This is a genomic window from Nocardia sp. NPDC049149, from assembly GCF_043197455.1.
Lineage (GTDB): Bacteria > Actinomycetota > Actinomycetes > Mycobacteriales > Mycobacteriaceae > Nocardia.
In genome coordinates, this window is record NZ_JBICTD010000013.1 from 1 (window position 1) to 114,796 (window position 114,796).

Annotated in this window: 101 protein-coding genes, 2 tRNA genes and 1 riboswitch (1 of these 104 cut by a window edge); of the genes, 48 read left to right on the top strand and 55 right to left on the bottom strand. The window is 67.5% G+C overall.

Features of this window, described 5'->3' with window-relative positions; genetic code table 11:
• Positions 1-90: 90 nt before the first annotated feature.
• Complete coding sequence (locus ACGFNJ_RS37960) at positions 91-1,449, bottom strand: aminotransferase class V-fold PLP-dependent enzyme (protein WP_393460031.1); 1,359 nt, start codon at positions 1,447-1,449, stop codon at positions 91-93.
• Between the two features lie 46 nt (positions 1,450-1,495).
• Positions 1,496-1,609: riboswitch (SAM riboswitch) on the bottom strand.
• A 101-nt stretch (positions 1,610-1,710) separates the two neighbouring features.
• Here ACGFNJ_RS37960 and ACGFNJ_RS37965 point away from each other — a divergent pair.
• The 3 genes from ACGFNJ_RS37965 (at position 1,711) to ACGFNJ_RS37975 (ending at position 7,958) form a co-directional block, all read left to right on the top strand.
• The gene (locus ACGFNJ_RS37965) at positions 1,711-2,355 is read left to right on the top strand and encodes a LysE family translocator (RefSeq protein ID WP_393460034.1); all 645 of its coding nucleotides are present in this window, start codon (positions 1,711-1,713) and stop codon (positions 2,353-2,355) included.
• 348 nt (positions 2,356-2,703) lie between these two features.
• The gene (locus ACGFNJ_RS37970; RefSeq protein WP_393460037.1) at positions 2,704-6,621 is read left to right on the top strand and encodes a Pls/PosA family non-ribosomal peptide synthetase; all 3,918 of its coding nucleotides are present in this window, start codon (positions 2,704-2,706) and stop codon (positions 6,619-6,621) included.
• Complete coding sequence (locus ACGFNJ_RS37975) at positions 6,621-7,958, top strand: M1 family metallopeptidase (protein WP_393460040.1); 1,338 nt, start codon at positions 6,621-6,623, stop codon at positions 7,956-7,958. Before ACGFNJ_RS37970 ends, ACGFNJ_RS37975 begins: the two co-directional genes overlap by 1 nt.
• An 84-nt stretch (positions 7,959-8,042) precedes the next feature.
• Here ACGFNJ_RS37975 and ACGFNJ_RS37980 read toward each other — a convergent pair whose 3' ends face one another.
• Positions 8,043-8,507 (bottom strand): DUF2752 domain-containing protein, encoded by a 465-nt coding sequence (locus tag ACGFNJ_RS37980; protein ID WP_393460043.1) that lies wholly within the window; start codon positions 8,505-8,507, stop codon positions 8,043-8,045.
• 49 nt (positions 8,508-8,556) lie between these two features.
• Positions 8,557-8,937 (bottom strand): glyoxalase superfamily protein, encoded by a 381-nt coding sequence (locus ACGFNJ_RS37985; RefSeq protein ID WP_393460046.1) that lies wholly within the window; start codon positions 8,935-8,937, stop codon positions 8,557-8,559.
• Positions 8,938-9,013: 76 nt separating this feature from the next.
• On the opposite strand from ACGFNJ_RS37985, the gene ACGFNJ_RS37990 reads away from it, so the two are divergent.
• Together ACGFNJ_RS37990 and ACGFNJ_RS37995 are read left to right on the top strand one after the other, a co-directional pair.
• Complete coding sequence (locus ACGFNJ_RS37990) at positions 9,014-9,331, top strand: hypothetical protein (RefSeq protein WP_393460049.1); 318 nt, start codon at positions 9,014-9,016, stop codon at positions 9,329-9,331.
• A gap of 193 nt (positions 9,332-9,524) precedes the next feature.
• A complete protein-coding gene (locus tag ACGFNJ_RS37995; protein ID WP_393460052.1) occupies positions 9,525-10,577 on the top strand; it encodes an alpha/beta fold hydrolase in 1,053 nt (350 codons plus the stop codon).
• 83 nt (positions 10,578-10,660) lie between these two features.
• Here ACGFNJ_RS37995 and ACGFNJ_RS38000 read toward each other — a convergent pair whose 3' ends face one another.
• Both ACGFNJ_RS38000 and ACGFNJ_RS38005 read right to left on the bottom strand, forming a co-directional pair.
• Positions 10,661-11,950 (bottom strand): RNA polymerase sigma factor, encoded by a 1,290-nt coding sequence (locus tag ACGFNJ_RS38000; protein WP_393460055.1) that lies wholly within the window; start codon positions 11,948-11,950, stop codon positions 10,661-10,663.
• 15 nt (positions 11,951-11,965) lie between these two features.
• Positions 11,966-12,385, bottom strand: coding sequence for a YciI family protein (locus ACGFNJ_RS38005; RefSeq protein ID WP_393460058.1), 420 nt, complete (start codon positions 12,383-12,385; stop codon positions 11,966-11,968).
• Positions 12,386-12,756: 371 nt separating this feature from the next.
• Here ACGFNJ_RS38005 and ACGFNJ_RS38010 point away from each other — a divergent pair, with 371 nt between their 5' ends.
• On the top strand, positions 12,757-13,719 hold the full coding sequence (locus tag ACGFNJ_RS38010; RefSeq protein WP_393460061.1) for an ATP-binding protein: 963 nt from the start codon (positions 12,757-12,759) through the stop codon (positions 13,717-13,719).
• Positions 13,720-13,724: 5 nt separating this feature from the next.
• Here the strand turns inward: ACGFNJ_RS38010 and ACGFNJ_RS38015 are convergent, their stop codons facing one another.
• Positions 13,725-14,594 (bottom strand): alpha/beta hydrolase, encoded by an 870-nt coding sequence (locus ACGFNJ_RS38015; protein ID WP_393460064.1) that lies wholly within the window; start codon positions 14,592-14,594, stop codon positions 13,725-13,727.
• A 36-nt stretch (positions 14,595-14,630) separates the two neighbouring features.
• Positions 14,631-15,299 (bottom strand): MBL fold metallo-hydrolase, encoded by a 669-nt coding sequence (locus ACGFNJ_RS38020; protein WP_393460066.1) that lies wholly within the window; start codon positions 15,297-15,299, stop codon positions 14,631-14,633.
• Positions 15,300-15,415: 116 nt separating this feature from the next.
• Here ACGFNJ_RS38020 and ACGFNJ_RS38025 point away from each other — a divergent pair, with 116 nt between their 5' ends.
• Complete coding sequence (locus tag ACGFNJ_RS38025; protein ID WP_393460069.1) at positions 15,416-15,991, top strand: TetR/AcrR family transcriptional regulator; 576 nt, start codon at positions 15,416-15,418, stop codon at positions 15,989-15,991.
• A gap of 178 nt (positions 15,992-16,169) precedes the next feature.
• On the opposite strand, the gene ACGFNJ_RS38030 is transcribed toward ACGFNJ_RS38025, so the two are convergent.
• The 3 genes from ACGFNJ_RS38030 to ACGFNJ_RS38040 form a co-directional block, all read right to left on the bottom strand.
• The gene (locus ACGFNJ_RS38030) at positions 16,170-16,538 is read right to left on the bottom strand and encodes a hypothetical protein (protein WP_393460071.1); all 369 of its coding nucleotides are present in this window, start codon (positions 16,536-16,538) and stop codon (positions 16,170-16,172) included.
• Positions 16,539-16,978: 440 nt separating this feature from the next.
• Positions 16,979-17,054: transfer RNA gene (locus ACGFNJ_RS38035), tRNA-Thr, on the bottom strand.
• A 189-nt stretch (positions 17,055-17,243) separates the two neighbouring features.
• Positions 17,244-18,449, bottom strand: coding sequence for a DNA polymerase III subunit delta' (locus ACGFNJ_RS38040; RefSeq protein WP_393460073.1), 1,206 nt, complete (start codon positions 18,447-18,449; stop codon positions 17,244-17,246).
• Positions 18,450-18,562: 113 nt separating this feature from the next.
• Between ACGFNJ_RS38040 and ACGFNJ_RS38045 the strand changes: the two genes are divergently transcribed.
• Positions 18,563-19,108, top strand: a complete 546-nt coding sequence (locus tag ACGFNJ_RS38045; protein WP_393460076.1) for a DJ-1/PfpI family protein — start codon at positions 18,563-18,565, stop codon at positions 19,106-19,108.
• Between the two features lie 199 nt (positions 19,109-19,307).
• Here the strand turns inward: ACGFNJ_RS38045 and ACGFNJ_RS38050 are convergent, their stop codons facing one another.
• The 3 genes from ACGFNJ_RS38050 to ACGFNJ_RS38060 form a co-directional block, all read right to left on the bottom strand.
• Positions 19,308-19,811 carry a DUF664 domain-containing protein gene (locus ACGFNJ_RS38050; protein ID WP_393460079.1) on the bottom strand — a complete coding sequence of 168 codons (504 nt, stop codon included), beginning with the start codon at positions 19,809-19,811 and terminating at the stop codon, positions 19,308-19,310.
• Between the two features lie 67 nt (positions 19,812-19,878).
• On the bottom strand, positions 19,879-22,773 hold the full coding sequence (gene topA, locus ACGFNJ_RS38055) for a type I DNA topoisomerase (RefSeq protein ID WP_393460082.1): 2,895 nt from the start codon (positions 22,771-22,773) through the stop codon (positions 19,879-19,881).
• Positions 22,774-23,096: 323 nt separating this feature from the next.
• Positions 23,097-23,303, bottom strand: a complete 207-nt coding sequence (locus tag ACGFNJ_RS38060) for a cold-shock protein (protein ID WP_011206895.1) — start codon at positions 23,301-23,303, stop codon at positions 23,097-23,099.
• Positions 23,304-23,739: 436 nt separating this feature from the next.
• On the opposite strand from ACGFNJ_RS38060, the gene ACGFNJ_RS38065 reads away from it, so the two are divergent.
• Positions 23,740-26,106: a DEAD/DEAH box helicase gene (locus ACGFNJ_RS38065; RefSeq protein ID WP_393460085.1), complete on the top strand. Its 2,367-nt coding sequence runs from the start codon at positions 23,740-23,742 to the stop codon at positions 26,104-26,106.
• 314 nt (positions 26,107-26,420) lie between these two features.
• On the opposite strand, the gene ACGFNJ_RS38070 is transcribed toward ACGFNJ_RS38065, so the two are convergent.
• From ACGFNJ_RS38070 to ssd, 7 genes are all read right to left on the bottom strand, one after another.
• Positions 26,421-26,843 (bottom strand): Rv3654c family TadE-like protein, encoded by a 423-nt coding sequence (locus ACGFNJ_RS38070; RefSeq protein ID WP_393460088.1) that lies wholly within the window; start codon positions 26,841-26,843, stop codon positions 26,421-26,423.
• Entirely contained in the window at positions 26,840-27,154 is a 315-nt protein-coding gene (locus tag ACGFNJ_RS38075) for a TadE family type IV pilus minor pilin (RefSeq protein WP_393460091.1), read from the bottom strand. Before ACGFNJ_RS38075 ends, ACGFNJ_RS38070 begins: the two co-directional genes overlap by 4 nt.
• A gap of 62 nt (positions 27,155-27,216) precedes the next feature.
• Positions 27,217-27,384 carry a DUF4244 domain-containing protein gene (locus tag ACGFNJ_RS38080; RefSeq protein WP_393460536.1) on the bottom strand — a complete coding sequence of 56 codons (168 nt, stop codon included), beginning with the start codon at positions 27,382-27,384 and terminating at the stop codon, positions 27,217-27,219.
• Between the two features lie 153 nt (positions 27,385-27,537).
• Complete coding sequence (locus ACGFNJ_RS38085) at positions 27,538-28,161, bottom strand: type II secretion system F family protein (protein ID WP_393460094.1); 624 nt, start codon at positions 28,159-28,161, stop codon at positions 27,538-27,540.
• 435 nt (positions 28,162-28,596) lie between these two features.
• A complete protein-coding gene (locus tag ACGFNJ_RS38090) occupies positions 28,597-29,388 on the bottom strand; it encodes a type II secretion system F family protein (RefSeq protein ID WP_393460097.1) in 792 nt (263 codons plus the stop codon).
• 235 nt (positions 29,389-29,623) lie between these two features.
• Complete coding sequence (locus tag ACGFNJ_RS38095; RefSeq protein WP_393460100.1) at positions 29,624-30,808, bottom strand: TadA family conjugal transfer-associated ATPase; 1,185 nt, start codon at positions 30,806-30,808, stop codon at positions 29,624-29,626.
• Positions 30,805-31,914, bottom strand: a complete 1,110-nt coding sequence (ssd, locus tag ACGFNJ_RS38100; protein WP_393460103.1) for a septum site-determining protein Ssd — start codon at positions 31,912-31,914, stop codon at positions 30,805-30,807. Before ssd ends, ACGFNJ_RS38095 begins: the two co-directional genes overlap by 4 nt.
• Positions 31,915-32,580: 666 nt before the next feature.
• Between ssd and ACGFNJ_RS38105 the strand changes: the two genes are divergently transcribed.
• The gene (locus ACGFNJ_RS38105; RefSeq protein WP_393460106.1) at positions 32,581-33,387 is read left to right on the top strand and encodes an HAD family hydrolase; all 807 of its coding nucleotides are present in this window, start codon (positions 32,581-32,583) and stop codon (positions 33,385-33,387) included.
• Between the two features lie 508 nt (positions 33,388-33,895).
• On the opposite strand, the gene ACGFNJ_RS38110 is transcribed toward ACGFNJ_RS38105, so the two are convergent.
• Both ACGFNJ_RS38110 and ACGFNJ_RS38115 read right to left on the bottom strand, forming a co-directional pair.
• The gene (locus ACGFNJ_RS38110) at positions 33,896-34,642 is read right to left on the bottom strand and encodes an oxidoreductase (RefSeq protein WP_393460109.1); all 747 of its coding nucleotides are present in this window, start codon (positions 34,640-34,642) and stop codon (positions 33,896-33,898) included.
• 60 nt (positions 34,643-34,702) lie between these two features.
• Positions 34,703-35,167: a MarR family winged helix-turn-helix transcriptional regulator gene (locus ACGFNJ_RS38115; protein WP_393460112.1), complete on the bottom strand. Its 465-nt coding sequence runs from the start codon at positions 35,165-35,167 to the stop codon at positions 34,703-34,705.
• A gap of 88 nt (positions 35,168-35,255) precedes the next feature.
• Between ACGFNJ_RS38115 and ACGFNJ_RS38120 the strand changes: the two genes are divergently transcribed.
• The gene (locus tag ACGFNJ_RS38120; protein ID WP_393460115.1) at positions 35,256-36,128 is read left to right on the top strand and encodes an alpha/beta fold hydrolase; all 873 of its coding nucleotides are present in this window, start codon (positions 35,256-35,258) and stop codon (positions 36,126-36,128) included.
• Positions 36,129-36,252: 124 nt separating this feature from the next.
• Here the strand turns inward: ACGFNJ_RS38120 and ACGFNJ_RS38125 are convergent, their stop codons facing one another.
• The 4 genes from ACGFNJ_RS38125 to ACGFNJ_RS38140 are packed head-to-tail and all read right to left on the bottom strand — an operon-like array spanning position 36,253 to position 41,483.
• Positions 36,253-37,941: a dipeptide ABC transporter ATP-binding protein gene (locus ACGFNJ_RS38125; protein ID WP_393460118.1), complete on the bottom strand. Its 1,689-nt coding sequence runs from the start codon at positions 37,939-37,941 to the stop codon at positions 36,253-36,255.
• Positions 37,938-38,915 carry an ABC transporter permease gene (locus ACGFNJ_RS38130; RefSeq protein WP_069165589.1) on the bottom strand — a complete coding sequence of 326 codons (978 nt, stop codon included), beginning with the start codon at positions 38,913-38,915 and terminating at the stop codon, positions 37,938-37,940. The genes ACGFNJ_RS38125 and ACGFNJ_RS38130 overlap by 4 nt, the downstream gene beginning before the upstream one ends.
• The gene (locus tag ACGFNJ_RS38135; RefSeq protein WP_393460122.1) at positions 38,908-39,834 is read right to left on the bottom strand and encodes an ABC transporter permease; all 927 of its coding nucleotides are present in this window, start codon (positions 39,832-39,834) and stop codon (positions 38,908-38,910) included. The genes ACGFNJ_RS38130 and ACGFNJ_RS38135 overlap by 8 nt, the downstream gene beginning before the upstream one ends.
• A gap of 59 nt (positions 39,835-39,893) precedes the next feature.
• Entirely contained in the window at positions 39,894-41,483 is a 1,590-nt protein-coding gene (locus tag ACGFNJ_RS38140; protein WP_393460539.1) for an ABC transporter substrate-binding protein, read from the bottom strand.
• 414 nt (positions 41,484-41,897) lie between these two features.
• Between ACGFNJ_RS38140 and acs the strand changes: the two genes are divergently transcribed.
• From acs to ACGFNJ_RS38160, 4 genes are all read left to right on the top strand, one after another.
• The gene (gene acs, locus ACGFNJ_RS38145; RefSeq protein WP_393460125.1) at positions 41,898-43,850 is read left to right on the top strand and encodes an acetate--CoA ligase; all 1,953 of its coding nucleotides are present in this window, start codon (positions 41,898-41,900) and stop codon (positions 43,848-43,850) included.
• A 162-nt stretch (positions 43,851-44,012) separates the two neighbouring features.
• Positions 44,013-45,365 carry a Na+/H+ antiporter NhaA gene (gene nhaA / locus ACGFNJ_RS38150; protein WP_393460542.1) on the top strand — a complete coding sequence of 451 codons (1,353 nt, stop codon included), beginning with the start codon at positions 44,013-44,015 and terminating at the stop codon, positions 45,363-45,365.
• The gene (locus tag ACGFNJ_RS38155) at positions 45,362-45,868 is read left to right on the top strand and encodes a phage holin family protein (protein WP_393460128.1); all 507 of its coding nucleotides are present in this window, start codon (positions 45,362-45,364) and stop codon (positions 45,866-45,868) included. Before nhaA ends, ACGFNJ_RS38155 begins: the two co-directional genes overlap by 4 nt.
• Positions 45,869-45,913: 45 nt before the next feature.
• Complete coding sequence (locus ACGFNJ_RS38160) at positions 45,914-46,849, top strand: alpha/beta fold hydrolase (protein WP_393460131.1); 936 nt, start codon at positions 45,914-45,916, stop codon at positions 46,847-46,849.
• A gap of 158 nt (positions 46,850-47,007) precedes the next feature.
• Here the strand turns inward: ACGFNJ_RS38160 and ACGFNJ_RS38165 are convergent, their stop codons facing one another.
• From ACGFNJ_RS38165 to nth, 4 genes are read right to left on the bottom strand one after another with little or no spacing between them, the layout of a single operon-like run.
• Positions 47,008-48,201: a MarP family serine protease gene (locus ACGFNJ_RS38165; RefSeq protein ID WP_393460134.1), complete on the bottom strand. Its 1,194-nt coding sequence runs from the start codon at positions 48,199-48,201 to the stop codon at positions 47,008-47,010.
• Between the two features lie 25 nt (positions 48,202-48,226).
• Positions 48,227-48,943, bottom strand: coding sequence for an NUDIX hydrolase (locus ACGFNJ_RS38170; RefSeq protein ID WP_393460137.1), 717 nt, complete (start codon positions 48,941-48,943; stop codon positions 48,227-48,229).
• The gene (locus ACGFNJ_RS38175; protein ID WP_393460140.1) at positions 48,940-49,569 is read right to left on the bottom strand and encodes a TlpA family protein disulfide reductase; all 630 of its coding nucleotides are present in this window, start codon (positions 49,567-49,569) and stop codon (positions 48,940-48,942) included. The genes ACGFNJ_RS38170 and ACGFNJ_RS38175 overlap by 4 nt, the downstream gene beginning before the upstream one ends.
• Complete coding sequence (gene nth, locus ACGFNJ_RS38180; protein WP_393460545.1) at positions 49,566-50,324, bottom strand: endonuclease III; 759 nt, start codon at positions 50,322-50,324, stop codon at positions 49,566-49,568. Before nth ends, ACGFNJ_RS38175 begins: the two co-directional genes overlap by 4 nt.
• 181 nt (positions 50,325-50,505) lie before the next feature.
• Here nth and ACGFNJ_RS38185 point away from each other — a divergent pair, with 181 nt between their 5' ends.
• Positions 50,506-50,733 (top strand): hypothetical protein, encoded by a 228-nt coding sequence (locus ACGFNJ_RS38185; protein ID WP_014981184.1) that lies wholly within the window; start codon positions 50,506-50,508, stop codon positions 50,731-50,733.
• 206 nt (positions 50,734-50,939) lie between these two features.
• Positions 50,940-51,614, top strand: a complete 675-nt coding sequence (locus ACGFNJ_RS38190; protein WP_011206875.1) for a Crp/Fnr family transcriptional regulator — start codon at positions 50,940-50,942, stop codon at positions 51,612-51,614.
• Positions 51,615-51,745: 131 nt separating this feature from the next.
• Here the strand turns inward: ACGFNJ_RS38190 and ACGFNJ_RS38195 are convergent, their stop codons facing one another.
• The 3 genes from ACGFNJ_RS38195 to ACGFNJ_RS38205 all read right to left on the bottom strand — a co-directional run bounded on the left by ACGFNJ_RS38195 (position 51,746) and on the right by ACGFNJ_RS38205 (position 53,251).
• Positions 51,746-52,537 carry an MBL fold metallo-hydrolase gene (locus ACGFNJ_RS38195; protein ID WP_393460145.1) on the bottom strand — a complete coding sequence of 264 codons (792 nt, stop codon included), beginning with the start codon at positions 52,535-52,537 and terminating at the stop codon, positions 51,746-51,748.
• Between the two features lie 74 nt (positions 52,538-52,611).
• Entirely contained in the window at positions 52,612-53,079 is a 468-nt protein-coding gene (locus tag ACGFNJ_RS38200) for a RidA family protein (protein WP_393460148.1), read from the bottom strand.
• 10 nt (positions 53,080-53,089) lie between these two features.
• On the bottom strand, positions 53,090-53,251 hold the full coding sequence (locus tag ACGFNJ_RS38205) for a DUF4177 domain-containing protein (RefSeq protein ID WP_141717935.1): 162 nt from the start codon (positions 53,249-53,251) through the stop codon (positions 53,090-53,092).
• Positions 53,252-53,428: 177 nt separating this feature from the next.
• On the opposite strand from ACGFNJ_RS38205, the gene ACGFNJ_RS38210 reads away from it, so the two are divergent.
• Both ACGFNJ_RS38210 and ACGFNJ_RS38215 read left to right on the top strand, forming a co-directional pair.
• Complete coding sequence (locus ACGFNJ_RS38210) at positions 53,429-54,448, top strand: ArsA-related P-loop ATPase (RefSeq protein ID WP_393460548.1); 1,020 nt, start codon at positions 53,429-53,431, stop codon at positions 54,446-54,448.
• The gene (locus tag ACGFNJ_RS38215; RefSeq protein WP_393460151.1) at positions 54,445-55,575 is read left to right on the top strand and encodes an ArsA family ATPase; all 1,131 of its coding nucleotides are present in this window, start codon (positions 54,445-54,447) and stop codon (positions 55,573-55,575) included. The genes ACGFNJ_RS38210 and ACGFNJ_RS38215 overlap by 4 nt, the downstream gene beginning before the upstream one ends.
• Positions 55,576-55,672: 97 nt before the next feature.
• Here the strand turns inward: ACGFNJ_RS38215 and ACGFNJ_RS38220 are convergent, their stop codons facing one another.
• Complete coding sequence (locus ACGFNJ_RS38220; protein ID WP_014981178.1) at positions 55,673-55,996, bottom strand: WhiB family transcriptional regulator; 324 nt, start codon at positions 55,994-55,996, stop codon at positions 55,673-55,675.
• Between the two features lie 359 nt (positions 55,997-56,355).
• On the opposite strand from ACGFNJ_RS38220, the gene ACGFNJ_RS38225 reads away from it, so the two are divergent.
• Entirely contained in the window at positions 56,356-58,722 is a 2,367-nt protein-coding gene (locus ACGFNJ_RS38225; protein WP_393460154.1) for a penicillin-binding protein, read from the top strand.
• A 59-nt stretch (positions 58,723-58,781) separates the two neighbouring features.
• Here ACGFNJ_RS38225 and ACGFNJ_RS38230 read toward each other — a convergent pair whose 3' ends face one another.
• Entirely contained in the window at positions 58,782-59,246 is a 465-nt protein-coding gene (locus ACGFNJ_RS38230) for a GatB/YqeY domain-containing protein (protein WP_393460157.1), read from the bottom strand.
• A gap of 189 nt (positions 59,247-59,435) precedes the next feature.
• On the opposite strand from ACGFNJ_RS38230, the gene ACGFNJ_RS38235 reads away from it, so the two are divergent.
• The 6 genes from ACGFNJ_RS38235 (at position 59,436) to ACGFNJ_RS38260 (ending at position 64,944) form a co-directional block, all read left to right on the top strand.
• Positions 59,436-60,398: a metallophosphoesterase gene (locus ACGFNJ_RS38235; RefSeq protein WP_069165603.1), complete on the top strand. Its 963-nt coding sequence runs from the start codon at positions 59,436-59,438 to the stop codon at positions 60,396-60,398.
• 38 nt (positions 60,399-60,436) lie between these two features.
• Positions 60,437-62,245 carry a hypothetical protein gene (locus ACGFNJ_RS38240; protein ID WP_393460161.1) on the top strand — a complete coding sequence of 603 codons (1,809 nt, stop codon included), beginning with the start codon at positions 60,437-60,439 and terminating at the stop codon, positions 62,243-62,245.
• Between the two features lie 91 nt (positions 62,246-62,336).
• Positions 62,337-62,410 (top strand) — tRNA-Pro (locus ACGFNJ_RS38245).
• A gap of 155 nt (positions 62,411-62,565) precedes the next feature.
• On the top strand, positions 62,566-63,267 hold the full coding sequence (locus ACGFNJ_RS38250) for an SDR family NAD(P)-dependent oxidoreductase (protein ID WP_393460164.1): 702 nt from the start codon (positions 62,566-62,568) through the stop codon (positions 63,265-63,267).
• Positions 63,268-63,457: 190 nt separating this feature from the next.
• Positions 63,458-63,958, top strand: a complete 501-nt coding sequence (locus tag ACGFNJ_RS38255; protein ID WP_393460167.1) for a GNAT family N-acetyltransferase — start codon at positions 63,458-63,460, stop codon at positions 63,956-63,958.
• Between the two features lie 119 nt (positions 63,959-64,077).
• Positions 64,078-64,944, top strand: a complete 867-nt coding sequence (locus ACGFNJ_RS38260) for a hypothetical protein (RefSeq protein WP_393460170.1) — start codon at positions 64,078-64,080, stop codon at positions 64,942-64,944.
• A 23-nt stretch (positions 64,945-64,967) separates the two neighbouring features.
• Here the strand turns inward: ACGFNJ_RS38260 and ACGFNJ_RS38265 are convergent, their stop codons facing one another.
• Genes ACGFNJ_RS38265 through ACGFNJ_RS38280 form a run of 4 tightly spaced genes read right to left on the bottom strand, consistent with a single transcriptional unit; the run spans position 64,968 to position 69,794 of the window.
• Positions 64,968-65,951, bottom strand: a complete 984-nt coding sequence (locus ACGFNJ_RS38265) for an SCO2521 family protein (RefSeq protein WP_393460173.1) — start codon at positions 65,949-65,951, stop codon at positions 64,968-64,970.
• A gap of 3 nt (positions 65,952-65,954) precedes the next feature.
• The gene (locus tag ACGFNJ_RS38270; protein WP_393460176.1) at positions 65,955-66,977 is read right to left on the bottom strand and encodes an SCO2522 family protein; all 1,023 of its coding nucleotides are present in this window, start codon (positions 66,975-66,977) and stop codon (positions 65,955-65,957) included.
• A gap of 5 nt (positions 66,978-66,982) precedes the next feature.
• Positions 66,983-67,906, bottom strand: coding sequence for an SCO2523 family variant P-loop protein (locus ACGFNJ_RS38275; protein ID WP_393460179.1), 924 nt, complete (start codon positions 67,904-67,906; stop codon positions 66,983-66,985).
• A 4-nt stretch (positions 67,907-67,910) separates the two neighbouring features.
• Positions 67,911-69,794 (bottom strand): SCO2524 family protein, encoded by a 1,884-nt coding sequence (locus tag ACGFNJ_RS38280; protein WP_393460182.1) that lies wholly within the window; start codon positions 69,792-69,794, stop codon positions 67,911-67,913.
• A 251-nt stretch (positions 69,795-70,045) separates the two neighbouring features.
• Here ACGFNJ_RS38280 and ACGFNJ_RS38285 point away from each other — a divergent pair, with 251 nt between their 5' ends.
• Genes ACGFNJ_RS38285 through atzF form a run of 3 tightly spaced genes read left to right on the top strand, consistent with a single transcriptional unit; the run spans position 70,046 to position 76,187 of the window.
• On the top strand, positions 70,046-70,747 hold the full coding sequence (locus ACGFNJ_RS38285) for a GntR family transcriptional regulator (RefSeq protein WP_393460185.1): 702 nt from the start codon (positions 70,046-70,048) through the stop codon (positions 70,745-70,747).
• Between the two features lie 19 nt (positions 70,748-70,766).
• Positions 70,767-74,432: an urea carboxylase gene (uca, locus tag ACGFNJ_RS38290; protein WP_393460188.1), complete on the top strand. Its 3,666-nt coding sequence runs from the start codon at positions 70,767-70,769 to the stop codon at positions 74,430-74,432.
• Positions 74,433-76,187, top strand: a complete 1,755-nt coding sequence (atzF, locus tag ACGFNJ_RS38295; protein ID WP_393460191.1) for an allophanate hydrolase — start codon at positions 74,433-74,435, stop codon at positions 76,185-76,187. It begins immediately after the preceding gene.
• Here the strand turns inward: atzF and ACGFNJ_RS38300 are convergent.
• Positions 76,181-76,756 carry a TetR/AcrR family transcriptional regulator gene (locus tag ACGFNJ_RS38300; RefSeq protein WP_393460194.1) on the bottom strand — a complete coding sequence of 192 codons (576 nt, stop codon included), beginning with the start codon at positions 76,754-76,756 and terminating at the stop codon, positions 76,181-76,183. The two genes, atzF and ACGFNJ_RS38300, sit on opposite strands and share 7 nt — an antisense overlap.
• Before the next feature lie 102 nt (positions 76,757-76,858).
• On the opposite strand from ACGFNJ_RS38300, the gene ACGFNJ_RS38305 reads away from it, so the two are divergent.
• On the top strand, positions 76,859-78,097 hold the full coding sequence (locus ACGFNJ_RS38305) for an FAD-dependent monooxygenase (RefSeq protein WP_393460197.1): 1,239 nt from the start codon (positions 76,859-76,861) through the stop codon (positions 78,095-78,097).
• Between the two features lie 82 nt (positions 78,098-78,179).
• On the opposite strand, the gene ACGFNJ_RS38310 is transcribed toward ACGFNJ_RS38305, so the two are convergent.
• From ACGFNJ_RS38310 to ACGFNJ_RS38325, 4 genes are all read right to left on the bottom strand, one after another.
• Positions 78,180-78,770: a TetR/AcrR family transcriptional regulator gene (locus ACGFNJ_RS38310; RefSeq protein ID WP_393460200.1), complete on the bottom strand. Its 591-nt coding sequence runs from the start codon at positions 78,768-78,770 to the stop codon at positions 78,180-78,182.
• Positions 78,767-79,993, bottom strand: coding sequence for a cytochrome P450 (locus tag ACGFNJ_RS38315; RefSeq protein WP_393460203.1), 1,227 nt, complete (start codon positions 79,991-79,993; stop codon positions 78,767-78,769). The genes ACGFNJ_RS38310 and ACGFNJ_RS38315 overlap by 4 nt, the downstream gene beginning before the upstream one ends.
• 750 nt (positions 79,994-80,743) lie before the next feature.
• On the bottom strand, positions 80,744-82,231 hold the full coding sequence (locus ACGFNJ_RS38320) for a catalase (protein ID WP_393460206.1): 1,488 nt from the start codon (positions 82,229-82,231) through the stop codon (positions 80,744-80,746).
• 71 nt (positions 82,232-82,302) lie between these two features.
• Positions 82,303-82,725, bottom strand: coding sequence for a Fur family transcriptional regulator (locus ACGFNJ_RS38325; protein WP_393460209.1), 423 nt, complete (start codon positions 82,723-82,725; stop codon positions 82,303-82,305).
• A gap of 397 nt (positions 82,726-83,122) precedes the next feature.
• Between ACGFNJ_RS38325 and ACGFNJ_RS38330 the strand changes: the two genes are divergently transcribed.
• The 3 genes from ACGFNJ_RS38330 to ACGFNJ_RS38340 all read left to right on the top strand — a co-directional run bounded on the left by ACGFNJ_RS38330 (position 83,123) and on the right by ACGFNJ_RS38340 (position 87,756).
• On the top strand, positions 83,123-84,475 hold the full coding sequence (locus tag ACGFNJ_RS38330) for a serine hydrolase domain-containing protein (RefSeq protein ID WP_393460212.1): 1,353 nt from the start codon (positions 83,123-83,125) through the stop codon (positions 84,473-84,475).
• Positions 84,476-84,556: 81 nt separating this feature from the next.
• Positions 84,557-85,177 (top strand): TetR/AcrR family transcriptional regulator, encoded by a 621-nt coding sequence (locus tag ACGFNJ_RS38335; RefSeq protein WP_393460215.1) that lies wholly within the window; start codon positions 84,557-84,559, stop codon positions 85,175-85,177.
• A 137-nt stretch (positions 85,178-85,314) separates the two neighbouring features.
• Complete coding sequence (locus ACGFNJ_RS38340; protein ID WP_393460218.1) at positions 85,315-87,756, top strand: glycoside hydrolase family 3 protein; 2,442 nt, start codon at positions 85,315-85,317, stop codon at positions 87,754-87,756.
• A 55-nt stretch (positions 87,757-87,811) separates the two neighbouring features.
• On the opposite strand, the gene ACGFNJ_RS38345 is transcribed toward ACGFNJ_RS38340, so the two are convergent.
• From ACGFNJ_RS38345 to ACGFNJ_RS38355, 3 genes are all read right to left on the bottom strand, one after another.
• Entirely contained in the window at positions 87,812-88,846 is a 1,035-nt protein-coding gene (locus ACGFNJ_RS38345; protein WP_393460221.1) for an aspartate-semialdehyde dehydrogenase, read from the bottom strand.
• A 3-nt stretch (positions 88,847-88,849) separates the two neighbouring features.
• On the bottom strand, positions 88,850-90,115 hold the full coding sequence (locus ACGFNJ_RS38350) for an aspartate kinase (protein WP_069165621.1): 1,266 nt from the start codon (positions 90,113-90,115) through the stop codon (positions 88,850-88,852).
• 83 nt (positions 90,116-90,198) lie between these two features.
• Positions 90,199-90,324: a hypothetical protein gene (locus ACGFNJ_RS38355; protein ID WP_393460224.1), complete on the bottom strand. Its 126-nt coding sequence runs from the start codon at positions 90,322-90,324 to the stop codon at positions 90,199-90,201.
• On the opposite strand from ACGFNJ_RS38355, the gene ACGFNJ_RS38360 reads away from it, so the two are divergent.
• Positions 90,323-90,739 carry a secondary thiamine-phosphate synthase enzyme YjbQ gene (locus ACGFNJ_RS38360; RefSeq protein WP_393460227.1) on the top strand — a complete coding sequence of 139 codons (417 nt, stop codon included), beginning with the start codon at positions 90,323-90,325 and terminating at the stop codon, positions 90,737-90,739. The two genes, ACGFNJ_RS38355 and ACGFNJ_RS38360, sit on opposite strands and share 2 nt — an antisense overlap.
• Positions 90,740-90,788: 49 nt before the next feature.
• Here ACGFNJ_RS38360 and ACGFNJ_RS38365 read toward each other — a convergent pair whose 3' ends face one another.
• Positions 90,789-91,361 carry a dihydrofolate reductase family protein gene (locus ACGFNJ_RS38365; protein ID WP_393460230.1) on the bottom strand — a complete coding sequence of 191 codons (573 nt, stop codon included), beginning with the start codon at positions 91,359-91,361 and terminating at the stop codon, positions 90,789-90,791.
• A 26-nt stretch (positions 91,362-91,387) separates the two neighbouring features.
• Complete coding sequence (locus tag ACGFNJ_RS38370) at positions 91,388-91,963, bottom strand: dihydrofolate reductase family protein (RefSeq protein ID WP_393460233.1); 576 nt, start codon at positions 91,961-91,963, stop codon at positions 91,388-91,390.
• A 58-nt stretch (positions 91,964-92,021) separates the two neighbouring features.
• Between ACGFNJ_RS38370 and ACGFNJ_RS38375 the strand changes: the two genes are divergently transcribed.
• The 4 genes from ACGFNJ_RS38375 (at position 92,022) to ACGFNJ_RS38390 (ending at position 94,826) form a co-directional block, all read left to right on the top strand.
• Positions 92,022-92,609: a TetR/AcrR family transcriptional regulator gene (locus ACGFNJ_RS38375; protein ID WP_393460236.1), complete on the top strand. Its 588-nt coding sequence runs from the start codon at positions 92,022-92,024 to the stop codon at positions 92,607-92,609.
• A gap of 65 nt (positions 92,610-92,674) precedes the next feature.
• Positions 92,675-92,863, top strand: coding sequence for a DUF1918 domain-containing protein (locus ACGFNJ_RS38380; RefSeq protein ID WP_069165627.1), 189 nt, complete (start codon positions 92,675-92,677; stop codon positions 92,861-92,863).
• Between the two features lie 218 nt (positions 92,864-93,081).
• Entirely contained in the window at positions 93,082-93,510 is a 429-nt protein-coding gene (locus ACGFNJ_RS38385) for an SRPBCC family protein (protein WP_393460240.1), read from the top strand.
• A 104-nt stretch (positions 93,511-93,614) separates the two neighbouring features.
• Positions 93,615-94,826, top strand: a complete 1,212-nt coding sequence (locus ACGFNJ_RS38390) for a low temperature requirement protein A (RefSeq protein ID WP_393460243.1) — start codon at positions 93,615-93,617, stop codon at positions 94,824-94,826.
• Here the strand turns inward: ACGFNJ_RS38390 and ACGFNJ_RS38395 are convergent.
• From ACGFNJ_RS38395 to ACGFNJ_RS38410, 4 genes are all read right to left on the bottom strand, one after another.
• Positions 94,804-95,646 (bottom strand): ion transporter, encoded by an 843-nt coding sequence (locus ACGFNJ_RS38395; RefSeq protein ID WP_393460246.1) that lies wholly within the window; start codon positions 95,644-95,646, stop codon positions 94,804-94,806. The genes ACGFNJ_RS38390 and ACGFNJ_RS38395 overlap by 23 nt on opposite strands.
• A gap of 120 nt (positions 95,647-95,766) precedes the next feature.
• Positions 95,767-97,413, bottom strand: coding sequence for a GMC oxidoreductase (locus ACGFNJ_RS38400; RefSeq protein ID WP_393460249.1), 1,647 nt, complete (start codon positions 97,411-97,413; stop codon positions 95,767-95,769).
• Positions 97,414-97,594: 181 nt separating this feature from the next.
• Positions 97,595-99,208 carry an alpha/beta hydrolase gene (locus ACGFNJ_RS38405; protein ID WP_393460252.1) on the bottom strand — a complete coding sequence of 538 codons (1,614 nt, stop codon included), beginning with the start codon at positions 99,206-99,208 and terminating at the stop codon, positions 97,595-97,597.
• Between the two features lie 107 nt (positions 99,209-99,315).
• A complete protein-coding gene (locus ACGFNJ_RS38410) occupies positions 99,316-100,083 on the bottom strand; it encodes a sulfite exporter TauE/SafE family protein (RefSeq protein WP_393460255.1) in 768 nt (255 codons plus the stop codon).
• A gap of 274 nt (positions 100,084-100,357) precedes the next feature.
• Here ACGFNJ_RS38410 and leuA point away from each other — a divergent pair, with 274 nt between their 5' ends.
• Together leuA and ACGFNJ_RS38420 are read left to right on the top strand one after the other, a co-directional pair.
• Positions 100,358-102,151, top strand: a complete 1,794-nt coding sequence (gene leuA, locus ACGFNJ_RS38415; RefSeq protein WP_393460258.1) for a 2-isopropylmalate synthase — start codon at positions 100,358-100,360, stop codon at positions 102,149-102,151.
• 275 nt (positions 102,152-102,426) lie between these two features.
• Positions 102,427-104,019, top strand: a complete 1,593-nt coding sequence (locus ACGFNJ_RS38420) for a MinD/ParA family protein (RefSeq protein WP_393460551.1) — start codon at positions 102,427-102,429, stop codon at positions 104,017-104,019.
• Between the two features lie 66 nt (positions 104,020-104,085).
• Here the strand turns inward: ACGFNJ_RS38420 and ACGFNJ_RS38425 are convergent, their stop codons facing one another.
• Positions 104,086-105,345: a KasA/KasB family beta-ketoacyl-ACP synthase gene (locus ACGFNJ_RS38425; protein ID WP_393460261.1), complete on the bottom strand. Its 1,260-nt coding sequence runs from the start codon at positions 105,343-105,345 to the stop codon at positions 104,086-104,088.
• Positions 105,346-105,674: 329 nt separating this feature from the next.
• Positions 105,675-106,604: a LysR family transcriptional regulator gene (locus tag ACGFNJ_RS38430; RefSeq protein WP_393460554.1), complete on the bottom strand. Its 930-nt coding sequence runs from the start codon at positions 106,602-106,604 to the stop codon at positions 105,675-105,677.
• Positions 106,605-106,734: 130 nt separating this feature from the next.
• On the opposite strand from ACGFNJ_RS38430, the gene ACGFNJ_RS38435 reads away from it, so the two are divergent.
• The 8 genes from ACGFNJ_RS38435 to ACGFNJ_RS38470 all read left to right on the top strand — a co-directional run.
• A complete protein-coding gene (locus ACGFNJ_RS38435) occupies positions 106,735-107,694 on the top strand; it encodes an EamA family transporter (RefSeq protein WP_393460264.1) in 960 nt (319 codons plus the stop codon).
• 285 nt (positions 107,695-107,979) lie between these two features.
• Complete coding sequence (locus tag ACGFNJ_RS38440; protein ID WP_393460267.1) at positions 107,980-109,755, top strand: FAD-dependent oxidoreductase; 1,776 nt, start codon at positions 107,980-107,982, stop codon at positions 109,753-109,755.
• 122 nt (positions 109,756-109,877) lie between these two features.
• A complete protein-coding gene (locus ACGFNJ_RS38445) occupies positions 109,878-110,504 on the top strand; it encodes a pyridoxamine 5'-phosphate oxidase family protein (RefSeq protein ID WP_393460270.1) in 627 nt (208 codons plus the stop codon).
• Between the two features lie 145 nt (positions 110,505-110,649).
• Positions 110,650-111,888, top strand: coding sequence for a MurT ligase domain-containing protein (locus ACGFNJ_RS38450; protein WP_393460272.1), 1,239 nt, complete (start codon positions 110,650-110,652; stop codon positions 111,886-111,888).
• Positions 111,885-112,595 (top strand): type 1 glutamine amidotransferase, encoded by a 711-nt coding sequence (locus tag ACGFNJ_RS38455; protein WP_393460275.1) that lies wholly within the window; start codon positions 111,885-111,887, stop codon positions 112,593-112,595. The genes ACGFNJ_RS38450 and ACGFNJ_RS38455 overlap by 4 nt, the downstream gene beginning before the upstream one ends.
• A 181-nt stretch (positions 112,596-112,776) precedes the next feature.
• Entirely contained in the window at positions 112,777-113,463 is a 687-nt protein-coding gene (locus tag ACGFNJ_RS38460) for a DUF2637 domain-containing protein (RefSeq protein ID WP_393460278.1), read from the top strand.
• A gap of 57 nt (positions 113,464-113,520) precedes the next feature.
• A complete protein-coding gene (locus ACGFNJ_RS38465; RefSeq protein WP_393460281.1) occupies positions 113,521-113,952 on the top strand; it encodes a hypothetical protein in 432 nt (143 codons plus the stop codon).
• Between the two features lie 138 nt (positions 113,953-114,090).
• Positions 114,091-114,796 carry the 5' portion of an ABC transporter permease gene (locus tag ACGFNJ_RS38470; RefSeq protein ID WP_393460284.1) on the top strand. Its footprint extends 182 nt past the window's final position, so only the first 706 of its 888 coding nucleotides appear in the window; the start codon lies at positions 114,091-114,093; the stop codon falls past the right edge of the window.

A 114,796-nucleotide genomic window follows, 5' to 3' on the forward strand; every position in this document is an offset into this window, starting at 1 on the left:
CATATGCCAACGCGGGCAACAGCTTCCACCGAAAACGCTGGTGGTGGCGCCGCTACGCGCAGCCACCACCAGCGGACTTCGAAACACGCCCTAGTCGACGAGGCAGGGGGCGGCGCCGACGGGGGCGGTGGAGGTGAAGGGGCGGGTTTCGGGGGTGGGGTTCCATATGTTGTTGGTGGCGGCGTAGTTCCAGCTCGGGCCGGTGTTGACCAGGGTGGCGACGGCGTCGATGAGGCGGTCGACGTCGGCGGGGGTGGTGCCGAGGCCGATGCTGGCGCGCAGGGCGCCGTCCAGGCCGAGACGGGCCAGCAGGGGGTGGGCGCAGAAGCGGCCGTCGCGGACGCCGATCCCGTGCTCGGCGGAGAGATAGGCGGCGACGTGGCCGGGGACGAAACCGTCGAGAGTGAAGGCGACGATGCCGACGGTGTCGGGGCTGTCGGTCCAGATGCTCAGCAGGTGCACGCCGGGGATCGCGGCAAGACCGGCGCGCAGTCGATCGGCAAGCCGATGTTCGTGTGCGGCGAGAGTTTCCGCGTCGATCTCACAGAGCGCATCACAGGCAGCGGCGAGCGCGGCGGCGCCGAGCACGTTCGGCGAACCACCCTCGTGCCGCTGCGGCGCGGCCGCCCATTCGGCGCCGTCGGTGGTGACCTCACGGACCGCACCACCGCCCGCGAGGTACGGCTCGGCCACATCCAGCCAGTCCCTGCGGCCCACGAGCACACCGGCGCCGAACGGCGCGTACAGCTTGTGACCGGAAAACACCACGTAATCGATGCCCGTCTCGCGCAGGCTGATTCGCCGATGCGGCGCCAGCTGAGCGGCATCGACGAGGATGCGGGCGCCGCACTGGTGCGCGACGGTGGCCAGGCGCTCCAGCGGCAGCACCTCGCCGGTGACGTTCGAGGCGCCGGTCACCGCGAGCAGCGCGGCAGGCTTGCTGCACAGCTCAGCGACCAGCCTGCCGACCGTCTCCTCGACGGTCGCCGCGGCGTGCACGACGCGGCGTCCGTGCCTGGTCCACGGCAGAAAGTTGGCGTGATGTTCGATGTCGAGCACCACGGTGTCGCCCGGCACGCAGGACGCGAGCAGGTTCAGCGAGTCGGTGGTGTTGCGGGTGAAGACGACCACCTGATCGTCGGCGGCGTCGAGGAACCGGGTCACCGAACCGCGCGCGGCCTCGTAGCACTCGGTGGAGATACGCGAGGCGTAGCCCGCCCCGCGGTGCACGCTCGCGTAGAACGGCAGCAGCTGCTGCACCCGGTCGGTGACCTGCGCCAACGCGGGCGCGCTCGCGGCGTAGTCGAAGTTGGCGTAGGTGGTGGTCCCGCCTTGGACGAGCGGCACCCGCAGGTCGTCACCCGAGACCCGGGCCAGTGCAGAGCTTGCCCACCCCGCCGGCTCCGCCGGCTGCCATCCCCGAAGGTTCTGGTCCACAACAGCAGTCATCACGAAAATCCCGTCGGCTCTGGGACCCGTGATCAGGAATTCAGCGAGTCCGCGCTTGCCGCACCCGGTTGGGCGTCGGCCCGGTCGTCACCCGGAGCACCCCACCGCGGAGGAGGGTTGCCGACCAGCAAGCCGGGGCTGAACGCTGGTACTCATGACCTGTCCCGAGATTGACAGAAGATCACCCGCCCTGTCAACAGGACACCCACCGGCGGGCATAAACCCGTTGCTTCTCGCGCCACCGTGGGTTCCCATCGTTGAGTGTCACTTTCCCTGCTGCTGAGCTTCGTCGGCCTGTGCGTCCTGCTGTCGATCACGCCTGGCCCGGATTCGTTTCTGGTGCTGCGGTTCTCGATCGTGCACGCGCGACCGGGGATCGCGGCGGCCATCGGGTCGGCACTGGGCGGCCTGTTGTGGGCGGTGGTGGTCGCGGCCGGGGTCGCCGCGCTGCTGGAGCAGTCCGCAACCGCCTACCGCGCGCTCAAGATCGTCGGCGGAATCTACTTGCTGTACTTGGGTATTCGCGCGTTGCTCGATCAGCGACGGCAACGCAGGGCGGCACGGGCGGCCGCCGCCGAGGATCCGGCAGACATCGGGTCCGGCGCGCGCACGTCGGTTCGCTCGGCGTTCACCGCGGGCATCGTCTCGTGCATGTTCAACCCGAAAGTCGGCCTGTTCTACCTCGCCGTGCTACCGCAGTTCCTGACCGAGGTCACCTTCGCCAACACCCTCGCGCTCGGCGCCGTCGAATCGGCCATCGCCGCGGTAGAGATGGTGCTCCTGGCCCTGGCCGCCTCCCGAGCGGTCGCACTGCTGCGCCGCCCGAAGATCCGGGATCGGCTCGAACAGGCCAGCGCCGCCATTCTGGCCACCCTCGGCATCGGCACCGCCGCCTCCGCGGCCTGACCGCACCGCGCCACGCCGGGCGCGAAACGCTCTGAGCTGCAAGATCACCAGCCCGATGAGCGGAATCACATCGCCGCGGACCCCACCGCGCAGCGACCCTCTGGCGAACCCCCTCCGCAACCCGCCAACCAGGCATTGCTTCGGCGCGCCTGACAGAAATCGCCACGACCTGCAACAACTCCGGCGACGGTGCCGAGCCGGGCATCCGCGCCGGTGAACAACAAACGTCGACAACCCCGAGTAGCCTGGACAACTGGTCACCATGGCGTTTGCCCACTGGTAACCCAGCTATGACAGAAACAACACCAGGAAGTGCGAGGCGGGCGAATGGGAGGTGGGCAGGGCGTCATGCTCCAGCCACAGGTTGATGCGACGGTGGACCCGCTTCTCGGCACCCCGCACACCCCACCGGCCCGGACCCTCGTCGACATCCTGACCGCGACGGCGCTCACGCATCCCGATGCGCCCGCCATCGACGACGGCGACACGGTCCTCACCTACCTGGAACTGGTCGTCGAGATCGAGAAGATCATGGCCAGGCTCGCCACCGCGGGCGTGCGGCCGGGCGACCGGGTCGGCGTGCGGATGCCGTCGGGCGCCAGCGACCTCTACCTCACCATCCTCGCCGTGCTGTATGCGGGCGCCGCCTACGTACCGGTCGACGCCGACGATCCGGACGAGCGCGCCCAGCTGGTCTTCGGCGAGGCTCAGGTCACCGCCATCGTCACCGCCGCAGGCATCGAAACGACACCGGCAGGCATCCGTGCCGCGGCCGATCGCTCGCTCGACGAGAGCGTCAGTGCGCTGCCGACCCCCGCCGACGACGCGTGGATCATCTTCACCTCCGGCTCCACCGGAACACCGAAAGGCGTTGCGGTGACCCATCGCAACGCCGCCGCCTTCGTCGACGCCGAGGCCAGGCTGTTCCTGCAGGACGCCCCGATCGCCCCCGGCGACCGCGTCCTGGCCGGCCTCTCGGTGGCGTTCGACGCCTCCTGCGAGGAGATGTGGCTGGCCTGGCGCAATGGCGCCTGCCTGGTGCCCGCCCCGCGTGACCTGGTCCGCACCGGCGCCGATCTCGGCCCGTGGCTGGTGCGCAGGGAGATCAGCGTCGTCTCGACGGTGCCGACGTTGGCGGCGACCTGGCCTGCCGAGGCGCTCGACGCGGTCCGATTGTTGATCTTCGGCGGCGAGGCAGTACCCCCTGAGCTGGCGGAACGCCTTGCCGGTAACGGTGATTCGGAGCGTGAGGTCTGGAACACCTACGGCCCCACCGAGGCAACGGTGGTCGCCTGCGCCGCACTGCTCGACGGCGAGTGGCCGATCCGGATCGGACTCCCGCTCGACGGCTGGGACCTCGTGGTGGTCGACTCCGCCGGAAACCCGGTGGGCGAGGGCGAATCCGGCGAGCTGGTGATCGGCGGCGTCGGCCTGGCCCGCTACCTCGATCCCGCGAAGGACGCGGAGAAGTACGCGCCGCTGGCTTCGGTCGGCTGGGATCGCGCCTACCGCAGTGGCGATCTGGTCCGCAACGACAGCGCGGGCCTGGTCTTCCTCGGCCGCGCCGACGACCAGATCAAGCTCGGCGGACGCCGCATCGAGCTCGGCGAGATCGACAACGCGCTGCAGCACCTCTCCGGCGTCACCGGCGCCGCGGCCGCGATCCGAACCACCAAGGCAGGCAACAAGATCCTGGTCGGCTACCTCACCGGCCCTGGCGCCGACTTCGACCTCAAGGGCGCCAGAGCCCAACTGGCCGAACAACTTCCGGCGCCGCTGGTGCCGAGGCTGGCGCTCGTCGACGAACTGCCGACCCGCACCTCGGGCAAGGTCGACCGCAACGCACTGCCGTGGCCGCTACCCAACAGCACCGACGACGACAACGACAACGATCTCACCGGCGTCGCGCAATGGGTCGCCGGGCTGTGGGATTCGGTGCTCGGCGGCGAGGTCACCGACCTGGACGCCGACTTCTTCGACCTGGGCGGCGGCTCGCTGGCGGCGGCGCAACTCGTCACCGCACTGCGCGAACGTTATCCACAGATCACCGTCGCCGACCTCTACGACCATCCCCGCCTCGGCGCGCTCGCCGAACTGCTGGAGCAGAGCACCCCGGCCGTCGCTGTCGAGGAGCGCGTCGTCCGCCCGACGCCGCTGCCCGCGCAGGCCGCCCAGGTGCTCGCCACCATCCCGCTCACCACGCTCACCGGCCTGCAGTGGCTCACCTGGCTCGCGATCGTCGGCAATATCGCGGCATGGTCCGGATCGCTGCCGTGGCTGCCGCAGCTGTCCTGGTGGTGGACGCTGGCCGCGTTCCTGCTCTTCATCTCCCCGCTCGGTCGGATGGCCATCTGCGTGGTCGGCGCCCGCCTGCTGCTGCGCGGGGTGCGACCCGGTCAATACCCGCGCGGCGGCTCGGTCCATCTGCGCCTGTGGGCCGCGGTGCGACTGTCCGAGGCCAGCGGCGCCGAAAACCTCTCGGGCGCACCCTGGATGGTGCCGTTCGCGCGGGCGCTCGGCGCGAAGATCGGCAACGGTGTCGACCTGCACACCCTGCCGCCGGTGACCGGCATGCTCGAATTGGGCGACGGCTGCAGCGTCGAGCCCGAGGTCGACCTGTCCGGCTACTGGCTCGACGGCGACGTCGTGCATCTCGGCCCGGTCACTGTCGGGGCAGGCGCAGTGGTCGGCGCCAGGTCGATCCTGTTGCCCGGCACCAAAATCGGCAAGAACGCCGAGATCGCGGCAGGCTCCGCCGTTTCGGGCAAGGTCAAGGCCGAGCAGGAATGGGCAGGCTCGCCCGCCGCGAAAATCGGTAAGGCACACCACCGCTGGCCCGCGCACACACCCAAGCGGGCAGCGCACTGGGTGGCGATCTTCGGCATCACCTCGATGGCGCTCGCCGCGGTGCCCATCCTCGGGCTCGGCGCGGGCGGGTTGTTCATCGCCTGGTTCATCCGCGATACCCGCACGCTCGCGGGCGGTTTGGGCCGGGCCTTCGCGATCCTGCCGGTCGCGACGCTGCTCAGCCTCGCGGTGTACGCGGCGGTCACCATCGTCGCGGTGCGACTGCTCAGCATCGGCCTGAAAGAGGGCTACCACCCGGTGCGCAGCCGGGTCGGCTGGCAGGTGTGGTCGACCGAGCGACTGCTGGATTCGGCCCGCACCTTCCTCTTCCCGCTCTACGCGAGCCTGCTCACCCCGATCTGGCTCCGTCTGCTCGGCGCGAAGATCGGCAAGGGCGTCGAGGCGTCGACGGTGCTGCTGCTGCCCAAGTTCACCACGGTCGCCGACGGCGCCTTCCTCGCCGACGACACCATGATCGCCAGCTACGAGCTCGGCGGCGGCTGGCTGCGGATCGGCGAGGCGAAGGTCGGCAAGCGGGCCTTCCTCGGCAACTCCGGCATGACCGCGCCCGGTCGGCGGGTACCGAAAAACGGTCTGGTCGCGGTGCTTTCGGCCGCGCCGTCCAAAGCGAAGGCAGGCTCGTCCTGGCTGGGCAGCCCGCCGGTGCGGCTGCGCCGCGCCTCCGATCACTCCGACACCGCGCGCACCTTCGATCCGCCGCCGCGGCTGCGGGTCGCCCGCGGCATCGTCGAAACCTGCCGCCTGATCCCGGTTCTGGTGACCTTCGCCATCGGACTCGGCGTGCTGTTCACCCTCGCCTGGCTCGCCGAGAACCTCGGCCATTTCGCCACCGCACTGCTCAGCGGGCTGGTCTTGCTCGCGGCGGGCGCGCTCGCCGGCGCCAGCTCGGTAGCCGCGAAGTGGTTGCTGATCGGGCGGATTCGCGCCGAGGAGCATCCGCTGTGGAGTTCGTTCGTGTGGCGCAACGAGGTCTCCGACACTTTCGTGGAAGCCGTTGCCGCACCATGGTTTGCCCGCGCCGCCACGGGTACTCCGGTACTCAACCTGTGGCTGCGCGGCCTCGGCGCCAAGATCGGCCGCGGGGTATGGTGCGAATCCTATTGGCTACCGGAGGCTGACCTGGTGACACTCGGTGACGGCGCGACCGTGGAACGCGGCTGCGTCGTGCAGACCCATCTCTTTCACGACCGCATCATGTCCATGGACACCGTCACCCTCGGCCCCGGCGCCACCCTCGGCCCGCACTGCGTCGCGCTGCCCGCGTCGACCATCGGCGAGGGCGCGACCATCGGCCCCGCCTCGCTGGTCATGCGCGGCGACACCGTGCCACCGTCCACCCGCTGGTGGGGCAACCCGATCGCGCCTTGGTTCCGCGGCGACCCCGGAGCGCCTCACTGATGCCGGACAAGTTCTACGAAGAGCCCATCGACGAGTATCTGCCGCAAAACGGAAACCGGGGATATCGGGTATCCCGCTACGAGCTCGAACTCATCTACAAGGTCGCCAGCAATCGGCTGACCGGCCGCGCCGAGATCACCGCGGTGACCACCGCGGTCCGGCCGCGGTTCGCGGTGGACCTCTCGCAGGCGCTCACCGTGTCCAAGGTGTTCGTCAACGGCGCCAAAGCCGCGAAATACCTGCACCAGCGCGGCAAATTGACGATCACTCCGCAGCAGCGTATCCCGGCCGGTGGCGTGCTTTCGCTGGTCATCCAGTACGGCGGCACGCCGAAGCCGGTGCGCGGCCCGTGGGGTGAGGTCGGCTGGGAGGAACTCACCGAGGGCGCGCTGGTGGCCAGCCAGCCCAACGGCGCCGCGTCCTGGTTTCCCTGCGACGATCATCCGAGTTCCAAAGCGAGCTACCGGATTTCGATCACCACGGACACCCCGTACTACGCACTGGCCAACGGCACCCTGCTACGCAAGCAGACCAAGGCGAGCCAGACCACCTGGGTGTACGAGCAGGCCGAGCCGATGTCGAGCTACCTGGCGACCATCCAGATCGGCGCCTATCAGAAGCACCGCATCCCGACCGCACACGGCGCGGTGCCGATGCAGGCCGTCGTGCCGCCGCGGCTGCGCGCCAATTTCGAGCACGACTTCGCCAGGCAGCCGCGGATGATGGAGGTCTTCAGCGAACGGTTCGGGCCCTACCCTTTCGAGGGCTACACCGTGGTCGTCACCGACGACGACCTGGAGATTCCGATCGAGGCGCAAGGCATTTCGATCTTCGGCGCCAACCACTGCGACGGTCGACGCGGCGCCGAACGACTGGTCGCGCACGAGTTGGCGCACCAGTGGTTCGGCAACAGCCTCACCATCGCGAAGTGGCGCGATATCTGGCTACACGAAGGCTTCGCCTGTTACGCCGAATGGATCTGGTCGGAGGAGGCGGGCGGGCCGACCGCCGATCAACTGGCCAGGGCGGCCAGGCACAACCTGTCGAGACAGCCGCAGGACATCGTCGTCGGCGATCCGGGCCCACAACGCATGTTCGACGATCGGGTGTACAAGCGCGGTGCGCTCACGCTGCACGCGTTGCGCCTGGAGCTCGGCGACACCGCGTTCTTCGATCTGTTGCGGGAGTGGACAATTCGCTACCGGCACGGCTCGGTCACCACCGAGGAGTTCACCGATCTGGCCGGGCACTACAGCCGGGTTCCGCTGCGCCCGCTCTGGAACCAGTGGTTGACCGAGCAGCCGCTCCCGCAGCTGCCGCCCGCCAACGCAGGGTAGGCACAACGCCTTTCGCGTCAGAACACCAGGTAGCGGGGGGCGAGTTCCTCGACGAGCGGGTCGTACTCGGCGACACCGTCGAGATCAGACCGGTGCGAGCCAGGTTCCCCACGGGGTGTTGCGCAGCACCGTGTAGACCGCGAGCAGCGCGAAGAACGTCCACATGGTGACGGCGTTGATGGACGGCAGGCGCATGCGTTCGCCGCGCCAGGCCCGCAATGTCCAATCGCCGACCCACAGCAGGAAGGCGAGCACGAGGGGCACGGCGAGCACGTTGCTCTGCACCGAATCGAGCAGGTTGCCGTTGGTCAGGTTGTTGATCGCCCGCATGCCGCCGCAGCCGGGGCACCACCAACCGGTGAGCGCGTACACCGGGCAGATGCCGTAGGAACCCTCGACGTGCGGGTCGCGCAGGTGCAGCAGCACCCCTACGCCGACGCCGACGCCGACCACCAACAGCGGGAACCCCACTCCCCGCAGGCCGGACCGGGAGGGGTTGGCGGAGTCCGAAGGTGCCGCCGGTTCCGGTGCGACGTGCGTACTTTCCACAGCACCCACGGTAACTGCGTGCCACCGGGCGCCGCTACCGGCTGCGCGGCTAGTCCTCCGGTTGGGCGAAGCGCAGGACGTTGCCGGACGGATCGGTCAGGTCGAATCCCGGCCCGGCAGGGCCCTCTTCGGGAGTGCCCGGTTTGGCGTAGCGGTACTGCTTGCCCGCCAACTCGGCCTGCCAGGCATACACATCGGCGACCTCGATCCACACCACCGTGCCCGGGGTGCCGTCACCGTGGTGCTCGCTGAGGTGCAGCTTGGCCGAGGACCGGGAAACCTGTGCATACAACGGAAAGTCATCGCCGAACCGGTGTTCCCAGTCGACGGTGAAGCCAAGGTAGTCGCGATAGAACTCGTATGCCCGCGCGACGTCGAACATGCGGAGCACGGGTATCGGTGCCGCGAAGCCGATCTCATCGGAAGCCACGCCGCCGATCATCGCACCTGGGTCGGACAAGATCGATGGGGTTTCCTCTTTTCGCAGGTAGAGTACAATTTCCAGGGTGGATGCCGCTGGTTTTACCCGGCTCGACGGATTCGGGGTCAGCGCGACTCGCAAGCTCGAATTCGGGCATGTGGGGCACTGGCGCACACCGCGGGAAGGCGACCTCGCCGACGACAACCGCGAGCACATGGTCGCGGTCGAGATCGATCCCGGCGACGGCTCATCGGTGGTCGTTTTCGTGCATGCGCCCAATCGCAGCGATGTGCCGAGCGACTTTCATCCGGACGATCAGGTGTGCCTGGTGATCCCCGAGGAGATCGCGGCGCTGTCCGATCTGCCCGACGAACCGTTATCGAATCGCCGTGCCGCGGGCTAACAATCGCATCCGCGTGTCGCGATGAACTCGGAAGAACCGCCGCACCGGCGGCGTTTTTGTAAAGAGAGACAGTGTCATTGGGCTCATTTGCGGGTATTCCCCCTGACGAGCCAGAAGTTTCGCCACCGTGCGCTAGCACTAGCAAGCACTTTGCTTGCACTGTACTGTGGCGGCAGACACAAAGGAGTGCCCGATGCTGGTGAAGTCGATGAAGACGCTGGCGGACGCGCGAAATGGCGCGCTGACCGCCGCATATCGTGCCGGACTACGTTCGCGTACCTTCCGGACCGCGTCGTTGAACGCCCCCACCGCCCCGCACGAGGTCATCCCGGTCACCACCATCGATGGCGCCCGACTCCGGGTGCACGCCTACGGGCCCGCCGATGGCGACGTCATCGTGCTGATCCACGGCTGGAGCTGCAGCATCGAGTACTGGAATCCGCAGATCAACGCGTTCGCGGATCGCTACCGGGTGGTCTGCTACGACCAGCGCGGCCACGGCGCGAGCCAGCTCGGCTCCCGCATGCCGAGCCGGGAAACCCTCGCCGACGACCTGTCCGCCGTGCTCGACGCGACCTTGCGCCCCGGCCAGCGGGCCGTGCTCGCCGGGCACAGCATGGGCGGAATGACGATTCAGGCCTGGGCCGCCCACTATCCCGACCAGGTCCGGCGCCGGGCCACCGCCGCCGTCCTGCTGAACACCACCTCGGGCAACATCCGGTACGACACCGACCTGCTCCCGCTGCTCAACAAGCCGCTGACCGTGCAGAACAAGCCTGTCACGCTGCTCGGCGCCCCGGTGAGGCTGCCGATATTCATTTCCGAAACCGTGCTCACCACCCCGGTCCCGCTGCCCGGCGGCTGGCCGGTCGGCGTGCTGTTCAAGGCCAGGGTGATGTGCAAGAAGGCGACCGCCGACGAGGTGAACTTCGCCCTCGGCATCGTCCGCTCGTGCCGCCCGCTTACCAGGGGCAGGCATGCCGCCGCCCTCGCCGACATCGACCTCAGCGACGCCGCCGAACATCTGACGGTGCCGACCACCGTCATCGCGGGCAGCCACGACCACCTGCTGCCCGAGCGGATGTCCCGCCGGATCGCCGATGTGCTGGCACGCACCGGTCATCTCGCCGCGTACCACAGCTGGCCCACCGGCCACCTCGGCAACATCGAGGCCGCCGACCGTTTCAACGCCGAACTCGAACTCGTTGCCGCGCAGGCGGGCCGCCGCACCGCCGCCGCAGGCTGACCCCACAACTGTTCTCCTGGGCCGATCAACGGCGCCCGGCCCAGGAGCAACACCCCGCGGTATTCGGCGCTGCCACAACGCCTTCAGCGGTCCTCCAACGCAGCGCGCTTGCCCAACAGCACGGTTCGTTCACGGTCGTTGCCGCACAGGGCAATCGCGCGTTCCAGCTCGATCCGCGCCTCCGAGGTCCGGCCCAACCGGATCATCAGTTCGCCGCGGACACTCGGCAAAAGGTGTGTCCCCGAGAGTGTTTCGGCGGCCATCAACTCGTCCACGATCGGCAGCGCGGCCGCGGGCCCCCGCGCCATGGACACCGCGACGGCGCGATTCAGATCGACCACCGGCGACGGCGCGAGCCTGCCGAGCGCCTCGTACAGCACGACGATGCGGTCCCAGGCCGTCTCCTCGACCGACGGTGCGACAGCATGACATTCGGCGATCGCCGCCTGCAGGCCGTAAGCGCCGAGACCACGGCCGACCTCCGACGCACGCTGCAACGCCGCGCGCCCACGGCGGATCGCGGCACGGTCCCACCGCCTGCGGTCCTGCTGCTCGAGCAGCACCGGCTGTCCGTCAGGTCCGGTGCGCGCGGGAAACCGTGCCGCCGTGAGTTCGAGCAGGGCCAGCAGCCCGTACACCTCCGGCTCGGTCGGCACCAACCTGGCCAGCACTCGCGCCAATCGCTGTGCCTCGCCTGCCAATTCGAACCGGATCAGATCGCTGCCCGAACTCGCCGACGAGCCCTCGGTGAAGATCAGATACACCACGTTCAGCACCGAGCCGAGCCGTGCGCCCCGCTCCTGCGCCGACGGCACCTCGAACCGAACCCGCGCCGCGGCAAGGGTTTTCTTCGCCCTGGTGATCCGAGCCTGCACCGTCGCCGTCGGCACCAGGCATGCCTTGGCGATCTCGTCGCTGGTCAGACCGCCGATGACGCGCAGTGTGAGCGCAATCCGCGCGTCCCGCGACAGCGTCGGATGACAGGAGATGAACATCAGCGCCAGCACATCGTCGTCGATCTGGTCCGGATCCCACAGCACCTCGTCGGCCGCCGCGGGATCGGCCGGGTCGCCGCCCGAAACCGTGCCGCCCTCGCCCAAGTGGTGGGCGAGCGCCGCGTACCGGTCGTCGAGCGCGGAACGACGGCGAAACCCGTCGATGGCCCTGCGCTTGCCGACAGTGAGCAACCAGCCCGCCGGATTGTGCGGCACGCCGTCGCGCGGCCAGGTCACCAGCGCCTCGGCCAGCGCCTCCTGCGCGAGGTCCTCGGCAAGCGCGAAGTCGCCGGTGTAGCGGGCCAGCGCGCCGACGATGCGCGCGGATTCGATCCGCCAGACCGCGGCGACGGCCTCACGACCGGAGTGTTCGGCCATCGCCCGCCGTCCCGCTCAGAGCTGGCCGGTGGCTTCGCGCCACGCCCGCTCTTTCTTGATCCACTCGTTGTCCTGCGGGAATTCGTCGATCGTCGAGACCCGCCTGATCTCGGTCTTGAAGCCGGGACCGGCCAGCGGCGCGCGCTTGGCCCACTCGATCGCCTCCTCCTTGGACGCCACATTCAAGATGTAGAACCCGCCGAACAACTCCTTGGTCTCCCCGTACGGCCCATCGGTGACGATCGGCGGCTCGGACGAAAAGTCCACCACCACACCGTCGGCCGGATCGTCGAGCCCTTCCGCCGCGAGCAGCACACCCGCCCGGATCATCTCGTCGTTGAACTGCCCGACCATCTCCAACATCTTGTCGAAGTCGACCTCGCCCATGCTCGCGTATCCCTCGTCGGTCGCACGCATCACCAGCATGTACTTCATGATTCCGTCTCCTAGGTTCATCCCGGGTCCCGCTTGGACCCTCTCATCCCTAGGTCGAACGGGGAACGCGATAGATCGACACGGGCCAAGAACTTTTTGAAATTTGTCCGTCTACACCCTGACCTGCGGTTTCAACGCCGTACTCGAGATCGACCACAGGATTCGGATTGGGACGGGCGGTAGGCACGTAGCGATGACACTCGATTCGCGTGCCGGGCCCCGCCTCGCGCGCGTGTCGCCTGGAATACGTTGCGACAGAACAGAACCCATTGACCGCGTGACCACCTGAGCGCAATCGGGGCAAGGGGTCGAGTAGGTTGTTGTCGCTATCACGAACATGAATATCGTTACCGATGTGAGAGGTGTGTGCTGTGAAGATCGCCTTCGTCGGCAAGGGCGGCAGTGGCAAGACGACGCTGTCCTCGCTATTCATCCGGCATCTGGTCGAGCGCGGGGCGCCAACCCTGGCGATCGATGCCGACATCAATCAGCATCTGGCCGCGGCATTGGGGGCCGGTGAAGAAGAGTCGCTGACGCTGCCCACCCTGGGCGCGCACCTGCCGCTGATCAAGGAATACCTGCGCGGAGACAACCCACGGATCCCCTCGGCCGAGGCGATGATCAAGACCACCCCGCCGGGATCGGGCTCGCGGCTGTTGCAGGTCACCGAAGACAACCCCATCTACTCCGCCTGCGTGCGCAACGTCGGCGGCGCCCGCCTGATGGTGACCGGACCGTTCACCGACGAGGATCTCGGGGTGGCCTGCTACCACTCCAAAGTCGGCGCGGCCGAACTGTTGCTCAACCACATGGTCGACGGTGCAGGCGAGTACGTGGTGGTCGACATGACGGCCGGAGCCGACTCGTTCGCTTCCGGACTGTTCACCCGCTTCGACCTGACCGCGCTGGTGTGCGAACCGACCCTGCGCAGCGTCGGCGTCTATCGCCAATACCTCAACTACGCCAAGGATTTCGGCATCCGCATCGTCGTCGTCGGCAACAAGATCTGCGACGCCGACGACCTGGCCTTCCTGCGCGAACACGTCGGCGAGAACCTGCTGTGCTGGATCGGCCGCTCCGGGCACGTGCGCGCGGCCGAGCGCGGCGACATCCGGCCGATCACCGACCTCGAAACCGAGAACCGGGAAGCGCTGGCACAGATCAAATCGGCGCTCGACGCCGAAACCCGCGACTGGGTCGCCTACCAGCAGCAAGCCGTCGAATTCCACCTGCGCAACGCCAACGCCTGGGCTGGTGCGGAGATGGTCGAGCAGATCGATCCCGACTTCGTCCTTCGACCCGACGTGCCGTCCGGCGAGTTGACTCATTCCTGAGCGAGTCATCGACGCTCTCGATCTCGATGTCGGTCCGCGAGCCAGTCGAGGACAGTGGTGGTGACGACCGCACGCTCGGGCTCGTTGAACAGCTGGTGGTAGAGACCGTCGAACAGCACCAAGGTTCGGTCCGGGGATCCGACGCGGTCGTGAACGTAGCTGCTGGTGGCGGGTGCGGCGATCGCGTCGGCGGTGCCGTGCAACAACAGAATCGGCACCGTGATGGCCGGCAGCTGAGCGTGCAGTCGATGCATGGCCGTCAGCGATTGCGCCGCGGTGGCAGCGCGGACACGCCGCCGGTAGGCCAGCTTGTCGGTGTGGAAGGCGGCCGCCGCAGCGGGATCGCGGGTGGCCAGCTCGAACGGGAGTTTGCGAGTGCCGAGCCGAGGTAGGACGTGGGCGAGCGCTGCCGTCGCCACCCGCTGCGCTGCCGGGACGGGCCGCGCGCTGCCTGCGGTGGCGGCCAGCACCATCCCCGACAGGCGTGGTTGCTGCTGTGCCACGTAGGCAAGGGACACCAACCCGCCCCAGCTGTGTCCGATGAGATACGTTGGCAATTCAGGGTTTTCGTCGTTGGCGAGATTCACCGATGCGGCGAGATCGGCCACCACGTCGCGAAATCGGCGGATGGTCGCCCGCGGTCCGTCCGAGTAGCCGTGGCCACGCTGGTCGAGTGCATAGACGGCGTAGCCTGCGCGGGCGAGGACGGTGGCGAGCCGATCGTGGCGGCCGACGTGATCGCCCAAACCGTGCGCGATTTGGACGACTGCTCGGGCAGGCGCGCCCGGCAGCCAGGACTGCAGGTGCAGCAGCGTGCCGTGCCGGCCACGGATGAATCGATGGCGCACCGACACCTGGTCATCCGCCGATGTCACGCCGCTTAGCTCCGGAGGGGTGCGAGCCGTCACGAGTCATCCTTTCAACGTGGCGGCGAACCGGGCGAGTTCGTTGGCGCGGTTGTCGAGTACGGGTCCATGCCCGAAACACACCGTGGCCGGGTTCAGCGCGGCGAGACGATGGATGGATTCCCGGTTTCGGGCGGGGTCGAGCGTGAAACGGCGCGGCGGTTCATGCAGACCGGGGCGCGTGGTGATCGCGTGCTGGCCGAACAAGACGTCCCCGACGATCAGCACCCGATCGGCCTCCCGCCAGAAGCACACCGAACCCGGTGAATGCCCCGGCGTCTCCAATATGGTGAAGCCGCCGACCACATCGCCTTCCTTCAGGCGGCGGGCAACCGGGTGCGCCGGTCCCACCCAAAACCGCATCTGCCAACGCGTGACCGGATTGACGGGAGCCAGCGACGCGAAATCGCCGGACTCCATCGCGTCGGCATCACCGTCGCCACACAGCATGGGGATGTCGAATTCGGCACACACCCGATGGCTTGCCCCTTGATGGTCTGGGTGGGCATGGGTTACCGCGTGCGCAGCCAACGGCACGTCTTTCACCTGGCGCAGGATCCGGTCCGCGGCGTAGCGCGTCCCGGCATCGATCAGGACATCGCCTGCGAGATAGACGTTGACCCCGTCCCCGGGCCTCCCGTCCAACATGGACAGGCCATCAGCGATTTGCTTCATTGGCATCACTTTCAGACGAGCTTGATACCTCACGGTATTGATACCTGACGGTATTGATACCGTGAAGTATTGACGCGCCCGGCACAGCTGTCAATACCGTGCGGTATCCTCGCCCCATGGCGCGCCCCTACGACTCCCGGCTCTCCGCCGAAGACTGGGCCCGCGCCGCTATGGAGGCCATGGCAGGCGGCGGACTGTCGGCGGTCGTCCTGGAACCATTGGCCCGTAGCCTTGGCGTCACTAAGGGCAGCTTTTACGCGCACTTTCGTAATCGTGAAGAGCTCATCGACGCGGCACTGACATACTGGGAGAACTCGCACGGAGCGCCCGGGCTTGCCGCCTTCGCCGCCATCCCTGATCCTGCCGAGCGCCTACAAGTGCTGCTGCGCAGCGCGATCGACTTCAGTCAAAGCCTCGCGCCGTCGGTACATGTTCACCTGCTCGGCGAACTCGACAACCCGCGCGTACGGGCCGTCGTCCATCGGGTCACCGAAGACCGGATTGCCTTGATAGCAAGAACATTCGAGGAGCTCGGCCACGACGAACAGCGGGCGCAGCATCGCGCACAGCTGGCGTATTCCACCTACGTCGGCCTGCTGTTCCTGGCACGAGAGCGCCCGGACAGTCCACCCGATCCAGCCACCGCCCAAGCATTCCTCACCGAAGCTTCGACCGTCCTGATCGGAAGTTGAGCCACCCACGCCGAGCGGCCCCCTACACTGACAACTCGTTCCTGAGCGGGTCATCGACGCTATAGATCTCAATGCGGCTGCCTCGCAGCAGAACTGAGCCGCGATCTCCCGAACGCGCCCCTCCATTCAGCGCGACGTGCGGCACGTCGCGCTGAACGAACCGACATCCCGACTTCGATCAGTCGCGGTAAATCCTCACGTAGGCATTGGTCGCGGTGCCGATGCTGGTCGGCCCCAGACACGAAGCCGTCCCTTGACCGGTCGGACTGAACGAACCGCTCCACCCGCCCCGGTACGGGCCAATAGCCATGAGCGGAAAGGCATTCGGCACGCCCGCCAGTCCGAAGCACTCGACAACTAGGGCATATTCCCTGCCCGCAGGCGCATCGGCGTCGTGACAGGTCGCCGTCGCGCTGACCAGGTCCCGCGTGACGACACAATCCTCCGGCGCCGCTTGCGCAGTGCCCGCGCCGACCACCGCGGCAAAGCCGAGCACTGACACGGCAGCAGCGCCGACGCGTACAGCGGCGACCATCGTTTTTCTCATTCGAAATCCTCCCGAAAGGTTCAACAGACCATCGTTTGCGGATACCGAGCTGTGACAACCAAAGCAACGGCCGTGCCAGATGGCACCGCCCATCTACCCGCCGATAGACGCGTCCCAAACCGCCCACCGACCCGATGACCCTATGCCGTCGACGCCGCTGATCGAGTCGATTCCGGCCTATCCGCAGCCACAGTCGACCATCGGATGACCCAGCAGCGCAAGATGTTCCGCGATCACGTCCACACAGCCCCGCGGCGATACGGCGGCAGCCGCCGAAGGGCCGGAACGAATTCATCGGAGCTTAGTTGGACTCGAAGTCCAAAGCGCAGCGGTGTCGACTCCTCGTAGGGCCGGAGAGCGGAATGACACACCTGGCCACCGAGCGAATGGGCGACCTGAACCAACAAGCCCCCGGCGTGAACACACGTCAGGGGTTTTTGTGGAGCCGCCTGCGAGAATCGAACTCGCGACCTTTTCATTACGAGTGAAGCGCTCTACCGACTGAGCTAAGGCGGCGTGCCTTTCGGCCTGGCGAGTCTATCGCCTCGGGGGGTGGATTGTGAAAACGGGTGGTCATCGCGGTCCGGAAGGTCGGCAGGCTCCCGGTCGGCAGGGTGGCCATCGAAGAAGCTCAGCCGCAGGTCGCGCCCGTCCGGTCGCGCGAGGACAGCGCGCGAGGCGGTCTACTACGTAGACCCGACGGGGTTAGGTGGTTTGGGCAGACATCAGGGCGGCGGCCAGGGCAGCCAAGGCGAAGCGGGGTTTGACGTTGAGGTCGAGGGCTTCGCGGCAGTCGAGGACGGCGTCGATGGAGCGGAGCAGGTTCTCGGGGCTGACCCGGCGGGCCAGGTCGTGGATCTGGTCGGACAGGTCGGGGTGGGTGAGGGCGACGCCGGAGCCGTTGCGGGCGGCGCCGAAACGGACGGCGAGGGCGTCGCGGTAGACGCCTGCCACATCGATCAGGGCGCGATCGAGCGCGTCGCGGCCGGTGCGGGTGGCGCGCGACTTCTGCCGTCGCTCCAGGTCTTTGAGTACGCCCGCGGAACCGCGGGTGGCGCTTGCCGCACCCTTGCCGGTGCCGCCTGCACCCATGGCGGTGGCCAGTTCCTCGCGCTCGCGGTCGTCGCGGGTGGCGCTCATCTGCTTGGCTTCGTCGTCGGCCGCCTTCACCAGTTCGTCGGCGGCGGCGTAGGCGGCGCCGGGCTTCGACGCGGCGGCGACCAGTGCCAATGCGCGTTGGCGGCGGGCGCGGGCCTCTTCGTCGGTGGCGAGGCGACGGGCGCGGCCGACGTGGCCGCCGCTGATCGAGGCGGCCCAGTTCGCGGTCTTCTCGTCGAGTTTGTCGCGGTCGCGGAGCACCTGCGCGATGGCGGGGACCGAGGGGGTCACCAGGTGCACATGTCGGCAGCGGGAGCGCAGCGTCACCGAGATGTCCTCCGGATCGACCGAGGGCGCGCAGAGCAGGAACACGGTCCGGTCCGGCGGCTCCTCGACCACCTTCAGCAGCACGTTGCCCGCGGCTTCGGTCAGCCGGTCGGCGTCCTCGATGACCACCACCTGCCAGCGGCCGGTGCTCGGCCTGCGGGACGCGATCTGCACGATCTCGCGCATCTCCTTGGTGCTGATGCTCAGCCCCTCGGGGATCACCCGACGCACGTCACCGTGCGTGCCCGCCATGGTCGTGGTGCAGGCATGGCAGCGACCACAGCCGGGCGAGCCAGGGTCGGTGCACTGCAGTGCGGCCGCAAAACACAGTGCCGCAACGGATCTCCCCGATCCGGGCGGCCCGGTGAACAGCCACGAGTGCGTCATCGCCCCCTGCACCACGTCGGCACGCGCCGCGATGGCGGCAGCCGTCAGCTCGGACTCGACCGCATCCTGGCCGACCAACCGATCGAAGACACCTGCCACGCCGTACACCCTAGCCGCCCCCACCGACACCGATCGCCGGCCTCCACGACGCGCCCACCGGTATTGACCGTCCTGGACGGTGGGCGGATCCTCGAGAAGGAGGTGGAATCACCGTGAAGATTCTGTTGATCACCGGCGACGCGGCGGAAGACCTCGAGGTCATGTACCCGTATCAGCGCCTACTCGAAGAGGGCCACGAGGTGGACATCGCGGCCCCCGCCGTCAAGAAGCTGCAGTTCGTGGTGCACGACTTCGTCGACGGCTTCGATACGTACACCGAAAAGCCAGGCCACACTTGGCCCGCCGACATCGCGTTCGAAGATGTCGACCCGTCCGCCTACGCCGCGCTGGTGGTGCCGGGCGGCCGCGCGCCGGAATACCTGCGCAACAACCCGGACTGTCAGCGGCTGGCCCGCCACTTCGCGGAGGCGGGCAAGCCCATCGCCGCGCTCTGCCACGGACCGCTGATCCTCGCTGCCGCGGGCATTTTGGTCGGCCGCGCGTGCAGCGCCTATCCCGCGCTGGCCCCGGACATCGAGGCGGCAGGCGGGAAGTTCGTCGACAGCGAGGCGTACGTCGACGAGAACATCGTCACCGGCCGCGCCTGGCCGGATCACCCGGCGTGGATGCGCGAATTCCTCAGGCTGCTCAGGAGTTAGCACCGGCAACCGCTGTGCTGCGCCAACTACGTTGTGCCCGTGGTTAGTACGCCATGCCGCTGGCAGGTGCGCCGAGACGGCAAGCCGTCATGCGCCCAGACAGCGAGTCGTAACGTACGGCCGGACAGGCAGGTTCGATGTCGACACCGACCGCACGTTGCGCCGAAATCTGCACCCGCACAACGGCAATCGCGATCCCCTAGGTGATCTGCGCCAACGTGGTGTTCGCCCCGTCGAGTTCCTCGCGGATGATGTCGGCGTGCCCGGAGTGGTGCGAGATCTCCCGCAGAATGTGCAGCAGCGTGTAGCGCACCGTCCACCATTCCCGCTCCGGCGACCACGGCGCGAGCGGCGTCGGCACCGAGGTGTCCAGACTGTCCACCGTGCGAATCAGCTCGGTGGTCGCCGCCGCCACCGTGTCCCACTCGGCGAGCAGCCCTTCGACGGTCTCACCGTCGGCCATCCGATACTCGCCCTCGAACTGCGAGAGCTCCACCACCGCGTTCTCGTCGCGCTCGATGAGCACCTTGACCCAGTGCCCTTCGCAGCTGATCAAGTGGTGCAGTAGCCCGCCGAGGGTCAGCTCGCTGGCGGTCGTGCGCTGCCGCGCCTGCTGATCGTCGATGCCGCGCACCGTGATCCGGAACAGTGCTCGCTGAGCGGCGAGCATGCTGATCAGGTCTTCGCGTTCCTGGTCGGCCATGGACAATCCTTTCGCGGGTCGTGCACTTCGGACCGTAAACTAGCGGCCCGCGGCGCGACCCGCGAACTCAGGAGTTCCCGACGCCGGTCTTCTTGGTCGCCGCCTTCTTCGCGGCGGTCTTCTTGGCGACCGTTTTGGTGGTCGTCTTGGCGGCGGTCTTCTTCGCCGCGGTCTTCTTCGCGGGCGCCTTCTTGGCCGCCGCCTTCTTGGCCGTCTTCTTCACCGGTCCGCGCGCCCGCCGATCCGCGAGCAGCTCCATCGCCCGCTCCGGGGTGATCGACTCGATCTCGTCGCCCTTGCGCAGCGTGGCATTGGTCTCGCCGTCGGTGACATACGGACCGAACCGGCCGTCCTTGATCACCATCGGCTTGCCGGAGGCCGAGTCGTCGCCGAGCTCGCGCAGCGGCGCCGCGGCCGAAGCCTGCCGCCCGCGCCGCTTCGGCTCGGCGTAGATCTTCAGCGCCTCCTCGAGTGTCACGTCGAAGATCTGGTCCTCGCTGGTGAGCGACCGCGAATCGGTGCCCTTCTTCAGGTAGGGACCGTAGCGCCCGTTCTGCGCGGTGATCTCCTCACCGGAGGCCGGATCGGCGCCGACCACCCGCGGCAGCGAAAGCAGCTTGAGCGCGTCGTCGAGCGTGATTGTCGCCAAATCCATTGACTTGAACAATGATCCGGTGCGCGGCTTGGGCGCGGCCGCCTTCTTCGCGGTCTTCTTGGCAGGCGCCGCCGTTTCCTCGGCGGGCGGTTCGGGCAGCACCTCGGTGACGTACGGGCCGAAACGTCCTTCCTTGGCAACGATTTCGTGCCCGCTGCCTGGATCCGTACCGAGGATCCTGCCCTCCTGCGGCGTCGAGAACAGCTTCTCGGCGACCTCGGGGGTCAGCTCGTCCGGCGAAAGATCGTCGGGCAGGTTGGCCCGCTGCGAGATCGAATCCCCTTCTGGGTCATCGGGATTGATGATCATGCGCTCCAGGTACGGCCCATACCTGCCGACCCGGACGACGACGTCGCGCCCGTCCTCGTCGGTGAAGAGCTTGATGGAGTTGATCTCGCGCGCATCGATGTCGTCGAGCCGCTCACCGACCATCTTCTTCAGACCGCCGGAGCGCGCGACCGAACCTTCGACGCCGTGGTCACCGCCGAAGTAGAAGCTGGACAACCAGTTTCCGCGCTGCTCACGCCCGCCCGCGATGGCGTCGAGGTCGTCCTCCATGCCCGCGGTGAAGTCGAAGTCGACCAGACGGCCGAAATGCTCTTCCAGCAAACCGATCACGGCGAACGCGACCCAGGACGGCACCAGCGCGCTACCGCGCTTGTACACATAGCCTCGGTCGAGAATCGTCTTGATGATCGATGCGTACGTCGACGGTCGGCCGATGCCGAGATCTTCGAGCGTCTTGATGAGCGAAGCTTCGGTATATCTGGCAGGCGGATTCGTGCTGTGCCCATCGGGGTTCAGCTCGACCGCGGTGACACCCTGCCCCTCTTCGAGCGCGGGCAACCGGGATTCGGCGTCGTCGGACTGGCCACCCGCCTCCTCGTCGACGCTCTCCACGTAGGCCTTCAGGAAGCCTGCAAAGGTGATGGTGCGACCGGAGGCCGAGAAGACGCATTCCTCACCGCTGCTCGCGGTGCCGGTGATGCGCAGGGTCAGCGTGGTGCCTCTGGCGTCGGCCATCTGCGACGCGACCGTGCGCTGCCAGATCATCTCGTAGAGCCGGAACTCGTCGTTGTCCAGCCGCGCGTGCAGCTGGCCCGGAGTCGCGAAGGTGTCACCCGCCGGGCGGATCGCCTCGTGTGCCTCCTGCGCGTTCTTCACCTTGCGGGTGTACTGCCGCGGCGATGGGTGCACGTATTCGGCGCCGTACAGCTGAGTCGCCTGCGACCGGGCCGCGGCGATTGCCGACTCCGACAGCGTGGTCGAGTCGGTACGCATGTAGGTGATGTAGCCGTTTTCATACAGCCGCTGCGCGACCCGCATGGTGCGCTCGGAGTTGAAGCGCAGCTTGCGCCCCGCCTCCTGCTGCAGCGTCGAGGTCATGAAGGGCGGGTACGGCTTGCGGGTGTACGGCTTGGCCTCTGCGGAGGAGACCACCAGATCGGCGCCGTCCAACGCCTGCGCCAACGCGCGGGCATAGGTTTCGTCGAGCACGACCACACCGGTGGCGGTCTTGAGCTGTCCGTCCGAGCCGAAGTCGCGACCGGTCGCGACTCGTGCGCCCGCGACGTTCACCAACCGCGCCCCGAAGGTCCTCGGGTTGCTGGTGTCGCCGTCTTCGCCGGGGCCCGCGTCGAGCTTCGCGGCGATATCCCAGTACTCGGCGGACCGGAACGCCATCCGCTCGCGCTCGCGCTGCACGATCACCCTGGTGGCGACCGACTGCACACGGCCGGCCGACAGCCGGGGCATGACCTTCTTCCACAGCACCGGGCTGACCTCGTAGCCGTACAGCCGGTCCAGGATGCGACGGGTCTCCTGCGCGTCGACGAGGTCGTTGTCGAGTTCGCGCGTGTCGGCCGCGGCCGCCTGGATCGCGGGCTCGGTGATCTCGTGGAACACCATGCGCCGGACCGGGACCTTCGGCTTCAGCGTTTCGAGCAGATGCCAGGCGATGGCCTCGCCCTCGCGATCGGGGTCGGTGGCGAGGTAGAGCTCGTCGGCGTCCTTGAGCAGGCTCTTGAGCTCGGTGACTTTGGCCTTCTTATCGGGGCTCACCACGTAGATGGGCTCGAAGTCGTGGTCGACGTCGACGCCGAGGCGCGCCCAGGACTGGCCTTTGTACTTGGCCGGAACGTCCGCGGCACCGCGCGGTAGGTCTCGGATGTGCCCCACCGAGGCCTCGACCGTGTAGTTACGGCCGAGGTAAGGCGCTATTTTGCGGGCCTTGGTAGGGGACTCGACGATCACGAGACGACGCAGGGGACGGCCCTGGTCGGCTGCACCGCGGTCTCGTGTTGCCACCGGCGAATACACCTTTCCTGTCGACCCGCGCGGACGCTTTTCAGCGCTCAGCGCGGCTGGGGCAAGCGGCGACGACGGCTGGGCGTCGCCACCAGACACGTTTATACCTTGACGCTACGTGTGGCCGAGTGCTTGCGACTTGAACCACAGAGCGTACGCGCGTCATTGCGAATCAGTATGCCCTGTCTTTTCGCCGCGGCTGCGCCACGGCGTGTTCAACAGGGCGTTCCAGCATGACACGCTGGGTTGTGTCCTGCCCTAGATATAGCTCGTCCCCCACCTCCGGTTACCGGCGGTGAGGGACGAGTGGTGGATTGCGACGCTCAGCTGAGCGCGCGAACTCCAGTGGCCTGCGGGCCCTTGGTGCCCTGGCCGACCTCGAACTCGACCTTCTGGTTCTCTTCGAGGGTACGGAAGCCCGACCCCTGAATTTCGGAGTAGTGGACGAAGACGTCAGCGGAGCCGTCCTCGGGCGCGATGAAGCCGAACCCCTTCTCCGCGTTGAACCACTTCACAGTTCCCTGTGCCATTCTGTTCCTTCTCTTTTCTTACCGGAACGGCGGACAACTGGGTTCGTCCACCGGGTCCGTTCCGACCGCTGTACTGTTGGTTCCCCCTGCAGGAAAGCACCAAGCACACCGTTCGCAACATCGATCCTGCTGACGGTTTGGACTTTGGATCCGTCCCTCGAACACAGAAGCTTGCGACCAGGAACCAGTGAACCATGTCTTCGAGCAATTCAACAGTCGAGTTACCGACAATTTGCAAAAAAGTTGATCTTGCGAATGCGCAGGTGAGGGACCGAATGCCAGAATCCAGACTTGAGGTTCGTTTGCCTCTCGATAACCGAGTGGGCGTATGGCAAACAGCCTGTGACCCAGGTCGCTATTTGGTATCGAAATGGCAGGTGGGCGTTCCCAACCGCACACGTTTCACACTTTCTCAGCGTGTCGCGGCGCGCGCCGCATGAATCCGACGGACTCGACAGCCGCGCGAGCGGTCGACAGCGACCTCAGCTACGGGACATCGTTGCTGAATCGTGTCCTGGCCGGAGTGCCCGATCAGGACCCGAGACTGACCCACGTCGTCGAACTACCCGCCCGCGCTGCCGCGGTCACCACCTGGCCTGATTGGGCATCGCCGGAAGTGATCGCGGCATTACAGGACACCGGCGTCGACACGCCGTGGACCCATCAGACCAGGACCGCCGACCTCGCCTTCGGCGGTGCGCACGTCGTGGTCAGCACCGGTACAGCATCCGGCAAGTCGCTGGGATATCAACTGCCGGTATTGACGGCGCTGCGCGAAGACCCGCGGGCGACTGCCATTTATTTGGCACCGACCAAAGCGCTCGGCGCTGATCAGCTGCGTGCCGTCGGCGAGCTGACCCACGAGGGACCGCTGCGCGATATCTATCCGGCAACCTACGACGGGGATACGCCCGCCGAGATCAGGCAGTGGGTGCGCGCGAACGCACGCTGGGTCTTCACCAACCCCGACATGCTGCATCTCGGCATCCTGCGCTCGCATCAGCGCTGGGCAAGGGTGCTGCGCAGGCTGCGCTATGTCGTGGTCGACGAATGTCACGCCTACCGGGGTGTTTTCGGTTCACACGTCGCGTTGGTGCTGCGCAGGCTGCGGCGGATCGCGGCGCGGTACGGGGCCGATCCGGTGTTCGTCCTCTGCTCGGCGACCACCGCGGAGCCCGCGGCCGCCGCCTCGCGGTTGATCGGGGCGCCCTGTGTCGCGGTCACCGAAGACGGGTCGCCGCAGGGCCCGCGCACCGTCGCACTGTGGGAGCCACCCCTGCTCACCACGATGACCGGGGAAAACGGCGCGCCGGTCCGCCGCGCGGCGACCTCGGAAGCAGGCCGGATCATGGCGGATCTGGTGATCGAAGGAGCCAGGACGCTGACCTTCGTACGGTCACGGCGTGGCGCCGAGCTCACCGCCATGGAGGCGCGGCGGCTGCTCTACGAGGTCGATCCCGAACTCGCCGAACGCGTCGCCGCATATCGGGCCGGGTATCTCGCCGAGGACCGACGGGACCTGGAGGCCGCGCTCTCCGACGGCAGGCTGCTCGGTGCGGCCACCACCAACGCGCTCGAGCTCGGGGTCGACATCGCCGGGCTCGACGCGGTGGTGCTTTCCGGATTTCCCGGCACCGTCGCCTCGTTCTGGCAGCAGGCCGGGCGCGCGGGCCGGCGGGCGCAAGGGTCGCTGGTAGTACTGGTGGCCAGGGACGATCCGCTCGATACCTACCTGGTGCATCATCCGGCGGCGCTGCTGGACAAGCCCGTCGAGGCCACTATCACCGATCCGCGCAACCCGTATGTGCTCGGCCCACAGTTGCTGTGCGCCGCACTGGAACTGCCGCTCACCGATGCCGAGGTGGCCGAGTTCGGGGCGGGCGAGCTGCTCGCCGACCTGGCCGAGAAGGGTCTGATCCGGCGCAGGACCGGGGCCGGCGATCACGGGCGCTGGCATGTCACCGCCGAAACGCAGCCGCATGATGCCGTCGACGTCCGCGGCGGCATCGGGTCGCCGGTGGCCATTGTCGACGGGGAGACCGGCAGGCTGCTCGGTACGGCCGATGCGGGCCGGGCGCCGGCGACCCTGCATCAGGGTGCCGTTCACCTGCATCAAGGCGAGACGTATGTGGTCGACGAGCTGGATCTCGACGGTGGGGTGGCGTTTGTGCACGCCGATGAGCCGGGATGGACCACGAGCGCACGGTCGGTCACCTCGATCGCCATCGATGAGATGACCGATGAGCGGCGCCACGGTCATGTGACGACCGGATTGGCGCAGGTGCGGGTGACCAGCCAGGTGATCGGGTATCTGCGGACCCTCGCCAACGGCGAGGTGCTCGACCTGGTCGAACTCGATCTGCCCGAGCACACGCTGCCCACCAGGGCGGTGCTCTACACGGTGAGCCAGGAGTTGTTGGCGCTGGCGGGGATCGACGCCGCGGACGTGCCGGGTGCGCTGCACGCCGCCGAACATGCGGCGATCGGGTTGTTGCCGCTGGTGGCGACCTGCGACCGGTGGGACATCGGCGGTGTCTCCACCGCCGAACACCCGGACACCGGGCTGCCGACCGTCTTCGTCCACGACGGCCAACCCGGCGGTGCCGGTTTTGCCGAACGGGGGTTCGCCCAGCTGCACCGATGGCTCTCCGCGACGCTCGCCGTCATCGAGTCCTGCGGCTGTGCCGCCGGGTGTCCGTCCTGCGTACAGTCCCCGAAGTGCGGAAACGGGAACCACCCGCTCGACAAGGCAGGCGCGGGCAGGCTGCTGACCGCGGTGCTGGCCGAGTTGTCCGTTAGGTGAAGGTGCCGAGCTCGGTTCGTGATCGAGCCGAGCTCGACTCGTGATCGAATATCCATCTGACCTGCATGATCGCCGTGTCGCCCCGGCATCGTCGGCTTCGTGCAGCTGCACAAGGTCCGACGGCGAATAAAAAGGAATGTATTCAGGTTAACTGCGCTATTGCCACGGCGACATCTGCGGACATGCGCATTCATTTTTCTTTATCCGCGCCGAGGCGGACAATTGCGTGTCCGAAATTCATTCAGCCTGGGGAATTACCGATTTCCGCTACTCGCAACAACCATCCAGCTGGAAGTTCTGGACGGTCGTCTCGTTCACTGATCAACCGGTCCCGCGCGCGCAACCGCACTCACCATCCGCATGCCGAACAGACCCATTGGTACATTCCTTTCCACAATCACAGTGGCGTCCCACTCAGCCACTTCACATGCACGAACCCGCGCGCCCATCCGCTGCGCCACCGTGCTCGCCGCCCCGCATCCCACATCGACTCCGGCCACCAACTCCCCCGCAGCCGCGAGCGCCGCAAGATCCGCCGCCGCCTGCGCCCGGTGCCGCGCAACCACCCCTACCCCAACCTGCCCGACCAGCAACGTCACCCCGATCAGCCCCACCAAGACCAGACACGCAAACACCGTCGCCCCACCTTCCTCCGACCCACACCACCTCCGAGCACGACTGCAGACCCCAACACGCGCTGCGCCGACCAGATGACCTTCCAGTGCCGAAGGGCTCATGGTGTGGCCTCCGGCTCGCGGGCGGCGATTGCGCTGCCCTGGAGGGTCAGCAGGGGTAGGAGCGGTGTGCGGGTGGTTACTTGGACTAGGACGTGGTTGCCCTCTGTTCGGAGGGAGATTTCGGCTTCGGGTGGTGCGAGGCGGCGCGCGGCCTCGAGGGCGTTGGCGTCGTCGCCTCTGGCGGACAGGCGGGCCGCTTCGCGGGCGGCGTCGACGCAGCGCACCTGCGCCGACGCCGCCAGCAATGCCCCGAGACACAGGACCACCGCAACAACGATGGTGGCGAGCGCGATCGCGGCCTCGATCGTCACCGAGCCCTGGTCGTCGCCGAGAACCGTTGCACCACAGAGGTTTACTGTGTCGGGTCGACCTCCTACACGGTGGTGTTGAGGGCTCGATCGATGATCTTCGTCAGCGCGTTCACAATGCTGTCGCCGGTCACCACCCCGTAGAGCACCGCACCGAACGCCGCGGCGGCGATGGTGCCGATCGCGTACTCCGCTGTGCTCATCCCGTCGTCCGCGACCACCACCTGCCACATTCGTGCGCGCAGCCGCAGGTGCACAGTCGCCAGCCCGCCTGCCACCCGACTCGTCAACGGTTCGATCGACATTCGTTTCCCCTCTCACTCCCGCCTCCGCGGCCGATCCGCGCAGACACGTTCCACCGCAGCCCAGCCGCGCCCCGACTCGGCTCACAGCAGACCATCGCCGAGCACGCGGCCCGCCAAGCCGATCACCACCGGCACGATGCCGAGACAGACAAAGGCGGGCAGGAAGCACAGGCCGAGTGGACCGCCGATCAGGACACCGGCCCGTTCGGCTCGAGCAGCGGCCGCATCCTCGACCACGGCTCGACGCTGCTCGGCCAGCTCGCCGACGGCTATCGCAAGCGAGGCACCCGATCGCGCCGACCGGCGCGCCATTCGCGCCAGCGACTCGATGTCCTCGGCACCCGACTGTCCGGCACTGTCTTCTGCCGCGCGCTCCCAGGCGGTGGCCGCGTCCGCGCCGAGGGCGAGTAGATCCGCGGCGCGACACAGGGCCGCCGCCAACAGCTCCGGTGCACTCGGTGCGACCGCACGCGCCGCACTCGCCATCGGCAACCCCGCCCGCAGGCAGGCCGCCAACAGGTCGAACACCGACGCTGACGCCAACGGATCCGCTTGTCGCCGCACCGTGTTCGTGGCAACCGGCGCAGAAATCGGCTGCCAGACCGCCCGCATCCGCCGACTCACCGCGACCCGGCCGGGCAGCAGAATCAACGCCACCGCCACCAACAACACCGGCATCGACGGATACGCAACAGCCACACCCATCCCCACTCCCTCCACACCCCGAAGCCCGCGAGAACTCCTCACCCAAGACCTCGTCCAGCAACGACATCAGCCGCCCGCAGGTGCAGGCCGAATGCCCACACTCGCCTACGCGGAACTCTGCGGGCTCGTTCCCGCGAGGACCTTTCAGATGGCACCGCTCCAGCACAGACCAGACGCTGCGCCGAGTGACAACAGGACCGATCGGCGTCCCACGCCGACCTCCAGCGCCCGCAGGCGTCGGGCAAGTGGCGGCGCTGGCGGGCACGGATGCTGGGAGTTGGTTCACGCAAGGACCTTTCAGGTGGCATCGCTCCAGGACAGGTCGGGCGCTGCGCCGAGTGGCGGCAGGACCGATCGGTGTTGCGCGGTGGCGTCGGGCGTCCGCAGGCGTCGGGTGAATGGCGGCGCTGGCGGGCATAGACGCTGGGAGTTGGTTCACGCGAGGACTTTTCGGGCGATGGCGTCGGTCCAGAGCAGGCCGGCGCAGGCCAGGGCGGCGCCGAGTGGGAGCAGGATCGTGCCTGCCGATGAGAGGAACAGGACGTGGAGTGGGGCGGCGCCCATCAGCTGGCCGAGCCCGATGCCGAGCAGGGGTAGCCCAGCTAGGACGGCGGCTGTTGCGCGGGGGCCTGCGAGGGCGGCGGTGGTGCGGCCGTGGAAACGCATGCGGCCTGCCAAGTCGGCGCGTGCGGCGGACAGCAGTTCGGCCAGTGCTAGTCCGTGCCGCTCGGCGACCTGCCATGCGTCGGCGATTCGGGCGAGTTCTCCCGCGAGAATCGAATCCGGTTGCCGCAGCCCGTCCGCCGCGGAGCCGCCCAACCTGCTGCGCCCGGCGCTCACCGCGAACGCCTTGGCGGAGGCGCCTCGTGCTTCGCCCGCTGCTACTTCCGCCGCCGCGCTCGGGTGTGCGCCGACCCGCAACTCGCCGATCACCGCCTCCAAAGCATCGAGCAGACAGGCACATTCGATCGTCCTGCGGCGATCGAGGGCGGCGCGGCGCACGCGGAATCCGATCGTCCCCGCCGTCATCGCCGCCGCCAGAAATGGGCCGACTCCGAGAACGAGCGCGGCCAGCACTCCGGCCGCCGCACCGAGCCGGATCGCCTTGTCGCGCCCCACCTTTCGAGAATCCGGCGGCGCGACGAACAGTCCGGCAAATCGACGGCGCGCTGACGAAACCGGCGTGGCCAGCAGCGCAACCGCGAGACAAACCGCCGCCGTGATCACCGACCAGCTCCGAACACAACAAACCTGCGCAGCTCGGCGGAGGTTCGCGGCAACAACGAAGCCGACGCTGCGTGCTGTGCTGGCGGGAGCCCGATCGTGCTCGACCATCGGCACAACGGCGCACTGCTCACCGCGCGATCTCTTCCCTGGAAGGGCGGCTCAGGTCGAGGACGGCAACATCCGTACCGGACCGACTCATCTCGCGGTGCCGGACGGACACACGACGCAGTTCCGTTCATCGGGTGAGCCTTTCGTCGAGGAGGCGGGTCAGTTCGGGGGCGGCGGGGGCCGGGGCGGTCGCGTGCCAGGCCGGGACGATGTGGACGCGGCCGGATTCGGCGCGGTGCAGGAGGCCGATTTCTTGGAGGCCGCGGGAGCCGTCGGGTCGACGGTGTACGTGCAGGACGATGTGGATGGCGGCCGCCAGTTGGCTGTGCAGGGCGGCACGGTCCATGCCGCCGAGGGCGGCGAGGGCTTCCAGGCGGGCGGGTACTTCCTGGGGCGAGTTCGCGTGCACTGTTCCCGCGCCACCGTCGTGGCCCGTGTTCAGGGCCGTGAGGAGGTCGATCACCTCTGCGCCTCTGACCTCGCCGACAACGATTCGGTCCGGACGCATGCGCAGTGCCTGGCGGACGAGGTCACGAACGGTCACCTCGCCGACGCCCTCGATGTTCGCGGTGCGTGCGACGAGCCGCACCACGTGCGGATGAGGTGGGGCCAGTTCGGCGGCGTCCTCGACGCAGACGATGCGTTCGCTCGGGGCCACGGTGGCCAGCAGGCCGCTGAGGAGGGTTGTCTTACCCGCACCGGTGCCGCCGACCACCAAGAACGCAAGTCGAGCCTGAATGATGCGTTCCAGCAGGCGCTTTGCGTCCGCCGATACCGCACCCGCGGCCGCGAGCGCGTCGAGGCCCTGGGTGGCGGGGCGGAGGATGCGCAGCGAGAGGCAGGTGCCGCCGTGCGCGACCGGCGCGAGCACGGCGTGCAGCCGGACGCCGAACGAATCGCCCAGCGCCGCTCCGGTTCCGGACAGTTTGCCGTCGACCCACGGCTGCGCGTCGTCGAGTCGGCGGCCCGCGGAGAGAGCGAGCCGCTGGGCGAGCCTGCGCACTGCCGCCTCGTCAGGGAAGGTGATCGAGGTCTGTTCGAGGCCGTGTCCCCGATCTATCCACACCGCGTCCGGCCCGGTCACCAGAACGTCGGCGACCTGCGGATCGTGCAGCAGTGGCTCCAGCACTCCGGCACCGGTCATCTCGGTCTGCAGCAACCGCAACGCACGCAGTAGATCGGTGTCCCCGAGTACCCCGCCCGCCTCCACCCGAATGGCAGCGGCGACCTGAGCCGGGTCAGGATCCCCCGATCCGCCGGACAGTCGTTCCCGCACCCGGTCGAGCAGCTCCGAGGTCACCAGCGCGCTCATCGCCGTTGTCCCGCTGGCGCACTGAGCACGCCGAGCACCGCGTCGGCGGCATCGCGCAACGGGCCGCGCCGCTGCACCGTGAGGCCGCCGCGTTCGAGACGGGCCGCCAAACCGGCTTGGGCGCGCACGGCGGCGAGCAAGGGCAGGTCGAGCACCTCGGCGACGTCGGGTCCGCGCAACCCGCCGGGGGCGGGCCCACGGACTATCAAGCCCTGGTTGGGGTTTCGGCGTGCGATGTGCGCGGAGACCGCCTCGGCGGCGACGACGGCCCGCAATCGCGCAGGAACGACGAGCACGACGAGGTCGGCGGAGTCGAGCATCTGGTCGGCGTGCGGCCCGCGTTCGCCGGAAATGTCGCAGATAACCAAATCGCCTGCGGCACGGCCTGCTTCGATCACCGCGCGGACCGCGGCAGGACCGATCTCGCGTGGCAACCGGCCCGCACCGCAGCGCCCGCAGGCAAGGACGGCCACACCGGGCGCCGCCGCAGGCAGCGCGGAGTGCAGCGCCGCAGCGCTCACTCGTCCGTCCTCCACCACCAGGTCCGGCCAGCGCAACCCTGCGGCCGTTTCGATGCCGAGTAGCAGGTCGAGGCCGCCACCGAGCGGCGCACCATCGACGAGGACGGTGTCGCGACGGAACCCTTCGGCGGCGGATCGCAGTGCCACAGCGGCGGCGAGCGTCGACGCTCCGGCACCGCCGCCCGCGCCGGCCACGGCGACGACGACACCGTCTCCTGCGCGTCGCTCGCCGTACTCAGCAAACATCTCGATAAGTCTTTCGGCGGCGCCGGGAAGCGCGATGACGCGCTCGGCGCCGACCGAGGCGGCGGCCTGCCAATCGAGCAATCCCGGCTCGCCGTCCGTGACGAGGACGACGCCGATGCGGCGCAGATATCCGGCATCAGCGACCGCCAGCGCCGTGACTGTGTCGAGGATCACTAAGGGAGCGCCGGTCCACGGGTGCCTGCCGACGGGCAGCGGGCGTTCGTCGAGGCCGCGCTCGGCGGCGGCTGCGACACGGCGTATTTCGTCGCGCAGCCGGGTGTCGTGGATGAGCACGAGCGCCGGCGGCGGGCTGTTGTCCGGCGCCACTTCAAGATTCATGCGGCTGAGCGTTGCCGAATCCAGGCGACGGCAGAAGAGCCGTTGTAGCGATTGTGGATAACTCGCGCGTGTGGAGAACTTCTGAGCGCCGAGTGGGACAGGAATCGTCCTGAAAATAGAGGACGGCCCCAGCCGGGGGGGGAGGAGGCTGGGGCCGTCGGGTTCAGCCCCGGGGGGTCGGGCTGAACGCGCCTGGACCATGTCCAGGTGCCAGCAATACTACACCCAAGCCCCGCCCACAACGCAAGTCTGTGGCGGGAGAACTTTGCAGCGATTACGAGCCTCGAGGGGCCGGGGCAAACTCCCCGCTCGCACCCGCGGTCGGGCCCCGCGACAGTGGTGGTCAACCGACCAGGACAGGCAGGGACAGCACACAGTCCGCCTCCGCCGCACACCGGGGGTCGATCCCGACGAGACTGCCGAGGACGGGCAGGCGCACACCGCGTCATGACGTCGAGCGCACGACCGCCGCGATACCGCAGCGCAGCGAGCCGAGTCCGCGCCACGGAGGCACGGAACGCCGGATCGAGCGCACACGCGACAGCCGCTGTAGCACCGGACCACGCGAAGGCAAGACAGCTGCAGGAGCACCAGATCGGGCACGAGCGAGACAGCCGCGGGAGCACCGGATCGAGCGAAGGCAAGATAGCCGCCTATCCTGGTCGAGTGGACTCACCCACCGCGGATGGACGCGTCGCCGCCTTCTTCGATCTCGACAAGACCGTGATCGCGAAATCGAGCACGTTCGTTTTCAGCAGGCAGTTCTACGCACAGGGCCTGTTGAACCGCCGCGATGTCCTCGAAAGCAGCTACGCCCACTTTCTGTTCATGCTGTCCGGCGCCGATCACGACCAAATGGAGCGGATGCGCGCACATCTGACGAGCATGTGCGCAGGCTGGGATGTCGAGCAGGTGAAAACCATTGTGGCCGAGACGCTTCACGAACTGGTCGATCCGTTGATCTACGCGGAGGCGGCCGATCTCATTGCCGACCACAAGATCCGGGGCCACGACGTGGTGATCGTGTCGGCCTCCGGTGAGGAGATCGTCGGCCCGATCGCCGAGGTGCTCGGCGCCTCGCACACCGCGGCGACCAGGATGGTGGTCGCGGACGGCAAGTACACCGGCGAGGTCGACTTCTACTGCTACGGCGACGGCAAGGTCGCCGCAATCGAAAAGCTCGCCGCCAGTGAGGGTTACGACCTCACGAAGTGTTACGCCTACTCAGATTCGGTCACCGATGTGCCGCTGCTGAGCGCGGTCGGACATCCGACGGCGGTCAATCCGGATCGCAACCTGCGCCGTGAAGCACTCGCCAAGGGTTGGCCGATTCTTACGTTCTCCAACCCGGTTTCGCTGTGGGCGCGCTTTCAAGCACCGTCGTCCACCACCCTTGCCGCGACTGCGGTGGTCGGCTTGAGTGCGCTGGTGGCCGGCGCGATCAGCTATCGATTGCTGCGCCGACGCCGCTGAGGTTTTGCCACCGGATGCCGCGGGGCGACTCGCGCTGCTCCAGCAGGAGCCGGGCGGTTGCCAAGAGATCTTCCAGCAAACCTGCCCGTCCTGCGGCGACCAGGCATTTAACCACGAAACGCCGATCGACACGCCGATTATCGAATGTTCCCGCCGCTCTTGATGTGAGGGCCATCACAGAGTAGAAAGGTAACTACGGAAGGGTCGGAAGGCCAAGGCAGGACCGGAAGAGAAGGTTTCAGTCTCCCAGCCATCCTTCCCAGCACGGGCACCAGGCACCCACGCGGAGCGCGCCGCGACAAGGGCAGAAGCGTTGTGGGCCTGCGAGATTCGGGTCTTCGTCGGCGAGGGCCTCGCACAGGTTGCGGGGATGAACCGCCGGAGTTCGGATTATCGCCGAGGCCGCAGAACACAACCCACCCAGCACGCTTGGTAACCGGGTATCCCGTGCTACGCGGGCGGTGAGGTCGGCAACGACAACGCCGCCCGCTTTGACGTGTAGAGGGGCTCAGCCAGCCGCCGAGTCGGCGATCGAGGTGGCCTCGCGAGCCCCGTCTTCCAGTGCGCCACAGCAGAGCAGCACCCAACCGCCGACCGCAGCGGCCTCCCCCGCCCCGAACGCGGTTGCCGCATCGATGTAGGCCTGCCTGCGCCGCAGCCAGAAAACCTCGGGCACTCCCAGACAATGCGGGTCCAGCCCGCTGGACACCGTGACCAGTCGCGACGCCGCCCGCGCCACCACACCGTCGGCGGTGCCGAAGGGCCGCAGCGCGAGCAGTTCGCCGTGCACCACCGCGGCGATCACCGGCGCAGGCGCTTTCGAGCCGAGCACGGTTTGTGCCAGCAGATCCAGTCGCTCCGCGACACCGGCCGCGCCACGCGGCCGCCCGAGCGACTCCTCGTCGGCGACCAGGTCGGCCGCGGCGAGCAGATGGAGCCTGGCCAGCGCCTGCAGCGGCGCCCGCTGCCAGGTACCGACCAGATTGCGCAACGCGTCCCCGTCCAAGGCCTGCCCGACCCGCAACGATCCGGCCAGGATCGGATCGGCAACGCGCCCGTCGGCGGGCAGCTCGGTGCTGCCGCCGTCGATGGCGGCCGACGATCGCGCCGCACGCACCGCGGCCTCGGCGGCCGTGGTCGGCCAGCCACGCCGGTTCGCCTTGTGCCGGTGCACCTCGGCGAGCGCGTCGCGGGCGCGGTCGGCCGCGGCGCGGACACCGGGGAGATCGACGAGAGGCTGGAGCGGATCGGTCACGGCATACGAGGCTACTTGCGCGCACCCACAGGTAACCCAGGGGCTCGTCGAGTCCGGACGTCAGGAGCCCGCGGTGCGGTGCCGCTCGATGGTCTGCTCGATCCCGGCAATGGCGGTGAGCTGTGCGGGGGTCAGCAGGTCGGTGAATCGTTGCCGAATGGACTCGCGGTGGGCCGGGGTGGCCGCGTCCAGCGCCTGCCGCCCCGCCGCGGCAAGCAGGATGTCCTGGCCGCGGCCGTCGCGTTCGCACGGCTCGCGAGCAATGAGGCCGCGCTGTTCCATCCGCCCGAGCTGGCGGGACAGTCGGCTGTGCGGCCAATACATGTGCGCGGCAAGGCCGCTCACCCGCACACACGCCTCGGTGGCCGCCAATTCCGCGACGGCGGTGAGCACTTCGTAGTCGGGCATCGAAAGCCCGGTGTCTCGCTCCAGGTCTCGGGCGATCTCGGCATCCACGAGCAGACGTAGTCGTCGGTAGGCCGCCCAGCCGTCGTCGGAACGCCGGTGCGCCGAGGTTTCTGGCATGCCCCCAAGTCTAGGGGGTTCTATTTACATGTAACGAATGTCCGGCTACGGTTCGCGTCACATCTGAGTTAGCGGGAGGTTGTGCGAGATGAGCGGCAACGAGCGGATTTACGAGGTCAATGGAATCCGCCTCTGCACAGAGACTTTCGGTGAACTGGGTGGGATACCCGTGCTGTTCCTGCACGGCGCTGGGGAATCCATGCTCGCGTGGGACGCCGAGTTCATCGAGCGGCTGGTCGCCGTCGGCTGGCAGGCAATCCGGATCGACAGCAGGGATGCGGGCCGGTCGAACACCTTCCCGGTCGGCGCGCCGGGCTACGGGCTCAGCGACATGGTCGCCGATACGATCGGACTGCTCGATGCGCTCGACGCACCGCGGGCGCATCTGATCGCCATGTCCCAGGGGTCTGCGGTGTCCCAGCTCACCGCCATCCACCACCCCGATCGGGTCGCCTCGTTGACGCTGACGGCGTCGACACCCGGCGGTCCCGGCCACCAAAGCCCTGATCTGCCAGGGATATCCGCAGAGCTGAGCGCGTTCTTCATGAACGAGCCACCCGTGCCGGACTGGTCGGATCGCGCGGCGGTCATCGAGTACCTGGTGGAGGCCGAGCGTCCGTTCGCCGCAAGCAGCTACCCGTTCGACGCCGAACACCGCGCCGAGGCGGCGGGCCGGGTCTTCGATCGGGCCGCCGATATCGCGGCCCAGCTCACCAATCCATATCTGGTCGATGCGGGCGAGCCGTGGCGAGACCAGCTCGGCGCCATCACGGCACCGACTCTGGTGCTGCACGGCGCGGAGGATCCGCTGTTCCCGATCGAACACGGAAAGGCCTTGGCCGCAGCGATTCCCGGTGCCGGGTTCCTGCCGATGGCGCAAACGGGTCACGAGGTCCCGCCGCGCCATCAGTGGGACGACGTGATCCCCGCGATCCTCGCGCACCTGGCCCGGGTCGCGTGAGCGCCTGCGTGCTCAGCGGTTGCCCACGCCGGCGCGCATCGTCCTGAATGAGCGGCAAGCCCCGACCCAGCGGGCCGGGGCTTGCCACATCGCAACTCGGCGGGATCAGCAGCCCGCCAACTGACTAGCCTGCCAACAGATCCCGGCCGGGGATGGCATCCAGCAGGCGCTGGGTGTATTCCTCGCGGGGATTGTCGAAGACCTGCTCGGTGGAGGCCGCCTCGACCACCTTGCCGTTCTGCATGACCAGCACGTCGTCCGCGATCTGCCGGACGACAGCCAGGTCGTGTGTGATGAACACATACGACAGGCCGAGCTCCGCCTGCAGGTCGTTGAGCAGCCGCAGAATCTGCGCCTGCACCAGCACGTCGAGCGCGGAGACCGCCTCGTCGCACACCACGACCTCGGGCGAAAGTGCCAGCGCGCGAGCAACGGCCACGCGCTGACGCTGACCGCCGGACAGCTCGTTCGGATAGCGCCGCATCACCGTCGACGGCAGCGACACCTTGTCGAGCAGCTCTCGAACCGTCGCCTCCCGCTCCTTCGGGGTGCCGATGTCGTGCGTGCGCAACGGCTCCTCGATGGTGCGGTAGATCGAGTACATCGGGTCGAGCGAGCCGTACGGGTCCTGGAAGATCGGCTGCACCCGGCGCCGGAACGCGAAGGCGCCCTTGCGATCCAGCTTCGCCACTTCCTTGCCGTCGAACACCACCTTGCCCGATGTCGGCTCGAGCAGGCCGAGGATCATCTTCGCGACCGTCGATTTGCCCGAGCCGGATTCGCCGACGATCGCGGTCGTGGTGCCACGCCGCAGCCGGAACGAGACGTCCTGCACCGCAATGAAATCCGTAGACCGCCACGGCGCGTTGCCGCGAATCTTGAAGGCCTTGGTGAGGTTCTCGGTCACCACGACGTCATCGGGCGCCGCGGCCAGCTCCGCGTCCGACGCCGCCAGCTGCTCGGCGACCTGCACCGCCTGCTCGCGGATCTCGATGCGCTGCTTCACCGAGGACAGCCGCTGCGAGGCGAGCGAGGGCGCGGAGTTCACCAGCCGCTTGGTGTACAGGTGCTGCGGTTCGCGCAGAATCTGCAGGGCAGGACCGGATTCCACCACCCGGCCGCGATACATCACCACCAGGTGCTCGGCCCGCTCGGCCGCGAGTCCGAGGTCGTGGGTGATCAGCAGTACCGCGGTGCCGAGCTCGTCGGTGAGACCGTCGAGATGGTCGAGGATCTGGCGCTGCACCGTCACGTCCAACGCCGAGGTCGGCTCGTCGGCGATCAGCAGCTTGGGCCGGCACGCCAGGCCGATGGCGATGAGCGCACGCTGCCGCATACCGCCGGAGAACTCGTGCGGGTACTGGTTCACCCGCCGCGCGGCATCGGACATGCCCGCTTCCTCGAGCAGTTCGACGGCGCGCTGCTTGGCCGCTTTGCCCTTGGCGATGCCGTTGGCCTCCAACGTTTCCTGAATCTGGAAGCCGATCTTCCACACCGGGTTGAGGTTCGACATCGGATCCTGCGGAACCAATCCGATGCCGCTGCCGCGGACCGCGACGACGTCCTTCTTGGACACCTTCGCGAGATCCTTGCCGTCGAACAGGATGTTGCCCGAGGTGACCTGCCCGGTGCCGGGCAGCAGATCGATGATCGCGTGCGCGGTGGTGGACTTGCCCGACCCGGATTCGCCGACGATCGCGACGGTTTGGCCCGGATACACCGACAGGTTCACGTCGCGGACCGCGGGGATCTTCTTGCCCTCGGAGCTGAAACAGACGTTGAGGTCCTTGATTTCGAGCAGTGGCGCGGTCATCGCTTCCTCGCCTTCGGGTCGAGGGCGTCGCGCACCGCGTCGCCGAGCATGATGAAGCTCAGCACGGTGAGCGCCAACGCCGTTGCGGGGTAGAACAGGATCGCGGAGGTGCGAATCTCCTTCTGCCCTGACGCGATATCGGATCCCCAGGACACGATCGTGCGCGGCAGTCCGACGCCGAGGTAGGACAACGTCGCCTCGGTGACGATGAAGACGCCGAGCCAGAGCGTGGTGACCACGATCAGCGGGCCCGCCGAGTTCGGCAGCACGTGCCGGATCAGCGTGCGTATTCGCGAGACGCCCAATGCCTTTGCGGCCGTGACGTAATCACTGTTCTTCGATTGGATCACCGCACTGCGCGCAATCCGCGCCGCCTGCGGCCAGGTGAACGCGGACAGGATGATGATCACGGTCCAGATGGTCCGTGAATCGAGCAGCTGCATGACCACGATCGCGGCAAGCATCAGCGGGATGGCGTAGAAGATCTCGGCGACGCGCGAGACGATCGAGTCGAGCAGCCCGCCGTAGAAGCCGGACAGCGCTCCGAGGACACCGCCGATCAGCACGAAGAAGATCGTGGCGCCGACGCCCGCCATCACCGAGGCCCTTGCCCCGTAGACGGTTCGGGCGTAGATGTCACAGCCTTGCTTGTCGTAGCCGAACGGATGGCCCGCGCTGCTCGGATGCATGCTGAAATCGCCGTTGCAGTAGCGCGGATCCTGGCTGGTGAACAGACCGGGCCAAATGACAACCACGAGGACGAACAGGATCATCAACGCCGCGACGATGAAGATCGGGTTGCGGCGCAGCTGACGCCACGCATCGGTCCAAATGCTGGTCGGCGAGCCTGCGTCGACGACCATGTCGGTCGCGAGCACCTCGACCTCGTCGGGTGGCGCGACGAAGTAGGTCTGCCTGCCGCGGGCCGCGCTCTCCGCGAGGTCGATTCCTTGTCCTTTGTCGAGGTCAGGCATAGCGAATCCTCGGGTCGAGTGCGGCGTAGAGCAGGTCTACCAGCAGATTCGAGATCAGGAAGATGACGATCAGCACCGTCACGAACGAGACGACGGTCGGCGGCTCGCCGCGGGTAATCGCTTGGTAGAGCGTGCCACCCACGCCGGGGATGTTGAAGATGCCTTCGGTGACGATCGCACCGCCCATCAGCGCCCCGAGGTCGGCGCCGAGGAAGGTGATCACCGGGATCATCGAGTTGCGCAGGATGTGCACCGTGACAACCCGGCGCCTGCTGAGCCCCTTGGCCGTCGCGGTCCGGACGTAGTCGGCGGACATGTTCTCCGCCACCGAGTTTCGGGTCAACCGCAGCACGTATGCGAACGACAGTGAGCCGAGGACGAACGCGGGGACGATCAGCGCGCCGAAACTCGCGTTGCCACCGACGGTCACCGGGGCGATCTCCCACTTCACGCCGAGCAGGTACTGCGCGAGGAAGCCGACGACGAAGATCGGGACGGCGATGACGATCAGGCTGATCACCAGCATCGACGAGTCGAACAGCTTGCCCTTGCGCAGGCCGGCGATCAGGCCGAAGACCACGCCGAAGACGGCCTCGACGAACAGCGCCATGAAGGCGAGCTTGATCGTGATCGGGAACGCCCGAGCCAGCTCCGCGCGAACCGGCCTGCCGGAGAAGGCAGTACCGAAATCGAACGTCAGAATGCCCTTCAGATACAGCAGATACTGCATGAAGAAGGGCTGGTCGAGGTGGTAGCGCGCACGCAGCTGCGCCTCCACCGCGGGGGTCATCGGCTTGTCGCCTGCGAGCGCGGAGATCGGGTCGCCGGGAACAAGGAAGACCAGGGCATAGATGAGCAGCGTCGCTCCGAGGAACACAGGGATCATCTGGAGCAGACGCCGCACGACATACCAGGCCATTTCGCCTCCTGAGTCAGTGATGCGCCGCGCCTCCGGTCGAGGCGCGGCGCATCAGCGGGCTACTTCTCGATGTTCTCGAAGTCGAACAGTCCACTCCAGGCGAGCTCGGCCTTCTTGACCTTGTCCGACCGACCGGCGTTGGCGATGTACTCGAACATCGGGATGTCGGACATGTCCTTGAGCATCAGGGACTGCGCCTTGGCGACGATCTTGTAGGACTCCTCGAGGGTCGGCGCGGCCAGGGCGTCGTCGAGCAGCTTGTCGAACTCCGGGCTCTTGTAGTCGACGTTGTTGGTGTCGGAGTAGCTGTAGTAGTTCGACGTGAGGAACTGCAGCATGGTCGGGTAGTCACCCTGCCAGCCGTAGCGGAACGCCTTGCCGATGGTCCTGGCGTTCACCAAGTCCCGGATGTTCTTGAAGGTCGGGTACGCGGTGGCGATGGCCTCGATGCCGAGGGTGTTCTTGATGCTGTTCGCGGTGGCTTCGATCCAGGCCTGGTGGCCGCCGTCGGAGTTGTACGCGATCTCGAAGCGACCGGACCACGGCGAGATGGCGTCGGCCTGGGCCCACAGCTTCTTGGCCTCCTCCGGGTTGTACTTCAACACCTCGGAGCCGGGCAGGTTGCCGTTGAAGCCGGGCAGCGTGCTTGCGGTGAAGTCCTTGGACGGGACCCGGGACCCGTTGAAGATGTTCTTGCAGATCTGTTCCCGGTTGATCGCCATCGAGATGGCCTTGCGCCGCAGCAGACCTTCCTCGCCCGCGAAGTGCGGGACGTTCTGCTGGATGCCGATCTTCTGGTTCTGCGCGGTCGGCTTGGTGATCGCGCGATCACCGAGATCCTTCTCGTACGACGTCAGGGCGCTGTCCGGAATGGTGTCGAGCGTATCGAGGTTGCCGGCCAGCAGGTCCTGGTATGCGGTGTCGAAGGACTGGTACATCACGAAACGCAGGCCCTTGTTCTTGGCCGGGCGGCCGCCCTTGTACTCCGGGTTCGGCACGAGATCGATCTGCACGTTGTGCTGCCAGGCACCGTTGCTCGCGAACTTGTACGGGCCGTTGCCGATCGGGTTCTCACCGAACGCCTTGATGTCCTTGAACGCCGCCTCGGGCAGCGGGTAGAACGGTGCGTAGCCGAGCGAGGTCTCGAAGTCGATGGACGGCGACTCGAGCTCGACGGTGAAGGTGCGGTCGTCGACCACCTTCAGGCCCGACATGGTCTGGGCCGTCGGCTTTTCCGCGGAGACTTCCTTGAAGCCCTTGATCGGGGTGAACACGTAGCTCTGCAACTGGGCGTTGGTGCCGAGGGCGCCGTAGTTCCACGCGTCGACGAACGACTTGGCCTTGACCGGGGTGCCGTCGGAGAACTTCCAGTCCGGCTTGATGGTGATCTTGTAGTTCTTCCGGTCGTTCGTTTCGATCTTGTCAGCGAGTTCGTCGTGTGCGACGCCCTTGCTGTCGTAGTACTTCAGGCCAGCGAACAATCGGTCGACCACGCGGCCGCCCATGTTCTCGTTGGTGTTGGTGGGCACCAACGGGTTCTGCGGCTCACCACCGCCGGTGGTGACGATGCTCGAGTCGGCACTATCGTCCGACGAGCACGCCGCCAGACCGAGGCTTGTGGCCAGCAGTACCGCTGCGGTCAGCGCCATTGCTCTGTTGAATCTCAACGCGTTCTCCCGATTTCGACAAGGGCGGAACAGACGGCACGCGCGTGAGGTCACCAGGCGCATGCCGGCACAAACCGCCTTGGGTGACTCGGAGAGTAACCACCGAACAGGGCTATGTCATCGGATTGACTAAGGTTCATTCCACTTGTTACCAATCCGGCAACATGGCCGAAACACGAAAAACATCGCGCGAAAAGGACCTATCCGCCGGAACATTGTCTCAAAGAGGCCATCCAGTCTGTCCGCCGGATCGGCCGCTCCGTCGCGGATCGCGCAACGGCGTGACAGTTCCGAAACCCGGTGGACACACCGGACGCGGCGTAGGTCACAGTTGTTTACTGTCGAACTTGCTGCGTTTGGTTCGTGGACTCAGGCTACGTGGAAAGAAGAATCGAGATGACCGAAACCGCCGACCACAGGGACTCGTACCCGCCGACCGCGGAGTTCGCGGCGGCGGCGAACGCCGGTGCCGCGCTGTACGAGCAGGCCACGGCCGATCGCGACGCGTTCTGGGCCGAGCAAGCCGGTCGTTTGCACTGGCATCAGTCGTGGCGCCAGGTGCTGGACTGGAGCGATGCGCCGGTGGCGAAATGGTTCGTCGACGGCAAGCTCAACGTCGCCTACAACTGCGTCGACCGGCACGTGCTCGACGGGCACGGCGACCAAGTCGCCATTCACTGGGAAGGCGAACCGGGCGACTCCCGCGATATCACCTACGCCGAGCTGCTCGCCGAAGTCGGCCGTGCCGCAAACTATTTCACCGAACTCGGCCTCGAAGCGGGCGATCGGGTCGCTATTTACATGCCGATGGTGCCCGAAGCCATCGTCGCGATGCTGGCCTGCGCCCGACTCGGGCTCACCCACTCCGTGGTGTTCGCCGGCTTCTCCCCCACCGCCCTGCGCCAGCGCGTCGACGACGCCGAAGCCAGGCTGGTGATCACCACCGACGGCCAGTGGCGACGCGGTAAAGCAGCACCGCTCAAGGCGGCTGTGGACGAGGCGCTGTACGCGAACGGCGATGTGCCACACAGCGTCGAGCACGTGCTCGTGGTGCGCCGCACCAACATCGAGGTGCCGTGGACCGAGGGCCGCGACCTCTGGTGGCACGAAACGGTCGCACAGGCCGCCCCCGAACACGAGGCGCAGGCGTTCGACGCCGAGCACCCGCTGTTCATCCTCTACACCTCCGGCACCACCGGAAAGCCCAAGGGCATCCTGCACACCTCCGGCGGCTACCTCACCCAAGCCGCCTACACCCACCACAACGTCTTCGACCACAAAGCCGGACAAGACGTCTACTGGTGCACCGCCGATATCGGCTGGGTCACCGGACACAGCTACATCGTCTACGGACCACTGGCCAACCGCGCCACCCAGGTCGTTTACGAAGGCACCCCCAATTCCCCCGACGAGCACCGTCATTTCCAGATCATCGAAAAATACGGCGTCTCCATCTATTACACAGCGCCGACATTGGTGCGCACATTCATGAAGTGGGGCAAGGAGATTCCGGCCGCGCACGACCTGTCCAGCATCCGGCTGCTCGGCTCGGTGGGCGAGCCGATCAACCCGGAGGCCTGGCGCTGGTACCGCGACACGATCGGTGCGGGCACCGCACCGGTGGTGGACACCTGGTGGCAGACCGAGACCGGCGCGATCATGATCTCGCCACTGCCCGGCGTCACCGCGGCCAAGCCCGGTGCGGCGATGACACCGCTGCCCGGCATCTCGGCGCTCGTCGTCGACGAAGAAGGCAAACCCGTGCAGCGCGGCGAAACCGAGGCCAACGGCTACCTGGTGCTCGACCAGCCGTGGCCGTCGATGCTGCGCGGCATCTGGGGCGACATGGACCGTTACCGGGCCACCTACTGGGAACGCTATGCCGCCCAAGGCTGGTACTTCGCCGGTGACGGCGCCAAACTCGACGCCGACGGCGACCTCTGGGTGCTCGGCCGGGTCGACGACGTGATGAACGTGTCGGGCCACCGGATCTCCACCGCCGAGGTGGAGTCGGCACTGGTCGGACACGCAGGCGTCGCCGAGGCCGCGGTCGTCGGGGCCAGTGACGCCACCACCGGGCAGGGCATCGTCGCGTTCGTCATCCTCACCGCGGAGGCCAAGGACACCGGCGCGGCGCTGGTCGACGAGCTGAAGGCGGAGGTGTCCCGCGAGATCAGCCCGATCGCGCGGCCGAGGGAGATCCACGTGGTGCCCGAGCTGCCCAAGACGCGCAGCGGCAAGATCATGCGTCGCCTGCTCCGCGACGTCGCCGAGGGCCGCGAGCTCGGCGACACCTCGACCCTGGTCGACCCCAACGTCTTCGAGGCGATTCGGGCAACCAAGGCATAACCCCTGGCAGGGGCGCGGACACAGCTGCGCGACAGGATAAGGCCGGTGGCGTGATTCGTCACCGGCCTTACCCGTTAGGATTGCGTAAGGTGTGCCGGGAAGTCTGGTCGGCATGCGGTCGTGTCCATGAACACCGGATCGGTGGCAGGTGCGGTCGCAGCCATGACCGACCCTGCCGAAAGGTTCCCCGTGATCACGCAAGTGCGCTCGGAACTCTCCCGCTATCTACGCACGGAAACTGTCGGCGGTGCAGTCCTTCTCATCGCGGCCGCCGCGGCATTGCTGTGGGTGAACTCGCCGTGGGGCGCGAGCTACGTGACCATGACCGAGACCGTCCTCGCCGTCCCGCCGCTGCACCTCGACCTCACGCTCGCCGACTGGACCAAGGACGGCCTGCTCGCCATCTTCTTCTTCGTCGCGGGATTGGAGCTCAAACGCGAGCTGGTCGTCGGCGAGCTGGCCGACCCGAAGCGGGCCGCGTTGCCGATCATCGCCGCGGTCGGCGGCGTGGTCACCCCCGCGCTGATCGCCATGGCGGTCGGCATCGGCGTCGAGGGGATGGATCGAGGCTGGGCCATTCCGGTGGCCACCGATATCGCGTTCGCGCTGGCCGTGCTCGCCATGACAGGCTCGCGCATTCCGGCAAGCGCACGGGTCTTCCTGCTCAGCCTCGCGGTGGTCGACGACCTGATGGCGATCGTGCTGATCGCCGTGTTGTTCACCACAACGGTGTCGCTGTTGTGGCTGCTCGCGGCGCTGGCCTGCTTCGCAGGATGGGCGCTGGCCCAGCACATGCGGATCAGGGGGCCGTGGCTCTATCTCCCGATCGCGCTGGTGGCCTGGTACGCGCTGCACGAGGCAGGCATCCACCCGACCATGGCAGGCGTGGTGCTCGGCCTGCTCACCAGGGTGCGGCCCGACCCCGGCGAGGACGAGGCGCCTGCCACCAGGCTGGAGCACCTGATCCAGCCGGTCTCGGCCGGACTGTGCGTGCCGCTGTTCGCGCTGTTCGCCTCCGGAGTTCCGTTGGACGGCAGGGTGTTCGGCGAGCTGTTCAGCGACAGGCTAGCGCTCGCAGTGATTCTCGGGCTACTGCTCGGCAAGACCCTCGGCATCTTCGGGATCAGCTGGCTCGCAATCCGGTTCGGCATCGCGAAGCGGCCCGCCGGGCTCGGCTATCGCGACATGTTCGCCCTGTCGGTGCTCGGCGCGATCGGGTTCACCGTTAGCCTTCTGGTGGCAGAGCTCGCGCTGGCCGACGTCGGAGACGGCTCCGCAGTCGAACTGGCGAAGGCCGCCGTGCTGGTCACCTCAATGGCGGCGTCGCTCGCCGGTTCGGCGCTACTGTTGCGGCGTGGGCGTGTCCACCAGGCACGGCAGGACGCGCGTGCGCTAGAACGGGAAGACAACGGCGTGATCGAGGTGCCGACAGGCAGTAGCCTGCGGGACCGAGAGCGCCGCACATCCAACGGAGCCGAAGCAGTGCCGGGACAGGGAGAAGGGTCGACCAAGTGAGTTTCAACCACGGCGGTAACGGGAACGACGCGCAGCGCGGTCGTACGGTGACCTCCATTCCCTTGTCCGACGCCAATCCCGCAGGCAGCGCCAGCATCGGCAGCCTCGTGCGCGATGCCACCGAACAGATGTCGACCCTGGTCCGTGCCGAGGTCGCGCTGGCCAAGGCCGAGGTGACCGGTGAGATCAAGAAGGGCCTGCAGGGCAGCGTCTACTTCATCCTCGCCCTGACCGTCCTGCTGTTCAGCACCTTCTTCTTTTTCTTCTTCCTCGGCGAACTGCTCGATGTGTGGCTGGCCCGCTGGGCGGCGTTCCTGATCGTGTTCGGCCTGATGATTCTCGCGACGGCGCTGCTCGCATTCCTCGGCTATCTGCGGGTGAAGAAGTTGCGCGCACCCGAGAAGACGATCGATTCGCTCAAGGCGACCGCGGCGGTGCTGCCGCACGGCTTCGGCGCCGCGGCGCACGACGAGCGGCCAGCATTGGAAAAGCCCACCTCGTAACCGCTCGCTCGCGCGCGGATACCTCGACTATTAGGCTGCCTCGGCGTGTCGTCGAACTTCATTCCAGATCCGTCCAGCGTCCGTTACGACGGCCCATGGGCGCATCGGGACGTTCATGCCAACGGCATCCGATTCCACGTCGTCGACGCGGCGCCCGACCGCACCGACGCCCCACTTGTCGTGCTGCTGCACGGCTTCGCCGACTTCTGGTGGACGTGGCGGCACCAGCTGACCGGGCTCGCCGACCTCGGCTACCGCGCGGTCGCCGTCGACCTGCGCGGCTACGGCGACAGTGACAAACCGCCGCGCGGCTACGACGGCTGGACGCTGGCAGGCGATATCGCCGGGCTCATCCGCGCCCTCGGCTATGCCGACGCGACGCTGGTCGGACATGCGGACGGCGGACTGGTCTGCTGGACGACCGCTGTGTTGCACCCGCGGCTGGTCCGTTCGATCGCCGTGGTGAGTTCACCGCACCCGGCGGCACTCAAGAGCGCGGTGCTGCGCAACCGGCGCCAGCGCGCGGTCTGGCTGCCGAATTTCCTGCGCTATCAGCTGCCCCGCTACGGCGAGCACCTGCTCACCGCAGGCGGTGGCTTCGAGGTCGAGCGGCTGCTGCGCCAGCGGGTGAGCGGATCCTGGTCCGGCACCGCCGAATTCGTCGACACGGCGCGGCGGATGCGTTCGGCCATCCAGATTCCCGGCGCCGCGCACTGTGCGCTGGAGTATCAGCGTTGGGCGTTCCGCAGCCAGTGGCGCCCGGACGGCCGCCGCTTCATGGCGACCATGCGGGAGCCGATCCGCATTCCGGTGCTTGCCATGCGCGGCGATCTCGACCGCTATGTGCTCAACGGCACCTTTCGGCGTGGACATCACCTCTCGCCGGACCGCCGCCTGGTCGCCATCTCGAATGCGGGCCACTATGCGCATCAGGAGAATCCGGATGCAGTGACAGCCGAGTTGGCGAAGCTGCTGGCCTGAACGCCCGCCGCTGACGACTCGACCGGTTCGACTGTCCTTGCGCGGGCTGGCATTTCCGTGATGACGGGTGTGACACCCGATCCGTCCACAGGCGACCCGTCACCGAGCGCGAGATCATGGTCGAAGGCGACCCGCGATGCGCAGGCCGCCTTCGATCCTCAGCTGAGCACGCAAGCTCCGGTGCCGACCGGAACGTTCGATCCGGACGCGGCGTCGAGCTGGGCGCGCACCTCGTTCAAGGTGAGCACGTAGCCGGTGTCGTCGTCGGTGACGGCGGCGCCGAACACGACGCCGAGCACCTCGCCCTTGGTATCCACCAGTGGCCCACCGGAATTGCCCGCGCGGACCTGACCGCGGACGGTGTAGACCTGACGTTCCACCGTGCCGTTGCGGTAGATCGTCGGACCGGTGAGATCCAACGTCTCCCGCACGCGCGCCGCGCTTGCCGTGTACGGACCACCACCGGGATAGCCGAGCACGATGGCGCTGTCGCCGGAGCGGGCAGGGGTCGGCGCCTGCGGCACCACCGGAGCGGCGAGGCCTGGCACCGCGAGCACGGCCACGTCCTTCGACGGGTCGAACAACACCACGGTCGCATCCAGCGCGCCCTGCGCACTGTCCACCTGCACGCTGGTGGTGCCTGCGACCACGTGGGCGTTGGTCATCATCCGCTCGGGCGCGATCACGAAACCCGAACCCTCCAGCGCCCGCTGGCAACTCGGCGCGACGCCACGGATGCGCAGCACGCTCGACCGCAGCGAGGCGGCGACCGGGCTGGCGAGCACGCTGCCGTCCGGCGGCTCGACGGCCGCGATCGGGGCCCGCCCGAACGGGCCGATCACGTCCGGCAGGCCGGAGGTGTTGAGCAGCTTGGAGAATTCGTTGGGCAGCCTGCGCAGCCAGTTCGGCGCGACCTCGTTGACGTCGGCGAGGACGCGCGAGCCGTTGATCGCGGTGGCGATCGCCGGCTGCGACGAGGTGGCCAACGGCAACGCGAGCAACCACGCGGTGACCAGCACGGCCACCGCCTGCAACGCGGCGCCGACCACGCTGTCCACGCTGCGGGTGAACGGATGTCGCATGCCGCTGCGCGCGGCGCGGCCGAGCACCATGCCCGCGACCTCGCCGATGATCACCAGCAGCACGATCAGCAACACGCCGGTGAGCACGCGCGCGCGACCCTCGTCGACGTGGACCAGGATGTGCGGCGCGATCAGGATGCCTGCGACCGCACCGAGGACAACGCCGAGGAAGGCGAGCGCGGACGCGACCGCACCCTGACGCCATCCCGAGGACGCCGCAAGCAGTGCGAGCAGCACCACCGCGATATCGAGCCAGGCAGACGAACTCACGACTCCACCTCGCTCGGTTCGGTGCTCATAAGGTCATTCCGAGGTCGCCAAGCGCGGTCTCCAGATCACGGACGTCGTCGTGATTCCAATCCTGTTCCCAGCCAGCGGTTTTGAAGATGCCTGCGAGGATACCGCCGGTGAGTCCCCACACCAACATGCCGTCGACCAAGAAGGCAGGGCTCTGGTAGCCGAGGCCGCCGCGGACCAGGAAGCGGTTCGCCGGATCGAGCAGCTCGGCCAGCGGCACCCGCACCACCCGTTCGGTCTCGCTCTCGTCGACCACCCGCACCTCACTCGGGGTGCGCCAGTAGGCGACCACCGGCGTCACATCGAAACGGGACGGCGGCACGAACAACTTCGGTAGCACCGCAAGGGGTTCCACGCCCGATCGATCGAGCCCGGTCTCCTCGCACGCTTCCCGAAGCGCGGTGTCGATCGGTCCGTTGTCACCCGGATCCACCTCACCGCCGGGAAACGCGATCTGACCGCGATGCTGGCGCAGGGTGGCCGCGCGCTGGGTGAGCAGCACCTCCGCGTCGGCGGGTAGCCCGCCGAGCCCATCCGGATCGGCCTCCGCGGCACCGCCGAACAGCACCAAGACCGCGGCTTGGCGTGGCGTCGAGGCCAAGGACATGGCACGGCGCAGCGTCCGCGCCAACGTCAGCGTGTCCGACGCGTCGGCGGCAGGCTCGGTCGCCCGGCTCAGCCACTTCGGAATATCGTGCGGCACAGGGATACTCACGCAGCAACCCCCAGCTCCTGCGCGACCGTTCCCGCGATGTCGTCCACCCCGCTGAACGCGCGAACCACGACCTTGGCCACCGAACCGTCCGCCCGCACCAGCACCGAGATCGGCAGCACCGCAGGCGCACCGACGGCCGTGCGCACCCGCGCGGCGGCATCGAGCACGCCGGGCAGCCGCACGTCCAGTCCCATCAGCCGCGATATCGCCTTGGCCTCCTCGGGGTCGCTGTGCACGGTCAGCACGGTAATCGCGTTTCCGGCCCGTTGGGCGAACTGCTGCAAATACGGCAATTCTTTTGCACACGGCGCGCACCAGTACGCCCAGAGGTTCAGCAGCGCCGGCTTTCCGGCGAGCGCGGCGGACAGATCGAGCGATCCGCCGTCTGCCAGGCAGTTCACCGCGAGTCCCGCCAGCGGTCCCGCACCGGTGCCGCCTGCCGCAGGCTGCGGGCAGGCCGCGAGCCCGGCCGCGGCGCGTTGCTGGCCGGACACTGCGGTATCCGCCGCGGTCGTTTCGACAGGGGTCTCGGCGTCACGGCCGCGCGGCCACAGCGCCGCCGCGAGCGCCACCACCGCGATCAACCCCGCCAACGCCCATCGCCAAGCAACCGGCAGTTGCCTCACCGGCCCACCAGCTCGAGCAGATGCTCCTTCTCGGGACCCTTCACCAGCTCGGCCGCGGTATCCGGATCGGTCGGCCCCGCCCCGAACGACGGGCAGTCCTTGGCGAGCACGCAGACACCGCAAGCCGGCTTACGCGCATGACACACCCGGCGCCCGTGGAAGATCACCCGGTGCGACAGCATCGTCCAGTCTTTGCGCTCGATGAGCTCGCCGATGAGGTGTTCGACCTTCACCGGATCTTCCTCGGTGGTCCACGCCCAGCGGCGCACCAGGCGGCCGAAATGGGTGTCGACGGTGATGCCAGGCACACCGAACGCGTTGCCGAGGATGACGTTCGCGGTCTTGCGTCCGATGCCAGGCAACTTCACGAGTTCGTCCATGGTGTGAGGCAACTCACCGTTGTGGTGTTCCAGCAATGCCTGACCGAGGCCGATCAGTGAGGTGGCTTTGTTCCGGAAGAAGCCGGTCGATCGGATGTATTCCTCCAGCTCCGCGCGGTTCGCCTCGGCGTAGGCGCGGGCGTCGGGGTACTTCGCGAACAGGGCTGGCGTGGTGAGATTCACCCGCACATCCGTGGACTGCGCGGAAAGTATTGTCGCGACCGCCAATTCGAGCGGTGTGGTGAAGTCCAGCTCACAGTGCGCGTCCGGGAAAGCGGCGGCGAGAGTGCGGTTCATCCGGCGGGCTCGCCGGACTAGTCCGAGCTGAGTTTCCGCTTGTCGCGCGCGGGATTTCCGTTTCGGAGCGGCAACCACGACAGGTTGCGCATCGGTCGCCTCGGCGGCGGGCGCCTGCCCGTTTCCGGCGGCTGTGGAGGGGGTGACACGCACCTGTCCACCATACGGAACGGCGGGCCAACGTTGCCCGTCCAGTTCGGTTGCCGTGTTCCATCTGAGACCTAGACCGTGTTTACTCCTCCGTATGCAAGGACTCGCTGTGGTGCTCTTCCCAGTGCTGTTGATGCTGTTCGCACTGGGTATGGAGCGGGTCGAGAACCGGCTCCGCAAACTTCTCGAACCCGACGAAGAGGTTCAGCAGTACCTGGACAAGGCAAGCAACGCAGAAGTGAAAGAGCTGACGAGGCTCGGCCTGCCCGCCGCCGTCGCCCGGATGCGTAAGCGCCGTGCCCGCGGCGAGGAGCTGGATGTGGCACGCGCGAGCTGATCGACGAGTCACCTCGCCTCGCTCGGTGACCAGCAAGGGACCCGCAAACATCGCAGCGGCGATACTGGTACGGTTTCTCGCTGCGCCACGCAATCCACACGTTCCGTGGTGTCTGTCACTACGCTGTCATCATGCCGCGTAGACTGCGCTGTTGGCCGAGTCGCTTTCGGTCCAGTACAGAGCCATTTCCCATAAGGAGCACATAAGTGGACGAGGCCCTCGCCAGAGCAGGCATCTTCCAGGGCGTCGAGCCCACTGCGGTGGCCGCCCTCGCCAAGCAATTGCAGCCCGTGGATTTTCCACGTGGTCATGTCATTTTCAACGAAGGTGAACCGGGTGATCGGCTGTACATCATCACCTCGGGCAAGGTGAAGATCGGGCGCCGGTCCCCGGACGGCCGGGAAAACCTGCTGACCATCATGGGCCCGTCGGACATGTTCGGTGAGCTGTCGATTTTCGATCCGGGACCGCGTACCTCCACCGCGACAACGGTGACCGAGGTCCGCGCCGTCACGATGGATCGGGACGCCTTGAAGTCGTGGATCGACCAGCGCCCCGAGATCGCTGAGCAGTTGCTCCGCGTCCTCGCCCGGCGCCTGCGTCGCACCAACAACAACCTGGCCGACCTCATCTTCACCGACGTACCCGGCCGGGTCGCCAAGGCGCTGCTGCAGCTCGCGCAGCGGTTCGGCACCCAGGAGGCCGGTGCGCTTCGAGTCACCCACGACCTCACCCAGGAAGAGATCGCCCAGCTCGTCGGCGCATCTCGCGAGACCGTGAACAAGGCGCTCGCCGACTTCGCGCATCGCGGCTGGCTGCGGCTGGAGGGCAAGAGCGTGCTCATCTCCGACTCCGAGCGCCTCGCCCGGCGCGCTCGCTGATACCCCGAACCACTGCTGGATTCAGCGCTGCACTGCCATGAGCGCGTCAGGCCCGCGTCACCACCGAGGGCCTGCGCTCATCGCCATCGGGCGCTGAATCCGGCAGTGCTGGTTCGCCAGCGATACGCCCGCTAACCCTCGGCGCGCAGGTACTCCAGTTGGGCCTGCACCGAACTGCGGGCAGCCAGCCACAGTCGCTTGTCGACGTCGGCGTAGACCCGGCGCACCACGGCCATCGCGCCCGCGTTCGGGCCGAGCACCTGCAGCGCTTCGCGCACCTGAGCGAGGCGTTCGTGCCGATGTGCGATGTAGTAGCGGGCCACCGGTTCCAGATCGGGATGGTCCGGACCGTGCGCGGGCAGTAGCGCTTTCCCCGCACCGGCCTCGACCAGTCGATCCAACGAAGCCAGATAGTCGGCCAGGGCGCCGTCGGCCGAATCGAGCACGGTGGTTCCGCTGCCGAGGATCGTGTCACCGGTCAGCACCGCGTCGTCGAGCACGAAGCTCACCGAATCACCGGTGTGGCCTGGAGTGTCCAGCACGGTGATCCGCAGGCCTGCCGCCTCGATCACCTCGCCGTCGGCCAGCACCGTGTCCGAACCGCGCAGAAAGCCGGATTCCTTGGCGCGCACCGGAGTTCCGGTCAGCTCGACCAGCTTGTCGATGCCGCCGGTGTGATCGTGATGCCGGTGCGTGATCAGGGTGAGCGCGATATCGCCGCCGGTGACCTCGGCAATCCGCGCGCTGTGCTTCTTGTCCTTCGGGCCGGGATCGATGACCACACAGTCCGATCGGCCCGGCGCGCGCAGGATCCAGGTGTTGGTGCCCTCCAGCGTCATCTGCCCCGGATTGTTCGCGAGCAGCACCGCCGCCGTCGGGGTTACCTGTCGTAGCTGCCCATAAGCAGGATGTTCAAGAGCCATTCCACATTGTCCTCGAGTGCGATCGGCGAGCCGACGCCCGCGGCGCCCAAGAGTGCCGCGGGCCCGGCACGCAACTACTTCACCTCGGCGATGATTTCTACCTCGACCGGAGTGTTCCTCGGCAGTTCGGAGACGCCGACGGCGGAGCGGGCGTGCACGCCCGCATCGCCGAAGACCTCGGCGAGGAATTCGGACGCACCGTTGATGACGATCGGCTGATCGTTGTATCCCGGTGCGGAAGCGACGAATCCGACCACCTTCACGATGCGCACCACCGCGTCGAGCCCGACCAGTGCGTGCACCGCGGCCAGCGCGTTGAGCGCGCACAGGCGCGCGGCTTCCTTCGCGTCCTCGGTGCTCACCTCGGCGCCGACCTTGCCGACGGCCGACAGCTCACCGTTCACGAACGGCAACTGGCCGGAGGTGTAGACCAGCGAACCGGTCCGGATCGCCGGAATGTAGGCGGCCACGGGTGCCGCGACCGGAGGCAGGGTCAGTCCGAGGCGGGTTAGGTTGCTCTCCCAGTTGGTCACTGCGGTCATCACCGTCTCCTTACTTCGGGCGCTTGAGGTAGGCGACGTGCTGTTCGCCGGTCGGGCCGGGCAGCACGGTCACCAGCTCCCATCCGTCGGCGCCCCACTGATCGAGAATCTGCTTCGTTGCGTGCGTCAACAGCGGCACGGTCGCGTACTCCCACAAGCTCGCATCACTCATGGGGTGAGCTTATTGGCCGCGCGGGCGCGGCGTGGTTCGCGGCCCCTCGGTCACGCGACGACAGCCGCCGTCTCACTGTCTGGTACAGATCGCCCGCAAATCCGGTCGACAACCGGATCCCTCGGGCGCGATCTCAGAACGGGTTATAGGCTCGCGAGCGTGGGAGTACCAACAGCAGTGCCTGTTTCAGCCGAGCCAGGGCTGGAAACAGGGTGGCCGAAGCGCGCGGAAAAGGCTCGCTTGCACTATGTCTCCGGAAAGGGCGGCACGGGCAAGTCCACGGTGGCCGCCGCGCTGGCCCTTGCGCTGGCCGCCGGTGGCCGCCGGGTGCTGTTGGTGGAGGTGGAGAGCAGGCAGTCGATTGCCCAGCTGTTCGATCTGCCGCCGCTGCCGCCCACCGAGACCAGGATCGCCACCGCGGACGGCGGCGGCGAGGTGGTCGCGCTCGCGCTGGACATCGAGCACGCGTTCCTCGAATACCTGGACATGTTCTACAACCTCGGCTTCGCGGGCCGGGCGATGCGCCGGATGGGCGCCATCGAGTTCGTCACCACCATCGCGCCTGGTCTGCGCGACGTCATCCTGACCGGCAAGATCAAGGAGACGGCGGTCCGGGTGGACAAGGCAGGCAAGCGGGCCTACGACGAGATCGTGGTCGACGCGCCGCCGACCGGCCGGATCGCCAGCTTCCTCGATGTCACCCAGGCCATGCTCGAGGTGGCCAAGGGCGGGCCGATCGCAGGCCAGGCCGAAGGCGTTTCGAAGCTGCTGCACTCGGATCAGACGATGATCCACCTGGTCACCTTGCTCGAGGCGCTACCGGTGCAGGAAACCGCCGACGCCATCGCGGAATTGAAGGCGGCGGACCTGCGCATCGGCACGGTGATCGTGAACCGCGCCACCGAGGGCCAGCTGCCCGCTGAGCTGCGGGCCAAGGCGGCGCAGGGCGAGGTGGACACCGACGCCGTCCGCGCCGGGCTCGCTGCGGCGGGAATCACACTGCCGGACAACGATTTCCAGGGCCTGATCACCGAAACCGTCGAGCACGCTGCCACTTTGCAGGCGCAGGACGACAGTGCGAGCGAGCTCGCCAAGGTCGACGTGTCCCGCATGTACCTGCCCGCGCTGCCCGAGGGCATGGATCTGGGCGGGCTGTACGAACTTGCCGAACATCTCAGTAGCCAGGGAGTGAAGTGAGTACCCCGATTGTGGCCGGGCCACTCGACATCTCGGAGATCATCGAGGATCGCGCGGCCAAAGTGGTGGTCTGCTGTGGCTCCGGCGGTGTCGGCAAGACGACCACCGCGGCCGCGATCGCGTTGCGGGCGGCCGAGTACGGCCGCAAGGTTGTGGTGCTCACCATTGATCCGGCCCGGCGACTGGCTCAGTCACTCGGCGTCGCGGACCTCGGCAACACTCCGCAACGGGTGCCGCTCGGCCCGGAGGCCAAGGGCGAGCTGCACGCGATGATGCTGAACATGCGACGCACCTTCGACGACATGGTGCTCGAGCACACCAGTCCGGACAAGGCCGAGCAGATCTTCGCCAACCCCTTCTATCAAACCGTCGCGTCCTCGTTCGGCGGCACGCAGGAATACATGGCGATGGAGAAGCTCGGCCAGCTGGCCGGGCGCAAGGAGTGGGACCTGATCGTGGTCGACACGCCCCCGTCGCGCAACGCACTGGACTTTCTCGATGCACCGAAGCGGCTCGGGAACTTCTTGAACGGCAGGATGATCCGGGTCATCATGGCGCCGGGCCGCGGCGTCACCCGCTTGGTCACCGGCGCGATGAGCCTGGCGGTGCGCGGGGTCTCCACCATCGTCGGCGGCCAGATGCTCAAGGACGCATCGAACTTCCTGCAGTCACTGGACTCGCTGTTCGGCGGCTTCCAGGATCGGGCCGACCGGACCTACGCGATGCTGTCCAAGCCGGGCACCCACTTCCTGGTAGTCGCCGCCGCGGAGCCGGACGCGCTGCGCGAGGCGTCGTTCTTCGTCGACCGGCTCTCGACCGAGCGGATGCCGCTGGCGGGGTTGGTGCTCAACCGAACTCATCCAGCGCTGAGCTCGCTCTCGGCCGATCACGCGCTGACCGCCGCCGAACAGCTGGCCGACTCCGATCCGCTCACGGCGGCGGTGTTACGCATCCACGCCCGCCGGGTCGCGACCGACAAGCGCGAACAACATCTGCTGCACCGGTTCACCGGCGCGCACCCGCGGGTGCCGATCGTCGCGGTGACCGCGTTGCCGTTCGAAGTGTCGGATTTGTCCGCGCTCCGCGTGGTCGGCGAGCAGCTCGCCGCGCACCGAAAATCTGCTTGATACATAGACGCATCGGCTATATGTCCATACGGAAATAACGGCGTAAAACGGAACTGAGCCCGCTTTCGCAGGCTCAGTTCCGAATTTCGGTAGGTTTTTACATTGCCACCTGATGCTGGCGCTGAGCCTGGAAGAAATCGGCCCAGGAGGTCACCTCCGGATGCTGCTTGAGCAGAGCGCGACGCTGCCGCTCGGTCATACCGCCCCACACACCGAACTCCACTCGATTGTCGAGCGCGTCGGCACCACACTGCATCAGCACTGGACAGTGCCTGCAGATCGTCGCCGCTTTGCGCTGCGCAGCGCCGCGGACGAACAACTGATCGGGATCTACTTCCTTGCATCGGGCCTGGGCTACCCAGGCAATCCTTGCTTCGGCCTGCTCCACGTCCAATCGAGCGATGGGGGTTGTCATGTGCATTTGGTGTGCCCCTTTGCAGTCCGAACACCGGGTCAACGGCGCTCCAGAATCGCGTGTCAGCGTCGCAGCAACCCAAACCCCGCTGCGAACTGCACCACATTCCACTTTGAGTGTTAGCTCTATCACACTGGGTTCTCAATCTAGGTAAAGGTATGGGGCTAGCGCAAGACCGTCCCCGGAATTTTTGGTACGTCCGTCCCTGCAAAATCGCTCGAGCGGCGGCCGGTCCGGGGGATTCGCGGCGTGCCGTCCCGCGACACGCCAGACTCGCCCGCGCGACACGCCCATTCGCCCAGATGAATCCGCTCGGGTTAAACGCTGAGAAGAAGGCGCGAAGCCCACCCCGTAGTCTGGGGTTCGTGCCGATCACACATACGCTCGCGCGGCTGGCCGGCAGTTGCCTGCTGGCCGCCGTGCTTATCGCGGGGTTGCTGTTCCCGCTCGCCGGTGGCTTCGGGTTCGTTTCGAACCGTGCCGCCGATGCCGTCGACAACGTGTCCTCGGAACTGGTCGAGGGCACCGTCCCCGCCGTTTCGACGATGGTCGACGCGAGTGGGTCACCGATCGCCTGGCTCTACGAGCAGCGCCGTTTCGAAGTCCCCAGCGACAAGATCTCCAACGACATGAAGCTGGCGATCGTCTCCATCGAGGACCGGCGCTTCGCCGAGCACGAGGGTGTCGACTGGCAGGGCACGTTGCGCGCGTTCCTCACCAACACCAGCAGCGGCGAGGTGCAGCAGGGCGCGTCGACGCTCGACCAGCAGTACGTCAAGAACTTCCAGCTCCTGGTCGTCGCCAAGACCGACGCCGAGCGCAGGGCCGCGATCGAGACGACACCTGCCCGCAAGATCCGCGAGATCCGGATGGCACTCACCCTGGACCGGGAGCTGACCAAGGACGAGATCCTCACCAGGTATCTGAACCTGGTGCCGTTCGGCAACTCCTCCTACGGCATCCAGGACGCCGCGCAGACCTACTTCGGCGTCGACGCGTCCGAGCTGAACATCTCGCAGGCCGCGATGCTCGCGGGCATGGTGCAGAGCTCCTCGAAGCTCAACCCGTACACCAACACCGAGGGCGTGCTTGCCCGGCGCAACACGGTGCTGGACACGATGATCCAGAACATCCCGAGCCGCGCCGACGAATTCCGCGAGGCCAAGACCAAGCCGCTCGGGGTGCTGCCGGAGCCGAAGGGGCTGCCGCGCGGCTGCATCGCCGCCATGGACCGCGGCTTCTTCTGTGACTACGCGCTGCAGTTCCTGGCCAACGCTGGCATCAGCAGGGAGCAGATCGATAAGGGCGGTTACCTGATCAGGACCACCCTCGATCCCGCGGTGCAGGATTCGGTGAAACGGTCGGTGACCGACGCGGCCAATCCGAACCTGGACAACATCGCGCAGGTGATGTCCGTCGTCGCACCCGGTCAGGACTCGCACCCGCTGATCGCGATGGCCAGCAGCCGCACCTACGGCCTGAACCGCGACGCCAACGAGACCGTGCAGCCGCAGCCGTATTCGATGGTCGGTGACGGCGCAGGCTCGATCTTCAAGCTCTTCACCACCGCCGCGGCCATGGAGAAGGGCCTCGGCATCAACGCCCAACTCGATGTGCCTGGCCGCTTCGAGGCCAAGGGCATGGGTAACGGTGGCGCGCGCGGCTGCCCGGCCGCGACCTACTGCGTCGAGAACGCGGGCAAGTACAAGTCGCCGATGTCGGTGACCGAGGCGCTGGCGACCTCGCCGAACACCGCGTTCGTCAAGCTGATTCAGGCCGTCGGCGTGACGCCGACCGTCGACATGGCGGTGCGGCTCGGCATGCGCTCCTACACCGAGCCGGGCAGCTCGGGCCACGGCAACCAGAGCCTCGCCGACATGATCAAGGAACAGAACCTCGGCTCGTTCACCCTCGGACCGGTAGCGATCAACCCGCTGGAACTGTCCAACGTGGCCGCGACCCTCGCCTCCGGCGGCAAATGGTGCCCGCCGAACCCGATCAAAGAGGTCGTCGATCGCCAGGGCAAGCAGGTGCCGCTGACCCAGCAGGCCTGCGAGCAGGTCGTCGAGCCCGGTCTCGCCAACACGCTCGCCAACGCGATGAGCAAGGACGACGTGAGCGGCACCGCGGCGGGCGCGGCCCAGTCCACCGGCTGGAACCTCCCGCTGTCTGGCAAGACGGGTACCACCGAAAGCCACCGCTCCTCGGCCTTCGTCGGGTTCACCAACTCGCTGGCCGCGGCCAACTACGTCTACGGCGACAGCCCGACGCCCGCGGAGATCTGCTCGTTCCCCCTGCGAAACTGCGGCGACGGCAACCTGTTCGGCGGTAACGAACCGGCGCGAAGCTGGTTCAACGCGATCAAGCCGGTGGTCGGGCGGTTCCCGCCGCCTGCGCTGCCGCCGCTGGACGACAAGTACGTGCGCGGCTCGAACAACGCCCAGGTGCCCGATGTCGTCGGGATGACGCAGGGCGCGGCGACCGCGGCGTTGGTCGGGGCAGGCTTCCAGGTGACGCCGGTGACCGGCCCCGGCGCGCAAGCCAAGGGCACCGTGATGGGCACGGCGCCGAACGGATCGGCCATCCCCGGCTCGGTGATCACGCTCTACGTCAGTGACGGCACCCAACGCGCCGCGCCGCCGCCCGGCCCTGCGCCACTGCCCGGCATCCCGGGGCTGCCACCGCCACCGCTGTTGCCGCCCATCCCGATTCCGATCCCCATCCCACGCTAGCCCGACAGGGGCCGCGAACCGATCCGGTTCGCGGCCCCTGTTCCGTGTTCGACCGGGAGTTACAACCGGGCCTTGACGGCTGCGGAGAGCCGGGAGCCGTCGGCCTTGCCCTCGGCGAGCGCGGTGGCGACCTTCATGACCTGGCCCATCTGGCGCATGCCAGGGCGCTCACCGAGTTCCTCGGCGATCTGGGCGATCGCGGTGTCGGCGACGTCGGCCACCTCTGCCTCGCTGAGCTGGGTCGGCAGGTATTCGTCGATGATGCGCGCCTCGGCGTGCTCGTTGGCGGCCAGCTCACCGCGCCCCGCCTGGGTGTAGATCTCGGCCGACTCGCTGCGCTTCTTCGCCTCTTTCTGCAGCACGGCGATCACGTCGGCATCGGAGAGTTCGCGCGCCTGAGCGCCGGCGACCTCCGCGGTCTGGATCGCGGCAAGCAGCATCCGCAGCGTGGAAAGGCGCAGCGTGTCCTTGGCTTTCATCGCGGCGGTCATGTCCGTCCGCAGTTGCGCTTTGAGTTCCGACATGAGGTCACGGTAGCCGGTTCATTCGGCAGCGCCCACCACATTTGCGCACCTACCGCCGATTACGGCAGTGCTCGTCCGGCGTGGCGGGCGCTGGGTCAGCTCCCTGCGCACGCGCTGGTCAGGCCTTGTCCAGCCGCCTGTGCGTAAACACACTCGGCGTTCCGCAACGGGGTCACCTATGCTGGGCAAATGCCCGTGATCTCGACCGCTGCTGTCCGCACGACCGCGTTGGGAGCCGCCGGGGCGGCGGTGGCCGGAATCGGCTACGCCTCGCTGGTCGAACGCAACGCCTTCGTGCTGCGCGAAGCCACCATGCCGGTCCTCGCACCGGGGTCGACGTCGCTGCGGGTGCTACACATCAGCGATCTGCACATGACGCCGGGCCAGCAGCGCAAGCAGCAGTGGCTGCGCGAGCTCGACCGGCTGGAGCCGGATCTGGTCATCAACACCGGTGACAACCTCTCGCACATGAAGTCGGTTCCCGCGGTAGTCCAGGCCCTCGGCGGATTGCTTTCCCGCCCGGGGCTTTTCGTTTTCGGGAGCAACGACTACTTCGCGCCGGTGGCGAAGAACCCGATGAAGTACTTCAAGAAGGACCACCGTCGCACCTACGGCGCCCCGCTGCCGTGGAAGGACCTGCGCGCGGCCTTCACCGAGCGCGGCTGGCTCGACCTGACGCATGTGCGCCGCGATCTGGAGGTGTCCGGCATCCGGATCGCCACCGCAGGCGTCGACGACCCGCACCTGAACCGGGACCGCTACGACACGATCGCCGGTGCGCCGAACCCGTTGGCCGAGTTACGCATCGGCCTCACCCACTCGCCCGAGCCGCGCGTGCTCGACCGCTTCGCCGAGGACGGCTACGACCTCGTCATGGCGGGGCACACGCACGGCGGTCAGCTGTGCCTGCCCGGATACGGCGCGCTCGTCACGAACTGCGGCATCGATCGGTCCCGGGTCAAGGGTCCGTCGATGTGGGGCGAGCACACCCAGCTGCACGTGTCGGCGGGCATCGGCACCTCGCCGTGGGCGCCCTACCGTTTCTGCTGCCGCCCGGAGGCGACGCTGTTGACGCTGGTCGCGGCTCCCCCGCAGCGGCCTGTGGCCGACACCGGCCAGGGTGTGTCCACATCGGAGGCCGTCGCCCGCTAAGGTCGCGTGCCGAGACGTGTGTCAGGCAGGGGACAACTGTGAGTGGATTCGACGACCGGCGCAACGACCCGACCGTGCTGGGTCAGCCCCGTGCGACGCACCCATACCAGCAAGAGTCATCCGGCGCGGAGTCGTCCGATCCGACCGGGTCGGCCACGCAGAGCGCTGAGTCCGCATCTCCGCGACCGTGGAAGCGGGACTCGGGGTTTCACCAGCAGGTCGCGTGGCCTGGCGCGGGCCAGTCGACGCCGCAGCAGTGGGATGCGAGCGCGGGTGCCGCGACTCCGGACCCGACGCTGCAGTGGCAGCCGAGCGCGGGCTCCGCGATCCCGGACCCGACCTTGCAGTGGCAGCCGAGTGCGCAGGCGCCCGGGGCTGTCGGTGGGCAAGCGCCGGGAACCGTTGGCGGACAAGCACCGGGGACCGCTGGCGGGCACGCCGCCGGTGCCCTCGGTGGGCAACCGTCAGGGGCGGCCGGTGGACAAGTTGGCGGACAAACGCCAGGGGCCGCTGGCGGCCTCGGTGGGCAACCGTCGGGACCGGTCGGTGGGCAAACGCCCGGAACCGTTGGCGGACAAGCACCGTGGGCTGCTGGCGGCCACGCACAGACGCCTGGGGTTCCGCCTGGGCAGGCTCCGGCGGGCGGGCAAGCGCCTGCCCCCCACTACCAATGGCAGCCCGCGCCGACTCCGCAATGGCAGCAGCCCGGCGGGCAGGCACCGCAGTGGCAGGCGCCCGCACAGGCGGATCCGACGCTGCTGGCCCAGCCGCGTCCCGCAGTCGGTGACCCAGCCGCCCTGTGGCAGCCGAGCCTCGGGACGCCGGAGCCGAGCCAACCGGGCAATGCCGCGCCGACACTGCTCGGATATCCCAACGCCACTCGACTAGGTCAGCCCGACCCGGCTGCGCAATGGCAGCAGGCGCCAGGGCAGCACTACGGCGAGGTTCCGCCGCTCGAACAGGCACCCGCACCCGCCTACGCCGCACCGCAATACGGCCAGCCGTACGGCCAGGCGCCCGGGTATGCGCAGCAAGGCGCCTATGGTGTACCGCCCCAGCAGCTGCCACCGGGCGGCGCACCGCCCGCTGGAGGGCGCGGCAAGGCGTTGCTGCTGATCGGGCTGGTCGTACTGCTGGTGGCGGGCGGCGCGGTGACCGCGATACTGCTGACCAACCGGGGCTCGGACAACTCTGACTCGCAACGGAATTCGCCGTCCATGGTGAGCGCGCTGACCCCGAGCGCGAGCGCGGCGCCGACACCGTCGAAGACCACCTCGGCGGCGCCGCCCACGAATGCGAACGGCCGCAACGAAACTCCGACCGTCCCCGGCTACCAGGTGGTGGTCGCCCCTGACCGCGGCGCGGCCTACGACGTGCCTGCGAGCTGGACGGTGGCGCCCGAGACCGTCATCGGCGGCTTCGGTGAGCCGCCGAATGCGGTGGCGGGCAAGGGATATGCCAGCGAGGGCAAGGGCTACTGCCCCGGCTCGACCCGCACCTCCTCGTTCCTCACCGGTTCGAAGGACAGCAATACCGGTGCGGCAGCAACCGATCTCGGCACCAAGACGGCCCAGCTGGCCTACACCGCCTCCACCGACGGCCACCCGTCCGCGCCCGTCCCGCTCAACTCCTTGGACGGTTCGCAGCACGGCATGTTCGTGGAGACCAAGGGCACGGTCCCCCAGGCCAAGCCCGGCTGCGCCACCACGTACTCGGTCTACACCGTCGCCTACCCCACCGACAACGGCAGCTTCGTCATGGTGATCACCGCCGACACCGGTGTCCCCAACGCCGTCGACGCCGAGACCGCCAAGCGCATCTTCACCAGCATCCGCGCGCACGACTAGCCAGCCTGCGGAATCGCGCCGCGGTACCCCTCTGAACAGCCGGTTTAACGTCTACACCCACCCTGTTGTAAGCTACTCCAGGTTCGATTCACGGGGTGTGGCGCAGCTTGGTAGCGCGCTTCGTTCGGGACGAAGAGGTCGCAGGTTCAAATCCTGTCACCCCGACTCGTGGTTGAGACGAACAGAAAGGCCCCTGGTCCACACCAGGGGCCTTTCTTGTATCGGCGGGTGGGCAGCGGGATGCATACTGGCTCTGTCGGTGGCTGAGCGGCGAATGTGGGTCCGCGGTAGTCGATTTCCGCACAACGGGAAGGCAAGGCATGCACTCGACCGGTTCGCTTGCGGGGAAGACGGCGTTGGTCACCGATGCACACACCGGGATCGGGAAGGCCATTGCCATTGCGCTTGCGGCGCAGGGGGCGCAGGTGGTGGTCCATCATCCACATGCGCCGGAGTGGGCTGCCGATGTGGTCAAGGCGATCACCGGGGCCGGCGGGCACGCGGTGGCGCTGGCGGCCGATCTCGGGGATCGCGGCGAGTACGAGGAGCTGGTGCAGGCGGTGCTCGACGAGTACGGGCACTGGGACGTGTTGGTGCACACCCCTGCCGCGGCGATCAACACGGCGCTGGGTGAGATCACCGACGAGGAGTTCGAGCTCGGCGTGACGGCACCGGTCAAAGGGGTCTTGCACGGCGCGCAGCTGGCGGCGGCGCGGATGGCGGACGGCGGTCGCGTGATCACCGTCGCGGGTGTGGACGGCGCGGGCAATGCCGTGCACGATGCGACCACGGGTGCCGTCGCGGAGTTCACGCGCGGCTTGGCCCCGGAATTCGGACCGAGACGGATCACCGTCAACGCGGTCAGCGTCGGCGCCACCGATCCGAATGTGCAGGCGGCGGACGGCACGCTCGGGCGGCTCCGCGACACGAAAGAGATCACCGAGGCAGTGGCGCTCTTGGCGAGCGCCGACGCCGATGCGGTGACGGCGCAACATATTCGGGTACCGAACGCGGCCGGCTGAGCTCTGACGTAGCCAACGGCCTGCGGCAAATGATCGGCAAATGAGCTGGGCGGACGCTCAGCGCGTTGACTCGTGCAGGCAGGTGCGGCGTACGGCCGCCACAACCCAGCGAAGCGGCTTAAACTACCCCGATCCGGACAGTGCGTGGCGACGTGCCTCAACGGCGCGAGCAAACGCCTACTCTGTGGTCATGACCCGTGTCACCGCACAAGGGAGCACATTGGACATCGCGACGACGTCACCGACACCTGTGTACCGGACCGCAGCGCTGTCCGATCTCGCTGACGTCGCCGCCATCGAAACCGAACGTTTCGGCGCTCAGTCCTATCCCTACTTCGCGCTGCGCCAACTCTTCGATCTGCACGGCGCCAACTGGTTGATCGCCGAGGTAGACGGCGTCGTGCTCGGACACGTGCTCGTCGCGCTCACCCCGGATCGGCGCGCGTGGCTGCTCAGCCTCGCGGTCACCACGAACCGGTGCGGCCGCGGGTACGGCTCGACCCTGTTGGCACAAGCGATCGACCTGTGCAGGCGACACGAGATGCACAGTGTGCTCATCACTGTGCGCCCGACCAACCAGTCCGCCTACAACCTGTACAAGCGGATCGGCTTCCAGTGGACGGCGCACGAGGAGCATTACTTCGGCAAGGGCGAACCCCGCGACGTGCTCGAGTACCGGCTCGGCCACTGAGGCAGTGTCCGCCGTCCGGGCCTGCGGTGGCGCGGGTATACCGCCCGCGCCCACGCTCGACGTCGCCTAACCTGGATTAGGCGCTCCCAGGCGCGTTGCCCGGAACGCGGGGGGAGCTGATGACCGACCACGAAACACCCGAACCTCGTTCGGAGTTCGTCGAGTCGACCGCCACCCGCATCGTCCGGCGCGCGGCCAAATATGCCGAAGCGGACTACCGCATCGTGCACCGCCGCAATGGCACACCGGGCGAGCAGGCGCTGTTGGATTCGCTCAACGTCGATGTCGAAGCGGTGCTCGGCCGATACGACCCGCCGAGCACCCGGCGCCGCGGCGACAGCCTGGTGTTCACCCATCTTTACGCCGAGGCCAAGGACACCGTGCCGCCGAGTCCCGCCCTCGACGAGGACGGACACGCGGTGGTGAACGTCATCGCCGCCCTGCTCGCCGCCGAGGTCGAATCCCGTGGGCCGCTGCGGCTGAGCCGCACCCAGAACACCCTGCTTGCTCAGGTGTACGAGCAGCTCGGCGCGCAACTGCGCGAGCTGGGACTGCCCGCGCACGCGGTGCTCGCCTACCGTCGGGCGGCGTCGCTGCACCGGCTGAACGAAGACATGGATGCCGTCGACCGCTGCGGGCTGTGGCAGGCACGAGCCCGCTGCCAGGCCACCCCGCCCGGCTGGCGGCGCATCGGCCCGCAACTCTCGGACCTGTTGTGCGGCTACGGATACAAGCCGTTCCGGCTGCTCGGCTGGATCGCCGTGCAACTGGCGCTGTTCAGCGTTGCGCTGCTGCTGTTCGAGCACGGCTCGGTCGGCGACACGCTGTATATGAGCATGACCAGCTATTTGAATCCGATGGGGCTCGGTGACACCGCGGACCTGGCCGAGGGCGGGCGGGCGCTGCTCGCCACCGAATCGTGGGTCGGCACGGTGTCGCTCTCGGTGTTCTTCGCGTTGCTCGTCCGCCGCTGGTTCCGGCTATAGCTCTGCTGGACAAGGGTTTTCGGTCACCACTCGGTGGTGCTGACCCGCACGCCGCGAGCGAGGTGGTCCCACTGCGCCACCCGAAGCCGGTCGCGCACCTGACCCATCAGCGCGGTCCACTGCCGGGAGAAGCCAGGATCGGACTGCAGGTCCTTCCACAGCCCGCGCAGGTCGGCCGGGGTGTGCGCGCCCGGCATCCACAGGTGACCCAGGTGCTCGAGCACCGCGGCAAGGATCTCCAGCTGCTCCCTGCTGGACGCGGGGAACCGGTCGGCCTCCTCGATGGCCGCGTCGCCGACCGTCAGCAGCCAGTCGTGCACCGCGAGATCCTCGCAAAAACGTTGCGCGGCTTCGAGATCCTTCTCGGTGCGCACGATGATCCACGCGGAGCGCACCGATTCGTCGTCGAGCCGCAGCCGCAGCTTCGGGCCTGCCGCGCCACCGATCTTCGCTGCCCACCGCAGCCGGGTGGTGGCCGCCTGCAGCGGCGCCTGCTGATCGAGCTTCGGGTCCGCGCGCAGGCGGGCGAGCAGGCGCTCGCTGATCGAGGCCAGGTCGAGGGTGTCCGACGAGGGCTTGCCGTCGAGATAGCCGTCGGCGAGCGCGTCGCAGGCCTCGGTCCGATCGCCGATCTTGCTGATCACCTCCGTCACCCCGACCCGGCTGAGGTAGTGCGACCAGGTCTGGCGCCGTCGCTCGGCCGCCCGAATCACTTGGGTGCGTACCGAACTCTGCAGCACCCGGCCGCCGGTCACGACGGCCCGGCCCGCCACCGTGCCGACCACCCTGGCAGGCGCAGCGTCGGGCAGCACCAGTTCGCAGTCGACCCCGACCGGCGACGCGGGCGAAACGGCAAGCGTCCCAGGGCGTTGCCGCCACAACACGCGCCGACCGGGGATCAGCGCGAGCAGTTCGCTCGCTTCGGCTCGATGCAGGGTGGCGGACGCGGGTACCAAACAGGTACGCACCTCGCCTAGGGCGATCAGCGGAGTGGTGGACGGCCCCATCACTCAGGATCCGTCGAGCAATAGGTGATTCAGCCGCTCGGTGACCTTGCGCGACACCGTCACCGGCACCTCGTCGTAGGCGCCGAGGGTGATGATCTGATCGACCACATCGCCGTCGAGATCGATGTGGTCCAGGATCACCCGGACCGAATGCTCGATGCCGAGATAGCGTTTCGGCAGCATCGACAGCGTCTTGTAGGCGGCGAACGGAGTGGCGCGCGGATTCAGTTGCACCACAGCGGGTACCTCACGCCACCGGGTCGGCCAGCCGTCTCCGGCCTGCCACGACTGCGGAACCACCACGGACGCACCGTTGTGGCGCAGCATGCCGAGCCGGAGCAGATGCCAGACCGAGGCGAGGAACGCACACGACCACTTGGTGTAGGTCTCGCTGTGCCCGTTGACGATCTCGGTGCGCTTGCTCCACAGCTGCACGTCGAGAAAGATCGAATGCTCGCGCCTGCCGAACTCCTCCGGTGGCCGATACGGCTGCACCCGCATCGCCTGTGCCGGTTCGTCCAGCGAGGACCGCCGCCCGTTGCACAGCCACCCGGATTCGGCCGTCGGCGGCCTGCGACCGGTCGACGACGAAATCTCCGGCTCGGCAACGATTCTGGCGGCCACCATCTCGGCGAGCCGGATCGGCTCGTCCAGCGGCACCCCGTCGACGAACGGATCGGTTTCCCAGCAGCCCGATTCGCGCGCCAAATAGTCGATGCGCAAACCGGTTTCGTCCGCCGCGGTGAGCAGCTTGCCGAGGATCTCGCGCGGATCGGTGTCCGGCTGGAAGTAGTCGTCGATCAGGTAGCACGTGCTCACCCGCGCCCGCGGGCCGAATTGCACACGGGCAGAATCGATGAACGCCTCGACCAGCGGCACGATCCGGCGAAACTCCCGGACAACCTGATCCATGTCGTTGGCGATCTCGTTCATGTAGAAGTGCCCGACCTCGATCGACAGGTGCGACAGCGGCACCTGATCGATCCGGACCCGCTCGGTCTCCTCGCTGTACCCGACGTCCCTCACGGCGGTCAAAACCTCTCCCAGGTCGCGGCGTCCAGCAGGCGCCTGGCCAGCTCGGTATAGGCCGCAGTGGTGGCCGGATTGGCAATCTTCGCGTCCACGTCCATGTCCATGATCACCTGCTCACGCCATTGCAGGACCGGCTCCATCGGCGTCTCGCCGAGCAGGCTGCTCGCCCCGAGCTGGTTCGCCGAGGCCAGCCGCTTCAGCGCGGCGTTCTGCTCCATCAGCCAGGCGGCCTGCGCGGGCCTGCCGACGCCGCCGGGCGCGGCCGGCGTCGGGTTCGGCACCGCGGTGCGGACATAGCGGACCGATTCCAGCAACTCCAGCGGATCGTGCCCGCATTCCTTGCCCGCCTGCGTGAGCCCGTGCGGTCCGTGCACCAGCCCGCTTGCGGCCAGAATGTGCTGACGGGTCCAGCGATGGAAGATCAACCAGCGTGCGGTGAACGAGCGCAGCTGCGGCATCGCGGTGGCCTTCAACACCAGCTCCAACGCGACCGAGCGGCCCGCGCTCAGATCGACGAGCACCACCTTGAATTCCTGCTCCAGCGCGAGCAGCAGTTCGGCGCACCGGGTGACGACCGCGTTTTCGGCGGTCAAGAATTCGGCGCCGCCCTCGTCGCCCGGATACAGCGCGAGTTTGCCTGCGCGCGGACCCAATCGGCGTAATGCGGGTCGGTCCGACGCCGTCCGCACGTCGATCCTGGTGGCGACGCCGGTCTCGCCGAGCAGATACGAATGCAGCCCGTCCTGGTGTGCCGTGCCGCGTTCCACGGCACTGATCTCGAACAGCGCGCCCGCCGTCGGCGATCCGAAGTCGAAGTCGACGTAGGCGACGTTGCGGCCACTCACGCATAGTCGGTACGCGAGATTGCAGCTGGTCACCGAGCGTCCGGTGCCACCCTTGTCCGAGGTCGAGAACACCAACATCGGCTCACGACCTCATCGCGTCGCGGCGCGCATAGGCTAGCTCGTACAGCTGGAGCAGCGCCTGTTCGGCCAGGCTGAACGCGGTGGCGGGTTGCTCGTTCAGCAGCCTGCGCGCCTCGTCGAGCTGCTGTTCGATCCGCGAAAGCATGGCCTGGGAGACGTCGGGGTCGCCGACCTCCAGCATTTCCTGATTGAGCAGATGTTCTGCCTCACTGCGCATTTCGATGGCGCGGCTGATCATCGACGGCATCGCCAGCGGTGGCTCACGGAAGTTTCGATCGGCCGAGACCAGGCATTCGACGATGCGTTCGGTGAGGTACCAGGAGGCCTGCACCGCGCCGTCGCGCGGGCCGATGTCCTCGGTCGCCAGCAGGCCCGGCCACTGCGCGCTCGCCACCTGCTCCGCGTCGTCCCACAGCCCGGTCGCCGGGCCGTAGCCGATCTGCCGTCTGCTGAGGTGGTCCATGGTGAGCTCGGCCATCGACATCAAACGGTCCCGCATGGCGACGTCGCCGGAGAGCTGCCAGGCCTGCAGCGACCGCTTCAGCAGCATCGTCGCGAAGTCGGGCACCACCCAGACCAGCGGCGGACCGCCGCCGATGTCCGCGCTGCCCGGCATCGGCACCCGGACGCCGGGATAGTGCAGCACCGCAGCGGGGTCACCCGAGGTGAGCCTGCTGATGATCCGCCCACGCCTGGCCAGCTGATCGAAAACCGCTACCACCTGCGGTAATTCGTCGGTGGCTTGTCGATTCACGAAGTCCTGCAACACCATTGCCGAGACCGCGAGCGTGTAATAGTCGGACTCTTCGCCATCGGAGGTGCGCCACGGCAGATCCTCCAGCGGCCAGCGGCCTGGCCCGTACCGCGCGACGGTGGACCAGTACCGCTGGGTCAGGTCCCAGCGCAGTTCGAGCGCGTCCGCGAGTTGGCGCTGCTCGTCGTTCAGCAGGTCCATTTCCCTGGTGCGGCGGGAGGTGAGGTCGTTGATGCCGTCCAGCGCGACGATGGTGAAGTACAGGTCGGGCCGGGAGGCCGCGTAGCCGGGTTGGTCACCGATCTTGGACCGGACGAAGTCGATCGGCGAGGCCTTCTGGTCGATGCCCCAGCTCCAGCCGCATTCGAACAGCAGCAGCTCGTCCGCGAGGTCGATATCGGGGGTCTGGCCGAGCTTGACGTCGTTGGCCATCTGCACCCGGACCCGGTCCAGCCTGCGGGCGATGCCGTCGATCACCGTCTCGTCGGCGGCGCCGACCTGGTTGAGCATGCCGAGAATGGCCTGGCCTTGCGCGGACTTCGGGTTGGGGGTGTGCACAACGAAGCTGCGCACGAGGCCGGTCATCGCGGCGGTCAGCCGCACACTGACCTGCGGCGTCAGCACCCGGATCCGGGCGGAGAGGTCTTTGGCCTCGCGCCGCACCTCCTTGTCCATGAAGCGCTTGAAGATCCGCAGGAATCTCAGCGCCGCGATGCACAGGGTGAGCGACATGGAGTACGCGTCGACAACTTCCAGCTCGTACTGTTCGGCGCTCGGTTCCCGGCCGTCGGCGGAGCGCAGGTAGCTGCCCGCCGCGAAGATCGGTTCCCCCTCGGTGCTGGTGTGGCGGGAGAAGTAATCCTCGAGCACACCGACAAGGGCGCCGCCGATCCGCGTCGCCTCACCGAGCGGAGCAAGCACCGCGCGAATATCGTCGGCCATATCATCGGGCTGGTCTAGTGCAAATGCACCAATCTCGGTGGCCGGATACAGCAGGCACAGCAACTGTTCGGTGTCGCTGATCGAATTGGTGCCGTCGCGACCGCCCCAGTGCCAGGTCCCCTTGTCATAGCAAGCGGTGAGCACCGAGCGCCAGAGTTCTAGAAGCTGTTGTCGCGGTTGGATCCTCATCAGCCCCCCGTTCCTACTACGAACACCGATAAATACGAGTGTGCGCCCGTTCCACCCGTTTACCAAGGGGGGTTGGCCGAGAACATGATCGATGCGGCCCGCACGTACCTACCGGTCTTGACCTCGTAGAACGCGGCGGGCGGAGGAAGCAGGCCGATGACGGGCGCCATGGCGGCGCGGTGAGCAGACCCTTACGCCTTGCTAACATCTCGTCACATCGCTGAAACGCAAGCTCCATAGCGTATACAGGCATGTCGACACGGGCGAGCACCCTGGAAGAAGCCGCGGGAAAACCGCTCCGCGAGGTGGTGTACGCGGCGCTGCGCAGCGAGCTGATGAACGGCGATATCAAGTTCGGCGAGCGCCTCACCGAGCCGAAACTGTCGACGCGATTCGGCATATCGCGCACGCCGATTCGCGAGGCGCTGACGGTGCTCTGCTCGGACGGTCTGCTGCAGCGCGAGGACTATGGGTTCAGCCCGGTGCGCCCGAGCATTCCGCTGATCCGCGATCTGTACGAACTACGAATCACGGTGGAGCTCGGCGGAATACAGCGGGCGATGACCAACCCGGCGGTGACCCACGACCGCGCGTTACTCGAGCGCGAGCGCACCGCATGGCTGGCATTGCGCGACGACCCGCCGGTCCAAGAGCCGGGATTCGTGGTGCGCGACGAGGAATTCCACGTCACGCTGCTCACCGCGGCGGGCAACGCCGAAATGGTGCGCGCGCTGCAGGCGGTGAATTCCCGGATCCGGCACGTCCGAATGTACGACTTCATGGTCAACAACCGCATCGAAACCACCATTGCCGAACATCTCGGCATTCTGGAAGCCGTACTGGCCGACGATCTTTCATTGGCCTATCGGCTGCTGCACACCCACATCGGCGAATCGCTGGATGTGGTGCTCGAACGGGTCACCCGCGCCATCGCGGCGATGGCCGCCGAATAACACTCAACTGAATAGGGGCATGCACGTGAGGTTGGAATTCGATACTGTGCTCGTCGCCAATCGCGGCGAGATCGCGTGCCGAATCATGCGGTCGGCGCAGGCATTGGGCTTGAAAACGGTCGCCGTCTATTCCGACGCCGACACCGGAGCGGCGCACGTCGAAACCGCCGATGTCGCAGTGCGTCTCGGGCCGGGGCCGGCAGCGGAGTCCTATCTGCGCGCCGATCTGGTGATCGAGGCGGCGTTGGCCACCGGCGCAGGCGCCATCCATCCCGGATACGGATTCCTCTCGGAGAACGCCGAATTCGCCACCGCGGTCGGTGCGGCAGGAGTGCGGTTCGTCGGCCCGACCCCGGAACAGCTGCGCATCTTCGGCGACAAGCACACCGCGCGGGAGGCGGCACGGTCGGTCGGCGTTCCGCTCATTCCCGGCAGCGGCCTGCTCGAGTCGGCCGAGCATGCGGCGGCCGAGGCCGAGCGGATCGGCTATCCGGTGATGCTCAAGGCGGTCGGCGGCGGCGGTGGCATCGGCATGCAGGCCTGTCACGGTCCCGACCAGCTGCGGGCGGCCTTCCAGCGCGTTCAGCGGCTTGCCGCTACCAATTTCGCGTCGACCGGCGTCTTCCTGGAGCGTTTCGTCGCGCGGGCCAGGCATGTGGAAGTGCAACTGTTCGGCGACGGCAACGGCCGCGTGGTCAGCCTCGGCACCAGGGACTGTTCGCTGCAACGACGCAACCAGAAGGTCGTCGAGGAAGCGCCCGCACCTGGCCTCGGCGCCGCGCTGACCGATCAATTGCTTTCGGCTTCACGGGAACTCGCGCGGTCGGTGGATTACCGGTCGGCCGGGACGGTGGAATTCGTCTACGACACCGAGCACGGCACCGCGTCGTTCCTGGAGATGAATACCCGGCTGCAGGTGGAACATCCGGTGACCGAGACGGTCACGGGTGTCGATCTGGTCGCGTGGATGCTGCGGCTGGCCGGCGGTGACACGTCGATGGTCGACGAACAGCCGGAGAGCGGTCCGCCGATCACCGGCTGGGCGGTAGAGGCCAGGGTTTACGCCGAGGATCCTGGACACGACTACCGGCCGAGCGCCGGACTGATCACGGCAGCCACCTTCCCGGTCGAGACGCGCACCGGGGCCGACGTCGCCGCGCAGGCGCAGGCCGCCGGTATCCGCGTCGACACCTGGGTGGGCACCGGCACCGAGGTCAGCCCGTACTACGACCCGCTGCTCGCCAAGGTGATCGCGGTCGGCGACAGCCGCGCGGACGCCTTCGCCCGGCTCACCACGGCGCTGGCAGCCTCCCGGATCTACGGCGTGCAGACGAACCTGCCGCAGTTGCGCAAGGCGGCGCGGGACACTCGCGTGCTCGGGGCCGAGCACATCACCACCACCCTCGCCGACATCCGCCCGGTCGGCCATCGCCTCGATGTGCTGCGCGCTGGGACGATGACGACCGTTCAGGACTATCCGGGCCGAATCGGCCTGTGGCAGGTCGGCATTCCCCCGTCCGGGCCGATGGACGATCTGTCCTTCACCCTCGCCAACACGGCCGTCGGCAACCCGGTCGGCCTGCCCGCGCTGGAGTGCACGCTGCACGGCCCGCGCCTGCGCTTCTCCGAAACCACCGTGGTGTGCGTGACCGGCGCCCCGACACCGGTCACGGTCGACGATCAGCCGGTGGCCATGTGGCAACCGATCACCGTTGCCGCCGGGGCGGTGCTGGACATCGGCACGCCGGTCGACGCGGGCCTGCGCACCTATCTCGCGGTCCGTGGCGGCCTCGACGCCCCGCAGTATCACGGCAGCGCAGCCACTTTCGCCCTCGGTGGCTTCGGCGGCGTCACCGGCAAGGCCGTGCGGGCGGGCGACGTGCTCGGCATCGCGCCGACCGCGCCCGACGTGCTCGGCGCACCCGCCGAGGTGCCGCCGCGGGATCGGCCGGACTTCACCCACGACTGGCAGCTGGCGGTCGGCGAGGGTCCGCAGACCTCCCCCGCCTACTTCACCGACGCCGATATGACCCAGTTCTATACGCACCCTTGGCGAGTCGGCAGTCACGCCAACCGCACCGGCATCCGGCTCGAGGGCCCCGCACCGACCTGGTCGCGCACCGACGGCGGCGACGCCGGGTTGCATCCGTCGAACCTGCACGACAACCCTTACAGCGTCGGCGCTTTGAACGTTTCCGGTGATACCCCGATCCTGCTCGGCCCGGACGGACCGAGCCTCGGCGGCTTCGCCTGCCCGCTGACCGTGGTCTCGGCGCATCGCTGGAAGCTCGGTCAGCTGCGTCCGGGCGATACGCTGCGCTTCGTCCCGGTCACCGACGACGACGCGGTCGCGCTGCGTGCATCGAACACCGCCCGCGCCACCGCCATCGTCTCGAATCCGCGTGCGGCGCTGCGTGATCACGGCATCCTCGGCGCGATCGATGGTGCGTCCGATCGACCGCGAGTCGCCTACCTGCGCGGCGGCGACGACAACATCCTGGTCGAATACGGCGAGATGGTGCTCGATCTCGGCTTGCGCATGCGGGTGCACGCGCTCGCCGAGGCGTTGGCAGGCACCGGCCTGCCCGGCATTCTCGACGTCACGCCCGGCGTCCGCTCGCTGCACATCCACTTCGATCCCGCTGTGCTGCCGCAGTTCCGGCTGCTCGGCACGCTGCGCGAGCTCGAACTCGCGTTGCCGGCGACCACCGATCTGGTGGTGCCGAGCCGCACCATCCGGCTGCCGCTGTCCTTCGACGACCCGTCCATCGCCGAGGCCATCGACCGCTATCGCAGCGGGGTGCGCGACACCGCGCCATGGCTGCCGTCGAACACCGAATTCATCCGCCGGATCAACGGACTCGACAGCGTCGACGACGTGCGCGCGACCGTGTTCGACGCCGAGTACCTCGTGCTCGGCCTCGGCGACGTGTATCTCGGTGCGCCGCTGGCGGTTCCGCTCGACCCGAGGCACCGCCTGGTGACCACCAAATACAACCCGGCGCGGACCTGGACGCCCTCGGACGCGGTCGGCATCGGCGGCAAGTACCTGTGCGTGTACGGCATGGCCTCCCCCGGCGGATACCAGCTGATCGGGCGGACCGTGCCGATCTGGTCGAGCTACCGCCAGTCCGCGCCGTTCGAACGCGGCACGCCATGGCTGTTCCGGTTCTTCGACCGCATCGTCTGGGAACCGGTGAGCGCCGAACAGCTGCTCGAGCACCGCGCCGCCGCGGCGGCGGGCCGGTTCGATGCGGAGGTCAGCGACGGCACCTTCGCGCTGGCCGACCACCTGCGACTGCTCAGCGACGAGGCCGAGTCGATCGCCGCATTCGAGGCCAAGCAGGCCACCGCGTTCGAGGCGGAGAAGGCCGCGTGGCGCGCGGCAGGCGAATTCGACCGTCCGGTCGCGGCCGCACCGGTGGTCGCGCAGGCCGACGATCCGCTCGCAGGCATGCCTGCGGGCGCGACGGTGGTCACGGCGCCGATGATCGGCAATGTCTGGCGCGTCGAAGTCGAGGCAGGACAACATATCCCGGCAGGCGCGCCGATCGCGGTGCTGGAGGCGATGAAACTCGAACTGCCGGTGCACAGCCCGGGAACCGGCACCGTATTGAAGGTCATGGCCACGCCGGGTGCGAAAGTAGCACCGGGTACCCCACTAGCAGTGATCGGAGTCGACTGAATGGGCGCAGGCGAGCCGTCCCTATCCACCCCACCGGCTGCTGTCCCCCCAGGAGACGGCGCACCACCCACCGAGCGAGTTGCCGCGGCATATCGGCGGATCGCGGCGGTGGACCGGCCGGAAGTGTGGATCACGCTGCGGCCGGAGCACGAGGTCGCCGCCGAGGCGGCGGCCGTCGAACGGCGCCTTGCCGACGGTGCGGCCCTTGCGCTGGCCGGCGTGCTGGTGGCGGTGAAGGACAACATCGACGTCGCCGGGTTGCCGACGACCGCGGCGTGCCCCGAATTCGCCTACACCGCAACGACGACCGCGGCGGCGATCGAACGATTGGTCGCGGCGGGCGCGCTCGTGCTCGGCAAGACCAACCTCGACCAGTTCGCCACCGGCTTGGTCGGCACCCGTAGCCCGTACGGGGCGGTGCGCAACGCGCATGATCCGGCGTTGATCTCCGGCGGCTCCAGTTCGGGTTCGGCGGTAGCCGTCGCGCTCGGTCTGGTCGATATCGGAATCGGCACCGACACAGCGGGTTCCGGCCGGGTGCCCGCGGCCTTGCACGGCATTGTCGGCATCAAGGCCTCGTTGGGGATCATTCCGGTGCACGGTGTCGTGCCTGCCTGCGCCGACTACGACGCGGTGACCGTCTTCGCCGCCGACCTCGACCGCGCGGTGGCGGCGGCCGCGGTGATGGCCGGGCCCGAACCACGCGATCCGCGCAGCCGCACCTGGCCCGCGGATGTCCGGCTGGCGGCACCCGCTGCACCGCGCATCGCGATCCCTCGCGCGGCGGACCTCGTCGCACTGAGCGAGCCCTACCGCGACGCGTTCACCAGAACTGTTGCTGCCATGGCGGATTCCGGCGCCAAGCTCGAGGAAGTCGACATCTCCGGCCTACTCGAGGCCGCGTTGTTGCTCTACGACGGCGCAATCGTCGCCGAGCGCTACGCCGCCGTCGGCGCCTTTCTTGCCACCAGACCCGCGGGCGCCGACCCCACGGTTGCGGCCATCATCGAATCGGCCGGTGCCACTTCGGGTCCCGGCTTCGCCGACGACCTGAACACTCTGGCGCTGGCCCGCGCGGCCGCCGCAACACTGCTCGACGGTTTCGACGCACTGCTGTTGCCCACCACCACCGAACACCCGAGCATCGCTGCGGTACAAGCGGATCCGATCACCATCAATCGCAGGCTCGGCACCTACACCAACTTCTGCAACCTGCTCGACATGGCGGCGATCGCGATTCCCGGCGAACCCACCGCCGCAGGCGCACCGTTCGGGGTCATGCTGGTGACGCCCGCCTGCGCCGACCAGGTCGCCGTCGACCTCGCGGCACGCCTGCTCGACAGCGACACGTCGCCGCTGCTGGTGCGCCGCGGTGTCGAACTCGCCGTGTTCGGCGCCCATCTGCGCGGCCAGCCGCTGCACTGGCAACTCGAGCAGATCGGCGCGCGCTTCGCCGGGGAAATCCACACCACCGACGCCTATCGCCTGACCGCACTGGACACCACGCCCGCGAAACCCGGCCTGGTCCGCCACGGCGACGGCCTCGGCGCACCGATCCTCGGCGAGCTGTTCCTGGTCGCCGAGGCCGGGCTCGGCGGATTCCTCGCCGCACTCCCGGCTCCGATGGCACTGACCAGCATCGAACTGTCCGACGGCCGTTCGGTGATCGGCTTCGCCTGCACGTATGACGCCGCGGTCACCGCCACCGACATCACGTCGTACGGCGGCTGGCAGGCCTACCTCGCGCGTCAATGACACGGCGCGAGCGCGGTGAGCGCGGTGGCCAGGTCGGACCCGGTGGGCAGCTCGCCCGCCGGGTCGCTGAGCCAGTGCAGCGAAAGCCCGTTCAACAGGACGAAGTAGAGCTGGGCGACGGCGCGCACCTGCTCTACTGACAATTCGGGGTGCACCTCGCCGAGGACGACGGCGATGTCACCGACTGCCTGCTCGTTCATCCCGGTCAGATATTCGCGGTCGGCCCGCACGCGGCGCAGCCGAATCATGTTCTCCGCGCTGGCAATCATGCCCTCCTTGTGTCGCGCGAAGATCTCACCTATGGCCGACCAGGTTTCCGCGAACGCATCGGGCAGCGAACGCCCGGCGCCTACGCGGCGCATCAGCGCTTCCAGGTCGTTTCCGATGCCGTCGCCGATCGCCTGGGTCAGCGCCTCGGTGACGAGCTGATCCTTCGAACCGAAGTGATATCCGATCGCGGCCAGGCTGACCCCGGCCGTGCTCGCGATGTGGCGCGCCGTCGTCCCGGCGAATCCGCGCTGGTAGATGCAGGTGCGGGCGGCGGCGAGCAGGTCTTCTCTGTTTCCCATGCCACCACTGTACGTCCGTCTTACACATTTGTACTAGACAAATGTGCAAGGCGTGCTGTAGACATATGTCTAAGACATTCGAGCTAAACAAGGGAACACACCATGAGCACCAACCGCGCCACCTCCCAGCCCCGCATCCTCATCTCCGGCGGCGGCATCGGCGGCAACGCCGTTGCGCTGCAACTGCTGCGGGCAGGCATCCGCGCCACCGTCGTCGAGCGCGCCGCAGCGCCGCGCCCCGGCGGCCAGGCCGTCGACCTGCGCGGCCCGAGCGTCGAGGTCGCGGAGCGGATGGGCCTGATGCCCGGCATCCACAAGCGTCAGCTCGACGAGCGCGGCATGAAGTTCGTGGACGCGGCGGGCCGTGATGTGGTGCGGATGCCGTCCGAGATGTTCGACGGCAAGGGTCAGATCGCCGAAATCGAGATCACCCGTGGCGATCTCAACCAGGTGCTGCTCGACCTGCTCGCCGAGGAGGGCGGGGTCGACTACCGCTACGGCGAGTGGATCACCGCCATCGAACAGGACGACACCGGCGTCGAGGTGACCTTCGAGTCCGGCTCGACCGAACGTTTCGACATCGTGATCGGCGCGGACGGCCTGCATTCGGCAACCAGGCGCCTCGCCTTCGGCCCGGAGGAGCAGTTCGCCACCTATCTCGGCGGGTACATGTCCTTCTTCACACTGCCGACGCCTGCGGCGCTGGAACCGCACTGGTTCACCATGCATTCGGTGGTCGGCGCCACCAACATCGGACTGCGCCCCGATGCGGACCCCGCGACCGCCAAGGCGCTGGTCACCATTCGCACCGAGGCCGATCCGGCGCTGCGTCGCAATGTCGCGGCCCAGCAAACCCTGATCAGGGAGCGGCTGGCCAACGCGGGCTGGGAGGCGGGCCGCATCCTCGACGCGATGGGCGAGTCCACCGACTTCTACTTCGACGAGCTGGCCCGGATCGACATGCCGACCTGGGTGCAAGGCCGAGTCACGCTGCTCGGCGACGCCGGCTACTGCGGCTCACCGCTCACCGGCCAGGGCACCGCGATGGCACTGATCGGCGCCTATGTGCTTGCCGGTGAGATCGCCTCGTCCACAAGCGATCCCGCGCATGCGCTGGCCCGCTACGAGGAGGTGCTTCGCCCGTTCATCGCCAAAGCGCAGGAGCTGCCGCCGGGCGGCCTGAAGGCCATGACGCCCCAGTCCGCCTTCGGCATCCGCGTGGGCCAGACGCTCAGCAAGCTGATGACCGCGAAGGTGATGAAGCCGCTGATGATGAAGATGATGACCAAGACCGAGTTCTACGAGCTGCCCAACTACTCGGTGCAGACCACCGCCGAATAATCCAGCAGCCGACAACGACCGGATCCGACAGGGTCCGGTCGTCGTCTGTGCGGGTCAGACTGTGTCGCAACCCCTTCGACGACTATTCGATCGCCGTGCCACGGTCGAGGAGGAAGGGCAGCACGAAATTCCGGAGCATGGCGCGCTCCTCGTCCTCACCGTTGCCGGGCAGGGTCAGCAGCGAGACCATCGCCCGGACAACCCACTGGCCGAGGCGTTGCGCGGCGGGCGCGGGGAGATCCGGCCGGAAGCCGGAGACGAAGCCGGTCGCGAGCGTGTCCACGACATCGGAAGAATTCGACAGTTGGGCAACGATTCCCGCATTGCCCGGCGCGAACCAGACGGCCAGGTGCGGCGTCTTACGCACCTCGACGAGCAACGCGGTGAGCCCGTCGAGCAACCGCTCGCCCGGATCGGCGGCGGTGTGCAGCGCCGGATCACCCCACACACGCTCGACCACCTTGCGCGCCTCGCGCCCGGCGAACGCGACATACAGCGCCTGCCGATTGTCGAAGTAGCGATAGAGCGTCGCCCTGGAACAGCCTGCGGCCTCGGCGACTTCAGCCATGCCGACCCCGCTCACCCCCTTGTCGAGGAACAGGGCGCGGACCGCGTCGAGGATCCGCTCGGTCGCCAGCTCCGCCCGGCTGTCGGCCAGCCAGTCCCCGGTCATGCCGCGCACCGGAACGGGAGGGTGGTCGGCCGCCGGACGTAAGGGCCCGTGGCGTATTCGACCGCGTCGATGTCCACCACATAGTTCGGGAACCGATCGAGCAGTTCCTCCAGCGCCACTCTGGCCTGCATCCTGGCCGCCGCCGCGCCGAGACAATGGTGCGGTCCGTGCCCAAAAGTCAGGATGCGCTGCGGATTTCGCTCGATGTCGAGCTCGGCCGCGTCGGCGCCGAAGGCGCGTTCGTCCCGATTGGCCGAGCCGAACACCAGCAACACCTTCTTGCCCATGGGAATCGGCGTGCCGACCAGCTCCACCGGCCGGGTGACGGTGCGGGCCAGGCACTGCACCGGCGCGGTCAGCCGCGCGAATTCCTCGATCGCGGTGCGGATCCGGCTCGTGTCCTCGGCCAGCGCGGCCCGCTGCTCCGGATGTTGTTGCAGCAGTTGCACGGCCCCGCCGAGCAGGCCGGTGGTGGTGTCGTTGCCGCCCGCGACCATCGTCCAGGTGTAGGCCAGAATCTGCACAAGCCCACGCACATCCGCGTCGTCGGCGCCGAGGCCCGCCTGCACCAGCAGCGAGACCGTATCCTCCCCCGGCTCAGTTCTGCGCCGCTTGATGAGCTCGGCGAAGTACCCCATCATCGCCATCGAGGCGGGCGCGGCCTCGGTCGACGCGCGGTCGATGCTGCCCGCGACCACCGCGTCGGTCCAGCCGTCGAACCGCTGCCGATCCGCCTCGGGCACGCCGAGGTAGTAGGCGACGACCATGCTCGGCAGCGGCTTGAACAGCTGCGCGACGATGTCGCCGCCGCCGTCCTCGGCGATCCGGTCGAGCCTGGCGCGCACGAACCGGCGCACCATCGGCTCGACCTCGGTGACCTGACGCGGCGTGAATCCGCGCGCGACGAGCTTGCGAAAGTCGGTGTCCTGCGGTGGATCCTGCATGACCAGCGGCGGATTGTCGGCGAGGCCGAGCTGGTCCAGTTCGCCGTATTCGACGGTCAACCCGTCGCGCGAGGAATAGGTGTCGCTGTCCCGCGCCGCCGCGTACACCTGCTCGTGCCTGGTGAGGACCCAGTAGTCGCGCTCGGGACGGCCGCGCGGCACCACATGATGCACCGGATCCTGTTCGCGCAGTGCGGTATACATCGGCCAAGGCGATACCCAGGTCGCGCCGGAGCGGAGCTCGAAGGCGGGCGCGGGATGAGACGCATCGATCACCATGTAGTGACGGTAAGACAAATCAACAATTCTGTCTAGAACACGTTCTCATTCACCCTCCGCCCGGACCGATTACCCTCCGAAACCGGTCCGGCCGCCCCTACCGAGCCCGGGATCGCCGCGGCGCACCCCGCGGTTACCTTCGGCAGTGGCAACACGATGTTCGTTGCCGGTCAGCCCCCGGAAGAGCCAGCGAAACGTGGGTCCGGTGTCCCGAGTTGCCTGCCGAGCCGGTCACCCCTCGTGGACCGGCCCGGCAAGCACTCTCTCCCCGAGGCCCGACCTGTCAACCCCTCGAAGACAGGTCGCGCCTCGTTCCCCACCCCCGGTGGTGGCTTGCCCACCGAGGTCCGGTGCGTCCGGCGTGCTCGGTGTTGACACAAACAATGCCGTTCGCTGCTTAGCGCGCCCTTAAGAACACCTTGTAGGGTTAAAACCGCAGGTCAGACACTGTTGATCAGCACCGATACGCCGAGCGTGTAGCGCTGGGGCCCGGATAGCGGATGATTAAGGCAAGTGCGCCAAGGAAAGTGGGAGCGACGATGGAAACCGTGGTGGTCTGGATGCTCGCCTGCGTGCTCTATTGGTGGGGTCTGCTGTAGTCGGTCGACGAAACCCTGGTCGGCACCGACCAGGCCTACTACATCCAGTCGTAGATTTTCGTTGCCTCCACGCCAATAGAATTGCGGCACATACGAAGCGGGTGCGCATCCCATGGATGCGCACCCGCTCGGTGTCGAAATGTGTTGTCGCTCAGCCCTGCGACGGCGGCGGCGTCGAACCGCCTGCGCTTGCGGCCAGGACGCCCTCCTCGACCCGCTTGCCGAGATCGGGGTCGACGTTCTTCCAGTACTCGAAGACCCGGCTGAGCACCGGCTCCCGCACGCCGCCGAGCACGTGGCCAACGATGTTGCGCACCAAGCGTTCTCGCTGTGCGTCATCGAGCACCTCGCGCACCAAGGTGCCCGCCTGAGTGAAGTCGCCGTCTTCCGCGTGCTCGACATAGCCTGCCCGCACCATCGTCGGGTCGAACTCCCACAGGCCACCGTCGGGAGCCAGCGACGGGTCGGCATGTGGGCCGCCGAAGGAGTTCGGCGCATACACCGGCACGCTCGCGTCGTTGTAGGAGTACCGCATCGCGCCCTCCTTGGAGTAGGAGTTCACCGCCGCGGCCCTCGGCAGGTTCGGCGGCAGCTGCGCGTAGTTGGTGCCGATCCGGTAGCGGTGCGCGTCCGCGTACGCGAACACCCGGCCGAGCAGCATCTTGTCCGGCGAAAAGCCGATGCCGGGAACGACATTCGACGGTTCGAAGGCGGCCTGCTCGATGTCGACGAAGTAGTTGCCTGGGTTGCGGTTGAGCGTCCACTTGCCGACCTCGATCAGCGGGTAGTCCCGGTGCGACCACACTTTCGTCAGGTCGAACGGGTTGAACCGGTAGCCCTCGGCCTCGGCGACCGGCATCACCTGCACGTGCAGTGTCCAGCTCGGGAACTCGCCGCGCTCGATCGCCTCCCACAGGTCCTGGCGGTGGTAGTCGGCGTTCTCGCCCGCGATCCGGTCGGCCTCGGCCTGGGTCAGGTACTCGCTGCCCTGGTCGGTCTTGAAGTGGTACTTCACCCAGAAGCGTTCGCCGTCGGCGTTGACCCACTGATAGGTGTGTGAGCCATAGCCGTTCATGTGCCGGTAGGTCTTCGGGATGCCGCGGTCACCCATCAGCCAGGTCACCTGGTGTGCGGTCTCCGGCCGCAGGGTCCAGAAGTCCCACTGCATCGTATGGTCGCGAAGCCCGTTGCCCGGCAAGCGTTTCTGTGAACGAATGAAGTCGGGAAACTTGATCGGATCCTTGATGAAGAAGACCGGGGTGTTGTTGCCGACGAGGTCGTAGTTGCCGTCCTCGGTGTAGAACTTCACCGCGAAACCCCTTGGGTCACGCCAAGTATCGGGGCTGCCCTGCTCGCCCGCCACCGTCGAGAACCGCACCAGCGACTCGGTCCGCGCGCCCGGCTGGAACAGCTTGGCCTTGGTGTAGCGGCTGACATCGTTGGTCACGACCAGTTCGCCATAGGCGCCCGCGCCCTTGGCATGCACGATCCGCTCCGGCACCCGTTCCCTGTTGAACTGCGCCAGCTTCTCGATGAGGTAGTGATCGTGCAGCAGGATCGGACCCTGCGCACCGGCGGTGAGTGATTCGTTGTCGCTTTCGACCGGCGTTCCGGTGTTCGTCGTTGTCGGCTTGGTCATCTCGAAGACTCCTCGGCTCATCGCGCACTTCCCCGGGTGGGCTGACCCGGGCTGTCAGGAAGGCTGCCGCCTCAACTGCGGCAGGCTGGGCACAAACCCCAGAACACGACCTCTGCTTCGTCGATCGCGAACCCGTGGTCGTCGCCGGGCTCGAGACAGGGGGCTGCGCCGACGACACAGTCGATGTCGACGACCGTGCCGCAGGCGCGGCACACCAGGTGATGATGGTTGTCCCCGGCTCGGGTCTCGTACCGCGCGGCCGAACCGGCAGGCTCGATGCGCCGCAGCAGCCCCGCGTGCACGCAAGCCCGCAGTACGTCGTAGACGGCCTGCGTCGATACCGAGCCGAGGTTTTCCCGAACGGCGGCGGCCACCCGATCCGCATCGGCGTGCGGGGTGGCCGCCACCGCGTCCAACACCGCGATCCGCGGGGCGGTGACCCGCAGACCGGCTGCGCGCAATTGCGCCCGCGCATCGGTGTGGTTGGTGTGCATACCGACGATCCTCCTCCTTTTCTGGAATTAGTCAAGAAAAGGTCGGAGCGCGCGTCCGCCCAGCTCAGCGGCGTGGATGCGGCGCGGCCACCACGATCAACTCCGGGAAATTGTGAGGGAGAACACATCGAAGGCCCAGTTGCCGTGCCGCGGAATACTTCCGGACGGGTCGTCGTTGATGATCACTGTCGGCGTCCGGACAGCCCCGGGCCTCACCCCTTTGTCGCTACGAGCGACCACCCGCCGAGAGGCGCTTGTGGGACGTCGACTCGAGTCGTGGCGCTGGCGTGGCGTCCGGCGGCTCAGCGCCGCCAGGTTTTTCGACCTGGCGGCGTTTGTATTTCGGGTTGCGCAGTGTTGTCCACGTACGAACCGTTCACCCGCTAGCCTCTTGCGTATGGGGCGTTCTGCTGGGTTCCTGGCTGGGCTTGCTGCGCTGACGCTGGTGGTGGGGAATGTGTTCGCCGCAGGCGCGCACGCGTCGCCGAGCCGTACCGCCGACGAGGTGCGCTGCGCGGTGCCCTCCGGTCGCGAGTTCGCCACGGCCGAACCGGAGCAGGCCGGCATGGACAGTGCGCGGCTTACGGACGCGCTGCACTTCGCGGCCACCCGAAACCGGTTGAACGTGCAGGTGTTCCGACACAACTGTCTGATCGGCGCTGGCCCGAGCAACGCGGAAACCGGCAACGTGGCGTGGAACATTTGGAGCGCCACCAAGAGCGTCGTCTCACTGCTCGCCGGGATCGCCTGGGACCAGGGCAAACTCGATATCTCCGCACCGATCGATCAGTACCTGCCCGCCGGCCTCGGCGATGCCGAGCATCGCTCGATCACCGTGCAGAACCTGCTCACCGAGACCTCGGGCATGAAGGTCGGCGTGTTGACCGAGGGCGCCACCGGGGTCATCCCGATCGACCCGAACAGCGCGGTGCAGGCACTCGGGGTGCCGCTGGACAATCCGCCGGGCACCGCCTTCAGCTACAGCCAGCGCAACGTCGATCTGCTCGCCTACGTCATGGAACTCGCCGTCGGCGAACCGCTGCAACAGTTCGCGCAGCGCGAACTGTTCGACCCGCTCGGCATCGAACGCGGCGACTACTACTGGGCCCGCGACCGCGCGGGCCACACCTACGGGTACGCGCACTTGCTGATCCCGCCCAACGACTTCGCCAAGCTCGGCCTCCTCGTCAGCAACGAAGGGCATTGGGGCGCACAGCAGCTCGTCTCGGAGCAGTACCTGCGGCAAGCGCGCCAGCCGTCGGCGACCAACAAGTGCTACGGCTACCTGTTCTGGCTCGGTCCCGGGTGCGCCGAACTCGCACTGTCACTGCCGCCCGACGTGTACATGATGGCCGGGCTCGGCATGCAGAACGTCTTCATCATCCCCAGCCTCGACCTGACCGTGATGTGGACCGGCTTCTACGGCAACGCAAGCCAGTACGGCGTCACCGGCATCATCCAGAACACCTCGGAACTGCCCCACGAGTTCTTCCGCAGGCTCTTCGCCGCGTTCGACGAACCCCCCATGCCCGATCCAGGCCCCTACGTCGAACCAGCGATTCGCCTGAACCCGAGCCAGTTCGTCGACGCCAATTTCGTACTCGCCGTCTTCGGCGGCGGCCCCTTCGCCTATCCGGGCTGCAATGTCTTCTCGTGCCTGAATTACCCACTGGCCCCGCCATTCTGGGACATCGCCCCCGGCTGTGCGATCATGGTCTGCCTCGGTCCCGGCGCACCGGGCATCCGCTGACGCCCGCGAACTCGCACGACGGATGAGCGCGTGTCGAGCCGCGATCCGTTCGGCGCGGCGGCCATGGCTACGCTCGCTCACGTGACTCAGGAACAGCGAGGCGGCCGCGCCGCGCAGGCCGCCGAACGCCGCGCGGCGATCCTCGAGGCCGCGCGGGAGGTGATCGCCGAGCGTGGGTATCGGGGCACCTCGCTTGCCGCGGTCGCGGAGCGCGTCGGGCTCACCCAGCCCGGGCTGCTGCACTACTTTCCGAGTAAGGAGCACCTGCTGGTTGCGGTGCTGGAAGAGCGGGACCGCTGGGACGCGGCCGCCTTCCTGGCCGGTCCGTCGAACAGTTGGCAGCTGACGCATCTCGAGCAGTTGGTCGACTACAACGCCGAACGTCCCGGTGTTATCCAGACTTTCACCGTTCTTGCGGGCGAAAGCGTCACCGACGAGCACCCGGCGCGGGAGTATTTCATCGAGCGCTACGCGCAGGCCAGGGCGCGGCTCGCCGAGCTGCTGCGGGCGGAGTTCGGTGATCGGCTGGCCGGTGGGCGGACACCAGAGCAGGTGGCGCCGCTGTTGATCGCGGTCCTGGACGGGTTGCAGACGCAGTGGTTGCTCGCACCGGAGGAGGTCGACATGGGAGCCGCGTTCCGTGACTTCGTCGCGCTGCTCGGGCCGGGCGAGCGCGCGGCCGGATCCGATTCACAAAAGTAACGAGAAGATAACAACACCTACTATCGATTAGGTGAGTGCGGCGAAGGCCTGCGCATGTCCGCCGCCGGCACTCACGAGCTATCAGTGGTATCCGCCGACTCGGTCGGCAACGGCAGTGGCAGACAAAGGAGTTCATGATGAGTCCAGCCGACGTGGCCCGCGAGGACGCCGTGACGGCGGCCCTCGGGAAACTCGACCTCCCGAGCAAGGCCAGATTGTTGATGGGGCAGGACATGTGGTCGCTGCCCGCCCTTCCGGAGATCGGGTTGCGGTCGCTGGTGATGTCGGACGGACCGATCGGGGTGCGCGGGCGGTACTGGACCGCGGACGATCCGTCCATCGCGCTGCCTTCGCCGACCGCCCTCGCCGCGACCTGGGATCCGCAACTCGCCAGGCGCGCAGGCAGGCTGCTGGCGCAGGAAGCCCGCCGCAAAGAGGTGCAGGTGCTGCTCGCACCCACCGTCAACCTGCACCGCTCCCCGCTCGGCGGCAGGCACTTCGAGTGCTACTCGGAGGATCCGTATCTGACCGCGCAGATCGGCACCGGCTATGTGCGCGGTGTGCAGGACGGCGGAATCGGCACCACCGTCAAGCATTTCGTGGCCAACGACGCCGAGACCGACCGCTTCACCGTGAACAATGTCGTCTCCCCGCGCGCACTGCGCGAACTGTATCTCGCGCCCTTCGAGGCGATCGTGCACGACGCGGGCACCTGGGGCCTCATGGCCGCCTACAACCAGGTCAACGGCACCACGATGACCGAGCACGCCGCCTTGCTGAACGGGGTGCTGCGCGGCGAGTGGGGATACGACGGCATCGTGGTCTCCGACTGGATGGCCGCCCGATCGACGGTCGGCGCGATCACCGGCGGTCTCGACGTCGCGATGCCGGGGCCGCAAGGCGTGTTCGGCGATCCCCTCGTCGCCGCAGTGCGCAACGGTGAAGTAGACGAAGCCCTGGTCGACGATGCAGTCCGTCGGGTGCTGCGGCTTGCCGCACGGGTCGGCCTGCTCGACGGCGTCGATCCGGTGGTGACCACGCCACCCGAGGACATCGACGGCATCGCGCTGGCCCGCGAGATCGCAAGTCGCGCAATCGTGCTGATCCGCAACCAGGCGCTCGAGCAGGGTCCGGCCCTGCCCATCGACGCCGCCGCGACCACCGTAGCGCTCAGCGGACTCGCCGCCAGGGATGCCCGGATTCTCGGCGGCGGTTCGGCCACCGTCTTCCCCGCGTCCGTCGTCTCCCCGCTCGACGGCCTGACCGCCGCGCTGCCCGCAGGCGCGCTCACCTACTCGATCGGCGCAGCCCCGAGCGACAACCTCGGGGCGGCGGAGCGCGGATTCGACCTGCGCGCCCGCGTTTTCGATGCCGACGGCGGGTTGCTCGGCGAACGCTCGCTGCCCAACGGCGCGGTCAACTGGCTCGGCGAACTACCCGAGGGCGTCAGCTACGACGCGCTGCACACCGTCGAGGTGAGCGGCACCTTTACGCCACAGGAGACGGGCCAGCATACGTTCGGCACCAAGGGTTTCGGTAGTTTCCGGCTCGCCGTCGACGGCACCACGCTGTTCGACGAAACCGAAACCCTCACCAGCACCGATCCTTTCGAGGCGTTCTTCGGATCGATCAGCGAGCGCGGCACCATCGAGCTCACGGCGGGGACACCGGTCGACGTCTCGATGACCCACGCGCCGTTGAAGTTCAAGGACGCGCCACTGCCCGCGATCATGTTCACGCTCGCGCACGCGGAACCGCGGCGGGACCCGGACGAGCTGATCGCCGAGGCCGTCGAGGCGGCGCGGGCCGCGGATGTCGCGGTGGTCGTCGTGGCCACCACCGAACAGGTCGAGTCCGAAGGCTTCGATCGCACCAGCCTGAAACTGCCCGGCCGCCAAGATGAATTGGTGAGCCGCGTGGCCGCCGTCAACCCGCACACCGTCGTTGTCGTCAATGCTGGGTCGCCGGTGGAGATGCCCTGGCGCGACGAGGTTTCGGCGGTGCTGCTGAGCTGGTTCCCCGGCCAGGAAGCCGGTAACGCGCTCGCCGATGTGCTGCTCGGCGCTGTCGAGCCGGGTGGGCGGCTGCCGACCACCTGGCCCGCCGTACTGGCGGACTGCCCGGTCTCCGAGGTCACCCCGACCGATGGCCAGCTGGTCTACCGGGAGGATATTTTCATCGGCTACCGCGCGTGGGAACGCGCAGGCACCACCCCCGCCTACCCGTTCGGACACGGATTCGGTTACACCACATGGGAATACGAGTCGATCGACCGGGCAGACACGACGGTGACCGTGCGACTGCGTAATACCGGTGCCCGCCGCGGCGGTGAGGTGGTGCAGGTCTACCTTGCGCCCGTTGCGGATTCGGTCGTCCGCCCGGCGCGCTGGCTGGCCGGGTTCGCCCGCGTCGAGGCCGAACCCGGCGAGGTGGTCGAAGCGGTGATCCGCATTCCGGACCGCGCCTTCGAGATCTGGGACGAAGACACCAACACCTGGCGGCGGGTGCCCGGATCGTATGAGATCCAGGCGGGCCGTTCGATCGCCGAACGCCTGCTCACGATCGGCTACGACGTCTAGCAACGACGGCGGCCGTGCGCATCCCATGGATTCGCACGGCCGCGTCGGAGCAACATCAGCGATTGCTGAGCAATACCTCGGCGATCTGAATGGTGTTGAGCGCCGCGCCTTTACGCAAGTTGTCACTGGAGATGAACAGCGCGAGCCCGCGGCCTTCCGGCACACCGGGATCCTGGCGGATGCGGCCGACGAACGAGTCGTCGGCGCCCGCCGCCTGCAACGGGGTCGGCACCTCGACGAGCTTGACGCCGGGCGCCTTGGCCAGGATCTCCTTGGCCTGATCCACCGAAAGCGGCTGCTCGAACTCGGCATTCACCGACAGCGAGTGGCCGGTGAACACCGGAACACGCACGCAGGTGCCGCTCACCAGGAGCTCGGGCAGCCCGAGGATCTTGCGGCTCTCGTTACGCAGCTTCTGATCCTCGTCGGTCTCGCCGGAGCCGTCGTCGACCAGCGATCCGGCCAGCGGCAGCACGTTGAACGCGATGGGCGCGACGTACTTGTTCGGGGCGGGGAAGTCGAGCGCGCTGCCGTCGTGGGTCAGCTGCTCGACACCGTCGATCACCGCACGCGCCTGTGTCGCAAGCTCTTCCACGCCGGCCAGCCCGCTGCCGGACACCGCCTGGTAGCTCGACACGATGAGCCTGCGCAGCCCCGCGATGTCGTGCAGCGGCTTGAGCACCGGCATCGCGGCCATGGTTGTGCAGTTCGGGTTCGCGATGATGCCCTTGACCAGGTTGCGGGTCTGTTCGGGATTGACCTCGCTGACCACCAGCGGGACATCGGGGTCCTTGCGCCAGGCCGACGAGTTGTCGATCACGGTGACGCCCGCCGCGGCGAAGCGCGGGGCCTGCACGCGAGACATGGTGGCGCCCGCCGAGAACAGCGCGATGTCGAGGCCGGACGGATCGGCGAGCTCGGTGTCCTCGACGACGATCTCACCGCCGCGCCACGGCAGCGTGGTCCCCGCCGACCGCGACGACGCGAAGAATCGCACCTCGTCGGCCGGGAAGTTGCGCTCTTCCAGCAGTTTTCGCATGACGGCGCCGACCTGTCCGGTCGCGCCGACAACGCCTACTCGTACACCCATTGTTTAACGCCCTGTTCCTGCGTGCACCACGGCGACCTCGTCGCCGCCCAGTTCGAAGGCCCGGTGCAGCACCTTGACGGCCTCGTCCAGCTCGGTGTCCTTGACCAGCACCGAGATCCGGATCTCGGAGGTGGAGATGAGATCGATGTTCACGCCTGCGTCGGCAAGCGCCTCACAGAACTTGGCGGTGACGCCGGGGTGGCTCTTCATGCCCGCGCCGACCAACGACACCTTGCCGATGTGGTCGTCGTAGAGCACCTGGGAGAAGCCGATCTCGTCCTGCTGCTTGGTCAGCATCTCGACGGCACGTGCGCCGTCGGTCTTCGGCAGCGTGAAGGTGATGTCGGTCTTGCCGGTATCGATCTTGGAGATGTTCTGCAGCACCATGTCGATGTTGATCTCGGCGTCGGCGACCGCGCGGAACACCTTGGCGGCGTAGCCCGGCACGTCCGGCAGACCGACCACGGTCACCTTGGCCTCGCTGCGATCGTGCGCGACGCCCGTGAGGATTGCTTGCTCCAAGGGGATGTCCTCCATCGATCCGTAAACGTAGGTGCCCGGCTTGTCGGTATAGGACGAACGCACATGCACGGGCACGTTGTAGCGACGCGCGTATTCGACGCAGCGCAGCATCAGCACCTTCGCGCCACAGGCGGCGAGCTCCAGCATCTCCTCGTAGGAGACCTGGTCCAGCCGCTGGGCGTCCGGCACGATCCGCGGGTCGGCGGTGAAGACGCCGTCCACGTCGGTGTAGATCTCGCAGACGTCGGCCTCCAGCGCGGCGGCCAGCGCGACCGCGGTGGTGTCGGAACCGCCGCGGCCGAGCGTGGTGACGTCCTTGTTGTCCTGGCTCACGCCTTGGAAGCCTGCGACCAGCACGATCTGTCCGTCATCGAGGGCTTGGCGCAGCCTGCCCGGGGTGACGTCGATGATCTTGGCGTTGCCGTGTGCGCCGGTGGTGATCACGCCGGCCTGCGAGCCGGTGAACGACCGCGCTTCGGCGCCGAGCGAGTGAATGGCCATGGCGACGAGCGCGTTGGAGATGCGCTCGCCCGAGGTGAGCAGCATGTCCATCTCCCTGGCCGGCGGCGCGGGCGCCACCTGCTGGGCCAGGTCGAGCAGCTCGTCGGTGGTGTCACCCATGGCCGAGCAGACGACCACCACGTCGTGGCCCTGCTTCTTCGTCTCGACGATCCGTTCAGCGACGCGCCGGATGCGCTCGGCGGTTGCCACCGAGGATCCTCCGTACTTCTGAACAACGAGAGCCACGACAGGGTCCTCCAAGATCGACAACCAGCTGCTAACAGCCACCAAGACTACCGGCCGTCGTCCAGCGGATTGTGGCTACCTCCTCAGCCGACGGCCGCCGAGGACTTCCTGCGCTGGTCCGCCGCGCGCACGAACTTCGCGAGCAACCAGTACGTCACCACGGCACTGTGCGCCGAGGGAACCGTGTGAATGACGCACCATGGAGTCATGAAGAGCACGGTATTCACGGTGACCACCGGACGGACCGAGGTCGTGCGGGACATCACCGGGCAGTGCACGTCGTTCGTGCGCGAGGCGTCTGGCGGCGGCGACGGATTGCTCAATGTCTTCGTGCCACACGCCACGGCCGGGATCGCAGTCATGGAACTGGGGGCGCGCAGCGATGACGATCTGCTTGCCGCGCTGCACGACCTGCTGCCTGCCGACGATCGCTGGCGGCACGCGCACGGGTCCCGCGGGCACGGGCGCTCGCATGTGATGCCCGCGCTGATCGCCCCCTACGCGACCATTCCGGTGATCGACGGCGCGATGGCGCTGGGGACGTGGCAGTCCGTCGCGCTCGTCGATCTCAACGTCGACAATCCCGATCGCCAAGTGCGGCTGTCATTTCTCGGCGACGGGTGACTGCCGGGCGATCGGCCTCGGCGGTGGTCGCCGAGGCCGATCGCCATGGTCAGGACCTGGTGAACCAGGTGACCTGCGTGCCGTTCTCGAACTCCTTGCGCGCGGTCGGCGCGAAAAGAGTCGGCTGGAACGCACCGGCGAACGCGGGCGTTCCGGTGCCGGAGACGACCGGATAGCTCTTGATGACCAGCTCATCGATCTCGGAAAGCACGGCAGCGGCGAGCTTTCCACCGCCGGCCAGCCAGATGTCCGATCCCGCTTCCTGTTTGAGCTGCCGCACCAGCGCGACCGGGTCCTCGACCAATTCGACAGCCGGGTCGTCGATCCGGCCGAGCGTGCTCGACACCACGTAGTGCCGCATGTGCGCATACGGTGCGGTGATGCCGATGGCGAGCGCCGGATCGTAGGTGCCGCGCCCCATCACCAGGGTGTCGAACTTCTGGTTCGGCGCGTCCGCGGCGATCCCGAAGTGCGGGCGAACGTGCGTCGGCAAGGTTTCCGGGTACTCCTGCGCGAGCCACGCGCCCATGTCCGGCCCGACCGGGTAGTGGTCGATGGTATCGCCGGGTCCCGCAATGTAGCCATCCAGCGACATGCCGACGAAGTAGACGAGTTTTCGCATATCAGAACCTCTTTCGTGGAGAATTGTCAGGCGCGGGCGAACCAGGTGGCCTGCGCGCCGTTGCCGAATTGCTTGCGCTGCACCGGGGTGAACAGGGTCGGCTGGAACTCCCCGGCGAAGGCCGGGATCCCGGTGCCCGCGACGACCGGGTAGCTCTTGATGATCATCTCGTCGATCGCACCGAGCAGCTGCGCGGCGAGCTTGCCGCCGCCGCAGAGCCAGATATCAAGGCCCTCTTCCTTTTTGAGCCGCTGCACGAAGCCGACCGGGTCCGCGTCGACCAATTCCACTGCCGGATCGTCGATCCGGCCGAGCGTGCTTGACACCACGTACTGCCGCAGGTGCGCGTACGGGCTCGTCACGCCGGTGGCCAACGCGGGTTCGTAGGTGCCTCGACCCATGAGCACGGCGTCGAAATGCCGGTTCGGTTCGTCGACCGCCATCCCGATGTGCGACCGGAACTGGGTCGGGACGAACTCCGGGTACTCCGCGTTGATCTGCCCCATCATCTCGTCGTCGGTCGGATAGAAGTCGAACTCCCCCGCCGGACCTGCGATGTAGCCGTCGAGAGAGACCGCGACGTAGTAGACAAGCTTTCGCATTCCGGTACCGCCTAACCTGTTGTACTCTGCATGTAGTGGTCTGAAGGTAGTACTACAGATGGAGTGGTGTCAAGTGCGGACAAATCCGGAACGTCGTCAGGCGCTGCTCGATGCGGCGCTCGAGGTCCTGGCCAGCGAGGGAGCTCGCGGACTCACCTTCCGCGCGGTGGACAAAGAGGCGGCGGTGCCCGCAGGCACCGCGTCGAACTACTTCGCCAATCGGGACGACCTGCTCACCCAGGCGGGCGGCCGCTTCTACGAGCGGTTGCGGCCCAGCGCGCCGACCATGGCCAAGCTGACCGAAGGACCGAAGACCCGGGCCAACATCGTCGAATTGATGAAGGAGACGGTCGGGCGCATCGAAGCGTTCCGCTCCGGCTACCTCGCGTTGCTGGAGCTGCGCCTCGAGGCGACCAGGCGACCGGAACTCCGAGCCGTGCTCACCGAGCGAGTGCGCGCGGACATCGAGTTCAACGTGCGCAACCATCTCGACGCCGGGTTGCCCGGTGACGAAAAGTCGGTACTGCTGCTGTATTTGGCATTGAACTGGCTAATCGTCGACCGGCTCACGCTGCCGGAGGTGTTCACCGAAGAACAGAGCCAGGAGTTGATCGAGGCGGCGGTCGATCGTGTCATCGGCACTTGACAGACCATGCGGTCTTCATCCTCGAATGCTTGTGACCCGCGTCACCAGCACTCGATAATGAGGTGATGATGGCGAATGTCGGCGACCGACTGCTCGTACACGGCCACGTAGTAGGGCAGGGGGCGCGCCACGGGGAGATCATCGAAGTTCGCGGACCGGACGGATCACCGCCCTACGTCGTGCGTTACAGCGACGGACACGAGTCGCTGGTGTACCCCGGCCCCGATGCGATAGTCGAACCCGCGGACGGCTGAGCCGCGCACACGGCTATGAACAAGTCCTGCTGAATCTTCCGCGCGGAACTGGTTCACGCAGTTCTCGAACGATTGATCCCGTACCACGTTGCCTCATCGACATTCAACCTCCGACACCCAAGGTTGACGAATCCGATATCCGATGGAGAGAATCGGGCCGGGTTGTCCATCGGGGGTCGGAGGTATTGATGCGCACGAGGACCGATATCCGATTCGTCGTGGACGCCGATTCCGCCCAGGTGATGGACGCCCTGGCCGCTGTCGAAATGTTGCCTGAATGGTCGCCCGGATATACCGATGCGCGCGTCGCCTCGCGCGACGACGCCGGACGGCCACTCCGAGTTTTCGTCAAGGCCGAACTGATGAACGGTTCCGATCTTCAGGTGCTGGAATACGATTGGACGCCGGATCGGTCATCGTGGCAGGTCACCGACAGTACGCGTGGCGTCAAGGGTGGCGGCTGGTTCGAGGTTTCCGACGGTGGCGACGGCACCGATGTCTGGTTTCACTCAGAGCTGTACCTACCCATCCCGGTGCCTGGCCTGCTACTCAAGCGAACAGTCCGCAAGGCCAACGAGATCGCCGCGGAAAATTTCATCGAGTTCGCTGAACGTTTTCCGAAAAAGGAAAACTATGAAGCCGGATAGCCATAACGCATAACAAACCCTGAACGTCACGCTGAGAGTGAAAACGCGCGACGCGTAACACCGCAGGCACGCATCGGGACGATCGGGGTGCAACGATGAGCATCATGATCGGTTCCAAAAGGGTTCGGTTCCAGCCGGTAGCCGAAGGCGCGTCGGTGACGCAGCTCGAGCTGTTCTTCGACCTGGTCCTCGTCTTCGCGTTCACCATGGTCACCGACCTGGCCGCGGAAGAGACCAGCGCCAAGAACATGGTGCGCGCGTTCCTGGTGCTCGCGGTGATGTGGTGGCTGTGGATCGCCTACTCCTGGCTCGGCAACGTGGTCCGCGCGGACGAGGGTTTCGCCAGGGTCGCGATGTTCACCGCGATGGGCGGCGCCTTCCTCGCCGCGCTCGCCATTCCCGAGGCCTTCCACGACCTGCCCGGCGGCTGGTTCGGCCCGCTCGTCTTCGCGATCGCCTATCTCGTGGTGCGGCTGGTGCACGTCGTCATGTTCTGGCTGGCCAGTGCCGAAGATCCACAGCTGCGTAATCAGGTGCTGCGCTGGGCGTTCGGCTCGATCACCCTCGGCACCACGCTCCTTGTGGTCGCCGCGATGACCGAGGGCACCGTCCAGATCTGCCTGTGGATCGCGGCGATCGCAGGCGACTACCTGTGGACGCTGCTCGCAGGCACCGACTGGCGGATGAATTCGGCGACCCATTTCGCCGAGCGGTACGGACTGATCATCATTGTCGCGCTTGGCGAATCGATCGTCTCGATCGGCATCGGCGTGAAGAACCTGCCGATCTCCTGGCCGATCGCGGTCGGCGCGTTACTCGGGCTCGCGATATCCGGCCTGCTCTGGTGGGCCTATTTCGATGTGGCCGCGTTGTCGATCGAACACGAGCTGAAGCGGTCCGACGGCGCGCAGCAGATCAAGATCGGACGGGGCTCCTATACCTTTTGGCATTTCCCGATGATTGTCGGAATCATCGGTCTCTCACTGGGTTTGAAAAAGGTGCTCTACTACGTCGGCGACGAGTCGCACCACACGCTGAAAGACGCGCTGTACGGGATTCCGTTGTTCTCGCTGTACGGCGGTGTCGTGCTGTATCTGATCGCGCTGATCGGCGCGAAACACTATGCGACAGGGTCGATCACCGCGCCGCGGGTGGTCACCGTCGTGCTGTTGCTCGCGCTGATCCCGGTGGCGTGCGCGCTGCCCGCGCTGGCCTCACTCACTGTGCTCACTGCCGTGCTCGGGGCGCTGATCGTCTGGGAGACAATCAAACTCGCACAGCCGAGGGACGAGATCAGGCACGGGGCACACGACTGAGGTGGTGCCGCACGCTGTGCTCGGCCGGTGTCGGGCCGTAGGCGGACGGCGGCACCCTGATATCGTGGCGCACCGCCTCCCGCATCTGATCGATGTTCTCCCGCAACACATCCGCGACCAGTTCATCGGTGCGCGGATCCTCGAGCACCTGGAACATGATGCGGAACGTGGTGTCGGCGATCAGCCGAATGATGTCGTCGTGGAACGGGATATAGCGCACTCGACCCGCCTGCGGATCCTTCTTGATCAGCTCGAGGATCATCTCGTCCAGCTCGGCGCGGTTCTCCTCTAGCGCCGCGGCGATGTTGCGGGTGTAGTGGCCGGTGCGCATCACCGCCGCGACCTCGTCCATCACCGCGATCGTCATCGGCCGCTTGATCGTGTCCACGATGGTCAGCACAAACCGATTGACGATCGCGGCGGTGATCCGGTCGCCGAAGACGCGGTCGGCGACCCTGGCCAGCCGGACCACGATCACCACGATCCGCAGCAGCCGGAACCCGCGGAAGAACGCGCTTGTCACCGGGATCATGCCGATGACCTCGTACCAGTAGACGAACGGGAAGGTCCACGGCCAGCCTGCGCGGTGCCAGCGCCACAGGAACTCCACCGCGAAGATCGCGCAGATCGACCAGTCGACGACCACGATCACTCGATGGGTGTGCTCGGACACGGTGAAGAAGGTGATCCAGACGATCAGCACGACCGAAACGATCGCCAGCGCCAGCATGACGAAGTCGGTCCACAGCGCAGGGGGCTTACGCGGGTAATCGCCTTGCGGGAGTTCTTCGCTGACCGGAATGGTGCTCGCAGCTACCACCTGAGGAATCCCTTCGACACTGAACGGTCACGCCGACAGTAGTCGGCGACGCAGCGCTCGGCACGAATGGCGAGCACGCCGGGGCAGCAGGAACTGCGGCCCTGCTGCCCCGGCGCGGTCTCAGCGTCCGGTGCGGATGATCGCCTCGATATTGCGCTCGGCGAGGGCGGCGATGGTCAACGACGGGTTCACCGTGCCGGTGCTGCCCGGGATAGCCGCGCCGTCCATGACGTACAGGCCGGGGTGGCCGTGCACGCGTCCGTACCCGTCGGTGGCCTTGCCGAGCACCGCGCCTCCGAGCGGGTGCGCGGTGAACAACGCATTGGCGTCGTAGCCGATGGCGCCGTATTCGAGGACGGCGCCTGCGCGTTCGGCGATCCGGTGATCGACCGCGCGGGCGGCGGCCACCATGTCCTCGCGGTTCTTGGCAGGCCACGACAGACCGACCCGATTCGTCGCGGGGTCGTAGCCGAACTTGGCGCGCGCCGGATCGAGCACCATGCCGAGCGAAGCCAGCGCGCCCGTCTCGAACGGAATGCCGGGGATGTACCAGCTTTCCAGGCTCAGCGGCAGGCCCGACTCGTCGAAGATCCGGCTCGCGCTCGGCACGCCTTGGCCGACGCCGGCCAGCGCACTCGCGCCACGGCCGAGCACCACATCGCCGTTGGTGCCCCAGCCTGCACCGACGTGTTCGTTGAGGTTGGGAAGGGCGCCGGTGGCCTGTGCCCGAACCAGCAGTTCCGAGGTGCCGACCGAGCCCGCACCGAGGAACAGTTGATCGCAGGTGAGCGTCCTGGTGTTGAGCACATCGCCGGTCGGCGCGAGCTTGGTCACCCGGATCGAGTAGCGGCCGCCCGGTTCCTGCGCGATCGACTCGACCTGGTGGCCGGGGAAGATCGCCGAGCGGCCGGTGTCCTGCGCGTACTTCAGGTAGTTCTGGTTCAGGTCGAACTTCGCGCCGTTGGAGTTGCCGAGGTTGCTGCGGGCCACGGTGGCCGAGGGACGGCACGTGCCCGCCAGCTCACCGCGCAGGACGTCCCAGTTGAAGATCGAGTCGTTGGACCTCGGCTGGTAGCCCGCCTTGCGCACCTGTTCGTCCCAGGCCCTGGAGTGAGTGAACGGCGCAGCGCCGTAGACATCCGCAGGCATCGAATTCAGCCGCAGCATCTCCCGCACGCGCGGGTAGTAGACCCGATCCAGCTCGCCGTACTCGACGGCGCCGCCGAAGAGATGGTCGAAGAAGCGGCGTTCCGGGGCGACCATCGCGCCGGTGAAGACCACCGAGCCGCCGCCGACCGCGGCGCCGCGCCAGACATCGATGCCCGGGTAGCTGGTGCAGTCCAGCACCCCGCCGAAGCTCGCGAAGTTCATCGGCACCTTGCTGACGCCGGTGAAGCTGGTGCGGTGCCAGAAGCCGCGGCCGTCCGGCAGGTCGTCGCCGGTGAAGATCTCCCGCCACGGATCGTTCGGCCAGCGCGAACCGCGTTCGAGCACGGTGTTGGCGATGCCAGCCTCGGCTAGTCGCAGTGCGGTAACTGCGGCGCCGAAGCCGGAGCCGATGACGATCGCAGGCGAATGCTCTGGTGGATCGGGTAGTGGCGCGAAGATCTCCGGTACCCACTGCTGGAATAGCAGATTCCAGACCGGGTCCGCGGCCGCCGGTCGGGCAGTCGTCGCCGAACCCAGCGCAGCACCGAACAGTGCAGCTGTTCCCGCTGCTTTGAAGAAGGCGCGTCTACGCACCCAGCCACCTCCCTCATCACGCATGGCCGGACGCAGATTACCGGGATAATCGGCTGCTGAACAGTCGTTCCCCCAACGTCATCCGTTGTCCCCCTGCCATTATCCCGTCGGTTCACCGACCTCGCCCCGACCCGTGCCGAACGGGGGGTGACGAGCGGGCGACAGCGCGAGGCAGCCGGGATGACCTGCTCGGTCGCGAGTCCCCTCAGCCCGCGAAGGGCGCTTGATCGGCTTTGCAGGTCGCGCCGGGTGCGGGCAGCTGCTGGTCGATCAGGTAGCGCTCGCGCAGGTTCTTGATGCAGTCGCCTGCGGTCTCGTGACCGTAACCACCCTCGACAACCACCAGCCGCGCGTTGACCAACGCCTGCTGCGCCGTGCGCGCGGCAGTGAGCGGTGTCACCGGATCGAACCGATTGTTGAGCAGCAGCGCAGGCACGTCCGAGCGCAGGATCCACGGGCCGGGGTAGCGCTGCGGGTAGCCGCCCTGCGGGCTCGGCCACGACGCACACGGCTGGTGCAGGTACAGCCAGAAGCCGCCGTAGGTGGGACTGGTCGCGGCCAGTTCCTTTGTCATCGTTGGCCACTGGTCCGGATCGCGCACAAAGGTCTTGTCCGCGCAGGAAATCGCGATGAACGCATCGAGAAAGTCGGGCGGGAAGCGGTTCTTGTCGAGGATCCCGCGGACGATCTCCGCGTTGCCCGCGGCGCCGCGCTCCACTTCGGTCAGGAATCGAGCCAGCGTCGGCCAGCCCTGCTCGACGTCGTACAGCAGCATCGCCTGCTGTGCGACGACCTCGGCGTAGGTCACCGAACGGGTCTGCTCGCCCTCGCCGACCAGCACAGGGCCCTGCCGCAGCCGGTCCAGCAATGCGGTGTCGCGATCCTGGAGATCTGCACTGCCACTTGGTTTTTGGTCACCGATAGCCTGATCGGCAGTCGGCTTGACCGCCCCGGCGAACGTGCAGCGGGACGGGCCTGCCTGGGCGCACAGCCGGAAGAATTCCGACAACACCTCCTCGGTGCCCGCCGCCGACTCGGCCACCTGAGCGCGGGAGTCGGAGGTGTAGGAGTCCGGATCGATCATCGAGCTGAGGTTCAGCGCACGCACCCGGTCGCCGAACAGCGCGCCGTACACCTCGCCGAGATAGCTTGCGTACGAGGCGCCCTCATAGGTCAGCTTCTTATCGCCGACGGCACGACGCAGCAGGTCGAGATCGCGGGCGGCGTCGACCGTGGTGAGATGCGGCAGCAACTCCGGGCTGTTCGCGGCACAGCTCGCCGACAGGTCACGACTGAATCGTGCCTGCGCCGCCTCCTGCTCGGCGTTACCCGGCGGCACCCAGGCTCCAGCCCAGAATCGTTGCTGCTCTTCGGGATTCGGGAAACACCGGACCTGAGCGCTCCGGCCGGTGCCGCGTTGATCGAAGGTCACCACATCGAAGCGGCGGGCGATCTCGCCGGGGAACATCTGATCCTTTGCGGCCCAATGCAACCCGGAACCACCAGGCCCGCCCACCGCAGTGAAGAGGGTGCCGATCCGGCGGGACGAGTCGGTCGCAGGCTGGCGGACCAGCGCAAGGGCGAGCGTCGGGCCGTCCGGGTGTGCGTAGTCGAGCGGCACTGTCGCGGTGGCGCATTGCAGCCTGCTCAGGTCCTTCTCCTGGCAGGCTGTCCACGCCAACGACGGCGTCGGCGCGGCGTCGGCCTGGGCAACCAGGCCTGCCACCGCTTGTTCGTGCACACCCTGACGCACGCACCCGATCAACGGCGCCAACGTCGTCACCACCGCGGCGACAACGACGATCCTCCACCCACGCATACCGATTATCTTGGGACGCTGCCGCGGGACCGTCGTCCGCCGCAGGGATGACTTGCACCCTGAGATCGGCGGCGATGGACACCATGAGCCCACCACTACGCCACCTCCTACGACATCAGCAACCGGATCACCGCGATGGTGCCGACCACGACGATGACCGCACGCAACGCCATGGGCGGCATCCGCCTGCCCATCTTCGCACCGAGTTGGCCGCCGATGATCGAGCCGAGCGCGATCAACACGACGGCGCGCCAGTCCACGTCGGCGACCACGACGAAGATCAGCGCGGACACCCCGTTCACGACCAGCGCGAGCACGTTCTTGATGCCGTTGAGCCGCTGAATGTCCTCGTGCACGAACACCCCGAGCAAGCCGAGCAGCAACACGCCCTGCGCCGCGCCGAAGTAGCCGCCGTAGATGCCGGTTGCGAAGACCGCGACGAACAGGATCGGGCCGCCGTGCTTCGGCGCAGGCGCCGCACCGTTTTCCCGCCGCTCCTTGACCCAGCGCGACAGCTTGGGCTGCACGACCACCAGCACCAGCGCCGCGGTGATCAGAACCGGCACGATCGCCTTGAACGCGTTCGCGGGCAACACGAGCAACAGCACGGCGCCGGTGATGCCGCCGAGCAACGAGGCGGTGCCCAAGTGCAGCAACCGTTCTCGCTGGCCGGCCAGTTCCCTGCGATAGCCGTGCACGCCGCTGATCGCGCCCGGCACGAGGCCGATGGTGTTCGATACGTTCGCGGTCACCGGTGGCAACCCGAACGCGAGGAGCACCGGGAAGGTGATCAAGGTGCCCGACCCGACGATGGTGTTGATGCCGCCCGCGGCGATACCCGCGCCGAAGACGGCCAGCTGTTCCAGCCATGTCATATGAAAATCCGTTCGACGTCTCGTCGGACCCGTGGCCCGTACAAGCGTTTTGTTCCTGGTTCGAACGGTAGCCGAGTCATCGGATGACCCGGCGACGGGACCGCCCTTTCCGGGGTGAACTGCGACACGGTAAACTCGCCGACATCATGCAGCGGGCTCTTCTTCTCGGCCGCCGCGACGGGTCCTGATCGGACCGGCTCCCGTCGCGGGGTTTTGCCGCGCCGGTCGACCCAAACCCTTTGGGAAACACCCACACCCTTCGGAGAAAATCGCCATGTCCCCCGCTGACGCCTTCGTATCCGGTTCTCGCACCATCGTGCCGCCGTCCAAGCCCGCCCCCGCCGACCAGGCCGCGTGGAACGCGCAGAAGAACTCCTCGATGCCCACCTTCCGGTACCGGCCCTTCGCCGAGGAGGTCGAGCCCGTCACGGTGCCCGACCGCACCTGGCCGGACAAGATCATCGATGTCGCGCCCGGCTGGTGCGCGGTCGACCTGCGCGACGGCAACCAGGCGCTCATCGATCCGATGAGCCCGGCCCGCAAGCGTCGCATGTTCGACCTGCTGGTCCGCATGGGCTACAAGGAGATCGAGGTCGGCTTCCCGTCCGCGAGCCAGACCGACTTCGACTTCGTCCGCGAGATCATCGAGGACGGCGCGATTCCCGCCGACGTCACCATCCAGGTGCTGACCCAGTGCCGCGCCGAACTGATCGAGCGCACCTTCGAGGCCTGCGCGGGTGCGCAGAACGTGATCGTGCACTTCTACAACTCCACCTCGATCCTGCAGCGCAAGGTGGTGTTCCGCGCGGACCGCGCGGCCGTCAAGAAGATCGCCACCGACGCGGCGACCCTGTGCCTGGAGATCGAGAAGCGGTACCCGGACACCAACTGGCGCTATGAATACAGCCCGGAGTCCTACACCGGCACCGAGCTGGAATACGCCAAGGAGGTGTGCGACGCGGTCTCCGCGATCATCGCGCCGACCCCGGCGAAGCCGCTGATCATCAACCTGCCCGCCACCGTCGAGATGGCGACGCCGAACGTATACGCCGATTCGATCGAATGGATGAGCCGCAACCTGGCCCGCCGCGAGTCGATCGTGCTGTCGCTGCACCCGCACAACGATCGCGGCACCGCGGTTGCCGCCGCCGAGCTGGGCTACCAGGCAGGCGCGGACCGGATCGAGGGCTGCCTGTTCGGTAACGGCGAGCGCACCGGCAACGTCTGCCTGGTCACCCTGGGCATGAATCTGTTCTCCCGCGGCGTCGACCCGCAGATCAACTTCTCCGATATCGACGAGATCCGGCGCACCGTCGAGTACTGCAACCAGCTGCCGGTCGCCGAGCGCCACCCGTACGGCGGCGACCTGGTCTACACCGCCTTCTCCGGCAGCCACCAGGACGCCATCAACAAGGGCCTGGACGCGATGAAGGTCGCGGCCGACGACGCCGACGCGGATATCGACGACATCATCTGGGCGGTGCCGTACCTGCCGATCGACCCCAAGGACGTCGGTCGCACCTACGAGGCGGTCATCCGGGTCAACTCCCAGTCCGGCAAGGGCGGCGTCGCCTACATCATGAAGACCGACCACGGTCTGGCGCTGCCGCGCCGGCTGCAGATCGAGTTCTCCCAGGCGGTGCAGCGGATCACCGACGGCGAGGGCGGCGAGGTCACGCCGAAGGAGATGTGGGACGTCTTCGCCGACGAGTACCTGAGCCCGATCCGGCCGCTGGAGCGGATCCGGCAGAAGGTGACGGCCTCGGAGACCGACGGCGGCACCGACACCATCTCGGTGGTGGTGAAGGTCGACGGTGTCGAGCAGGAGATCACCGGAACGGGCAACGGCCCGCTCGCCTCGTTCGTCGACGCGATCGCGACCGTCGGCTTCGAGGTGCGGGTGCTGGACTACTCCGAGCACGCGATGTCCGCGGGCGACGACGCACAGGCCGCCGCCTACGTCGAGTGCGCGATCGGCGACAAGGTGGTCTGGGGCGTCGGCATCGCCACCTCCATCACCACCGCATCACTGCGCGCCGTGGTCTCCGCGGTCAACCGGGCCCACTGATAGCCCCAGGTCGAGTACGGTAGGAGCCGGACGCCGCGGTCGTCGACCGACTGCGCGTCCGGCTCTCGATCTTGCTGTCGGAGACCACAAATCAGCGGCGTGTCATCCTGGCGCGTCTGCCTTCCATACCGGGACGCGGCTGTGTGAACCCCGTGCTAGCGTTGGATTCGCACTTCAAGCGCCGAGCTCTCTGCTCGAAGTCCCGAGCAGATGGGGGAACTGTGACAACTAACGACCACAACCCGACCTCACCGCCCTGGCTGCAGAGTCAAGCGGTGGACACCGCCGACGGCACCGAGTCGGAGCAGGCCGCCGACCAGTCGGCAGCGCAGAGCGGTGACGTGGAAGTGCCGGATTCCGAGCTCGCGGAAGCGGATCAGCCGGAGCAGGCCGCGGCCGAGCCCGACTTCGGTGGGTCGACGGATCAGACCGTCTCGTACCCGCAGGCGTCGATGCCGCCGCAGCCCTATGGCCCGCCCGAAGGTTTCCCGCCGCCCAACACCGAGCAGTACGGCGGGTATGCCCCGCCGAACCCTGGGCCGTTCGCGCCGACTGGCGCATATGAGCCATATCAGACCGGCGCATACCAGCCGGTGAGCGGCAGCCATCAGGTCGCCGAGGCGCCGGGCTACGGCGAGTACCGGCAGGAGATCGGCCCCGACGGGCTGGTCCGGCGGGTGCCGCAGGATCATGCCGAAGCCGGTGCGCCGCAGGCAGATCAGCCTGCCGGACCGATCTACAGCTGGGCGCCGCCGCCACCGCCGGTCACCCACCAGCCGCCACCGCCGCCCGCCTATCAGCCGCCACCGCCGATGGGCCAGCAGCCGCAAGGGCCGCCGAGCTGGCAGCAGGGACCGAATCCGCATCAGCCCGCACAGCCGTTCCAGCCGCAGCACGTGCCTGCGCCAGGACAGCCGGGCCATTCCGTCAACGACCTGAACCTGCTCAAGCGCGCCCGCCGGGCACCGCGCAGCGGGTGGCGCCGGGCCGTGCACAAGGCCACCGGCGGCATGCTCAATCCGGGCGAATCCGCGGCCGACGTCGTCTTCCGCGACCTCGTCGACCGGGTGAATCAGCCGGTGCGCGGCGACTATCGGATCGCGATCCTCTCGCTCAAGGGTGGCGTCGGCAAGACGACGACCACGGTCGGCCTCGGCTCCACGTTCGCCTCGCTGCGCGGCGACCGCGTCATCGCGATCGACGCCAACCCCGACCTCGGCACGCTCGCGCACCGGGTGCCCAGGCAGACCCGCTCCACCGTCCGCAACCTGCTCGAGGACCAGCACATCAGCAGGTACTCCGACGTCAGGGCGCACACCTCGCAGGCCCCGAGCCGACTGGAAGTGCTTGCCAGCGAACAGGATCCAGCGGTCTCCGAGGCCTTCAGCGAGGCCGACTACCGCAAGGCCATCAGCATCCTGCAGTCGTTCTACAACATCATCCTGACCGACTGCGGCACCGGCCTGATGCACTCGGCCATGGCAGGCGTGCTCGACATGGCGAGCTCGCTGGTGCTGGTCACCTCGCCAGCCATCGACGGCGCGCGCAGCGCCTCGGCCACGCTGGACTGGTTGGACCACCACGGGTACGGCAAGCTCGTCGAGCGCACCGTCGTGGTGGTGAACGCCTCGCGGCGCGGCGCTTCCACGGTCGACCTCGACCAGTTACGCAAGCTGTTCCTCGATCGCACCCGCGCCGTTCAGGTGGTGCCGTTCGATGATCACCTCGCCGAGGGCGCGGAGATCGACCTGGAGCTGGTGAGCAAGCCGACCCGGCGGGCCCTGTTGGAGTTGGCCGCCATGGTGGCCGACGACTTCGGGTACGTGGGCGCCCAGCAGTACCAGCACCCAGGCCCGCTCGGACGCTGACCCTGGCGAACGCCGAAAAACGAAGCGGCCCGGCGCATTTCCTGCGCCGGGCCGCTTCGTTGTCGACTAGTACTTTCCGAAGAGGATCGCGGCGTTGTGGCCGCCGAATCCGTACGAGTTGTTCATGACGTAGTTGACGCCGGTGTATCGGGCTGTGCCACTGACGATATCGAGGTCGATCTCCGCATCCTGGTTGTCGAGATTCAGGGTCGGCGGGATCACCCCGTCGCGCAGGCTCAGCACCGAGATGGCCGCCTCCAGCGCGCCGACCGCACCGACCGAATGACCGAGCGCCGACTTGGGCGCGTAGACCGCGGGGTGCTTCCCGATCGCGGCGACGATGCCCTTGGCCTCGGCGATATCACCGAACGGTGTTCCCGTCGCATGGGCGTTGACGTGGTCGACCTCCGCGCCGTCGACACCCGCCGTCTCCAATGCGCGCCGCATCGCGCGAGCGTTGCCGCGGCCCTCCGGATCCGGCGCCACCAGGTGATAGCCGTCGGCGGTGAGGCCGGCACCGAGTAACCGGGCCAGCGGCTTGGCCCCGCGGGCCAGCGCATGCTCTTCGGATTCGAGCACGAGCAGCGCCGCGGACTCGCCGAAGACGAAACCGTCCCGGTCGCGATCGAACGGCCGCGAGGCCTTCTCCGGTTCGTCCACCCGCGCGCTCAGCGCGCGCATGTTCGTAAAGCCTGCCAGCGCAAGGGCATTGATGCGGCCCTCGACCCCACCGGTCACGATGATGTCGGCCTCGCCGAGGATGATCGACCGCCAGGCGTGCACCAGTGATTCGCAACCGGACGAGCACGCCGACACCGGCGTGACCACGCTCGCCCGCGCGCCGAGCTCGAGTCCGAGCACCGCGGCGGGCCCGTTCGGCATCGCCATCGGAATCGCGAACGGCGAGACCTTGCGATATCCCTTGTCGCGCAGGATGTCGTTCGAGTCGACGATGACCTCGGCGCCACCGACGCCGGTGCCGATACAGATGCCGAGCCGGTCGTTGTCCACCGTCGGGGTGCCGAGGGTGTCCCAGATGCGTTTGCCCATCACATAGGCCACCTGCTGGACATAGGACATGCGGCGCTTCTTGACTCGATCGAGTTCGGCGGTCGGGTCGGTTTTGAACTTCGCGCCGATGGTGATCGGCAGTTGATTGCTGTCGACTTCGGGATCATCGAGTGGCCGGACACCGCTCTCGCCCGCGAGCAAGCCCTTCCAGGTGGACTCCACATCAGCGCCGAGCGCGGAGGAGACCTCGACCGCAGTCACCACCACGCTGCGGAAACCTCCGTTGCGAGTGGAGAACTCGGTGATATCACGCATCTCTGTCGCGTGTCCTTTCATCTAGCTGTACCGCTGTAGCGCCGCGAGACCGGCGTCGACCCCCGACGGTCGCGCACTGTCTCGGCAGCGGGCCCTGCTCCCGAGCCGGGTTGGATGGCCTGTCCTGCAATCTATTTGGCGAGTCGGTGGTTGCGACATGTATGGAACTCTCACAGCGCACAGTCGTGCGTTGTGGGAATATGCCAACGACGCGAACGGTTTTGCCCCTTAAGCTGTGCATCCAACCCGTCTACCTGCATGTTCTCGACAAGCATCGGAAGCAACCCAGACACCTTCTGTCGGATCTCGACAATCGCCCGATGGCGAAATCAGTTCTCGTGCCGCACGGTAGGCCGCAGCAGCGACTCGGCGGCGACCTCCCGCGCCGCAGTGCGGAACGCGGTCAGCACAGCGCCGATGGCGGGCGACCGCGCGGCGTGCGGCCGAGTGGCCAGTTCGAAGATGCGGGCGGCGCGCACGCCGGTGAGGGGCAGGCTGGACAGCGCCGGGTTGACCACCGAGTAGCGCGGCATCAGCGCGACCGCGTAGTCGGCCGCGACCATCGCCTCGATCAGCCGAAAATCATTGAGACGCTGCGCTATTCGAGGCTGTACGCCGGTGACGGTGGCGATCGAGCGGAGCACGTCGTCGACCGGGAAGCCGCCGCGGACGCTGAGCCAGGTCTCCTCGGCCAGTTCCGCGGGGGCGATCGAGGTACGGCCCGCGAAGCGATGGGTCGGCGCGACGACCACGTCGATGGGTTCGCGCATGAGCATCAGGCTGGTGACGCGCGGGTCCGCGGTCGACGGCGACCGTTCGTCACGGTGGGTCAGCACCACGTCGTAGTCGGCGAGCAGCCGAGGCACCTCGCTCGGCGGCAGGTCGACGTCGCCTGCGACGACGTCGACGCCACTGTCGGCCATGGCAGGCAACACCCTGGGCAGCAGCAGCGCACCGCCGGACGGGAAGACCGCGACGCGCACGCGGCCGCGCGGCGAACCGCGATAGTGCGCCATCTCGATCATCGCCCGATCCATCGCGGCGAGCACCTCGTCGGCGCGCATGACCAGGGCCCGGCCCGCGTCGGTGAGCCGGATGCGACGGCCGTCGGGCTCGAGCAGGTCGACCCCCGCCTCCTTGGCCAGCACCTTGAGCTGCTGCGAGACCGCGGACGGCGTCATCGACAGTGCGGCGGCGACCGCGGCGATGGTGCCGCGATCGGCGAACTCGCGCAGTACCCGCAGCCGCTCGACCGACATCGGCGGGCCGATCGGCTGGTCAGTCACGACCGGCACCGACAACGGAAGCGTCAATCATGAAGGAAATCTACAGTAATACTGCACATTAATTAGATTTTCCTGATGGTTCGCAGCCGCCACGATTGATGACGTGACCACTCGCGACCGCCTGCTCGGACTGACCGTCGTCCTGCTCTGGGGGCTGAACTTCCTCGCCCTCCGGGTCGGGCTCGACCACTTCCCGCCGTTCTTCTTCGCGGCGCTCCGCTTCGCGGTCATCGCACTCCCCGTGCTGCTGTTCGTGCCGCGACCGAAGGTGCGGTGGCGCTGGATCCTGCTGTACGGCACCGGTTTCGGCATTCTGCAGTTCGCGTTCCTGTTCACCGCGATGCGGGTCGGCATGCCGACCGGGCTCGCGTCGCTGGTGCTGCAATCCTCCGCACCGTTCACCGTGCTGCTCGGCACGCTGTTCCTGCGCGAGCGGATCCAGCGATGGCAGCTCGCAGGCATCGCGGTCGCGATGTTCGGCATGGCGGTGATCGGCTGGGATCGGCTGGAACACGCCACCTTGCTTCCGGTGCTGCTCACGCTGGCAGCCGGACTCGGCTGGGCCCTCGGCAACATCGGCGTCAAGCAGGCGACGATCGAGTCCCCCGGGCTGAATACGCTGCACATGACCCTGTGGATCGCCGTCATACCGCCGCTGCCGATGTTCGCGCTGTCCGCCGCGACCGAGGGCCCGACCACCGGGCTGCGTGCGCTCGGCGATTCCTTCTCCGGCACCGGCTGGCCCGGCCTGGTGGCGCTTGCCTACACCGCGGTGCTGGCGACCTGTGTCGGCAGCGGGCTGTGGACCTACCTGATGAGCCGCTACCCGGCAGGCATCGTCGCGCCGCTGACGCTGCTCGTTCCGGTCGTCGGGATGACCGCCGCGTGGGCGTTCCTCAGCGAGACACCCACGCCCCTGTCGCTGGTCGGCGGCGTCATCGTGATCGTCGGAGCCTTCGCCGCGACCTCGACCAGGCGCCCGCGGGTCATCGATCCGGTCTCCCCGGCACCCGAAGCGGAACAGACCGAACCCGAACCCGTCAGACAGCTCGCCAACGCCTGACCGAGGCACGCCGGTCGGCGGGAACCGCGACGACGCACCCGTCGCGGCCCGCTGACCGTGGCGTCTGAAGGGCTGCGCCCGGTCGCGGAACGTGATATCTAGTTGCGAGCATGTTTTGTTGCCCGGTAATCCGTTGCGGCGCGATGGGTTCGCGTTGCGACGCGACGGAATCGCGCTCGGCCGAGCGGACGTTCGGGTAGGGCGGGTACAGCTGGGTCGGCCTGCCGCTTTACAGTAGTGACAGCTTGTAACTAAGGGTCTCGAGGCTAGGCACAAGAGCGGCGCATGGCAGAGAATCGATGGACCGTCTCGCGAAGGACAGCACTTCGGGGCACGGTCGCGGCGGGGGTCGCGGTAGCAGGGGGTCTCGTCGGTGGTGCCCTGAGCACGGCGCCCGCCATGGCCGGACCGGACGGTGGACGGGTCGCGGTGCTCGGCGGCGGTGTCGCGGGCTTGACCGCGGCGCACGAGCTGAGCGAACGGGGCTTCCAGGTCACGATTTTCGAGCGCCGTGCCTGGGGCGGTAAGGCACGCAGCGTGCCGGTGCCGGGCACCGGTGCGGGCGGGCGTCCTGATCTGCCCGGCGAGCACGGTTTTCGCTTCTTCCCCGGCTTCTATCAGCACCTGCCGGACACCATGCGGCGAATTCCCTTCCCCGGCAATCCGAATGGCGTGTGGAACAACCTCATCGCGGTGCCGGAGGCGCGCTTCGCCCGGCGCGACGGCGACGACTTCCGATTACCCGTCGGCCCACGCGCCCGAATGCCGTTCTCCCCGGACAGCTTCCGCGAGACGGTCGGCGCCGCACTGTCCACCTCGCTGAAAATGCCACCCAATGAAGGCATCTACTTCGCCGACCGCCTGCTCGTCTTCAACAGCAGCTGCGATGCCAGGCGTTACGGCCAGTGGGAGCACACCTCCTGGCACGACTACGTCGACGGCCACACCCGCTCGCACGAATTCCGCGCGCTGCTCTCGCGCACGCTGACCAGCATCATGGTCGCGGCGAAGGAAAACGTCGCCAGCGTCCGCACCATCGGCACCATGGGCGAACAGTTCCTCGGCAACCCGGCCGAGGTCGGCAACGACGGCGCGCTGGACCGCGTGCTGAACGGGCCGACCAATGCTGTGTGGATCGAGCCGTGGCTGCAGCGGCTGCGCGAGCTCGGCGTGCGCTTCGAGCTCGGCGCCGAGGTGCGCGGGCTCGACATGCGCGACGGGCGGATCACCGCGGCCAGGATCGTCGACCAGCGCGGCGCGGCGCGCATCGTCGAGGCCGACTACTTCGTGGTCGCCATGCCCGCCGAGCAGGCGCGGGCACTGTGGTCGGCCGATGTGCTCGCGGTGCGCCCCGAATTGGCCGCGATGAACCGGCTCTTCTCCGACTGGATGAACGGCATCCAGTTCTATCTGCGCAGGCCTGCCACCATCTCGCAGGGCCACACCGCCTATATCGATGCGCCGTGGGCGCTCACCTCGATCACCCAAAACCAGCTGTGGACACGCAAACTCGCCGAATTCGGCGACGGCTCCGTCCAGGACTGCCTCTCGGTCGACATCTCCGACTGGAACACGCCGGGCCTGCTCTACGGCAAGCCTGCCAAGGAATGCACCCATGAGGAGATCGCCCGCGAGGTCTGGGCCCAGCTCGCCGCCCATCTCAACGACCGCGGCGACGTGCTGCGCGATGCCGACCTGCACTCGTGGTTCCTCGATCCCGGCATCACCTGGCAGCCCGACCAGCGACGCAACGCCAACGCCGATCCGCTGCTGATCAACACCGCAGGGTCATGGGACTACCGCCCCGAGCCGCACGGCGCGCTCGAAAACCTGTTCCTCGCCGGTGATTACGTGCGCACCAACATCGACCTCGCCACCATGGAGGGCGCGAACGAGTCCGCACGCGCCGCGGTGAACGCCCTGCTCGACGTGGCAGGCTCGAATGCCGAACGCTGCCAGCTGTTCACTCTCTACCGCGCGGCCGAGTTGGAGCCGCTGCGCCGCATCGACGCGGACCGCTACGCCGCACGCCAACCCAACATGTTCGACCTGCCGGTCTGAAATGCTCGAATGCCGCGGCGCAGCACCGGATTCAGGGCTGGCAGCCGCACCGCCGAGGCGATGTGATCGATCTCCTCACCGAGAAACCGGCTTCGCGGTGAACACCAATGTTTGAATCGGGTATGGGCGATACGATCACGGAACCGGCCGAACTGCGGGCACTGCTCGGCGAGGTGCCATCCCGCGCCGCCAACAAGGAGCGCGTCACGCTGCACCCGAGGGATCGCGACTGGATCGCCGCCTCCCCGTTCCTCGTGATGAGCACCAGTGACGCCAACGGCAATTGCGATGCGTCACCGAAGGGCGATCCGGCGGGCTTCGTGCGGGTGCTCGACGACCGGACCGTCGCGATCCCGGAACGCCCCGGCAATCGCCGGGCCGACGGCTACCTCAACATCCTCGCCAATCCCCATGTCGGCCTGCTGTTCGTCATCCCGGGCCGCAGCCAGACCTTGCGGATCAACGGCCGCGCCCGGCTCGTGCGCGATGCGCCGTACTTCGATGACATGGTGGTGCGCGGCCATCGCCCGATCCTCGCGGTCGAGGTCGACATCGACCAGATTTTCTTCCACTGCGCCAAGGCTTTCCTGCGCAGCCACCTCTGGCAACCGGACGAGTGGCCCGCCGACAACCTCCCGACCTGGGCCCGCCTGGTCAAGGAGGTCCAGGCGGACACCACCGAGACGCTGGAGGAACTCGAACGCCACTACGCCCCCGCCAACTACAACGCGAAGCTCTATCAGGGCTGAGTCATCGTTGCGCGCCCAGCGGATCGGCCCCGACCAGGTGCGCAGCCGACGGGAGCTGCCGGCTCGATACCGCAGGAGCAGGCAAGTGGGCTACGCCACTGGACCGGACCGCGCTCGGCGTCGGCCGCGAACATAGACTCGCGGCGTGGCAGACATTTCGGTGCGTGGGCGAATCGCGCTGCGGGCGGCGGCGACAGCGTCGTGGGCCTCGCAAAAAGCGGGACGTGGCAAGGGATCGATGATCGGCGGGCTCATCGCGCTGCAGATCGACAAGACGATCATGAAGCAGCTCGGCCGCGGCCGCCGCACGGTGCTGATCACCGGCACCAACGGCAAATCCACCACCACCAGGATGACCACCGCGGCGCTCAGCACGCTCGGCGCGGTCGCCACCCAGGCCGACGGCGCCAACATGGATGCGGGCATCGTGGCCGCGCTCAGCGCGCATCGCGGCGCGCCGCTCGCCGCGATCGAGGTGGACGAGCTGCATCTGCCGCACGTCACCGACGCGCTCGACCCGGCGGCGGTGGTGCTGCTCAACCTGAGCCGCGACCAGCTGGACCGGGTCGGCGAGATCAACATGATCGAACGCAGGTTGCGCGCAGGCCTGGCGAAGCACCCGAACACCGTGGTGATCGCCAACTGCGACGACGTGCTGGTCACCTCGATCGCCTACGACCACCCGAATGTGGTGTGGGTGGCCGCGGGCAGCGGTTGGTCGATGGATGCGACCAGTTGCCCGCGCAGCGGCGAGCCGATCGTGTGGGAGGGCAGCCACTGGCGCAGCACCGGCGCGGATTTCGCACGGCCGGAACCGAATTGGTGGCTCGACGGAGACGATCTCGTCGGACCCGACGGACTGCGTCTTCCGCTGACGCTCGCGCTGCCGGGCCGCGCCAACCGCGGCAACGCCGCACAGGCGGTGGCCGCGGCGGTCGCGCTCGGCGCCGCGCCCGCACCGGCCGCCACCGCGGTGGGCACGGTGCGCGAGATCGCGGGCCGCTACCGCACGGTGCAGGTCGGCGAGCACGCCGCCAGGTTGCTGCTCGCGAAGAACCCGGCGGGCTGGCAGGAAGCTCTGTCGATGATCGAACCCAGCTCAGCCGGGCTGGTGATCGCGGTGAACGGGCAGGTGCCCGACGGCGAGGACCTGTCCTGGCTGTGGGATGTGCGGTTCGAGCATTTCGAAGGCGTCCAGGTGGTCGCCTCCGGCGAACGGGCCACCGATCTCGCCGTCCGCCTCACCTATGCGGGCGTCGAGCACACCACGGTGCCGAACCCGTTGCGCGCCATTGCCTCCTGCCCGGCCGGGCACGTCGAGGTGCTGGCCAACTACACCGCGTTCCGCGATCTCAACCGCGACCTGGAGGAGCGGACGGCATGACCGAATCGACTGTGCGCATCGGGCTGGTGCTGCCCGATGTGATGGGCACCTACGGCGACGGCGGCAACGCACTCGTGCTGCGGCAACGGCTGCGCATGCGCGGCCATGCCGCCGAGATCATCGAAATCACCCTGGCCGACCCGGTTCCCGACTCGCTGGACATCTACACCCTTGGCGGCGCCGAGGATTCGGCGCAGCGGCTGGCGACCAGGCACCTGCAGCGCTACCCAGGCCTGCAGCAGGCTGCGGCCAAAGGCGCACCCGTGCTTGCCATTTGCGCCGCCATCCAGGTGCTCGGCCAGTGGTACGAGACCTCCTCGGGTGAGCGCGTCGACGGCGTCGGCATGATCGACGTCACCACCTCGCCGCAGCAGCAGCGCGCGATCGGCGAGGTCACCACCACGCCGCTGCTTCCTGGACTCACCGCCGCGCTGACCGGATTCGAAAACCACCGTGGCGGTACCAAACTCGGCGGCGAGGCGACCGGGCTCGCACGGGTCACCCGCGGGGTCGGCAACGGCGTCGGCGACGGATTCGAAGGCGTGGTACAGGGTTCGGTGCTCGGCACCTACATGCACGGCCCCGCGCTGGCGCGTAATCCCGAACTCGCCGATCTGCTGTTGGCACGGGCACTCGGTGTTTCGGAGCTGGCTCCGCTGAGCATGCCGGAAGTCGAGCAATTGCGCCGCGAACGTTTGCGCGCGTAGTTACCCGACAGCACACGATGTGCGGTGCGCGCGAAACCGCGCACCGTTACTCGCACTATTGCATTGCTGTCAGGCATAAGCAGTTCAGAACCGACAGCAACACCGTCTCGTCCGTGGACAGAACGCGACTCGACCGGCTCGCTCCGCGATGCGGAGCAATTTGCACGCTACGCTCCCCGCTATGACGACGATCACGCCGGGATTGCCTGCCGAATCATTCGAGCAGCCGATACCGCCACGCCGTCCACCGGCCTGGACTCGCTGGCGCGGCATCCTACGTCCCCGGCCACTACATCTGTCGTTGATAGTTTCCGCCGTTGTCGCGCTCAAAGCGTTCGAGATGTCTTTTGTCGCCCTACATCACCTAGCGGTGCGCAATCTGGTCGAGGCCGATCTGGCGGCGAATGTGCCGATCGCTATCGACGGCTTGGTGGTCGGCTCGATCGTTGCCACCGCGTCATTTCCGAAACGCAGCGCGGGCTGGTGGTATGCGACAGGGCTTTTCGTCATTTCGACGCTGGTTTCCGTGGCCGGAAATATCGAGTACGCGCGCGAGATCGGCGGCGGGTCAGTGTCCTTGATCATCTATGCGGGCATGCCGCTCACGCTGCTTTTCGCGGTGCACCTGACGCTGATCCTGCTGGCGCGCAGCACCGCAGAGCACCGGGCGGCCGTGCCGGCGCAAGTGGCCGTTGTCGCCGTGCCGGAAGTCCAGGAGATGGTGACATCGCCGCAGCTCAACGGCCATGACCTGGTCAAGCCGGCGCCGGTGGCCGCGCCAGCGGCCACCGGACCGAACACACCGATGCGCTTCAACAGTTTGGACGGCGCGAACGGCCACAAACTGGTTCCACTCAAACACCGATAGGCAGGCGCTCTTCAGGCATAACGCTCACCCACCCTCGACTACTTCGTTGGAGAAACCATGTCTCTCACTGTCTGGCAGGACCAGGACGTAGATCAGTTCCGTGAAGTAGCGAGCAGGCTAGCGTCGGTGATCCAGACAAGTGTCGACCGGTCCGGTGCACTGAGCCAGCTCACCGACGCGGTGGAAAGCGGGGACGCGTTCACCGACCTGCTGATCGAATTCGCCGGGCGGTGGTTCCACGAGACCGGTGGGCAATCGGTGTTGATCGGTCCGGAATTGTTCTGGCTGCTGTCGGAACCGAACCTGCGCAAAGGCATTGCCAGCTCGCTGCGTGGGCCGGAAACCGCGCCGGATCTCGAGTACTCGGTAAGCAGGCGTAGCCGGAAACTCCTGCTGATCTGTGTTTTCGAGACATTGGCGCAGAACCAGTGGCTGGCAGGAAACATCGGCGAACACGTCGTGAACGGAACCGTCAACGGCATCGGCTGAGCCGCATCGCCGCACGCGGCGAATTATGTTCACGGCGTTCTTAACTCTCCCCCCGAGCCGGTGACCACCGATAACGTCGAGTGTTGCCGTTTGTGAGGAGAGTGCCGTGTCCGACGTGGGCCTTGCGCGGAGCGCTGAATGACCGCGATCACCACGCCGGACACGCAGCAGGTCGGTGCCGAGGCGCCCACCGCCGCACCGCGGCGCACCAGGACGTACCGCCGTGCGCTCGGCCCGGCACTGACCCGCCTTGCGGCGCTGGCGCTCGTCCTCGGTTTCTGGGCGGCGATCACCGCCGCAGGCCTGGTCGATCCGCTGTATCTGCCGTCACCGCACGCGGTGTGGGACGCGTTCGTGCGGGCCAACACCCGGCATCAGCTCGCGGCGGGCGTTGATCGCACGGTGGTCGGCGAGCAGAACTACTACCTGTGGGAGCACCTTGTTGCCAGCCTGCAGCGGATCGCCGCCGGTGTCGGCGCCGCGATCGTGGTCGGCCCGCTGGTCGGCTTCGTCATGGGCATGCTCACGCCGGTGCGGCTGATCACCGAGCCCATCCTGAACTTCCTGCGTTCGCTGCCGCCGCTCGGCTACATCGGGCTGCTGATCGTCTGGTTCGGCATCGGCGACCTGTCGAAGATCTGGCTGCTGTTCCTCGCCGCGTTCCCGCCGATCGCGGTTGCCACGCTCAGCGGCGTCACCGGGGTGAAGCAGGACTATCTGAACGCCGCGCGTTCGCTGGGCGCCGGTCGGGTACAGGTCATTTCGCGGGTGGTGCTGCCCGCCACGCTGCCCGAGGTGATCGGCGGCATCCGGATCGCCACCGCCTTCGCGTGGACAACGGTGG

Excerpts from the sequence above, each read along its gene's own strand:
- ACGFNJ_RS38390 (WP_393460243.1), top strand. The coding sequence starts at position 93,615 with ATGATCGGTTCCAAAAGGGTTCGGTTCCAGCCGGTAGCCGAAGGCGCG.
- ACGFNJ_RS38250 (WP_393460164.1), top strand. The coding sequence starts at position 62,566 with ATGCACTCGACCGGTTCGCTTGCGGGGAAGACGGCGTTGGTCACCGAT.
- uca (WP_393460188.1), top strand. The coding sequence starts at position 70,767 with ATGCACGTGAGGTTGGAATTCGATACTGTGCTCGTCGCCAATCGCGGC.
- ACGFNJ_RS38370 (WP_393460233.1), bottom strand. The coding sequence starts at position 91,963 with ATGCGAAAGCTTGTCTACTACGTCGCGGTCTCTCTCGACGGCTACATC.
- ACGFNJ_RS38095 (WP_393460100.1), bottom strand. The coding sequence starts at position 30,808 with ATGAGCGCGCTGGTGACCTCGGAGCTGCTCGACCGGGTGCGGGAACGA.
- ACGFNJ_RS38375 (WP_393460236.1), top strand. The coding sequence starts at position 92,022 with ATGGAGTGGTGTCAAGTGCGGACAAATCCGGAACGTCGTCAGGCGCTG.
- ACGFNJ_RS38070 (WP_393460088.1), bottom strand. The coding sequence starts at position 26,843 with ATGAGCCCTTCGGCACTGGAAGGTCATCTGGTCGGCGCAGCGCGTGTT.
- ACGFNJ_RS38340 (WP_393460218.1), top strand. The coding sequence starts at position 85,315 with ATGAGTCCAGCCGACGTGGCCCGCGAGGACGCCGTGACGGCGGCCCTC.
- ACGFNJ_RS38200 (WP_393460148.1), bottom strand. The coding sequence starts at position 53,079 with ATGACCGCAGTGACCAACTGGGAGAGCAACCTAACCCGCCTCGGACTG.
- ACGFNJ_RS38410 (WP_393460255.1), bottom strand. The coding sequence starts at position 100,083 with ATGACATGGCTGGAACAGCTGGCCGTCTTCGGCGCGGGTATCGCCGCG.
- ACGFNJ_RS38355 (WP_393460224.1), bottom strand. The coding sequence starts at position 90,324 with ATGACTCCATGGTGCGTCATTCACACGGTTCCCTCGGCGCACAGTGCC.
- ACGFNJ_RS38235 (WP_069165603.1), top strand. The coding sequence starts at position 59,436 with ATGCCCGTGATCTCGACCGCTGCTGTCCGCACGACCGCGTTGGGAGCC.
- ACGFNJ_RS38345 (WP_393460221.1), bottom strand. The coding sequence starts at position 88,846 with ATGGGTGTACGAGTAGGCGTTGTCGGCGCGACCGGACAGGTCGGCGCC.
- ACGFNJ_RS38220 (WP_014981178.1), bottom strand. The coding sequence starts at position 55,996 with ATGCACATGACAACCCCCATCGCTCGATTGGACGTGGAGCAGGCCGAA.
- ACGFNJ_RS38120 (WP_393460115.1), top strand. The coding sequence starts at position 35,256 with ATGAGCGGCAACGAGCGGATTTACGAGGTCAATGGAATCCGCCTCTGC.
- ACGFNJ_RS38255 (WP_393460167.1), top strand. The coding sequence starts at position 63,458 with ATGACCCGTGTCACCGCACAAGGGAGCACATTGGACATCGCGACGACG.
- ACGFNJ_RS38285 (WP_393460185.1), top strand. The coding sequence starts at position 70,046 with ATGTCGACACGGGCGAGCACCCTGGAAGAAGCCGCGGGAAAACCGCTC.
- ACGFNJ_RS38440 (WP_393460267.1), top strand. The coding sequence starts at position 107,980 with ATGGCAGAGAATCGATGGACCGTCTCGCGAAGGACAGCACTTCGGGGC.
- ACGFNJ_RS38030 (WP_393460071.1), bottom strand. The coding sequence starts at position 16,538 with ATGAGAAAAACGATGGTCGCCGCTGTACGCGTCGGCGCTGCTGCCGTG.
- ACGFNJ_RS38085 (WP_393460094.1), bottom strand. The coding sequence starts at position 28,161 with ATGGGTGTGGCTGTTGCGTATCCGTCGATGCCGGTGTTGTTGGTGGCG.
- ACGFNJ_RS38140 (WP_393460539.1), bottom strand. The coding sequence starts at position 41,483 with ATGGCGCTGACCGCAGCGGTACTGCTGGCCACAAGCCTCGGTCTGGCG.
- ACGFNJ_RS37960 (WP_393460031.1), bottom strand. The coding sequence starts at position 1,449 with ATGACTGCTGTTGTGGACCAGAACCTTCGGGGATGGCAGCCGGCGGAG.
- ACGFNJ_RS38195 (WP_393460145.1), bottom strand. The coding sequence starts at position 52,537 with ATGGCTCTTGAACATCCTGCTTATGGGCAGCTACGACAGGTAACCCCG.
- ACGFNJ_RS38000 (WP_393460055.1), bottom strand. The coding sequence starts at position 11,950 with ATGGCCGAACACTCCGGTCGTGAGGCCGTCGCCGCGGTCTGGCGGATC.
- ACGFNJ_RS38315 (WP_393460203.1), bottom strand. The coding sequence starts at position 79,993 with ATGGTGATCGATGCGTCTCATCCCGCGCCCGCCTTCGAGCTCCGCTCC.
- leuA (WP_393460258.1), top strand. The coding sequence starts at position 100,358 with ATGTCCCCCGCTGACGCCTTCGTATCCGGTTCTCGCACCATCGTGCCG.
- ACGFNJ_RS38310 (WP_393460200.1), bottom strand. The coding sequence starts at position 78,770 with ATGACCGGGGACTGGCTGGCCGACAGCCGGGCGGAGCTGGCGACCGAG.
- ACGFNJ_RS38135 (WP_393460122.1), bottom strand. The coding sequence starts at position 39,834 with ATGGCCTGGTATGTCGTGCGGCGTCTGCTCCAGATGATCCCTGTGTTC.
- ACGFNJ_RS38025 (WP_393460069.1), top strand. The coding sequence starts at position 15,416 with ATGGCGCGCCCCTACGACTCCCGGCTCTCCGCCGAAGACTGGGCCCGC.
- ACGFNJ_RS38380 (WP_069165627.1), top strand. The coding sequence starts at position 92,675 with ATGATGGCGAATGTCGGCGACCGACTGCTCGTACACGGCCACGTAGTA.
- ACGFNJ_RS38425 (WP_393460261.1), bottom strand. The coding sequence starts at position 105,345 with ATGCGTGATATCACCGAGTTCTCCACTCGCAACGGAGGTTTCCGCAGC.
- nhaA (WP_393460542.1), top strand. The coding sequence starts at position 44,013 with ATGACCGACCCTGCCGAAAGGTTCCCCGTGATCACGCAAGTGCGCTCG.
- ACGFNJ_RS38115 (WP_393460112.1), bottom strand. The coding sequence starts at position 35,167 with ATGCCAGAAACCTCGGCGCACCGGCGTTCCGACGACGGCTGGGCGGCC.
- ACGFNJ_RS38125 (WP_393460118.1), bottom strand. The coding sequence starts at position 37,941 with ATGACCGCGCCACTGCTCGAAATCAAGGACCTCAACGTCTGTTTCAGC.
- ACGFNJ_RS38305 (WP_393460197.1), top strand. The coding sequence starts at position 76,859 with ATGAGCACCAACCGCGCCACCTCCCAGCCCCGCATCCTCATCTCCGGC.
- ACGFNJ_RS38400 (WP_393460249.1), bottom strand. The coding sequence starts at position 97,413 with ATGCGTGATGAGGGAGGTGGCTGGGTGCGTAGACGCGCCTTCTTCAAA.
- atzF (WP_393460191.1), top strand. The coding sequence starts at position 74,433 with ATGGGCGCAGGCGAGCCGTCCCTATCCACCCCACCGGCTGCTGTCCCC.
- ACGFNJ_RS38360 (WP_393460227.1), top strand. The coding sequence starts at position 90,323 with ATGAAGAGCACGGTATTCACGGTGACCACCGGACGGACCGAGGTCGTG.
- ACGFNJ_RS38205 (WP_141717935.1), bottom strand. The coding sequence starts at position 53,251 with ATGAGTGATGCGAGCTTGTGGGAGTACGCGACCGTGCCGCTGTTGACG.
- ACGFNJ_RS38445 (WP_393460270.1), top strand. The coding sequence starts at position 109,878 with ATGGGCGATACGATCACGGAACCGGCCGAACTGCGGGCACTGCTCGGC.
- ACGFNJ_RS38275 (WP_393460179.1), bottom strand. The coding sequence starts at position 67,906 with ATGTTGGTGTTCTCGACCTCGGACAAGGGTGGCACCGGACGCTCGGTG.
- ACGFNJ_RS38430 (WP_393460554.1), bottom strand. The coding sequence starts at position 106,604 with ATGTCGGTCGAGCGGCTGCGGGTACTGCGCGAGTTCGCCGATCGCGGC.
- ACGFNJ_RS38230 (WP_393460157.1), bottom strand. The coding sequence starts at position 59,246 with ATGTCGGAACTCAAAGCGCAACTGCGGACGGACATGACCGCCGCGATG.
- ACGFNJ_RS38005 (WP_393460058.1), bottom strand. The coding sequence starts at position 12,385 with ATGAAGTACATGCTGGTGATGCGTGCGACCGACGAGGGATACGCGAGC.
- acs (WP_393460125.1), top strand. The coding sequence starts at position 41,898 with ATGACCGAAACCGCCGACCACAGGGACTCGTACCCGCCGACCGCGGAG.
- ACGFNJ_RS38325 (WP_393460209.1), bottom strand. The coding sequence starts at position 82,725 with ATGCACACCAACCACACCGATGCGCGGGCGCAATTGCGCGCAGCCGGT.
- ACGFNJ_RS38020 (WP_393460066.1), bottom strand. The coding sequence starts at position 15,299 with ATGAAGCAAATCGCTGATGGCCTGTCCATGTTGGACGGGAGGCCCGGG.
- ACGFNJ_RS38300 (WP_393460194.1), bottom strand. The coding sequence starts at position 76,756 with ATGGGAAACAGAGAAGACCTGCTCGCCGCCGCCCGCACCTGCATCTAC.
- ACGFNJ_RS38460 (WP_393460278.1), top strand. The coding sequence starts at position 112,777 with ATGACGACGATCACGCCGGGATTGCCTGCCGAATCATTCGAGCAGCCG.
- ACGFNJ_RS37995 (WP_393460052.1), top strand. The coding sequence starts at position 9,525 with ATGCTGGTGAAGTCGATGAAGACGCTGGCGGACGCGCGAAATGGCGCG.
- ACGFNJ_RS38265 (WP_393460173.1), bottom strand. The coding sequence starts at position 65,951 with ATGGGGCCGTCCACCACTCCGCTGATCGCCCTAGGCGAGGTGCGTACC.
- ACGFNJ_RS37975 (WP_393460040.1), top strand. The coding sequence starts at position 6,621 with ATGCCGGACAAGTTCTACGAAGAGCCCATCGACGAGTATCTGCCGCAA.
- ACGFNJ_RS38455 (WP_393460275.1), top strand. The coding sequence starts at position 111,885 with ATGACCGAATCGACTGTGCGCATCGGGCTGGTGCTGCCCGATGTGATG.
- ACGFNJ_RS38260 (WP_393460170.1), top strand. The coding sequence starts at position 64,078 with ATGACCGACCACGAAACACCCGAACCTCGTTCGGAGTTCGTCGAGTCG.
- ACGFNJ_RS38060 (WP_011206895.1), bottom strand. The coding sequence starts at position 23,303 with ATGGCACAGGGAACTGTGAAGTGGTTCAACGCGGAGAAGGGGTTCGGC.
- ACGFNJ_RS38365 (WP_393460230.1), bottom strand. The coding sequence starts at position 91,361 with ATGCGAAAACTCGTCTACTTCGTCGGCATGTCGCTGGATGGCTACATT.
- ACGFNJ_RS38320 (WP_393460206.1), bottom strand. The coding sequence starts at position 82,231 with ATGACCAAGCCGACAACGACGAACACCGGAACGCCGGTCGAAAGCGAC.
- ACGFNJ_RS38405 (WP_393460252.1), bottom strand. The coding sequence starts at position 99,208 with ATGCGTGGGTGGAGGATCGTCGTTGTCGCCGCGGTGGTGACGACGTTG.
- ACGFNJ_RS38050 (WP_393460079.1), bottom strand. The coding sequence starts at position 19,811 with ATGGCCGACCAGGAACGCGAAGACCTGATCAGCATGCTCGCCGCTCAG.
- ACGFNJ_RS37970 (WP_393460037.1), top strand. The coding sequence starts at position 2,704 with ATGCTCCAGCCACAGGTTGATGCGACGGTGGACCCGCTTCTCGGCACC.
- ACGFNJ_RS38065 (WP_393460085.1), top strand. The coding sequence starts at position 23,740 with ATGAATCCGACGGACTCGACAGCCGCGCGAGCGGTCGACAGCGACCTC.
- ACGFNJ_RS38080 (WP_393460536.1), bottom strand. The coding sequence starts at position 27,384 with ATGTGGCAGGTGGTGGTCGCGGACGACGGGATGAGCACAGCGGAGTAC.
- ssd (WP_393460103.1), bottom strand. The coding sequence starts at position 31,914 with ATGAATCTTGAAGTGGCGCCGGACAACAGCCCGCCGCCGGCGCTCGTG.
- ACGFNJ_RS38130 (WP_069165589.1), bottom strand. The coding sequence starts at position 38,915 with ATGCCTGACCTCGACAAAGGACAAGGAATCGACCTCGCGGAGAGCGCG.
- ACGFNJ_RS38280 (WP_393460182.1), bottom strand. The coding sequence starts at position 69,794 with ATGAGGATCCAACCGCGACAACAGCTTCTAGAACTCTGGCGCTCGGTG.
- ACGFNJ_RS38465 (WP_393460281.1), top strand. The coding sequence starts at position 113,521 with ATGTCTCTCACTGTCTGGCAGGACCAGGACGTAGATCAGTTCCGTGAA.
- ACGFNJ_RS38330 (WP_393460212.1), top strand. The coding sequence starts at position 83,123 with ATGGGGCGTTCTGCTGGGTTCCTGGCTGGGCTTGCTGCGCTGACGCTG.